Below are 112,444 nucleotides of genomic sequence, written 5' to 3' on the forward strand. Positions count from 1 at the left end.
CTGGATATAGATCCTAAAAGATATGATTTTCTTAATCAGCGCAACGACGAGCTTAGGAAAATAAAAAAGAAGTACGGCCCGGAGCTTGAGGATGTACTTAAAACGCTTGACGTTTCAAGAGAAGAGCTAGATTCTTTGTTAGGCGAAGAAAATAACCTGACTGTTTTATTCGCAAAACAGAAGGAATTGCTTGCCGAGGCAACAAAAAAGGCTAAAAAGCTTTCAGAGTACAGAAGAAAAGCTGCGGAAAGATTTGTAGCTGAGGTTACGGGAGAACTTGAATTTCTGAATATGCCTAAAGTAAAGCTTGTTGTGGATCAGAAAAACGGCAAGCTTACTGTAAACGGAATGGATACGATAGAATTTTTAATTTCGGCGAATGTGGGAGAAGAACCTAAGCCTATTGCAAAAATAGCTTCCGGCGGAGAGCTTTCCAGGATAATGCTGGCTTTAAAAAATGTAATAGCTGATAAGGACAGTATAGAAACTCTTATATTTGATGAAATAGATACCGGAGTAAGCGGACGTGCGGCTCAGAAAATTGGCTTGAAGCTCAATCAGATCTCAAAAATACGTCAGGTTTTGTGCGTTACTCATCTTTCACAAATAGCTGTAATGGCTGATAATCATCTTCTTATAGAAAAAGGAGTTTGCGGCGAAAGAACCGTAACAACCGTTAAAAGGCTTGATTTTGAACAGAGAAAGTATGAAATTGCAAGAATACTGGGAGGGGATAATATTACACCGCTAACTCTTGAAAATGCCGAGGAGTTATTGCGAAGTGTTAAATAGAACATAAACTGCTTGTATTTTATCATTATTTATGGTATAATAATTATATTATTTTTAATTACGGAATGGTGATATATGGAATTTGAAGCTGCAAAATCTAGGATAGAGGAGTTGGTTGAACTTCTTAACTACCATAGCAGACTTTATTATGTTGAAAACCGAAATGAAATATCGGATTATGAATATGATTCACTTCAGAACGAGCTTAAAAAGCTTGAAGCTGAATACCCGGCTTTGATAAGGAATGATTCACCTACTCAGCGTGTCGGCGGAGAAGCCTTGTCTGTTTTTGAAAAGGTTGAGCATATTGTTCAAATGGGGTCTATTCAGGATGTATTTTCTTTCCCTGAGGTTGAACAGTTTATAAATACCGTAAAGCAATCGGTAGAAAATCCGCGTTTTGTTGTTGAACCGAAAATAGACGGTCTTTCAGTTTCTCTTGAATATCATGACGGAGAATTTGCTGTAGGTTCAACAAGAGGCGACGGTTTTATCGGGGAAAATATTACTCAAAATCTTAAAACTGTTATGTCGGTGCCGATGAGCATTCCCGAAAAGCTTCCGCTTCTTGAGGTCAGAGGCGAGGTTTATATGCCGAGAAATGTTTTCCTTGAGCTTGTGAAACAGCAGGAAGATAACGATGAGCAGCCTTTTAAAAATCCACGCAATGCAGCGGCAGGTTCTTTAAGGCAAAAAGATCCGAAGGTTACTGCTAAAAGAAAGCTTGATATATTCTGCTTTAATATACAGCGTGCAGAGGGCATTGAACTGACCTCTCATAAGCAGTCGCTAGATTATATAAAGTCCCTCGGTTTTAAAACGGTTCCGAATTATCAATTGACCGAAACTTTTGAAGAAATTAGGAAATGTATTGAAGAAATAGGTGAAAAACGTTTCAGTCTGCCTTTTGATATCGATGGAGTAGTAATCAAGGTCGACAGCTTTGCACAGCGTGAAATACTTGGCTCGACTTCAAAAACTCCGAAATGGTCGGTGGCCTATAAGTTTCCACCGGAGGAGAAGCAGACAGAGCTGCTGGATATTGAGCTTAACGTAGGTAGAACAGGAGCAATTACTCCTGTTGCGGTATTCGAGCCTATATTTCTTGCGGGAACGAGCGTATCAAGAGCTTCGCTGCATAATCAGGATTTTATCAATGAAAAGAATGTATCTGTCGGCGATATAATTACAGTACGCAAGGCGGGAGATATTATTCCCGAGGTCGTATGCGTATATGAGAAGAAATCTGAGAGCAGCTTTAAATATCCTGAGGTTTGTCCCGTCTGCGGAACTCCGGTAGTCAGATCTGACGAAGAAGCGGCGGTAAGATGTCCGAACGTAGACTGTCCGGCACAGATTTTCAGAAGTATCGTTCATTTTGCTTCTAAAGGTGCAATGAATATTGACGGTCTGGGTCCTGCGATTGTTGACGCTCTACTGAGATCCGGTCTTATAAAGTCCGTAGCTGATTTATACAGGCTTACGGTTACTGAGCTGATGGATCTTGAAAACTTTAAGGAAAAATCGGCAAACAATCTTATAAATGCAATCGAAAAATCTAAAGGTAATTCACTTGACCGCCTTATATTCGGTCTAGGAATCAGAAATATAGGACAGGCAAGCGCCAAGCTGCTTTGCGCTAAGTTTGGAGATCTTGATAATATCATGTCAGCGTCTGCGGAGGAAATAGCCGAAATAGACGGCTTCGGCGAAGTAATGGCAGAAAGCGTTGTCAGAGAGCTGAATGAGCCTCACATGATAAGTCTTATAAAGCGCTTAAAGGAATACGGCGTCAATACTGCCTTTGAAAAGATACAAATCGACAACCGTTTCGAGGGCATGACTTTTGTTCTGACCGGAACGCTTCCTACCCTTAAAAGAAACGACGCTAAAGCTCTGATAGAAAAATACGGCGGAAAAGCAAGCGGTTCGGTTTCCAAAAAGACAAGCTATGTGCTTGCCGGAGAAGAGGCGGGCAGTAAGCTTACCAAGGCTCAGGAGCTGGGAGTGAAAATAATAACAGAGGAAGAGTTTTTTAAAATGATAGGGGAGTGACAAATTTGGAACCTGTATTTATTGTTGATACAACTATAAGCGAGGAAAATTACCGAAAGGGTTTAAAGGCTGCTATTTCGCCCGGTATTCCATGGTTTATTGTTCTTCTTTGTAACATTTATTTTTTAGTTGATTCAGTGTATGATATGTATTGGTTTATATATTGGTATTTCGTATATGATTATGTAGATAAAGAACAGACTGTTTTGAGTGCCGTGTTTATTTTATCATTTGCTTATTTGCTCTATGTGCTTTTAACTGCAAATAGAAAACGAATTGACAAGTCTATTCAAAATCTTATGATAAACACCGGAGTAACATATCTTCATCATGAAATAAGTTTTATGGAGCAGGAGATACTTTTTAAGAACTTAGTGAATAACGAAGAAATCCATATTCCTTATTCGTATATATACAGAACTAAAAAGACCGACGATATGCTTATATTGAAGATTAAGCCGGAATCGGCGGTATATATGATGCTGAGTGATATTTCTGATTATCAGGCGCTAAGGGCATTTTTACTTTATAAATGTCCGCGCGTCAAGGGAAATTTTTAAGCTAAAAAATATCGGTATGTATAATGTACCGAATTATATAATAAGATTACTTTTTGGAGGAAGCATAAATGAACATTGACATTAAGCATATCGCCAAGCTTGCCCGTCTAAAAATTGAGGACGATCAGCTTGAAAAGTTTGAAAGTGAAATGCAGAATATCGTCAATATGGTGGAAAATCTGCCGGACATTGACGATGAACTGGTGCTCGATGAAAAAAATCCTATGATTTTAAGAAAAGACAAGGCTGTTACAGACAAGTATACAAGACAGGAGCTTATGGCTAACGCTCCGCAGGTTAAAGCAGGCTGTCTGGTTGTACCTAAAACTGTTGAATAAGGAGTGTTATAATTGGAACTTTTTGAAAAAAGCGCATATGAGCTTTATCAGATGATGGAAAACAAGGAAGTCAGCTCTGTTGAAATCACAAGATCTGTATTTGAAAGGATCAAGGCTGTTGAATCAAAGGTTGACGCATATGTTACGCTTGATGAAGAAAACGCTTTGAGAACTGCGGAGAAAATTGATAATAAAAGAGCACAGGGCGAAAGGCTTTCACAGCTTGCAGGTATTCCTATAGGCATCAAGGATAATATTTCAACTAAAGGTCTGAAAACTACCTGTTCTTCAAAAATGCTGGAAAACTATGTTCCGCCGTTTAACGCTTCCGTTATGGATAAGGTTTACAGCGCCGGAATGGTAGTTACAGGGAAGCTCAATATGGACGAATTTGCAATGGGTTCTTCAACTGAGAATTCATACTTTAAGCCTACGCATAATCCTCATGATACGGAGAGGATACCCGGAGGTTCATCCGGAGGTTCTGCCGCAGCTGTTGCAGCCTGTGAAGCTGTCGTTTCTTTAGGCTCGGATACGGGAGGTTCTATACGTCAGCCAGCGTCTTACTGCGGAGTTGTAGGGTTAAAGCCTACTTACGGTTCGGTTTCTCGATTCGGTCTTATAGCGTTTGCTTCTTCTCTTGATCAGATCGGACCAATAGGTAAAACGGTAAGAGATGTAGCAATGCTTCAGTCTGTAATAAACGGACATGATAAAATGGACGCTACTTCTGTATACAGAGAGTATACGGATCTTGCCGCTTCACTTGAAGTCAATGTAAAGGGTCTTAAGATCGGTCTGCCAAAGGAGTATTTCGGAGAGGGAATTGACAGTGAGGTCAAGGAGAAGATCTTGTCTGCTGTTAAAACTCTTGAAGCTAACGGCGCAGTTATAAAAGAAATTTCACTGCCATCCACAGACTATGCGCTTTCTTCATATTACATTATTTCATCTGCCGAAGCTTCATCAAACCTTGCCAGATTTGACGGCGTAAGATACGGTTACCGTGCTGAAAATTATGACGGTCTGGTTGATATGTATGAAAAAACCCGTTCCGAAGGCTTTGGCGACGAGGTTAAGAGGAGAATTATGCTGGGTACATTCGTACTTAGCTCAGGCTTCTATGACGCTTATTATAAAAAAGCAAAGCTGCTTCAAAGAAGAATATCCGCAGAGTTTTCCGAAGCGTTTTCGGATATTGATGTAATTGCAGCGCCTACAGTTCCTACTACTGCGTTTAAAATCGGTGAAAATACTGACGATCCATTGAAAATGTATGCTACCGATATATGTACAGTTACTGCCAATATCTCAGGACTGCCTGCTATTTCCGTACCTTGCGGCATGGACGGTAGGAATCTGCCGATAGGACTCCAGCTAATAGGTGATAAGTTTACCGAGCAGAAGCTGCTGAATACGGCATTTGCATATGAACAGCTTACCGGCGGATTTGCAATGCCGAAGCTTTAAGGAAAGGAGTCTTGTAAAATGATAAAAGGCTATGAGGTTGTTATCGGTCTTGAAACTCATGCTGAGCTTAATACCGATTCTAAAATATACTGTGACTGCAAAAATCAGTTTGGTCTTGAAGTTAATTCGCAGGTGTGTCCGATTTGTATGGGTATGCCAGGAACATTGCCTACTCTTAATGAAAAAGTGGTAGATTATGCTATCAAAATGGGGCACGCTCTTAATTGTACAATTAACAGAGTATGCAAGCAGGACAGAAAGAATTATTTCTATCCTGACCTGCCTAAGGCTTATCAGATCTCTCAGGCAGAAGTTCCGCTGTGTGAAAACGGATATGTTGATATTCTGGTTGACGGAGAAGAACGAAGAATAGGAATAACTCGTATCCACATAGAGGAGGACGCAGGCAAACTGCTTCACTCAGAAAAATTCGACGGCTGTTCGCTGGTCGATCTTAACCGCTGCGGCGTTCCGCTTATTGAGATCGTTTCCGAGCCTGATATGAGAAGTTCTGCTGAGGCGAAAGCTTATCTTGAAACTCTGAAATCGATTCTTCAGTATCTTGATATATGTGACTGTAAAATGGAGCAGGGTTCTATCAGATGCGATGTCAATGTTTCTGTACACAAGCCAGGAGAACCGTTTGGAACACGTTCTGAGATGAAAAACGTCAACAGCTTTTCCGCCGCAGTTAGAGGAATTGATTATGAAGTAAACAGGCAGATCGAAATACTTGAAAACGGCGGAACGATAGAACAGGAAACACGCCGCTGGGACGATGCAAAGGGCATAAGCGTTTCAATGCGGTCAAAGGAGGATGCTCAGGATTACAGATATTTTCCCGAGCCAGATCTTCTTACTATCGTAGTTGAGCAGGAAAGGGTCAATAAGCTTAAAGAAGAGGTACCTGAGCTTCCTAATGCTAAGCTTCTGAGATATGTAAAGGATTTTGGGCTTTCTCAGAAGGACGCAGCATTTATTGCTGAATCTGTTGAGCTGGCTTCGCTTTTTGATTCCTGTATGGCAAAAGGCAAGTATCAGGCTAAAGCGTATACTACATGGCTTCTCGGCGACTTTATCAAATACCTGAACGACAGCGGAAAAACAGTCTCTGAAACAAAGCTAAATGCCGACAATCTTACAGAGCTGGCAGGGCTTATAGAAAACAAAACTATTTCAAATGCCGGCGGAAAGAAGATATTTTCCGTTATTCTGGAGCAGGATAAAAAGGTCAGTGAGCTTGTTGATGAGCTTGGTCTTGCGCAGGTTTCTGATACATCTGCGCTTGAGGCTATTGCTGATGAAGTTCTTGCAAATAACGAGAAATCTATTGCTGACTATAGGAACGGTAAAACTAATGCGCTTGGCTATCTTGTAGGACAGTGTATGAAAGCTTCTAAGGGAAAAGCCAACCCGGGTATGTTGAAGGAAATTATAATCGGAAAATTGAATAAAATATAATAAGAAAATCTCCGGTTATTAAAACTGCCGGAGATTTTCTCTTTTAAAGATCGTTATGAAACGCTTTTTTACTTTTGTACATTTCCTTATCTGCACGGACACATAGATCTCTGAGATCAGAATCGATTTGCGGATCATAGATTGCAAATCCAACTGAAAGTGACAGCTTGATGTCTGGATCAGGAATTATTGATTTTGAATTCTCTGTTATACTGTCCTGAAGCTTAAGGGTCAAAGTTTGAAGGATATCTTTATCTGTATTAGTTATTACTGCGGTAAATTCATCTCCCCCGACTCTGTAAACCTTGCCTTGCTTTCCGACTATTCTTTCAAATGTCTGAGCTGCCGCTTTTATATATGTATCTCCTGCGTTATGTCCCAACTTATCGTTAACTGTTTTTAGATTATTCAAGTCAGCTTCGATTATACCTATTCTTACTTTGCTTCTAATGCTTTCGAGATTGTTTAAATCCGTATGAAATGCATTGCTGTTTCTCAGATCGGTAAGAAAATCCGTATTCGCAGAATCCTTATAGGAGGGATTGGAAATTTTCCTGAATATTATTACAGCACATAAGGTAGAAGCAAGACAGGTAAAAATAATTACCGCAGGCAGCAGCTGCTTCAGTCTTAAATAAGTTGAATATTGGTGCGACGCTTCAAATTCAATTCCCAGAACCCCGGCTACTTCACCTTTGTCGTGTATCGGAAAGTATGCTATAAAAATCTCTCCCCAATCAGTGCTCTTTATCTCGTCCGGCAGAACAACGCTGTCTTTTAAAGCCCGCTCCATATCAGGGCATATTTCTTCCTCGATTTTATCTCCCGGGAAGCGAAAGTCTTCGGCGTCGTATTCCAGTCCGTCAATAATATATATAAGCTTTCCGGTATCGGTTTTCTTTGCTGTGTAAAGATACCTGACATTTGTGCTGTTTTTTATGTTTGTGAGTATTTCCTTGCCTTTAAGATAATTTTCGTTCTTCATATCAGATTTGGAGTTAATTGTCTGAAAAGTGGATTTATCAAGCATATCATCAAGATATGTATAGATCGCATTTACTCGATCCTGAAGACTTTTTATCATATCATGATAAGTAAGACGGTAAGCGATAAGATATATGCATACGCTGCAAAAAACCGTTGTCAAAATGATCAATATCGAAACTTGAACATCGACCCGCCTGATCTTTCTTTTAATTTTCATGATTTTATCCTCTTAGAATTAATTATTGTTTCTCATGATCAATTTATTTAATTATAACTTGCAGATATAAATAAATAAACTATAATTCTGCTTTAAATGTAAATGCAGATAAAACTTTTTGACATAAGAATAACATATTAAACTTTAAAGTAAATACAACAAATTACTGTCAACGGCTTATTTATTGTACCTTACAAGCTTTACTGCACATTCAATTCCCGTCGTGTGAGGAAACATATCTACAGGCTGGATCTTTTCAGACTTATATCCAAGACTTTTCAATATTTTCAGATCACGTTCCAAGGTTTCGATCTTGCATGATATGTAAACAATTCTTTCCGGCGCAAGCTCGGCAAGGCTTTTAAGAAATTTAATATTGCTTCCGGCTCGCGGGGGATCCATCATAACTACACTGACAGAGCGCTTATCTTGAGCCAGCTTCTGCATAAATTTTCCTGCATCGCAGCTGTAAAATTCGGCGTTGCTTATATTATTCAGCTTAGCGTTAGCTTCCGCGTCCAGACAAGAATACTTATTCAGTTCAGCACCTATGACCTGCATAGCTCTGGAAGCACAAAGCAGACCGATAGTACCTGTTCCGCAATATGCGTCAATAGCAATGTCATTTTTGGAAAGCTCTGCAAACTCAACAGCCGTGCTGTAAAGCTTCCGGGTCTGTTCATAATTTACCTGATAAAATGACGACGGTGAGATCCTGAATTTCAGCCCGTTTATAATATCCGTTATATAACCTTTTCCATATAAAATATTCTGCCTATCCCCCAAAGTAAGCGGCATTGGATCGGTGCAAATATTCTGTACGATGGTTGTTATTTCAGGATGTTTTTCAAGCAGTGCTTTTGTAAAGTTGTTTTTTGAAGGAAGAATAGGTCCATTTGTTACAATGCATACCATCAGCTCGTCTGTTCCTTTAGCGTATCTTGCGAGTACATGGCGGATATTCCCATTTCCCGAAGCATTATTATACGGTGAGATTTTAAACGGCTTCATCAGTGCTTTAATAGTTTGAATAACAGCTGTGCAATGTTTATCTTCCAACATACAATCGTCTACAGCTGTCATGCTTCCAGAACCTGACTGATAGACTCCTGAAATGATCTGTTTGTGCTGATTATAGCGGAATACAGTCTGGACCTTATTTCTGTAATTATACGGGTGCTCCATAGCTATTATAGGCTGTACTATACAGAACTTTGAAAGCATTCTTTCAGCCTTGTTTTGTTTCCATTCCAGCTGCTTTTCATACGGCATATCTAGCTGACATCCGCCGCAGCGCTTAAAGCATTTACAGCGGCGTTGTCCGGTATTCTTATCAATGACAATTTTCTTATTCATTTTAACAACTCCTGTTATAATAATAACATTATCAGAACAATTTGTCAATTTAAATATAATTAACTTACATCTGCAACCATTCTGATAGATACGGCGTTTTTATTATAAAAGAGTATTTTTTAAATTGAAATATTCATAATTGAATAATGATTAAATTGAAAACAGTTGACAAATAGTACAAAATGAACTATAATTATAAGAAGAATTTTTATTAAAATAGATAGAAGGAACAAAAATGGATCTTAAAAAACTATTTACGGGGGATACCGATAATACTTTTATACAGTTTTTTCGTTACTGCTTTGTTGGCGGCTTTGCTTTTGTAATTGACGCAGGAACGCTTGTGATTTTCAAAGAAGTGTTTAAGCTGAATACCAACATTGCCGCTGCAATAAGTTTCGTTCTGGGTCTTACGGTAAATTATGTTCTAAGCACCTGCTGGATATTTAAAAACTCCAAAATAAAGAACCGCTTTGCGGAATTTATAGCGTTTGCAGTTATAGGAGTTATAGGACTCTTAATGAATGTTGCAATAATATGGTTCTTTGAGGATCTTTTGGGACCTAAACAGCCTTTCGGAAGTTTGATCCCGCAGAATAAGTATTATATTATCGGAAAGCTTGTTTCTACGATAATAGTTTTTATATGGAACTTCTGTGCAAGAAAGTTCATAATATTTGATAAAAATAAAGGATAGAGTGAAAGGATATGATAAAATGAAGAACGTTGTTATTATCGGAGCAGGTCCTGCCGGACTAACTGCCGCAGTAGAGCTGCTTAAAGACAAAGATGAATATAACGTTACAATACTTGAAGGATCAGATGTGATCGGAGGTATTTCACAGACCGTCAGATATAACGGAAACAGAATGGATATAGGAGGTCACAGGTTTTTTTCTAAATCTGAAGAAGTGATGAACTGGTGGAGCAGTCTTATGCCAGTTCAGGGAGCAGATGCTTTTGACGATAAGGTACTTGGAAGAGAAAAGCCTCTTGAAAAGGGAGGACCTGATCCGGAAAAAGACGATGTTGTAATGCTGGTAAGGGATAGAGTTTCAAGAATATATTACAATAAGCACTTTTTTGATTATCCTATTTCTATGAAACCTGAAACTATTAAAAATATGGGTTTTGCAACCACTGTAAAGGCCGGTTTCAGTTATCTTAAATCATGCGTATTTAAAAAGCCTGAAACAAATCTTGAGAATTTTTATATAAATCGGTTCGGCAAAGTTCTTTACAGTATGTTTTTTGAGGGTTATACCGAAAAGCTGTGGGGACGACATCCGAGTGAGATCTCCGCTGATTGGGGTGCTCAGCGTGTAAAAGGACTCTCTGTCAGGGCAATTCTTAAGGATATGTTTACAAAGGTATTTGGTAAAAAGAAGGATCCAAAAGAAGTTGAAACCTCCTTAATAGAACAGTTCTGGTATCCCAAGTACGGTCCGGGACAGCTGTGGGAGCTTGCCGCTCAAAAGGTAGAAGAAAACGGCGGCAGGATTCTGATGAACCATTCTGTTGAAAGAATTGTATGTGAAGGCAAAAAAGTTAAGGCTGTTTCCTGCAGAACTCCTGACGGAGACCGCAGCTTTGAGGCTGATATTTTCATATCTACAATGCCTGTTAAGGATCTGGTAATGGATATGGAGGGCGATGAACCGTGTGAAAAGATAAGGAAAATTGCCGAGGGACTTCCTTACCGTGATTTTGTGACAGTAGGTCTGCTTGTAAATAAGCTTAATCTTAAAAATCAGACAGGAAGAAAAACATTGGGAGATATAGTTCCTGACTGCTGGATATATGTACAGGACAAGGGCGTAAAGCTTGGAAGAATACAGATATTCAACAACTGGTCTCCCTACCTTGTAAAGGACCCGGAAAATACCGTCTGGATCGGTCTGGAATATTTCTGTGCTGAGGGTGACGATTTCTGGAATATGTCTGATGAACAGTGTGTAGCCTTTGCGGAGGGCGAGCTGGTAAAGATGGGCGTTATAAGCTCAGGAGAGGTTCTGGATTCACACAGAGAGCGTATTAAAAAAGCGTACCCTGCATATTTTGATACCTATAAGCACTTTGATCGGATGATAAGTTTCCTAAATAAATATGAAAATCTTTTCTGTATCGGAAGAAACGGTCAGCACAGGTATAATAATATGGATCATTCTATGCTTACGGCTATTTACGCCGCGCGCAGCATTAAAAACGGAAATGCGGATAAAAGCGATATTTGGAACGTAAATACGGAAAAGGAATATCACGAACAGAAAAGTGAGTAGGCGGCTGTTTTATGACTATTAAGATCAATAAACTCAATAAGATCTATGAATGTATAGGAGCGCACCCGTTTTTATTTTCGTTTTTTATTTGTATGCTTCTTACGCCTTTCTGCTTCGGTGCTGAGTCTAATATTACCGGTGGTTCCGTATTTTTAGCGAGCGTATTGTTTGCGGCTTTTATACTGTTTGCGATCTACCGTCTTTATACATCAGGAAAGCTGAACAAGTCTGCGGCTTTGCTTTTTGCATCGGGCCTGATACTTTTGGATATAACTTTAACTGAATATTTCGGCAGGCAGGAATCGAAGGCGGTCTGGATTTTTATTTCAGGAGCAGTAATTCTTATTCTGTTTAAAATGTTTGTTCAGGTCGGTAAAAATGGAATTGAAAAGCTCAATTGCTTTTATATAATTTCAGGGAGCTTTATGCTCAAGTTTTTCTATGTTCTTGTAACGTCCTGCTATACGCGTCAGAACGATGTTCATAAGTTCGGAGGCAGTATCGGTCACGCTGCATATATCGAGTATTTTCTGGACAACCGTAAGCTTCCGGATTTTGATGTGCGTGACGTATGGCAGTTTTATCATCCGCCTCTGCACCATTCCATAAGTGCAGCATGGATAAACTTTTTGCAGAACTGCTGCGGAGTGGATTATAATTTTGCAAGAGAATCCCTCCAGATGCTGACGCTTTTCTATTCTACTGCCTGTGTGATCTTAGTTTATAAGATCCTACGTCACTTTAAATTTAAAGGAGCGGCGCTTTATATACCTTTAGCCGTTTTCGCATTTCATCCTTCTTATATCCTTATGTCGGGAAGTATCAATAATGATATGCTTTCAGTGCTTTTTATTCTGTCTGCTGTTCTTAATACTCTGAAATGGCGTGAAGCACCTGAAATTCGGAATATTCTGAAAATTGCCCTTTCGGTCGGATTGGGAATGATGACAAAGCTTTCCGCAGCACTGGTTGCTCCGGCAATAGCATTTGTTTTCCTTGCGGCGCTTTTTAGAAATAGAAACAGGTTAAAAAACCTTATAGCTCAATATGCTGTTTTCGGAGCTGTATGCTGTCCTCTGGGATTATGGTGGGGGATAAGGAACTATATCAGATTCAAAGTGCCGATTACCTATGTGCCGGAGCTTGGATCAAATTCATCTCAGTATATCGGAGCTATACCGTTTTTCAAACGCCTTACAGATTTTTCGCCTGTGCAGTTTAAAAACGTTTTTGAACAGTGGCAGTCACAGGGTTCTTATAACGAGTACAATCCGACTATAGCTTTCCTTAAAAACTCTCTGTTCGGTGAGGGTATCAGTGAATCAAGCTTCAACAGCGGGTTGTTATTTATCCCCAATATCTTCTTTTGGATAGGTACGATCCTGGCATCTGCGTCGTTTATACTGATGATAGTATACACATGCAGAAAAAGTGCAGTATTAAAATGGGATATTAAGGCTTTCTTTCTTATTTTTTATATTGTTATGATGTTTAATTTCTATAACTTCTGCTATCGGTATCCCCATACCTGTACTCAGAATTTCAGATATATAATACCTACAGTCATGATCGGCTGCGTATATATAGGAATACTGCTTAAAGAAAGCTGTGACCAGCCTGGTAATAAGATCCTTGGAGCGGCTTCAAAATGTGTATCTGCCGTTTCGATTGCATTTGTAACGCTGTCTTGTTTAACTTATTATTTCATATGCGCAGGTTAAGATAATAACTGACGATCCTTGCAGTCATTTCAGCTGCAAGGATTTTTTTGCATAGATGTATTTAAAGTAAAATTAATGTTCTTTATAATGTTGACAAAAGCAAAAAAAGAAGTTATAATTATATAGAATGTATAGCTGTGCCGTAATGCATACTATATATTGAATTACTGCTGAAATGAGGGCTTTGATGAACGCTTCGGAAAAATCCGTGTATAATGCTGCCGAAATAAAAAAATCACTTCTGGATATTTCAGAACAATATAAACTGCGCAGCGGCCATTATCCATTGGCTCTGATACATTCCTACGGCTGTCAGCAGAATGTAAGCGACGGTGAAAAGCTTAAAGGAAAGCTTTCTCAGATCGGCTATGAATTTACCGACTCGCCGAAGGAAGCTCAGCTTATTATTTACAATACCTGCGCCGTACGTGAAAATGCAGAGGACAGAGTTTTCGGAAACCTCGGCGATTTAAAGCATTTAAAGGAAGAAAATCCTGAGCTGATTATAGGTGTCTGCGGCTGTATGGCTCAGCAGCAGCATATAGCTGATAAGATCAGGAATACCTATAAACAGGTTGATCTGGTTTTTGGAACTTTCGCATACAACGATTTATATAAAATGCTTTATGAAGTAATCAGCTCTCACAGACGAATATTCAACCTTTCAGAAAACCATACTGATATAGATGAGGATTTTATTCAGCTGAGAGATGATAAAATCAGGGCTTTTGTTCCTATAATGTACGGCTGCAATAACTTTTGCACCTACTGCATAGTCCCATATGTCAGAGGACGGGAAAGAAGCAGAAAACCGGAAGCGGTTGTATCTGAAATTGAAAGTCTTGTGCAGGAAGGCTACAAAGAAATAACTCTCCTAGGTCAGAATGTTAATTCGTACAGCTATGGTTTTTCTCAGCTGCTCAGAAAAATAAATTCTGTCAAAGGTGATTTCAGGATACGTTTTATGAGTTCTCATCCTAAGGATGCAACAAACGAGCTTATAGACACTATCCTTGAATGTGATAAGGTCTGCAAGCATCTTCATCTTCCTCTTCAGGCGGGTTCTGACAGGATCCTTAAGCTTATGAACCGCAGATATACGGTTTCGGATTATATGAAGATAATCGGCTACGCAAGAAGTAAGTCTCCGGAGTTCTCGTTTACTACCGATATAATTGTAGGCTTTCCCGGAGAGAGCTACGATGAATTCTGCGAAACCAAGAATATAATAAGACAGGTGAAATATGATAATATCTATTCATTTGTATATTCAAGGCGCTCAGGGACCAAAGCCTCTGAAATGGAGGATAATATCTCCGATAAGCAAAAAGGACTTTGGCTGAGAGAGCTTCTTCTTGAACAAAGGGAAATAAGCTCCGAATGGCTGTCCAGATTTGTCGGCAGGACAGTAACCGTGCTTGCCGAGGGTGAGGGAAGAACAGGGGAAGGTTATCTTACCGGCAAAAGCGACGAGAATATTATAGTAGAATTTAAAGGCAGCAGTGAGCTTATAGGAAAATTCATTCAAGTAAGAATAACAAAGGCTATGAACTGGGCTTTGGAGGGCGAGCTTGTATTTGAATAAATAAATATTTTAAAAGGAGTTTTATTATGAACGTAATTGAAACGGCAAGAGCGCTGGGAGCTGCGCTTCAGGAGGACGAAAGATATAAGAAGTTTAACGAGGCTTCAAAGGCCAACGATAACGATACTGTTATCCAGAACAAGATAGGCGAATTTAATATGCTGAGAATGCAGCTCAATCAGGAGATGCAGAAGCCTGATAAGGACGCTGAAAAAATGACGTCCTTGGATAACGATATCAAAGCGCTGTATGATGAGATCATGGCAATGCCTGTTATGATCGCATACAACGACGCTAAGGACGAGCTTGACGCTTTGCTTTCATCGGTTAATTATATTATTTCCATGGCAGCAAACGGTGAGGATCCTATGACCTGTCCAGAAGAACCTCCTCATAGCTGCGGCGGAAGCTGTTCTACCTGCGGAGGATGTCATTAAGAGCAAAAACGTAAAGATAAGGAGTGAGCTTAGGTGCTTTTAAAAGACGTAGACGTTTCAAAGATTTCTCCTATGATGAGGCAGTATTTTGAAACTAAAATGAAATATAAGAAGCATATTTTGTTTTACCGTCTGGGAGATTTTTATGAAATGTTTTTCGACGACGCTATTATTGCGTCCAGAGAACTTGAGCTTACTTTGACCGGACGCGACTGCGGACTTGAAGAACGTGCACCTATGTGCGGCGTTCCGTATCATGCCTGCGATCTTTATTTAAAGAAGCTGGTTGAGAAAGGCTATATGGTCGCTATCTGTGAGCAGACAGCCGATCCTGCTACTTGCAAGGGTCTTGTTCCGAGAGAGGTAATAAGAGTAGTAACTCCCGGAACGCTTATTGAGAGCAGTATGCTTGACGAGACCTCAAACAATTATATATGCTCCTTCTATGTAAGATCCAAGGAGTGTTCTATGTGCCTTGCCGATATTTCCACCGGCGAGGTGCACTTGTTTGAGTTTTCAGGTAAGGACATGGCAAACGACGCTGTAAACGAGCTTTCACGCTTTTCTCCTGTTGAGATCCTGATAAACGACGCTTTTCTTACGTTTAAGGATATCGGCGATTTTATACGGACACGTCTCAGCGCAGCTGTTCAGCTTCTGGACGAAAATCAGTTTTCTCCTATGCTTCATACCGACGAAGTTCTCAAGCAGTTTTCAGCCGACAGTTTTGAAGTTCTCGGTATAGACGGGGATTCGGCTGCGGCTTTTGCTGTATGCGGTCTTTTCGGCTATATACATGAAACACAGAAGGCTCTTGTCGGACGGTTTTCTCAGATAATCCGTCATGATAAGGATCCTATTATGACGATAGGATTTACTGCAAGAAGGAATCTTGAACTTACCGAAACCCTGAGAAACAAGGAAAAGAAAGGCTCTCTTCTCTGGGTGTTGGATAATACAAAAACCTCTATGGGAAAGCGTATGCTGAAGTCATACCTTGAGCAGCCGCTTATTAATCCTGCAAAAATAATCGAAAGACTTAACGCTGTTGAAGAGCTTTATAATTCTCCGGTTGAGCTAAGTGAAATAACAGAGCTGCTTTCCGGAGTCTACGACCTTGAACGTCTTATGACCAGGGTAATGTATAAAACCGCAAGCCCTAGGGATCTTAAATCTCTTTCTGTAACCGCACTGAAGCTTCCGGGACTTAAATATCTTTTAGACGGTTTTTCTTCAAAGCTGCTGGTTTCACTGAACTCTCAGATATCTACGCTTGAAGCCGTTTCAAACCTCATTGAAAATGCCGTTGTGGACGAGCCTCCTGTCAACGTCAAAGACGGAGGGGTCATCAGAGACGGATTTAACGAGCGTCTTGACGAGCTTAGAGATATTATTTCCGGCGGTAAAGATATTATTGAAAATATAGCTGCCCGCGAACGTGAAAAAACCGGTATTAAGAATCTTAAGATAGGCTATAATCGGGTGTTCGGATATTATATTGAAGTCACAAAATCTTATTATGACCTTATTCCCGAAAGCTACATAAGAAAGCAAACTCTTGCCAACTGTGAAAGATTTATAACTGAAGAGCTGAAGAATGCCGAAAACACGATCCTCGGAGCAAACGATAAGGTAATAAGCCTTGAGCAGGAGATTTTTACAGAGCTTAGGGAGTTTATCGCTACTCAATTAAGACTTGTCCAGGAAACTGCGTCTGCAGTTGCTTCGGTTGATGTTCTCTGCTCCTATGCCGCTGCGGCTGCAAACAATAACTATACTAAGCCTGAAATAGCTATTGACGGAGTAATTGATATAAAGAACGGAAGACATCCTGTTGTAGAGCTTATGCAGAAGGATGAAGTGTTTGTTCCCAACGATACATATCTTGATCTTACCAGTAATCGTACGGCGGTTATTACGGGCCCGAATATGTCGGGAAAATCCACCTATATGAGACAGGTTGCTCTGATAACGCTTATGGCTCAGATAGGCAGTTTTGTTCCTGCTGAATATGCAAAGATCTCCGTTGTGGATCAGATATTCACAAGGATAGGCGCTTCCGACGATCTTACTGCCGGTCAGTCCACATTTATGGTTGAAATGAGCGAGGTTGCCGAAATCGTCAGACACGCAACTAAAAACAGCCTTGTAATTCTCGACGAGGTAGGACGCGGTACCTCTACGTTTGACGGGATAAGTATTGCCAAGTCGGTTCTTGAATATATTACCGCGTCCAAATCCCTTGGCTGCAAAACTCTTTTCGCTACTCATTATCATGAGCTTATAAGTCTTGAAAACGAGCTTGACGGTGTAAAGAATTTTTCTGTTGCGGTAAAACGAAAAGGTGACAGCATTAAATTTCTAAGGAAGATAGTTCAGGGAGGAGCAGACGAAAGCTATGGAATCGAAGTAGCAAAGCTCGCGGGTCTGCCTAATAAAATAATCGACCGCGCAAAAACACTGCTTGATGAGCTTGAAGCGGAGAACCGAAAGGCAAGGCTTGCAGTTGGTCAGGCAGTCTCAGATCAGATTTCGTTTGACAAAATAAGTGACAGTATTGTTACAGATAAGCTGAGAAAGACCAATATAGATGAATTAAATGACGGAGAGCTTAGGGAATTTCTCAGGGATTTGCTTAGGTACGTGTAATTTTTATATAGGAAGGATAGCAATGATCAATTCTATTTACAGCAGGAGAAGCATCCGCAGGTATAAACCTGATGAAGTGCCTGAAAAAATTATTATGGAAATTATCAAAGCAGGTACTTTGGCTCCGTCGGCAAAAAACAGACAGCCGTGGAAGTTTGTAGCTGTTACAGGCGATTCAAAAGCTGATATGCTGAAAGCTATGGAAAAGGGACTTGAAAGGGAAAAAGAAAAGCCTTTGCTGCCAGACAGTACAAATAATTTCAGCGACGCAGAAAACACTTTCAAGATCATGCAGCAAGCACCTTTGATCATTTTTATAATAAACCGTTTCGGAAGCTGTATAGATAAAACTTTGACTCCCGAAGAAAGAGTATATGAGATATGCAACGCCCAGTCTATCGGAGCGGCAATAGAAAATATGTCTTTAGTTGCTGATGATCTGGGTTTGGGAAGTCTTTGGATATGTAACACATATTTTGCATATTACGAGCTATGTGAGTGGCTTCAAACCGATAAAAGCCTATTTGCCGCTCTGGCAGCAGGATATGCAGATGAAAGTCCGCAGCCGCGTCCAAGGCTTAAGATTAACGATATTTTTGAGCGGCGTATATAACAATTATTTAAAACGCAGTCAATAGAAAAGGGATTGATATGTCTGAAATAAAAGTATTGAGCAAAGAGGTTTCCGAGCTTATTGCGGCGGGAGAAGTCATTGACCGGCCTGCTTCTATAATCAAAGAGCTTCTGGAAAACTCGATTGACGCAAATGCGAACGTCATAACTGTTGAAATCAAAAACGGAGGGCGTACCTATATAAGGGTAACCGACAACGGAGCCGGGATCTATGAAGCAGATATAGCAAAGGCTTTTTTAAGACACGCAACCAGCAAAATATCGACCAAAAGCGATCTTAACAGTATTATGACTCTTGGTTTCAGAGGCGAGGCGCTTGCTTCAATAAGCGCAGTATCAAAAGTTGACGTGCTTACAAAACCGATAAGCGAGGAATACGGCTGCCATTATGTAATAGAAGGCGGAGAAGAAAAGCTTAATGAAAAATCAGGCTGTCCTGACGGAACTACTTTTGTAGTAAGGGACATTTTCTATAATGTTCCTGCTAGGCTGAAATTTTTGAAGAAGGATACTTCGGAAGGCAATTATGCCGCAGATTACGTTACAAAACTAGCTTTATCTCATCCTGAAATTTCCTTTAAATTCATAAGAGATAACAAGACCGAACTTCTTACAGCAGGCGACGGAAGGCTGTATTCAAGCGTATATTCGGTTTTCGGCAGAGAATTTGCGTCTTCGCTTATTCCGGTCAATTACAGCTGGAACGGGATTCATGTATATGGATATACCGTAAAACCCTTATATTCAAAATCAAACAGAAGGTTTCAAAACTTTTTTGTAAACGGAAGATATGTAAAATCAAAAGCCTGCTGCCAGGCGCTTGAAGAGGCCTACAGAAACAGTATTATGACGGGTAAGTTTCCTGCCTGCGTTTTATGCATTGAACTGTCGCCCGGTATTATTGACGTAAACGTACATCCTGCAAAAATTGAAGTCCGTTTTTCTGATGAAAAGCTGATACATGAGGCAATTTTCTTTGCGGTAAAGGATTCACTGATGAAGCAGGATAAGCCTATGAAAATGGAGCTTGATAACAAGCGTCGTTATACCGACAGTGAATTGTATCAGCCGCCTGAGAAGCCGCAGGGGATTCAGCTTAAATTTTCCGCTCCAAAGAAAACTTCATCTCCGGTCAGCTCTGATAACAGTAAAAAAGAAACTATTGAGCCGGAAAACATAAATAAACCTGTTACGGTCGTTCCCCCGGCAGACAATTTACCTGTCAAGCCGGATAAAAATACAGACAATGATTTATTTTTATCGTCGCTTGAATCTGACAGGAAATTTTCAGATACGGTATCCGCCTGTGCTGAAATCGGATCTGATATGAACAATAACGATTACGGAGTAGCCGAATATGCTTCTGATAATAGTTTTGCGGAAGAAACTGCTGAATTTAAATACATAACCAAAGATGACCTTGAAAAAAAGAGCAGCGTCAATCCGGAGATATGCGAAGACAGCACAGAAGAGGAAGTAAAGCCTGTTGTTATCGGCGAGCTTTTCAAAACGTACATTGTAGCTCAGGCAGGAAATGAAATGCTGCTGGTAGACAAGCATGCCGCACATGAACGATATATTTTTGAAAAAATAAAAAATGACGCTAATGAGCTTGATATTCAGATGTATCTGGAACCTATAATGGTACTGCTTTCTTATGATGAGTATGACGCATTATCTGCAAATATAGAAAAAACTGCAAAGCTTGGCTTTGACATTGAGCCGGACCTTGCCCCGACTGTAGCAGTAAAAGGAGTTCCGATCATTCTTGGTGATGAAAATCCAACTGAACTGATTTGCGAGCTTGCTAAGAACTTTCTTGCTTATAAGCTTGATCCGCAGCTTCAAATTTTTGATGAGCTTTATCATTCGATTGCCTGCAAAGCCGCTATTAAAGCAAATGACGAATCCAGCGCTGTTGAACTGCAGGCTTTGGTAAATTCCATATACGGACGTGATGATATTAAATACTGTCCTCATGGCAGACCGGTAATGATAAAGCTTTCAAAAAAGGATATTGAAAAGCAGTTTAAAAGAATCGTATAGAAACAGAGGTGATCGGTACGAAAGATAAAATACCTTTGATCGTTATAGCAGGTCCTACTGCTTCAGGAAAAACAAAGCTGGCTGTTGAGGTTTCTAAAATATACGGCGGCGAAGTTATTTCAGCTGATTCTATGCAGGTTTACAAGGGAATGAGCATTGCTACAGCTAAACCCGACATTGAAGAAATGCAGGGGATACCTCATCATCTGCTGGATTTTCTAGAACCTGAAACTCCTTTCAGTGTTGCCGATTATGTCAAGCTTGCCCAGAAAGCTGTCAACGATATTTATTCAAGGGGAAATATACCGGTTTTATGCGGCGGAACAGGCTTATATATAAGCTCGCTTATAAACAATGTAAAATTTGACGATACTTCCGGAAACAGAGAAATAAGAGAACGTCTTGAAAAGGAAGCGGAGCAGAAAGGCAGCCGGGCTTTATGGGAAAGGCTGAGAGAAATTGATGAGGAAACCGCTCTAAAGGTTCATGAAAATAATATACCACGAGTTATCAGGGCTCTCGAGGTATATGAAATTACAGGTATTAAACTCTCTGTTCACAAAGCCAACAGCAGAAGGGAAGAGACGCCGTACAAAAGCTGTATAATAGGAATTGATTTTTCAGACCGGCAGATATTATACGATCGCATTAATCAAAGAGTAGATATAATGATCGAAAAAGGATTGGTGGAAGAAGCACGCGGATTTTATGAAAGCTGTATACCGGCTACCGCCTGTCAGGCTATAGGCTACAAGGAGCTTATACCGTATTTTGAAAATAAATCTGAGCTTTCGGTATGTATCGACAAAATCAAGCAGGAAACCCGTCGTTACGCCAAACGTCAGCTTACCTGGTTTAGACGAGTTGACGGAATTCAATGGGTTATAGCCGATAAAATTGGAGAATATAAAAATTTTCTTGAAAATGTGCAAAATATTATAGCCAAATCAGAAATTATGTGTTATAATAAAAGTTGATATAATGTTTTATCATCATTTGCTGTGTAAAAATACTAAGGAGTGTAATTATTATGAACAAAAATTTAAATCTTCAGGATGTTTTTCTCAATCAGGCAAGAAAAGAAAGACTGGCGGTAACTATTTTTCTTATGAACGGTTATCAGTTCAAGGGAATGGTAAAGGGTTTTGACAGCTATATTGTTATCCTTGACTGCGAGGGCAAGCAGTATGTTGTTTATAAGCATGCTATTTCTACTATTGTTCCGGCTCGTCCTATAAATGTTCTTGACGCGGCAAATCAGCAGGAAGATATTTAAAAGGTGATTTTTAATGAAATCAGTCACTACAAAAATTCTTGTAGGTCTTTTATCGGTTCTGACGCTTACTATGGTCGGAACTCAGATATATTCCAGGCTGAACGATAAGCACGATACAGAAGAAGCAGTCTTGTGCGACATCAACGAAAATATACCATTTCAGGGCATTATCGTAAGGAATGAAAAGGTTATTTCTTATGATAAGACAGGTGTTCTCGATTATCTTTATGCAGACGGAAGCAAGGTGTCGGTAAACAGTCCGATTGCAGAGATTTATTCGTCGGAGGAGGCTGTCGCAGCTAAACATAAGGCAGAAAAGCTTAATAAACAAATTTCCGATCTTGAAAGAGCGCAGAACCCGGGAACTACAAATTATGTTCAGCCGGAAGCTCTGAGATCAAAGATCGACAGCGAGTATAAACAGCTTTTAACGTATACGCAGAATCATGATTTGGCGTCTGCTGTTGAAATTAAAGACGAAATGACTGTTGTAATGAATATTTATAACATTATAACTGATATATCCACGGACTATAATTCCAGAATAAAACAGCTTCAAAGCGCAGCGGCTCAGCTTGAAAGCCAGTCTGGTGTTTCTGATACGGTCAGTGCTCCGGAAACAGGGTATTTTGTTTCCTACTGCGACGGTTTTGAGGACAGGCTTACCGAAGAATCTGTAAGCTCGCTTACTCAGCAGGAAATTGAAAATATTATAAACAACAGCGGTTCAGATAAAGTAAATGCTTCGGATAATGCGATCGGGAAAATGTTTGAAGATTACTCATGCCGTATAACCGGTATCGTTGACAGTGATAAGCGGATAGTCGAGGGCGGTACTCTTCAGATTATGTTCAGTACATCGAATAATGTTTATGACGTTACGGTCGAATCGGTCAGAGCTGCCGAAGAAGAAGGAAAATCCATAATCGTTTTATCCTGTGACAGACTTGATGAAAACCTGGTTCGTTCAAGAGTTCAGTCTGTTGAGCTTATTTTTGAGGAATATCAGGGAATTAAAGTTCCGAGGAAAGCTATACGTTTTAAGGAAGATCAAAAGGGTGTTTATGTAATTCTGGGCAGTGAGATTACTTTTAAAAAAATAGATGTGATCTATGAAGGAAGCGATTTTGTCGTTTCCAAAAATACATCCGATGAAGAATATCTTCTGCTTTACGATCAGATCCTTCTGGAGGTGGTTTCCAATAAAGATGTGTCAGACAGCAGTAAATCCTCCTGAGTTTCAATATATACTTGAAAACTATAAGGAGATATGCTATAACGTAGAAAACGCCAAGGCAAAGTACGGCGGCAGAGATGTCAGGGTAATGGCGGTTACTAAAACAGTTCCTCCTGAAAAGGTCAATTATGCCGTTTCACTTGGAATTGATCTTCTGGGTGAAAACCGCGTTCAGGAATACCTGTCAAAAAAGGACAGCTACTTTAGTTCTGCTCAAGTGCATATGATAGGTCACTTACAGACAAATAAGGTAAAATACATTATTAATGATGTTGATATGATACAGTCTGTAGACAGTTTAAAGCTGGCGTCGGAAATAAACAGACTTGCAGAAAAAAACAATAAAACTATGGATGTACTGATCGAAGTAAATATAGGCGGTGAAGAATCAAAAAGCGGAGTTCACGCAGACGGGCTATACACGCTTATTGAGGAAGTTTCGGCGTTTAAAAACATTTCGGTCAGGGGGCTTATGGCTATACCGCCTATCGGCTCGAACGAGGAGATTTTTGACAGAATGAACGCTCTTTTCTTAGGTGTAAAGGAGAAGGGTTTCGACGGTGTTTCAATGGATATTTTATCTATGGGAATGTCCGGCGATTATGAAACAGCCATCAAGCATGGCTCTAACTTGGTGAGAATCGGAACAAAGCTCTTCGGAGCAAGAAAATATTTGGAGGTTTAGGGTAATGAGCGTTTTACAGGGTTTTAAAAGCATTTTCTTAGGTGAGGACGAGATCGAGCAGGAGGAAGAATATCAGTCGATCTACGAGAATAAAAAGGATTACGGCGAGACTGAGAAAGCTCCTAACCGTGAAGTAAAGATAGCTGCAACAACTACACTGCAGATCGTTTTGGCAAGACCTAACGATTTTTCAGAGGTAAAGTCTATCGGCGATGACATTAATGACCAGAAAACTGTTTTACTTAATTTAGAAACAGTTAAAAGCGAAGACGCAAAACGTATTCTCGATTTTCTTTCGGGAGTTGCTTATGCAAATCAAGCGGATATAAAAATGATGGCGCAGAAAACTTTTGCAATTATGCCTAAAAACGTTGGATTTTCAGGCGTTGATCTGATGAGCGAGCTGGAGAACAACGGTTACAGCTTCTGATATGAAGCCTCTTGACCTATCTTTTCTCGGCAATATAAGCGATGAAGATAAGATTTTGCTGAACAGAACTGCTCAGTGGGCATTTTGCGCTGAAAATAAATATCAGCTGAAATACTCATTTTTTCTTGACGAGCGTCAGGCTAAGCTTTGTGAAACGGTTTTAAAGTCAATTAAATTTGACAGCTGCTGTTTTTACGGAGGCTATGAGGACGCAAAGCGGAAAATCATAGGGTTCTTCCCGCCTTTCAGCGATCCAGATAAAAATGCTTTTCCTATTGTTCCGGTTACCTTTACATACAGGAAAAGCGATAATCTGTCACACAGGGATTTTCTCGGATCATTGATGAGTTTGCGTATATCCAGAGAAACGGTGGGAGATATTATTGTTTCTGAGGGCGAATCAGTTATATTTCTTTATAAAACGATTGCTGAATATGTTCTGCAAAATATGAATAAAATAGGAAGAACCGGCGTTAAATGCAATATCGGATATAACACGGATATAATACCGGTTCAGAAATTTGAAGAGATAAAAGGTACTGCAGCAGCTTTAAGACTTGACTGTATTGTCAGTCTTGCTCTGAGAATTTCGCGTGAAAAAGCTGCTGGGCTTATCAGCACTTCAGGAGCAGAGGTAAATCATTTACATATTACTTCTCCGAGCTTTCAGCTTTCAGAAGGTGATGAGTTTTCCGTAAAAGGCTATGGCAAGTTTATTTTGCTACAAGCCGGAGGGATTACCAAGAAGCAGAGGATTCATATAACACTGACAAAATATGTTTAGGAGGCATTATTATGTTAAAACCGAATAATATAAAAGCTAAGACATTTGAAACGGTCAGAAACGGATACGACCCTGACGATGTTCATGCTTTTCTGGCAGAGGTAGCAAAGGACTATGCGTCAGCTTTGTCATCAAGCGAGGATAATGAAGCGAAAATAATAAAGCTGGTAGAAAAGATAAATGAGTACAGAGCGGATGAGGACGCAATTAAAGACGCAATGATAAACGCTCAGAAGGAAGCCAGCAAAACTATCAGCGACGCAAAGGCTAAAGCCAGAGATATGATCGAATCTGCAAAGACCGAGCAGGTTCGTCTGGCGGAGCAGAGCGCTTCGGAATGTGAGCGCATAATAAGAGAGCATAAGGAAAAATGCGCACAGCTCATTAAAGAAAATACTGAAATAACCGAAAAGAAAATAACTGAGATCAGAGATCAGCTTGAAAAAGAAAAGTCTGAATATGAATCTCTAAAATCTGAAATTACATATTTCAAAGCAAATCTTATTGAGCTTTACAACAAACAGCTTCATTTGATAATGGAGATACCAGAAACAAAGACTGAAGAAGTTATTGAAGAGCCGGTTACTGAGGATCTGCCGGAAGATGCAGCCGATCAAGCTGCAGATGAATCGGAAGAAAAGAATGAAGAAGCTTCAAAAGACGAGAAAATAGAAAAAATACTTAATACAGGTTCTTTTGAGCCGGTTATACCAAAAGAAAATTTCGCCGATCTTAAATTCGGCAAAAATAAGTGATTGTTAGGAGAAGTCAAATGCCACAGGATTATAATAAAACGCTTAATCTTCCGGAAACTGATTTTCCTATGAGGGGAAATCTTCCTAAGAGAGAGCCTGACGCTTTGAAAAAATGGGACGATGACAGACTTTATTATAAGATGATCGAGAAGAACGAGGGAAAGCCCTCCTATATTCTTCACGATGGTCCTCCGTATGCAAACGGCGATATTCATTTGGGTACCGCTTTAAATAAAGTTCTTAAAGATATAATCGTAAAATACAAAAATATGAGCGGATACTGCTCTCCTTATATACCTGGATGGGATACTCACGGACTTCCTATAGAGCTTAAAGCAATGAAAGCTATCGGTGTGGAAAACGGTGCAATCCCTCCTATTGAGCTCAGAAAGCATTGTAAGGATTTTGCTTTATCATTTGTTGAAAATCAGAAGAATCAGTTTAAGCGCCTGGGAGTATTGGGCGATTTTGATGACCCTTATCTTACTCTAAAACCCGAATTTGAGGCGCGCCAGGTAAAAATATTCGGAGAAATGGCTAAAAAGGGATATATATATAAAGGCTTAAAGCCTGTTTACTGGTGTCCTGAATGTCAGACTGCATTGGCTGAGGCTGAAATCGAATATTCTGATGATCCGTGTTTTTCAATTTATGTTAAATTTAAGGTTACCGACGATAAGGGGTTATTTTCAGCTCTTGGAATTGATTTGGAAAAAACATATTTTGTGATCTGGACTACAACTACCTGGACTCTTCCTGGAAATATGGCTATCTGTCTTGGACCTGAATATGATTACTGTATAGTTAAAGCCAACGGCGAAAATTACGTTATGGCTGAAGGATTAGTATCCGAAACAATGAGCAAGGCGGGAATTACCGATTACGAAACTGTCGGAAGCTTTACTGGCGCACAACTTGAAGGCTGTATAACTGAACATCCGTTTATGGGAAGAACTTCACCTATTATAATTGGTTCTCATGTAACTCTTGAAAGCGGTACAGGCTGTGTTCATACTGCTCCCGGCTACGGAGTCGATGACTTCGAGGTTTGCAAAAATTATGACAATATAGGTATTGTAGTTGGTGTTGACGGTAAGGGAGTGCTTACAAAAGATTCCGGTATGTTTGAAGGTCTTACTACTGATGAAGCAAATAAGGCGATCGGAAAACACCTAAGCGAAACAGGAGCTTTGTTCGCTACCGAAAGGATCGTTCACCAGTATCCTCATTGCTGGAGATGCAAATCGCCTATACTTTTCAGAGCTACAGAGCAGTGGTTCTGTTCAATCAATGATTTTAAGGACGAAGCTATTAAAGCAATAGAAGAAGTAAACTGGATTCCCGGCTGGGGCGAAGAAAGGATCAAGGGAATGGTACGTGACCGTTCTGATTGGTGTATTTCCCGTCAGAGAACCTGGGGAGTTCCTATTCCTATCATTTACTGTAAAGACTGCGGAAAACCAATTGTAACTGAAGAAACAATTAACGCTGTATCTGAGCTTTTCAGAAAAGAAGGTTCAGACTCATGGTATACTCATGAACTGTCTGAAATCATTCCTGAGAGCGTTAAGTGCGAGTGCGGCTGCAATAGCTTTACTAAAGAAATGGATATAATGGACGTTTGGTTCGACAGCGGAGTTACTCATGCGGCAGTTCTTGACGAGCGTGATAATCTTAGTTCGCCTGCAGATCTGTATCTGGAGGGAGCAGATCAGTACAGAGGCTGGTTCCAGTCATCTCTGCTGACTTCTGTTGTTTGCAGCGGTCATGCTCCTTATAAAAATGTCTGCACCCACGGCTGGGTCGTTGACGGTCAGGGAAAAACTATGCATAAGTCCCTTGGCAACGGAATCGAGCCTAAGGAGATCACTGATAAATATGGCGCTGATATTCTCAGACTCTGGGTAGCGTCATCGGATTATCATTCCGATATAAGAATCTCCAAGGATATTTTAGGACAGCTTTCCGACGCATACAAGAAGATACGAAATACTGCAAGATTTATTCTTGGAAACCTGACAAATCAAGACGGTTTTGATATTGACCGTGACGGCGTTTCAGACGATAAATTGTTTGAGATAGACAAATGGGCACTTTTAAAGCTTGACGAGCTTATTGATAAAGTAAATGCGGCATATGAAGCGTTTGATTATCATATCGTATTCCATGCTATCCACAATTTCTGTGTTATAGATATGTCCAATTTCTACCTTGATATTCTTAAAGACAGGCTCTACTGCGAAAGACCGGATTCGGAGGCAAGACGTGCGGCTCAGACTGCTATATACAGAATATTGTCTGCTATAGCAAGACTTGTTGCACCTATACTTTCGTTTACAGCTGATGAGATCTGGTCGTATATGCCGCATTCGTCTAAGGATAACTCAGAAAGCATATTCCTTAACGATATGCCTGAAAAGAGCGGGTTAACTGCTTCTGATGAATTTAATAAAAAATGGGTTCTTATTGCGGCAGTAAGGGAGGACGCTAAGAAAGCTCTTGAAATCAAGCGCGCGGATAAGATCATAGGAGCTTCGCTTGAAGCCGATGTTCAGATTTTTGCTGACGGAAAGCTTTATGACGATATAAAAGCAGTTAAGGAAGAATTGCCGTCACTTTTGATCGTATCAAGAGTAGATGTGCTTGAAGGCGCTGATAACGGAGAATTTAAGGGCGATATGGAAGGCATCTCCTTTACAGTTTCCAAAGCTGGCGGAGAAAAGTGCGAAAGATGCTGGGTTTACTCCGATTATGTAGGTAAGGATTCCAAGCATCTTACGCTTTGTGAGAGATGCTGCGGCGTTGTAGAATAATTTTTGCTTATAAGGCTCTGTAAACGCAGAGCCTTTTGGGCATTTTACAAAATTACTCACCGCTTTTGACGCGGGGAAACGGGGAAAAATGTTTATTCTTTCACTTGTTATCATTTCGGTATTGACCGTAATAGATCAATTGATTAAATTTGCTGTGGTAAAAAACATTGAGGTAGGCGAAATTATAAAAGTCATTAAAGTCGGATCTCATGATATTTTCAGTTTAACTCATATCACCAACGACGGAGCTGCATGGAGTATGATGTCAGGTAAGACGTGGTTTCTTATTGGGCTTCCGGCAGTCGTTGTAGCTGCTGCACTTGTCTATATGTATAAAAAACGCAGAGAAAGCAAATTACAGCTTATTTCATTATCACTTATTATTGCGGGGGGAGTAGGGAATTTAATTGACAGAGTCAGAATAAAAGAGGTTGTGGATTATATCTTGTTTGAACCTGTTGATTTCCCGATTTTTAATTTTGCCGATATATGTGTTGTTATCGGAGCAATTTTATTCTGCGTCTATATAATTTTTATAGAAGGTAAAATAAAAAAATCAAGATCCGCTGAAGCTGCGGAGGATAAGGCTGATAATAATGAACAGGCTTGAACTTCAGATCTGTCCGGATAACGAGGGTATCAGAATTGACAAATGGCTTTGCAGTCAGAATATTGACCTAACAAGATCAGCTTTTCAAAAGCTTATAGAAAACGGAAATGTTTCTGTCAACAACAGTCCTGTAAATAAAAATTACAAGCTGAAAAATTCGGATTTAGTAATAATCAACATTCCCGAACCTGAAATATTAGAGACAAAACCGCAGAATATCCCGCTTGATATTGTTTATGAGGACAGCGATTTGCTGGTTGTAAATAAGCCCAAAGGAATGGTAGTTCATCCAGCTGCCGGAAATCCTGACGGGACATTAGTGAATGCGCTGCTTTACCACTGCGGAGATAGTTTATCTGGTATCAACGGAGTTATCAGACCTGGAATAGTCCATCGGATAGATAAGCTTACAAGCGGACTGCTTATCGTTGCGAAGAATGATTTTTCGCATAACTTTCTTGCCGAACAGATAAAGGCTCACAGCTTTACAAGAGAGTATCAGGCGGTAAACTGCGGAAGATTCAAAGAAAAAATTGGAACGATAGATGCTCCTATCGGAAGAAGTAAATATGACCGAAAGAAAATGTGCGTTACTGACCACAATTCCAAATGCGCAGTAACTCATTATGAAGTAATCGAAGAGTTCAGCCAGTATTCTATGCTCAAATTTCGGCTTGAAACCGGTAGAACTCATCAGATAAGGGTTCATTCCGCCTATTTAGGTCATCCGGTTCTCGGCGATTCAGTATACGGAAAGCCGTTTAAAGGTCTGGACGGACAGTGTTTACACGCAAAAAAGATCGGCTTTATTCATCCGTCAACAAAAAAGTATATGGAATTTGACAGTGTACTTCCTGATTACTTTGTAAATACAATAAGAAAATTAAAAGCATAAGAGAGGGTTTATCTTTATGTTTGAGGATATAAAAAAGGTACTTCTGATAACTGATATGGACGGAACATTTCTTCCTGCCAGCAAAAGACCAAGTATTAAGAATTTACAGGCAGTGGAGCATTTTCAGAAAGCCGGAGGAAAATTTTCAATTGCTACAGGCAGATCGCTTCAGGCTTCAAAGCAGTATTTCAATGACTTTACTGTAAATTGTCCCATAATTATGTGCAACGGCGGTATGGTTTATGATACTCAGAGGAAAAAACAGATATATGATGTTTATCTTCCTAGAAAGGCTCGTGACTTTACACGCAAAATATTGCAAGATAATCCCGATATAGGCTGTGAAGTTTTGCTGCTTGACGGGGTGTATGTTCCGCAGAACTCTGATATGGAACGCAAGCATTGCGAAATTTGCAAGGTGGATCCTATCCTATGTGAAATAGATAAAATTCCCGACAACTGGTATAAGGTATTGTTTACAAATGTTCCCGATAAATTGGGGAATCTTGTTGACTATACTGAAAAGAACGATTTTGATGATGTGGATTTTGTAATTTCCGCACCTCAGTATTATGAAATGCTTCCTCAAAATATTTCAAAAGGCTCCGCTCTTGAGCATATGAGAAAAATATGCGGAATGGAGGACTATACCTTTGTAGCTGTGGGAGATTTCAATAATGATATTGAAATGATAAAGTATGCAGATGTAGGAATATGTCCGTCAAATTCTTCAAAGGACGTAAAAGCCGCCGCTGATATAGTTCTTGACGTTTCCTGCGAAGAGGACGCTGTTGCAGAAGTCATTGATTACATATCTACTCAGTTAAAATAATATAATTTGGAGGTTTATTTTATGGACGCTACTATTAAAAAACAGCTTGAAATTAATGCCTGTAAAGTTCGTCTTGGAATTTTAGAAGGCGTATTCAATGCTAAATCGGGTCACCCAGGCGGGTCATTGTCAATTGCAGATGTACTTACTTATCTGTATTTTGCAAAAATGAATATTTATCCCGATATGCCTGACGAGCCTGAACGCGATAGACTTGTGCTTTCAAAAGGACACACTGCTCCAGCACTTTATTCAGTTCTTGCGCTAAAAGGCTTTTTTGACAGGTCGGAACTGAAAAATCTACGCCATATCGGAGCGCTGCTTCAGGGTCACCCATGTATACATATTCCCGGTGTAGATATGTCGTCAGGTTCCCTGGGACAGGGAATTTCTGCTGCGTGCGGAATGGCGCTTTCAGGAAAAATATCAGGAAACACATATAAAGTCTATACTATTCTTGGAGACGGAGAGATAGAAGAAGGTCAGGTCTGGGAAGCAGCAATGTTTGCCGCTCACTATAATCTTGATAATCTTGTCGCTGTAATAGACAACAATGGACTTCAGATAGACGGAAAAATACAGGACGTTATGTCACCTTATCCAATCGCTGAAAAGTTTGAAGCTTTCGGCTGGCATACAATAAAAATGAACGCTCATGATTTTGATAATATTGAAAGGGCTTTCAACGAAGCAGAAAAGATTGCCGGACAGCCGGTCGCTATTATTCAGACCAGCGTTAAGGGCAAGGGAGTTTCATTTATGGAAAACAACGTATCCTGGCACGGCGCAGCTCCTAATGCTGAACAATATGAGCAGGCTGTAAACGAGCTTACGGCAGTACTGAAAGAATTGGAGGGCTGATAATTATGGCAGATATTATAAAGAAGGCTACAAGAGAAAGCTATGGCGAGGCTCTTGCAGAGCTTGGGGATAAATACGAAAACCTCTTTGTTCTCGACGCAGATCTGGCAGCTGCAACAAAAACCGGAATTTTCAAAAAGAAGTTTCCTGACAGATTTTTTGACTGCGGTATTGCAGAGGCAAATATGATGGGAGTTGCCGCAGGACTTGCCGTTACAGGCAAAATTCCGTTTGCCTCGACCTTTGCTATGTTTGCCGCTGGAAGAGCTTTTGAAATCGTAAGGAACTCAATCGGATATCCTCACCTTAACGTAAAGATCGGAGCTACACATGCCGGCATATCTGTCGGAGAGGACGGAGCTACTCATCAGTGTAATGAGGATATTGCGCTTATGAGAACAATACCTGGTATGACGATAATAAATCCCGCAGACGATGTTGAAGCTAAAGCGGCCGTTGAAGCGGCAATCCTTCATAACGGACCTGTATATATGAGATTCGGACGTCTTGCCGCTCCTGTATTTAATGATAAAAACTCTTATAAATTTGAGCTTGGAAAGGGCATTAGGCTTCGTGACGGAAAAGATGTTTCAATAATTGCAACAGGGCTTATGGTTTCTCATGCTCTTGAAGCCGCCGATATTCTTGAAGCCCAGGGGATAAGCGCTGAAATAATCAATATTCATACCATCAAGCCGATAGATTCAGAAATTATTGTTGAGTCTGCAAAGAAAACAGGTCTTGTTGTAACTGCCGAAGAACACAGTGTTATCGGCGGACTTGGGTCTGCCGTATGCGATGTACTAAGTTCAGAGCTTCCGACTAAAGTTGTAAAAATCGGTGTTAATGACGAATTCGGATATTCCGGCCCTGCAGCCGAGCTTTTAAAGGCTTTCGGACTTTGTGCTGACAACATCGCCAAAACTGCAAAATTAGCTGTAGAAGCCAAATAAAAACAGTATTTGATTTTTTAGTAACAACAAAAATGAGCTATGAAATTCTTTTAAAATACTGACTTTTTATGGCAAAATAGCGCTATACACACAGGTACAATAAAAATCAGGTTTCCTCGGCGCTTTTATAGCTTTTTTATCTATACGTTAACAAAATCGCTTCCTTTTGTATATTATAAGCAAGAGGAGGCGATTTTTTTGAGCAGGTACAGCACTTCACGAACGTTTAAATTATCCTATTTTATTCTGGCCGTTATAATTTTGTTGGCAGCAGCTGCGTTTGCTTTTCACAGACAGGTAAGCCGTCATATGGCAGAGATATGCGAATACAAAGGAAGAAATACAGCCACCGATATAGTTACATCTGCTGTTGAAGATCAGCTTGAAAAGGAAACCGCTGATAACAGGAGTTACATTGATATAAAACGGGATGCTGACGGAAATATCGTTTCAATTGAAACTGATACCACAGCAGTAAACGAGCTGCAGAAAAATGTCAGACAGTCTGTCAACGAAGCGCTTTCGGAAATTGAAAACAAAAAGCTGTCGCTACCGCTTGGCACCTTGTCCGGAATTACCTTTTTCAGCGGCAGAGGACCTGAAATAAGTCTTAAGCTTCATCAGGTAGGTGCAGTTGATACAGAAATACACAGTGAATTCATATCCGAAGGAATAAATCAGACCAAACACAGAATATCGGTACTTGTTACTGTAGAAATTTCGGCTATATTGCCGCTTCATTCCACCGACATAAAAATATCTGATGAATTTCTTGTTTCCGAAACAGTTATTGTAGGAGAAATTCCGAATGTATATTTGGATAATCAGAAAAAGTCTGAGTGAATAATTAAATTTAAACCTAGAAAAGAACCGCTGTTTTTATTGACTAATCAGAAGAAAAATGATATAATATAATAAATATACTGCTTAGACATTATTATAAAACGGAGGCTTGTGAAAAATGAAGGTTACTTTAATAACTCATACTCCTGAACCGGAAAAAATTATCGCAACTGCAGCAAAGCTTTGCTATGCCAACAGCGATATAGATACATTGATGGACGGACTTACAGAAGAGAAGATACATAGCTTTATAGATATGCTTTCGTCGGTCGGCCACGAAAGTCCAATAGAGCATATAACGTTTACCTTTGGAATTGAAGGTGTATCACGTTCCTTTCTTGCTGAAATTACCAGACACAGGATCGCTTCATTTTCTGTACAAAGCCAAAGGTATGTTGAGGTAACTGATTTTCAGTTTGTAACTCCTCCTGAAATCAGTTCAGATGAAACAGCTCTTGAAATCTTCAATGAGCAGATGAATTGTGCGATAGACAGCTATAACAAGCTTGCTGAAATACTTAAGAAAAAGCATTATGAAGTATTTATCAATGAAGGGTACGATGAGAAAACCGCAAAGCATAAAGCCCAGAAAAAAGCTATCGAGGACGCAAGATTTGTTCTACCGAATGCGGCAAATACCAAAATGATTGTTACCATGAATGCGAGAAGTCTTTACAACTTCTTTAAGCAAAGGTGCTGCAACAGAGCTCAATGGGAAATAAGAAACGTTGCTGCTGAAATGCTCAGATCATGCTGTCAGGTCGCACCGACACTATTCAAAAATGCCGGTCCTGCCTGCGTGAGAGACGGAAAATGCTGTGAGGGTAAGATGACCTGTGGAAAAATAACCGAGGTTCAGAAGTATTATAAGGAGCTTAAAAATGCAGAATAACAAGCGTCTTATAGTATTGGAGGGTCTTGACGGAAGCGGTAAAACCACACAGTTTAATTTGATAAAAGAATATTTACAGGCTGAAGGTGTTAAAATAAAACCAATCAGCTTTCCTGATTATGAACAGCCGTCGTCAGCTTTGGTAAAAATGTATCTGAACGGCGAATTCGGCAGCGACGCACAAAGCGTCAACGCTTATGCCGCCTCAAGCTTTTACGCTGTTGACAGATATGCAAGCTATAAAAAGTTCTGGGAGGAGGAATATCTGAACGGATCCTGCATTTTAGCAGCCAGATATACAACTTCCAACTGTATTTATCAGATGGTGAAGCTTGCTCCTGATCAATGGGACGGATATATTGAATGGCTGTGTGAATATGAATACAATAAGCTGCAGCTTCCTAAACCGGATCTGGTCATCTTTCTTGATATGCCAATAGAGGTTTCACAGAAACTGATGACCGAAAGATACAGCGGTGATGAAAGCAAAAAGGATATTCACGAATCAAATATCTTATTTTTAAAAAAATGCAGGGAAGCGGCGCTTTATTCTGCGGACAGGCTTGGGTGGAAAATTATTAAATGCAGCGAAGAAAATAAACCTATAGCTGTCAACAAGATAACGGAAAAAATACTGGAACTTATAAAATCAATATAAAGAAAAGTGAAATTTTATGTTTAACTTCAGAGAAATACAATTATCTGACCGTGATTGGATCAACAGCTGCCTTGAAATATCTGATTTCAGAGGATGCGAGTATTCATTTGCAAATAATCTTGCATGGAGGCGGCTAAACAATACACTTATAGACTCTTACGGAGATTTCTATATAAGCTGTTCTTTTGACAGAGAGAATCCTGTCATCACGTTTCCCTCAGGTGTAAAATGCGACAGTACAGGTATTGAAAAATATATAAATCTATTCGGCGAATTAGAAAAGTTCACTCTATCTCAGGGACATTCTTTGAAAATAAGCTCTGTCAATAGTGAAAATTTAAAATGGATGACTGAATATTATAAGGGCAGAATAAATGTTGATGCAAACCGTGACAGCTTTGATTATATATACAATTCTCAGGATCTGATCGAACTCAGGGGCAAGAAATATCACGGAAAAAGAAACCATATAAAACGTTTCAAGGACAATGAATGGAGTTTTGAGCCGCTCACTGAGGATAATTTTGATGAATGCACTGCCTTTGCCGCCGAGTTTTATAACAGCAGTGACAGCTATGACGATTATTCCGCTGTTGTTGAACAGTATGCTATCCATACGTTTTTCAGCAATTTTGAGTATCTGGGGCTTAACGGAGGCATTCTCAGATCTCAAGGCAGAATTGTAGGATTTACTATAGGCGAACGATTAAATTCAGATACATTTGTAGTCCATATAGAAAAGGCATTGAGTGAAGTTCAGGGAGCTTACCCCACTATCTGTACGGAATTTGCAGCAGAATATGCAAAAGATCTAACGTATATAAACAGGGAAGAGGATCTGGGAATAGAAGGTCTGAGGAGATCAAAGCTTTCGTATCATCCTGTATTCCTGCATGAAAAGTATACGGTTACTTTTAAATAAATTTCTTTGAAGGGAAGTGTTAAATTATGATATATGTTTTTTTAGCAGACGGCTTTGAAGAAATAGAAGCCATTACACCGATAGATGTTTTAAGGCGGGCAGGCGCCGAGGTTAAAACTGTAGGGGTAGGTTCAAGAGAAATTACAGGCTCCCACGGTATTAAAATAACAGCCGATATTACGGTAAAAGAAATTACACTCAGCAAAGAGCTTCAGATGATAGTTCTTCCCGGAGGTATGCCGGGTGCAGATAACCTTGAAAATTGTCCTGAGGTTCAGGCGGCGCTAGATTATTGCTCAGATTCCGGGAAATTTATAGCTGCGATATGTGCGGCGCCTAAGATACTCGGACACAAAGGACTGCTGAATGACAGATATGCAACATGTTTTCCCGGCTTTGAAAATCAGCTTGGTGAAGCTAGACTCACTTCTCAGCTTGTTGCAGCTGACGGCTTGTATATTACAGCTAAGGGTGCAGGAGCGGCTTTGCCTTTTGCTTTAAGGCTTGTTGAAGTACTGTATTCTAAATCCAAGGCTGAACAGCTGGAGGCGTCGCTGCAATGCAGATGACAGAATTTAATGATAAAAATTCGCTTAGAAATTTTTTTAAGAAAGTCCGAAGCGAAATGACGGAAGAGGATAAGGAACAGATCCACAGCATGATCCTGAAAAATATTATCGGATCTCCTGAATTTATGGAAGCAAAAGAAGTCCTGACTTATATTGCTTCCGATATTGAAGTCGATACGTCAGGAGCTGTGCAGACCTCATTTGACAGCGGGAAACGCGTATTTGCTCCAAGATGTATACGCGGAACCAACTCAATGGATTTTTTTGAGATAAAGAGTTTTGATGATCTTGAAAAAGGATATTTCGGCATATCAGAACCTAAAGCATACTGTCAATCTGTTAAAAGCTATGAGTTTCCGATATGCCTTGTACCTGCTCTTTCATACGACAGTTATGGTTACAGACTTGGCTTCGGTAAGGGATTTTACGATAAATTCTTAGTCGGTTTTAAAGGAACGTCTGTAGGACTTTGCTACGACTGCTGTCTTTCCGAGTTGTTGCCGCATTCTAATTACGATATTCCGGTAAACATTTTAATTACAGAAAGTAGAATAATAAGATTTGCAAATAATGAGAGGACTGATAAATAAAATGGATGAAAAAGATTTTAATATTGACGATATTATAAACGATGTCAATTCTAAAAAGCATGCAAATGGATCCAAGCCAGAGATGGAAAACGATATTTCCTTTAACGATAATACTGAAACTGAAAATAAGGTATCAGATCAGGAAACAGAACAAACTGACGAAAATATATCGGACACTGAGGAAACCGAAAAATCCACTGAAGATATTCATCTGAATGATGAAGATAATCAAGATGTTTCTTCTGGTGCTGAACCGATCATTGAACCGGAAAACAATAAAAAAGAGAATATATACTTGAAAACCTCTGACGCTGTTCAAAAGAAAAATATACATAAGAAGAAAAAAAGAAAAAAGAATAAGCAGGTCAATACATCTATTTTCAGCGGTCTGATCATTGTGATTTTAATACTGACCGTATCGCTGGTAGTGGCAATCGGAGGTATTTCGCTGGGTATGGAGTATACCGGTATGGGGAAAAGCGAGAATGAGATTACCTTTAATATTCCAAAAAATTCATCGACAGACGATATTGCACAAATCTTGGCTGACAACCAGATCATAAATAATAAGCTTTTGTTTAAGCTTGCAATGAAGCTTAAAAGTCCGGCTGCTATTTATCCGGGAGATATTACGCTTCACCCGTCTATGGGATATGCCGCTGTAATAGACGAGCTTGCAACAATGCGTGAATCCTATGAAACAGTTACTATAACTTTTAAAGAGGGCATTACGCTGCTGGACGCCGCTAATCTGCTTCAGGAAAACGGTGTTTGTTCAGCTGACGAATTTCTGTTTGAATTCAATAAAAATCAGGGTTTTGGATTTGAAAGCAAAGTAACTGATAATGAAGACGCATTCTATAGAATGGAAGGATTCTTCTTCCCCGATACCTATGAATTCTATGTTGGAGATTCGGTTTACAACGTAACTAAGATAATTCGCGAGCATTTTGAGGATAAAATAACCGATAAAATGTATGAACAGATGAAAAAGAAGAACCTTACGTTAAGCGAGGTAATGACCCTTGCTTCAATTGTTCAGTGGGAGGCTAACTCTGCCGGAGATATGCCTAAGGTAGCTTCGGTATTTCTTAACAGACTTGACGATTCGGATACTTTTCCATCGCTTCAGTCTGACGCAACTAAAAATTATATTGAAAAGGTTATAGATATAAAGGCTGATAATGATGCTTCTATAGAGCATTTTTCAGACAGCTACGATACATACGAGTGTCAGGGACTTCCTGCCGGACCTGTATGCAATCCGGGCCTTGATGCTATAAATGCAGTGCTTAATCCCGAAAAGACTAATTATTATTATTTCTGCAATAATCTTAAAACTGGCGAAAGCTTCTTTGCAGAAACGTTGGAAGAGCATGAGGAAAATCTGAAAAAGGCCGGATTGGCTTAAACTTAAACGAAAGGAAACTTACTGATGTCTGAATCCGGGTTACTGGAAATTCTTTCGCCTGTCGGAGATATGGAACGCTTATATGCCGCTTTGGATTTCGGAGCCGACGCTGTTTACCTCGGCGGAAAAATGTTCGGAATGAGAGCGGCTTCCGCAAATTTTGATTTTGATACGTTACAAAAAGCAGCCGAGGAAACCCATAAGCGCGGCAAACGCTTATATTTGACCTGCAATACGCTTCCTCATAATAATGAGATCAAGAATTTTGAACGGTTTGCAAAAGAAGCTGCTGAATCAGGCGTTGATGCCTTGATTGCAAACGATATAGGAGTTTTTTCTCTTATAAAGAGATTTATTCCTGATATGGAAATTCATATTTCTACACAGGCCGGCATTGTTAATTATGTTACCGCAAATGAATTTTATAATATGGGTGCTAAAAGGGTAGTGCTTGCCAGAGAGCTATCTCTCGAAGAAATTGCAGAGATTAGAGCAAAAACACCTAAAGATCTGGAAATAGAGGTTTTTGTACACGGAGCTATGTGCGTAAGCTTTTCGGGAAGATGTTTGCTTTCCCAGTATTTGATAAATCGTGACGCGAATCGCGGTGAATGTGCTCAGCCATGCAGATGGGGATATCATCTTATGGAGGAAAAGCGTCCTAACGAATTCTATCCTGTTTTTGAAGATGAAAAAGGCACATATATACTTAATGCAAAAGACCTTTGCATGATTGATCACATTGATAAGCTTGCCGAGGCCGGCGTGGACAGCTTTAAAATTGAAGGGCGTGCAAAATCGTCATACTATGTGTCGGTTATAACCAATGCCTATCGTATGGCTATGGATATTTACAAACAAGCTTCTGACAAATTTGAACTGCCTGAATGGATTCATGATGAGGTATTTAAAGTTAGCCACAGAGCTTACTGCACAGGATTTTTCTTCGGTCATCCTAAAGACTGCCAGTATTACGAAAACAGCGGCTATATACGGAATTATGATGTTGTTGCAGTAATCGACGAATGCAGGAACGGCAGGATATATGCTCAGCAAAGAAATAAATTCAACAGAGGAGATATACTGGAAGTATTGGCACCAGGAAGTAAGCCGGTTAAGATCACTGCCGAAACTATCTTTAATGAGAAAGATGAAGAGGTGGAATCGGCTAATCATGCTATGATGAAATTTTCCGTTCCATGCAGCAAAGTTTTTCCTAAAAACTCAATCTTAAGAATCAAAAAATAAATAAACGACCGGCAGACGAAAGTAACTTAGATTCGTTTGCCGGTCGTTTTTACTTTTTAATTTTAGATAATCTGTCTGCTATAGGGTTGTTTTCAGCTGCTTTTCGTAAATTATCATCAGCTAAATGCGTATATATTTCTGTTGTTGCTATGCTTTTATGACCTAAAATATCCCTTAAAACCAAAGTATCTACGTTACCGTGCTGATACATTATTGTTGCAGCTGTATGACGCAGCTTATGAGTAGTTATTCCAAGATTACCAAGCCCGGAACGTTTTAGACTTTCTTCAACTATCTGCTGAACACGGCGTTTAGATATCCTTGTTTTATTTGCCGATAGAAACATAGCGCTGCTGTCAACAGGGGGACGGACTCTCAAATAATCATCTATGGCGTCAATGCATAAATCATTCAGAAAAACAATTCGTTCTTTGCTTCCTTTTCCAAATAATCTAAGAGAACGATTATCCTTACTGAAATCGTTTAGATTAAGTCCGACAAGCTCACTCAACCGCATACCGCAGTTTAAAAAAAGCAGAATTATACAATAATCTCGCTCTTTAAATTTTGAATCAATATTTTGAAGCAAAGATAGGCTTTCTTCAAGCGAAAGATATTTAGGAAGCTTATTTTTTACTCTTGGAAGTTCTAGATCAATCAGGGGATTTTCGTCAATAAGCTTAGCTTTCTTGTGAAGATAAGTATAGAACTGCTTTAATGCTGATGTTTTTCTTGCGCGCGAAGCTGTTGAATTTCCGCGCTCATCTTTAAGAAACCTTAAATACTGATAGGCGTCATTCAGTGTAAAAGATTTGATAATAGTGAGCGGAATATCTTTGATTTTAATTTCGTGCCAGTCAGAATTTACATCAGCTAAATTATTTTTCAGCTTCAAGTATCGCAGAAAGGTACGCAGATCGATATAATAAGCTTCTTCAGTTCTATCTGCACGGTCTTTTACAACTTTTAGGTTGACTAAAAAGCTTTCAAGGTAATCCGGGCAATCTTCTAAGTATTCTTTTTTCATATTGCTTACACTCCTGTAGTTATCGCTTCTCTATTGCACTAAATTTTTATTTAGTGCAACTTACTGTATGATTTTAGTATATCATTTTTTTATAAAGATGTCAACAGAAATTTGCAGAATCTATAAAATCCTTAGCTTCTTCAAGTGTTTCAAAAAAATCTTCATAATAATCACAATCTTCAAAGCGTTCAAAAAAATAATAATTTGGTTTTTCTTCAGCAGAAATTTTTGAAATATTGAAATCTGTAGAACCATTATCATAAAATTTTTGAATAACTTTAAAATATATTTTCATAATATATCAATCCTTCCGCCCGTTTAGCCGTTAGCCCAGCTTATGTATTTCATTTAATAAGAGTGTTAAAAAGTTTCAATTTCTACGAATCCATGCACGTGCTTCGAGTATACATTCAGCTTTGGTATCGCAAAGTGTAACTATAGTTTGACCACAATAGTCAGCACGCCAAAAAGTACGCATACCATAACTATTTGCTTTAGGATGATAAGGATTATATTCTTCACATTTCAGAAACTCAACATCCTTAAATTTAACTTTCATAATATTTTCTCCTTTAACTTTTCATTGACAAATTACTCAAATTATGATACAATGTAAGCACAAGAACAGTGAGAGTTGCTCACAGTGCTTAATTGTATCGCTTATGTAGTCGGTTATCTTTAGAGGGTTAGCCGACTACATTTTATTGCTCGTTTTTAAGCCTTGCAATTTCAGCTTGTAGCCGCTCGTTTTCACGGATTAGAATTTCTATCCTATCAATAAGACTGGCTATCAGTTCAAAAGTTAAGTTTACTACAACGCTTGAAACAGAAATACTTGAAGCGGTTAAAATTCAAGCTATAAAAGAAAAGACAAGTGTTGCAAAAATTATTGAAAAACTACTAAAAGAATATCTAAAGAAGCAGGACAATTAATGTCCTGTTTTTTATTGTGCATATTATACAAAAAAGTGAACTGAAGCAAGAATGACGTTTTGTGCAATATGCCAAAAACTATAAATCTCGGTTAAAGTCACAAAAATTAATTTGCTTGATTATACCACCATATTTTTGTTGATATCCAGTTGCTTCAGCAAGTGTAAAAAAGCCTGCATATCTATCATACTTAGCAATATAAACATAATAACATTTATTTTCAAGAGATACAATTTTAGTACGTTTAAATTTAAATATATGATTAATTTGACAGTGTTCAAAAAAATCACAAGCTAAAACAGGCTTTAAATTAGATTTTTTGTCAAACTTTTTACAACGTTTTTCACAAACAGTAATAAGACTTTTATTAAAAGCGTAAGGACAATGACGTATAGCACAAGCACGGCAAAGGCAATTGTAGCACTTCCCTACTCGTATATCGTTTATAGTGTTTTTATTCATAATTTCCCCTTTTCCTTCATTGCAAGATAAGCTTTATATATTTTCATTTTATGAGATTCTTCATAAGTTTGGAAAATATTATAAGTAATAAAAAAACGAGTTTCCAAAAAATCGATAAACTCAAGACTAACCATAAAAACAACCCCCAATCTAAAATGGAATGCCTAACCCATTTTCAAAGCAATCATCATAATATTTATCCAAAGCAACATCGTATTTAGAATTATGCTTAACATTCCGTTGTTTTATCATTTCCAAAAATTTGTCAATACCAAAAGCATTAAGTACACAATCAATAGCATTGCCAGCTTGATTTACAACATATCCTGCAACATTAGTAATGTTAATATCAACTTTTTTCTTATCATAGAGCCGTATTTTTTCACAGTTATTTACAAATTTAAGCCACCAATGACATATCTCGTCATTATAAATCCTGCCATCCGTACGAATAACAAAACGAAGATAATTATTCAAAACGCCAGAAAAAACAGAACCGATATTATAATCTTCCATGTAATACATAAAAGCAAAGTTATAAGCACGCTCATCACGCAATTGCATTTCAAAGCGTATCCAATGACTACATTCTTCTTCAACTTTTTGCTCCGCCGCCTTATTATATATCCTAAACATAATTGCAGATTTAGGAGAACCAAAATAAATAGTCTTAGAATTAGAATGAAACTCTTTATTTAATCTCGCTGAACGAAAGCAAGAAACATAATTATGCAAAGACGTTTCTTTTTCGATTAAATCAATATCTAAAAGTCCTTCAAAGTCATCATAAGCAACATCAAGACGAGCAATATTAAAAAGGTCACCGCCCTCTATAATGTCACAAAACAAATCATTAAAATTACTTTTGCAAAAATTTTCAAAAGTTCTGCAACCCTGTCCAGTCATTTCGACCCAAACGTCACTACGACCTGAGCCAACAGATATAGATATGCCCTCATAATAATAGCGTATTTTATAACCATGATAACCATTAAGACGTACAAAATCCAAACCACTAGCACCAAGCAAACGTAAAATATAATTTATATCATTTTTTTTATATGTAAATGAAAGCCAGTCAAAAGATATAGTATTTTTATCATACATAATAACAACCTACTTTTTAGTTTTAGAAGATAAAATATAAGAATTATTTACAATATTACCATTTTCCAATCTTTCGGAAACAGGTTTAAAACCATTTTTTGAAAGAGTAAGAACCTTTTCATAAGTATCGTAAGCATTTCGCAATTCCTCAGTGTGAACAAAAAAATATGTTTTAATCTTACGAAGCTTTTCGATAGTGCCATCCTGACGAACAAGCGGTTTATAAGCCCTTACAATTGTAAGACAGCCTAAAACGGTTATTGGTTTATAAAGTACTCTAACCTGTTCTCTTATAGGCTTAGCAACCCTAGCAAATACCTGAGAAGTAGCAATTATACATTTTGTCTGCTTGCGAAGCTGACAAATCTCCTGAAGCATTTCTGGAGGAAAATTTCGAGAATCAGAGGAATTAAACCAGTTTTGAATTTCATCAATAAAAAACATAACACCCAAACGGTCATTGCACTCGGAAACAATAGTGCGCCAATCCTCAATTTTTCCATTTTGAAAATTTATATCAATATTAGAAAATATCTTACAGCTAGGATATTTTAACTGCATACGCATAGCCATTTCAACGGCGGCAATACTCTTGCCACTTCCCTGCTCTCCCGCAAACAAATGCAATCCATCAAGTGGGAAATCATCAGGGTTACGGCTATACATATCTTTAACAAAGCGCACAGGAAAATCAACAAATATTTTTTTAAGAATAAAAGTGTCTTTGTATGTGCTTGGAGTTTCACGCTTTTTCATGCGAAAGCCTTTAAAATGATAAACTATAAAAGTAATACCAATTATAAGGAGAATAGGTACAATAACAATACCAATTATTTTAATACACCAAAAACAAGCATTAATTATCATTTTTACAATGACGCTAAACAAATTAAACATTTTTTGCACTCCTTTTGTAATAGTACCCCCCTGTTAGACAGAGGGGGTTTATAACTTACAAGCAACCGAACGCACCATTGTGCGTTCGGATTGCTTGTAAGTTTTTAATTGCCCATTGACGGAATAAAAGATTTAATACGGATGACAAGCGAAAAACCAAAACGAAAAACCAAAAACAAAAGATATAAATTAAAAATCTTTATCAACCCAGGAATCGGAAGAACATATCCAACATTTTGAGATAAAACAGTAATACCATGCATAACGCTTTCAGGAAAATTAACAACAAAATCAGGCAAAAGACCAATTATAAGTTTTGCAATAAAAATAAAAGGCGTTAAAATTAATTCAGTAATCATATATATCCCCCTTTCTAAAGCGGTCGAATTTCCCTAGATTCGGACAAAGCCAAAGACGTAGAATTTTCAGAAACCTCTATATTCGAACCGCCGATAATAGACGGAATCGAAACAATGATTTTCTTTGCAAACTTAAACCACGCAATAGCCAAAATAACGGAATGAACAATATCCCTATAATTGTCAAAAGCAGAAAAATCAATAAAATTACATTTTTTACCGAATAACGTAAATTCCCAAACAGGTGCTTCGGCATTTCCAGATAAATTGTCTATAAGAGTTTCAAAAAAAAGCTTTATTTCTCCGACAACGCCAAACTTATTGTACAAACTCTTCTTAAAATCAGATAAATATGTATTGAAAAAGCTAGAACCAGGGACAAAAAGCCATGAAAGCAAGCGGCGAATATCAACAACCAAATTATAAAGAGCAACGCCTATATTCTGTATTATAACCCACAAGCAAGCACCAAGCCATTCAAACATGCCCAAAATGCCAAAAAATATAAACTTAAGAACTGCCCAAAACCAGATAAAAACGTCAAGTAAATTGCCTACTAAAAATAAAAAAATAGTTTTAATTACTACCCAAACATTTTTTAAAACATCGAGAACGGCATCTAAACCGCCGACTTCCACAAAATCCATATTCCGAAACATATCAAAATTAACATAATCAGCTATGTCAGGAAACTCATCTTTTATATAGTCAAATATCGTAGGGAAACTTATATAATCTTTACGAGTGCTAAAAAGACCACTATCTTTATCTTTGATAGTATCGGCTAAGGTGTTAGGTTCAAGAGAACAGCTGAAATAATCCACCTTATCCGAATTTACGTCTTTAACCTTTATAGTATAATAAATCATTTCAGCTTTCTTAAAATTTTCCTTATCCTGAACCTTGTCATAAAAATCTTGTAAATCTAACTCATAATAAACACTTTTTGTAGACACAGTTTCACCATTCATACCTGCGATAATACTATCTATAGCGTCACCCCCAGCAATCCCCAAATCATCATTATCCCCACCCCCAACATCTTCAGATTCACCGTCATAATAATACGTTCTATGTTCTTTTTTTAAAGCAGGATAGTCAATAGGATTATCTCCGTTTTCACCAGCACAAGCCATTAATTCGACTTCATAGCTTCCCTCCTGCAAAAATTCAACATTATACTTAATAAGCGAACCGTCAGCGGTTACGGAAGCATTATATTTAGAAATAGAAGATTCGCCAGAATCAATTAATGTACCATTATTATAAATATCTATATTGCCAGTTTGATATATGACCAAATTAGATAAGCTAGTATTATTAACACCATCGTATAAATAAAATCCATAATCAATTTCTGAAATACCAGTATCATAATATCCGCTACCACCATTAATCATAGCGGAATCATTAGATATAGTATAAGTATAATTAGTAATAAAAAAAAGATTAGATAAACCATCAGATTTAAAAATTAATGCATTATCAGTAAAGTCAAGTCTAGTAACATTATTTGTAAACAAATAATAAGTAATAGAATACCAATTTTCGGCATTTGTATTAAAATGACCGGCTACAATATAATGTTTATCAGAACCATTCCAACCTGGAAATCTGTCATTCATAACTTCAACAAATTCATCATTAAGTTTATTATAGTATCCGTCTTGTAACGTTGTATCAACAGCACTAACGCTAAAACTTGCAAAAACTCCAGTACAAACAAATATAAGCATTGTTAAAAAACAAATTATTTTTTTCAAAAAATCACCCACCCAAAATATTTTTGTCCACCCTAAAAAAACAGAGGGGGAAATTAAATCCCCCTCAAGAAAATTAAGCACCTCTGAGCGTCGAGTATATAAAGCTTATACCCTTACGGAATGCAATACAAGCAACAGTTACGGGGAGAATTGACGGAGCAACCGCAACAATCTCATTAAGTACAGCCGTAAAGTCAACGCCTGTTATTGCACCCTGCAAATAAGTGCCACCCTCAGCGAGAGCATGAACAACACCTGTCATATTTTTTTGTTATCTCCTTTCAAAAATTTTTATATATTTTAAACGGCTTATTATATCTATACACCGTCAAAATAAAACTTGTTTAAAACATACCACAATGCCAAAACAGCAATTATAAAAAGTCCTACACCAACTATATATTTTATTCCGCTATCAATGGACGTAAGAGTTGCATTTATTTCATCTAGTTTACTGCAAACTTCAGTAAAATCAGCTGAAGAAGAACTGTCAACTATGCTTGATACAGTATCAGCTACACTTGAAGCGTCCATTTAAAACATCACCGCCGATTTTCTTTAAGTCATGATTTTCTGCACGAAGCTTTTCAATTTCTTTACGATAGCGTTTGCTTTCAATCTTATCAAAAATGATAATCAATATAAGGAATGCAACTGTTATCCACAAACCGTATGCCTGACCGAGGGAAACAACAGTATCATACATTTAAGCACCCCCTAAAATACGACCATATCAAGTTTTTTCTTGTCATCGAAATAACAGTTTACCTCAGAGCCGAGATAATCGCCAAAATCCTCAATGCTTTTGATTGTATCGCCGAAAACATTTGAAAGATTTTCAAAGGCACATTTTGCAATTGTCGTTACCTGTCCTACTCCGACAACAGTTCTGTCCGCCTGACTAACGTATTCGACATCTCTTAAAAGAGTTAATTCGAGATTATCATATTCGAGAGTTTGACCTTTACTGTCCTCAAATACTCCGCTCTTGTGTACTGCTCCGATTAATATACCTTTCATGATATTACTCCTTTTCTGCGGTTTAGGTTTTCCGCTTACCTTATATTAGTCAATATTGTTCCGTTTTGGAACAATTTAAGTATAACACACAATTTTTAAAAAGTCTATAGACAATTGTTCCAAAATAGAACAGACAAATTTGTACAAATGTGCTAAAATAGAAAATAAGAAGGACGGTGAATAAATGTTTTGTGATAATTTAAAAAAAGCTAGAAAAAATTGTAATATGTCACAAGAAGAAGTTGCAGAATTATTAAATACGTCTAGAAGTAATATTTCTAAATATGAAATCGGAACATTAGAGCCAAGCATAAATACATTAAAAAAAATGTGTGAAATTTACAAAATAAGCGCTGACGAATTATTAGAAAACAATATAGAAGAAATACATATAGCAGCAAGAAGTTACAATCAAGATGTACCAGAGAAAACAATTAAAGCTGATATAAGCAGTCTAAAAAAAGCCAAGGATTCAACAGACGAATATTAAAAATAAAACCTCAAACAATATGTTTGAGGTGAAAATAATTGAATTATGGCATATATAAAGAAGCAAGAAACGCAAGTTGGCATTGTCTAATTGAATGTAAAATAGATTCACTGCCCGTTCAGCTGAATATAATCTGCAAGCACTTCAATGTTAAAATCCTGAAAAACTCTGACGTCGAAGAAGCTTTTAAACTTAACGATGAACGAGGAAAGGTAATAATATCAAACAATGAAGCTTACATTATAGTTGATGATAGCAAGCCAATATCAGTACAGCGATACACGATAGCACACGAGTTAGGACACATATTAATCGGACAAGGTGCAAGCGAATATCAAGCAGAACGCTTTGCAATAGGAGTATTAGCACCTGCATGTGTGCTATGGGCGTTAGAAGCTTATGAACCGATAGAGATAGCAAAGATATGCAACATTTCAATGCAATCAGCGAGTATAAGAGCGGAACGCATGAAAGTGCTATTGAAAAGAAACAAGTTTTTAACCAGCAATTTGGAAAGACAAGTATTTGAACAATTCAAAGATTTTATCGATAGGAGTAAATGACATAATGGAAGCGTTAGGAATCACGACAATAATATTAATCACATTAGCAATATTACCGTACATTGCAATAATAGGTACATGGAATCAAGTAGGTAAGCTTAATAAAACAGTAAATAATATTGACAAAAACATTACTACTGCAATAAATAAAATAATAACACAAAATGATGAAATGATAAGACTTATGAAAGGAAACAACAATATATTATTAAACAATAAGTCAGCCAACAAAACAGACACAGAACAGCCGACAATGGAAGAAATACATTTATAAGTCCCGAAGATTTACTTTCGGGACTATTTTTTATGTAATTCTATTTTATACACTCGACAAAAAATATTAATATATATGATTAGACTGTATGCTTTATTTCCTCTCGGTTTCTACCTTGTGTAAGCCTTATTTTACCGCTTGCGCGGTTAATTTTCAGACACAGTAAAACGCATTGAAAATATTGAAATTGTTGAAAAGCTTGGAACTATTCCAACACTTCCAACACCGAATTAGACAGGGGCGCAAGCTTGTGTTCCTAGTGCAATGCGCCCCTGCCTAATTCAGAATTGAAAGTATTGAAAACGTTCTGGCTTTCCAACATTCCAACATTTCCAACACATTTTACTGAGCCAGAAAATTATGATGAAGCGTTATGTTATCTTGCAAAAATACGATTTTTGTTTTTTGTTTTTTTAATACACGTACGATGCGGAAATAAAGCATACAGTCTAATCAGATATTTAAATTTAGGAAAAAGAGATATAAAAGACATAAAAAAAGACCGAGAAATTTAATTCCCAGTCTTTTAAAACAACTATTATTGTAGTAAAATATTGTAAAAGCTTTTAAGTCAACTCTTATTTAATGCAACTATACGTCAAAATTACCCTGTTAATTTATTGCTTTTAAATATGTACAATTTTTATTTAGTGCAACTTACTGTATTATAATTATATCACTTTCCGATTGGTTTGTCAATAAAAAAACGACAGTTTTATTCTGCCGTTTTATTTTTATTTACTTTAATTCAACTACTGTTACTCCGTCTTCGCCTTCACCATATACACCTTTTCTTGATGACTTTACATGAGGATGTCTTTTCAGATGATTACGAACTGCATTTTTTAAAACCCCTGTTCCTTTGCCGTGAATAATAGTTACAATACTTATGCCAGACATAACCGCGTTGTCAAGAAAATCATCCACTTCGTATAAACCGTCGTCAACTGCGTATCCTCTTATATCTAACTCAGACTGAACCTTTCTGGTCATTCTGCTCTCTACGCCAGTTGATGAAACATAAGAGTTAGATTTATTTTTTTTCTTGTTACCTTCCTTAGACGTATTGCTTTTTTCAATAAGCCTAAGCTTTGATATATCTATTTTAGTTTTCATAACTCCTACCTGAACAAAGCATATTCCTTTATTGTCCGGCGGAGAGACAAGTATTCCCTTGCGGTTTGTATCAGTAATTAATACGCTGTCTCCTTTTTTCAGCGGTCTTGGCAGTACATAATGCTCATTTTTGTTTTCTGATACAGGGTTTGCTTCCAAATAAAGCTTATTTATAGCGGTTTTATGAAGCTGTCTTGCACTTCTTACCATATCGGAAAAATCAGATTTATCCTTATCCTTTTTGATTTTTTCCAGCTCATCAAGCAATCTCTGAGATTGACGCTGAACGCTGCTTACAATTTCCGCAGAAACTTTCCTGGCTTTTTCAAGCTCTTCCTCTTTTTCGTTGTATAAGCGTTCACGTTCCTCTTGAAGCTGACCCTTTAATTTCTCACATTCCTTTTTGTATTGTTCAACTGCCCTGTTATTTTCCTCAAGACGACTTCGTGTTCTTTCGAGATTATCAATTATAGTTTCAAATTTCCTGTTTTCCGAGGTTATGAGTGACTGAGCATAATCGATTATTTCTTTAGGCATTCCCAGACGTTCAGATATAGCAAACGCATTTGATTTGCCAGGAGTGCCTATTATCAGCCTGTAAGTAGGCTTTAATGTTTCCACATTGAATTCACATGACGCATTTTCCACTTCAGGAGTATTCAATGCATACATTTTAAGCTCCTGATAATGAGTCGTCGTAATAGTCGTAGAGCGATTACTTTTTAAATCTTCTATAATAGCAACAGCTAAAGCAGCGCCTTCTACCGGATCGGTGCCTGACCCCAGTTCATCTAGAAGCACAAGGCTTTTTTCATCTGCTTTTTCAAGTATTTCTACAACTCGGTTCATATGCGAAGAAAAAGTAGAAAGGCTCTGCTCTATGGACTGCTGATCGCCTATATCTACAAGTATATTTTTATAAATTGATATTTTGCTTCCGTCAGATACCGGTATCAGTAAACCGCACATTGTCATCAAGGTCAGAAGCCCTACAGTCTTTAAAACTACAGTTTTTCCTCCCGTATTAGGCCCTGTTATGATAAGCGTTCCGTATTCTTCCCCTATTGAAAAATTGATTGGAACTACATCATCGGCATTGATAAGAGGGTGTCTGGCTTTATTTAAAACTATTATATTTTTATCATTTAATTCAGGCGCACAGGCTTTCATTGCGGCAGCCAGATTAGCTTTTGCAAAGTACAGATTAAGCTCGGCAGCAGCATTATATCCTGAAATAAGCTGATCCTTTATCTGAGCACACTCAGCGGAAAATTCTGAAAGGATCCTATGGATCTCGTCCTGTTCTTTTCCTTTAAGTATTCTTATATCATTATTTGCTTCAACAACAGACATAGGCTCAATAAACAGCGTTGAACCTGTTGCGGACGTATCATGTACAAGACCGTTTACCTGTCCCTTATGCTCGCTTTTTACAGGAAGTACAAATCTTCCGTCCCGTATAGTTACAATTGAATCCTGAAGATATTTATTTACACTCGAAGATTTTATCATTTTATCGAGAGTTTCTCTTATCCTTATTCCGGAATTGGCGATCTTTCTTCTTATAGACAACAGCTCTGTACTTGCGTCGTCAGCCAGTTCATTTTCATCTATAATCGCCTTATCAAGTCTTTCTTCTAAATATTTATTTGGAAAAAGACATTCAAACAGATGATCCAGTTCATTTTCATTGTCTTCGATATTTTTATACCAGCCAGAAAGAATATTTACCTGCGCTAAAACTCGTTTGATATCAAGCAGTTCTTTTAACGACAAAACTGCACCGGCGTCTGCACGTTTTAAAGCGGCGGAAATATCTTTCATTCCGTAAAATACAGGAGTGCCGTATTTTACAGACAAATCAAAGGCACATACAGTTTTATTTATTTCACGCTGAACAGTATACAGATCATCAGACGGAACAATGCTAAGAGCCATTTCTCTGGTTTTTTCATTTGAGCAATAATCCGCCAGCATTTCCAGTATTTTATGTAGCTCCAGCGTTTCGTAATTTTTATTCAAGGTTTTCACCGCCTATAAAAGTTTATAAAATCTTAAAGTTTCAAAATCATTTGTAAAATAATAGCCTGTAAACTTTTCTGTAAAATCAGAAAGCTTTTTAAGATAAGTTTCACTGATTTTAAAATTAAATAGTTTACTGTAATCTGTAAGGGCTATATATCTGACTATATAAAGCAGGGTTTTGTCAAGTTTATAATCGTAAATACTGTCCGGATTACGGCAGCATTTTTCACATTCAAGCAAACCTGACCTGAAATTAAAATGCATTGCTTCAGTTTCATATATAAAACAATGATTGCATCCGATAAGATACGGTCTGAAACCAAGCTCACATAAAAGCCTGAATTCAAAGATAGATTTTAGCAGATCTGGTTCTCTTGTTCCCTTATCAAGAAAATAAAATGTGTTAAGTGTCAGTTTTAATATTTCGCTGCAATCGTTATTCTCGATCCTTGAATAGCACAGCAGATCGGTGAAATAACAGGCAAGAGATGTTTTTTTTACGTCAAGCCTAAGCTCATAGAAAATATTTATTGATTCTGCACTGTTTAAAAAATAATTGACATGACCACGCGCATCCTTTTTTTCCTCTGTACAAAACAGGGAATATGAAAATACCTGCGTCGCAGATGATGATTTCTGACTCTTCATTCCGCCCCTTACAAAAATATCTATAATACCGTTATCAGCACACAGAACCGTTATAGATTTGCTTGATTCTCCCCTGCCCTTTTCCCGTATGACAAGCCCTTTAAAGGTTTTCATTGAATTGTCCCTCTTCGGATTTCTTATATTTCAGGTAATCTTCTATTTTGCCGCTTTTGCAGAATTCTTCCCACAGGCTCATATATAACAGCTCCTTTATATTTGAAACTATATATATTGTTTGCACATATCTTAAAAGATATAATCGGTAATTTTTTCAGGAATTATGATAATCCGAAATTCTTTATCATTCCTTCACGGTTTCTCCAACCTTCCTTTACCTTTATCCAACACTGAAGATTGACCTTTATCTGAAAAAACTGCTCAAGCTCCGCTCTTGCATCTCCGCCTATTTTTTTCAGCATTGATCCGTTTTTACCGATAACGATTCTTTTATGAGATTCACGTTCACAGTAAATAACAGCGGATATATCTAAAATAGGTTCTCCGCTTTTACTGTCGCGTTCGCCTAAGCTTTCGATCGAAACAGCTATACCGTGTGGTATCTCGTCATTAAGATTATTTAAAGCCTTTTCTCGTATAATTTCAGCCATAATAACCTTTTCCGGCTGATCCGTCAGGGTATCGTCCGGAAAATAATGAGGTCCTTCCACAGTAAACTTATCAATAGCTGACATAATTATGTCTATACCGTCGTTTTCAGCAACGCTTACCGGAATAACTTCTTCAAAGTCGTACAGATCCGAATATTCAGAAATTTTCTGCATTAAGGACTGCTTGTCCTCTATCAGATCAATTTTATTAAGAACAAGTATTACCTTGCTTTTATGGCTTATTCCAGACAATAGATCCCTTTCAGTCTGTGATACTGTCTTTGTACAGTCTGAAACCAGCAAAATTATGTCTACATCTGAAACAGAATCATTGATTGTTTTTATCATATGTTCGGACAGCTTGTTTTTTGCCTTATGAATGCCTGGAGTATCCATAAAAACATATTGTGTTGCTCCTTTTGTAACAACTCCGGTTATTTTGGTTCTGGTAGTCTGAGGCTTTGAGCTTACCGCGGCAATTTTTTCTCCGACCAATGCGTTTAAAAGTGAGGATTTTCCAGCATTGGGTCTACCTGCAATTGTAACGAATGCGTTTTTTGTATTATTCATTTTTTATATCCTTATCATTATTGTCAATAAACTTTTTTTCTGCTTGAACTGAAAAAATAAAAATGAACCAAAGCACAGCAGAGATTATTATTCCGGTCAGCGCAGCAGAATTTCCTGCAAAATACTTAAAAATCTCTGAAAACACCTTAGGATCCCAGAAAAGAACTACTCCTATAATTACCGAAAAAACAGCCGAACATAAAACTGCTCCGGCCGCCGCGTCTTTGGCTTTCTTAGCAAGAGGATCGTATTTAAGTGAGATCAGATCAATACACCTTTCAATAGCGCTGTTTACAAGCTCTAAGCTTATTACTGCGCTTATTGTAAGAAAAATCACCATCTTTTCACATCGTGTAAACTCGTAAAATCCCATAAAAAGTATTACATAAAAAGCAGCGCAGAGGTGAAAACGCATATTTCTCTCTGTTTTAATGCAGTAAATTATTCCTGAAAAGGCATATGTAAAGCCTTTCAGAAAACGCTTTAAATTACCTTTTATATTCATGCTCATCAATTACAAAGCTCTGATCGCGCGATATCCCGAGAACAGATAAAATGCTTTCTTCCCTTTCGCGCATCATACGTTCCTGAAGTTTGCTTTCTTCATGATCATAACCAATAAGGTGAAGCATAGAATGAACAGTTAAAAATCCTATTTCACGCTCAATTGAATGTCCGTAAATTTCAGACTGCTTATACGCCGTTTCAGCTGAAATAACAATATCACCGAGGAGATATGCATTTGTTTCATTGTTTATGTCGTATTCACCGTTTTCCCCGAGAGGAAATGAAAGCACATCGGTTGCCCGGTCAATATTCCTGAATTCCTTATTCAGCCTGTGTATCTCATTATCGTCAACAAAAGAAACGCTTACTTCATAATCGTCATTCATGCCTTCGCTGACAAGTACTGCATGACAGCATTTCCTTATTAAAAGACGGATACCAACAGGAATTTTGCAAATATTCTGATTATCTGTAATTAGCACTTTAACCTTTCCCATGACTGCCTAAATTTCCTTTCTCGTAATATTTTTCATAAGCCTTTATTATATCCTGAACAAGCTTATGTCTTACAACGTCCTTTTCTGTAAACCTGTTTATGGAAATATCATCTATGCCCTTTAACACTCTTGACGCTTCAATAAGACCTGATTTTCTTGAATCCGGCAGGTCGATCTGAGTCACATCTCCGGTAATGACAATTTTAGAGTTAAATCCAAGCCGCGTCAGGAACATCTTCATTTGCTCCGGAGTGGTATTTTGTGCTTCATCAAGAATGATGAATGAATCGTCCAAGGTACGTCCTCTCATATAAGCAAGCGGAGCTACCTCTATGCAGCCTCTTTCCTGCTGCTTTGCAAATGTTTCAGGTCCCAGCATTTCAAACAGCGCATCATAAAGCGGTCTAAGATACGGGTCTACTTTATTCTGAAGATCTCCCGGAAGGAATCCGAGCTTTTCCCCCGCTTCAACCGCAGGTCTTGTAAGAATTATTTTATTTACTTCATGCGCTCTGAAAGCCTTTACCGCCATAGCTACAGCCAGATAAGTCTTTCCGGTTCCGGCAGGGCCTACTCCCAGAACGATGGTTTTGCTTCTTATTGCGTCTACATATTTTTTCTGCCCCAGAGTTTTTGGCTTTACTATTCTGCCTTTCATTGTAACACAGATACCGTCATCGGTAAGATTCTGTATTTCATTCTGAGCGCCTTCTTTGACCAATGAAAAAATATATCTTATATTCTGCTCGTTTATATTTTCGCCCTTATTTGCAAGAGTAATAAGAGCTTCAACAGCTTTGGAAGCTGAATATACGTTTTCTTCCTCGCCCGTAATTTTAATATCGCTTCCTCGGCTTAATATAACGACATTATACTGTCTTTGAATGAGATTGATATTTTCATCATAATTACCGAACAGATTTAAAACAACGTCCATTCTGTCAACATTTATAGTTTTTTCTATCATTAAAAATAATCAATCCTTTCGGCAGCTTGATCCCAAGCCTTGCCTTTATTTTATACCTTTATAAGTATATCATATTTTTTTTCAGAATGCAATGTATACGGCGGTGTTTTTCGGGCAATATCTCTACTTATTTATAAAAAACTCTACCTCCCGGCTTATATCTCCGTACAAAGTATACTGAACCGTTACTTCCGCGCCTTCATCGGTAATTTTTTCGGAACGTTCAGCTTTCTTTATCTCATAGTCTTCTAAAAAATTATTTTCATATTTATCAGCCTGTTCATTTGCCAGACTTAAAGCCTCATCTTCCGAATAAGTATAATTTTCCCGTGTTATTTTATGTAATTCGGTATGAGTTATTCCGATAGGAAGTTCAAAACCGAATATAGAAAATCTGTTGGTACTTGAGCTTTCGCTGAATCTTCCCTCCTCCTTTGAAAAAAACAATGGGATATCAGCGTCAAAAAGTTTAAAATAATTCTTTTTTACAGTTTTTTCTGATGTAACATCCTTTACATCGTTAAAAGGCTGATAAAAGGTTTGGGACTGAATAAAGGTGCCGTATATCTTGCCTAAAGATCTTGCGTATCTTTGAGTTACGTCTTTAATTTCCTTGCCGTCTTTATAGGATATCTTTTCAGTAATAACTGTTCCGCTTACAAGTATATCGCCCTTCTTTACACCGCTCCCTACAGTTGTTACCAGCTGTCCGTCGTACACCTCGATTTTATCAATAACTGCGTCATATTTTGCTACAAGATCGCAAGGCATTCTTATTTTTCGGGATTCAGGCTTGTCAACATTTTCGACAACGTCTATTATAAGAGAAGAACCGTCACAGGTAATTCCCGCCCATGAAATACCGTCTACCTTCTGTTTCAGCTCCCTTTCCAGTACTGTACAGTTGATAGATGGAATAAAACAGCCCGTGTCAACTCCGTTTTCATGAAGAACAGCGGTTATATCCCTTCTGATCTCTTCGCTGTCACATAATATTTCTAACTTGAGCATTAAATTTGACATTATAAATGATATAATTAAGACCAGAACGCCTCCTGCAACAAGACCTTTGCGTCCTATGAATCTTTTTATTAGAAAGAAAAGTCCCTTTTTCTTTGTTATTTTATATTCAAGGGAAAGCAAATCGAATTCTTCTTCAATTATACCTTTGCACCATATAGATGTTTCAAGATAAAGTATTCCCTTGATCTCTGTTATGCTTTTGCAGGGAATATTATTTTCCATAATAAATTTATACAGCTTTTCATAACTGTCACCGATTATTTCATAGCTTATATTTCCAAAGCTCATTATTCTCTCTCCTTCAGCCTTCTGGATGTAAGTGAAACGGATTCTACAGTACCGGTAACCTCTACTGAATCCGTACAGTAATTGCTTAAAGAAAGATCGTGACCCCAAATTTCGATCTGAAAGCTGCCTGTAGTTACCCGTGCAAGTACTTCGTTGCATTCAAGTATCTGCTTGCAGTTTTCAATAATAACCTTCTTGTTGTCAAGAATATTTATGTATGAGTTAAGACACATAAATTCCTTTGCTTTTCCTGTAAATTTTATATTTGGCGCTTTTCTTTTCATGCAGATCACTCCGTTTTCTTTTTTATACAATTATATTGTCCGACCTTCGGACATATACTTAAATGATAAAGAAAACGGATGACATATACAGGAGGAAATATGATATTAACCAAACAAAAGACTGCTCCCTGTTTACTTAGCGCAGCAGCAATTCTTTACTGTGTTCTTTTAATAATTAATGCAGAAGCGGTGACCGATGGAATAACCGAGTCAATATTCAGATGTATTAATATTATTGTACCATCTTTATTTGCATTTATGGCAGTTTCAGGCGTTATAATAAAGAGCCGTATATATTCATATATATCGAAGCCTTTTCATTTTTTCAGTAAATACATACTTAATGTACCGGATAATTTGTTTTTTATTTTTATTCTGGGAAATATATCAGGCTACCCTATCGGCATAAAACTTCTTTCAGATATGGTCAAGGAAGAAAAAATACCGCCCAGAACAGCTGAAATAATGAGCTGCTACTGCTATGCAGGAGGTCCTGCATTTCTTACCGGAGCAGTCGGACTTGCAGTATTCGGAAGCAAAAAAGTTGGTCTTTTAATGTTTCTATCAATACTTACAGCTAATTTCCTGGTGGGAATGGTAATGAACAGAATTTTTAAGCTAAAGTGCCTTGACAGCGGCAATTCCTTTGTTTTTAAACCTGAAACAGTAATTAATTCTATAACCGAAGCCGGAAGATCGCTTTTCGTGATGTGCGCTCTAATTGTTTTTTTCTCTACAATAATGTCCGTATTGGATAGCTGCAACGTATTCGGTCTGTTAGCTGATAATTTCAATATAACTGACAACGGTTCAGTTTTAATAAAATCCTTTCTTGAAATATCCTCAGTAACCCGTATTACAGGAGCTCCGTACCGACTGATCCCGCTTATAACATCAATCTGCGGGTTCGGCGGAATATGCGTTATACTTCAGATAATAGCGGTAAATCAAAACAGCTTTTCCCTAAGAATGTTTTTTTTAACAAGAGGAATTTGCTTTATAATTCAATATTTTGTAAGTTTATTTATATTTATGCTTTTTAATAACAAATATGTTGCCGCTTCCGCAGCTCAGACTGAAATAATCGTCGATTTTAACAATTTTGTTCCGTCAATTTGCTTAATAATGATGATTTTTTTATTAGTTTTGAGAAAAGACTAGTAATTTGTAAAGAACTATGTTATAATAAAAAAGTAAAATAATCAATTACTTTAAAGGAGTTGTATATATTATGGCTAAGAAAAAGAATTACTTCGGAAATGAAATTCAGCCTTCATGCTCATATTGCCTCTACGGTAACCGCTCAAAGGAAGGCAATAAGGTTTTATGTGAAAAGCAGGGACTGGTTGATGCTGACTACAGCTGTAAAAAATGGGTATACGATCCGATCAAGCGTATTCCGAAAAAACAGCTGAGTATTCCTAATCAGGAAGACGATATTATATAATTACATATTCCCGAATTTATCGACAGCCTTTAACGGCTGTCTTTTATTTTATATGAAAATACCCGATAGGACTTATGAATCCCTCCGGGTATTGATATATAATCTTTGAAACAAAAGCTTTTCAATACTGAAACTGTCTTTTCACATGGCGTATATCCTTGCCAAGAAAAGGAATAGGTTCAAAGCAGCCTGTAATTCTCGAAACAATTCTCTCATTATATCTTCCGTTCAGTTCAGATACAGAAAGATTTGTTGAAATTATCGTAGGCTTATCAAGATTTATTCTGCTGTTTATAATGTCATATAAAGCCGATTCGTTAAACGCCGTCTGAAATTCTGAGCCAAGATCGTCTAGGATAAGCAGATCAGCGCCGATAAGTATACTTAGAGTATCTCCTTCAGATCTTCCGAACCGTTCATTCTCAACTGCCCTGAGAAAATCCAGTATTGAACCGAAAGCAACATTAAAGCCGTTTTCCGTCAGCTGCTTTGCAATACATGAGGAAAGAAAAGTTTTTCCTAAACCGGTTTTCCCGAAAAAAAACAGCGAAGGGGAACCGTTTCCGAAGTTCAATGCATAATCCCTGCAATACTGATAATTCTGAGCCATCTTTTCTCTGGGCGAAACTCCGCCGGAGCTTCCGTTATCATAGTACTCAAGACGGAATTCACAAAAATCGTGAAGCTTGATATGACAATTCTGATTTATATCCTCAATAGTATATTTTTTCAGAAGCTTTTTAAAGCAATCACATCTTGTACCGCCGATATACCCGGTATCCCCGCACTTTTTACAGGTATAGGGAATATCAAGATAATCTTTGTCACCCTTAACGGCTTCAAGCAGCTCCCTGACCGCTTCCTGTGTTCTGAGGTTTTTTTCTTTTACGATATCAATGATCTCAGCGGTATCATCTCTTTTTTCCATGACAAGTCTGATAAGCTGAGTTCCGGTATTTGCCAACGACTTCTGCAATACATCTATTTCAGGTGCAAGCTGACTTATCTCAGCTGTTCGCTCCGTGTGTATCCTCTCGGCATTCCTGCGTCGTCTGCTCAGTTCCGCCTCTGCCCGTTCAAAAGCCTGTTCACTGTACTTCATTATTTACCACCCTTGCTGTTAGGATTATAGTTCATGGCAAACTGCTCCCATTCATCAAGGTCATAGGAGGTTTCCTTATTTTTTTCGCTGTACTTCTTTTTTGTTGTTCCTGAAAACTTCACATCATCGTCAGCTGCCTGTTCTGGAGATTTTATACTCTTTCCCGCCCAGTTTTTCAGTATCCCGTCAATATAGCTGAAACTCAGCTTGTTTTTGCTGTCCATGCATTTTTCATAAGCGATTTCCAGCATATCCGTACCGAAGCCCATTTGATTCCATTTATCGAAGTATTCAAGCTGCCTTTTTGACGGCTTGCTATCAAGTCCTAATACCTTCGCCGCCTTATTCTGATAAGATCTAGCCTTTGACTGCCTTATAATTTCCGCCTCAATATCCGAATAGCTTACAATACCTCGTTCAAACCAGTTTCTTGCTACTGTTTCTATGTATGCAAATCTGTCCTTTCCGAGCTGTCGGCAGTACTCGGCTATCATAAGTATTGAAGCCGCTGAAAAGCCGTAGTATTCGTATAAATTCACTAGACCTGCCGTTTCGGTAGCGTTTATAGTCCGGCAAAGAGTTTTCTGTATATCGTTTATAAGCATTTTTATTTCTTCATTTTTATCTGCGATCTCTGCCAGTTCTTTCGGAGAATATTTTACCAATGATCTTACTGCCGAAGAATTGCGTCCCGGATTAACAGATTCTGCGGTGCTTACTGGTGCCGTCCTAACAATCGGCTCAGCAGCTTTTTTCCCTTCATCAGCTGAAGCTTTAATACAGCCGCCCTCAATTTCGTCGGCTGCTATAACTCCTCTTCCTATCCAATATATAACAGCGTCGTGAGCAGTTTGTTCACTTACTCCCGCTTGCTCCGCCAGAAGCTCGGTATCGGCAATATTGGAATTGCTGCACAGAATACACAGCAGAACTTTTACAAATTCTCCGTCGCTTAGTTTTATATAATCGTCAACAACACTGCACGGTACGGAAAAAAACCTTCCCCAGCGGTCACAGCTTATCCGATATATCATTTTTTCAGCCCTTTACTTTTTTCTTGCTTTTAATTATATCATGAACCATTGTTAATTGCAAGTAAAAACGCACAAAAAAGAGCGGCAGAGAGCCGCTCTCGATAATACTTCTATAGCATTTTTTTCAGGTAATGACCTGTATATGATTTTTCGCAAGCGGCAATTTCCTCAGGAGTTCCCGTTACAACGATTTCTCCGCCCCGGTTGCCGCCCTCAGGTCCCAGATCTATAATATAGTCGGCAGTTTTTATAACGTCCAGGTTATGCTCAATTACCAAAACGGTATTTCCTGCGTCGCAAAGCTTCTGCAATACTTCTATCAGCTTATGAACGTCAGCAGTATGAAGACCCGTTGTAGGCTCGTCAAGAATATATATCGTCTTGCCCGTTGACCGCTTTGAAAGTTCGGTCGCAAGCTTTACTCTCTGAGCCTCTCCTCCGGAAAGCGTTGTAGCCGGCTGACCGATCTTTATATATCCAAGGCCTACCTCGTACAGGGTTTCAAGCTTTCTTTTTATTTTAGGGATATTCTCAAAAAAGCTTACTCCCTCTTCGACTGTCATTTCCAGCACATCATATATAGATTTGCCCTTATACTTTATTTCCAGCGTTTCACGGTTATATCTTTTCCCCTTGCAGACCTCGCAGGGAACGTAAACATCAGGAAGAAAATGCATTTCAATTTTAAGTATTCCGTCACCCTCGCAAGCCTCGCAGCGTCCTCCCTTTACATTAAATGAAAATCTACCGGAATTATAGCCCTTCATTTTAGCTTCGCTCGTCTGTGCAAACAGCTCTCTTATATCGTTGAATACTCCCGTATACGTCGCAGGGTTTGATCTCGGAGTTCTTCCGATAGGCGATTGGTCTATATCTATAACCTTATCAAGGTTTTCAAGTCCCAGCATTTCCTTGAAATCTCCGGGACGCAGCTTTGCTCTGTTAAGCCTTCCTGCAAGCTCCTTATAGATTATTTCGTTTACAAGTGACGACTTTCCGCTTCCCGAAACTCCGGTTACACAGGTAAAAGTACCCAGGGGTATTTTTACTGAAATATTTTTAAGATTGTTCTGCTTGGCGCCTTTAATTTCAAGATACTTTCCGTTTCCCTTGCGTCTTGCTTCGGGTACGGGAATTTTTCTGCGTCCGCTAAGATACTGACCGGTTATCGAATCCCCGCAAGCCATTATGTCTTCAACTGTTCCTGCGCATACGATCTCTCCTCCGTGAATTCCTGCTCCAGGACCGACGTCTACTATATAATCAGCATTGTACATAGTATCCTCGTCATGCTCTACTACGATAAGAGTATTTCCGAGATCTCTCAGACGTTTAAGCGTAGCAATAAGCTTATCATTATCCCGCTGATGAAGTCCGATCGACGGCTCATCCAGTATATACAGAACTCCCATGAGCGATGAGCCTATCTGCGTAGCAAGGCGAATACGCTGACTTTCTCCGCCCGAAAGAGATCCGCTTGAACGTGAAAGCGTCAGGTATTCAAGACCTACACTTTTAAGAAATCCCAGACGTTCCCTTATTTCTTTTATTATTCTCTCACCTATAAGTCTTTCCCTTTCAGTAAGCTCCAGCCCGTCAAAAAACTCCAGTGCCTCGTTTACCGAAAGACGGGTAAGCTGACTTATATTCAGTCCTCCTACTGTAACGGACAGGCTTTCCTTTTTTAGTCTTTCTCCTTTGCAGACAGGACATTTTTCATCGCTCATTACCGTTTCTATATCAGCCTTTGAATACTCGCTTGCCGATTCCCTGTAGCGCCTTTCAAGATTCGGAATTATGCCCTCGAATTCGGCGCTGTAATCCGATTTATAATACTCAGTCTGTCTGGAAAGCTTCAGTTTCTGCCCCTGAGTTCCGTAAAGGAATATATCAATTGCGTCGGGATCAAGATTTTTTACAGGCTCGTCAAGTGAAATATTGTAGGTTTCTGAAATTGCCTTATAATACATCATAGCGATAGAGCTGTCGTCAAGACTGTTCCAGCCGCTTGCTTTTATAGCTCCCTGTCTGATGGACAGATCGGCATTTGGAATGATCAGCTTAGGGTCTATCTTCTTGAACACTCCAAGTCCCGTACATTTTTCGCAGGCTCCGAAAGGATTGTTGAAGGAAAACATTCTGGGAGTAAGCTCTTCTATAGAAATATTATGCTCCGGACAGGAATAGTTCTGTGAAAAATGCATTTCCTCTCCGCCTACGACATCAACTGTTAAAAGTCCTCCCGTAAGCGACGATACTATTTCAATACTGTCGGTAAGCCTTGATTTTATTCCGGGCTTCATTACAAGCCTGTCTACTACTATCTCTATCGTATGCTTTTTATTTTTTTCAAGCTTTATTTCCTCTGAAAGATCGTATACTATTCCGTCGATACGCACCCTTACATAACCGGATTTTCTAGCCTGATCAAGCTCCTTGCGGTATTCGCCCTTACGCCCTCTTACTATCGGAGCCATAAGCTGAATTTTAGTTCCTTCTTCAAGCTCCATAAGCTTATCTACGATCTGATCAACAGTTTGCTGACGTATTTCCCTTCCGCAGACTGGACAGTGCGGAACGCCTATTCTCGCATAAAGCAGACGAAGATAATCATAAATCTCCGTTACCGTTCCTACTGTAGACCTCGGATTTTTTGACGTGGTTTTCTGGTCTATTGAAATTGCCGGAGAAAGACCTGTTATCGAATCAACGTCAGGCTTTTCCATCTGCCCTAAAAACTGCCTTGCGTATGACGAAAGCGACTCCATATATCTTCTCTGTCCGTCGGCAAAAATTGTGTCGAACGCCAATGATGATTTTCCCGAACCTGACAGTCCCGTAAGTACGATAAGCTTATCCCTCGGTATTGTCAGATCGACATTTTTGAGATTGTGCTCTCTCGCTCCCTTTATAATAATTTCATTGCTCTGCATTTTTTCACTTTCCTATCTATTAAAATAATCTTTTCCTGTACATAATCTCACGGCTTCGGGAATATCCTAACTTTTCATAAAACGCCTGTGCGCTTATATTTTTGTCAGAGGTAAATAATTGGTATCCCGCAATATTCTTACCCTTAAAGTATTCTTCAATATAACTGAATACAGCAGTCGCCACGCCAAGTCGTCTGAAATTTTCATCAACAAACAATTCCGTTATCTCCGCGTAAAAGTTTTTATAGCACATTGATTTAAAAATCTGAACACAGCAAAATCCAATAAGCTTTCCTCCGCTTTCGGCGACAAACACCTCTTCCTGATCATTTTGGATAAGGGAATTTTTCAACAGTTCAAAATCCGTCACACCCTCGCCATTAAAGATCTCATTCAATTGAAAAAGCTGTCCGACATCGGATAACTGGGCTTTTCTGACTTTAAAATTCATTACTTCTCCCTTCTCAGCTGTCTTGTCACGCAAAAATGCGGCATATTTAAATTCAAATTTTTCCGCTTACTTAATTTGCTTTGTAAGCTTGGTGATAAGCGCTTAGGAATATTCATTACAGGTCATATTTTATCATTTCTTTTTGAATTATTCAATAACTTCAATTTTATTATCGGTTAACAGTATCGCCTTATCGTCCGTCAAACATAAAAGGAGAGACCTTCAAAAAACTACAAAAACTACTTCTTCTCCCCTCTAAGTTCGGCAATCTTATCACGCAGGAATGCGGCGTGTTCAAATTCCAGCATTTTCGCCGCTTCTTTCATCTGCTTTGTAAGCTTGTCTATCAGGACTGCCGCTTCACGCTTGGAAAGCCTTGTCTTCTGCCTTGCCTCATACTCGACCTCTTCCTTTGTAGAGATCTCGATAACGTCACGAATGTCTTTTTTAATTGTCTTAGGAATGATTCCATGCTCCTCATTGAACTTCATCTGCAATGCACGGCGACGTTCGGTTTCAGTAATTGCAAGTTCCATTGAACGGGTAACCGTGTCGGCATACATTATGACCTTGCCCTCGGAATTTCTTGCCGCACGTCCTACCGTCTGAATAAGCGAGCTTTCAGACCTAAGGAAGCCCTCCTTATCAGCGTCGAGGATCGCTACTAACGATACCTCAGGCAAATCAAGGCCCTCTCTCAGCAGGTTGATTCCGACCAGCACGTCAAACTCTCCAAGACGAAGATCGCGTATAATCTCCATACGCTCAATAGTATCAATATCGTGGTGCATATATCTCACAGCAATGCCGAAGTTTTTCATATAAGTCGTAAGATCCTCAGCCATTTTCTTTGTAAGTGTCGTTACCAGCACACGCTCCTTGCGCTCTATTCTTATATTTATCTCTGAGATCAGATCTTCGATCTGACCCTCTGTCGGACGAACCTGAATTTCAGGATCGAGAAGCCCTGTAGGACGAATTACCTGCTCTACTATTTGCTTTGACTTTTCACGTTCTATAGGGCCTGGGGTTGCCGAAACAAATACAGCCTGATTTATATGCTTATAGAATTCATCAAAAGTCAGAGGACGGTTGTCCAGAGCTGAAGGAAGCCTGAAGCCATAATCTATCAAAGTCTGCTTTCTTGCTCTGTCTCCTGCGTACATTCCCCTCACCTGCGGAAGTGAAACATGACTTTCGTCAACCATAAGCAGAAAATCATCGGGCAGATGGTCTAAGAGCGTATACGGAACTGCTCCCTTAGGGCGTCTTGCAAGAACCCTCGAATAGTTTTCAATTCCTGAACAGAAGCCTACCTCCTCCAGCATTTCAATATCATAATTTGTGCGCTGAGCAATACGCTGCGCTTCTATCAGCATATCGTTGTCCTTGAAATACTTGATACGCTCGTCAAGCTCCTCCTTCAGCTCTTCGATTGCATCGTGGAGCTTCTCACGCCCGACAATATAATGAGTTGCAGGGAAAATAGCTGCATGATTAAGAAAACCGATTATTTCGCCGGTTATAACGTTTATCTCAGTAATACGCTCGATCTCATCCCCGAAAAACTCAACTCTTATTGCGGTATCTGTATTGGCAGCAGGGAAAATTTCGACTACGTCACCTCTTACCCTAAATTTATTTCTTACGAAATTAATATCATTACGCTCATACTGAATACCGACAAGCTCAGCAATCAACTTTTCACGGGATTTCTCCATACCCTTTCTGACCGAAACTACCATAGATTTATACTCTTCAGGATCGCCAAGAGAATAGATACAGGAAACGGAAGCGACTATTATAACGTCCCGTCTTTCGGCAAGCGCAGTAGTTGCCGAGTGACGAAGCTTATCTATCTCGTCGTTAACCGAAGAATCCTTTTCAATATATACGTCCTTGCTTGGCACATACGCTTCCGGCTGATAGTAGTCATAATAAGACACAAAATACTCAACAGCATTTTCGGGGAAGAATTCCTTGAACTCGGAGCAGAGCTGAGCCGCAAGAATCTTATTATGTGCAAGTACAAGAGTAGGACGGTTTACTTTTTCAATTACGTTTGCCATTGTAAAGGTTTTTCCCGAACCTGTTACGCCAAGCAGAGTCTGTTCCTTCATTCCGCTGTTTATTCCGCTTACAAGCTTTTCGACAGCTTCCGGCTGATCCCCGGCAAGCTTATAATCAGATACAAGTTTAAATTTATCCATAGTGATCCTTTCAATCATTTTTTACGAACGTTTGTTTATAATTATAATACACTATTTTTTCTTAAATGTCAATACCTTTAGAACAAATTTTCTGAATAAAATTATTCCTCTTGAAAAAAATCATAAATAAGAGTATAATTAATGTAATAAAATTAAAGCGGTGAATATATGAAAGAATTTACAATAAATGAAAATGACTCTGAACAGCGAATGGATAAATTTATATCAAAGGCTGTTCCTCTGCTGCCTAAAAATCTGATGTATAAATATCTGCGTCTGAAAAGAATCAAACTCAACGGGAAAAAATGTGAAATATCGACCCGTCTTAATATCGGCGATACCGTACAGATGTACATTAACGACGAATTTTTTACAGGCAAAACCAAATCCGGATATTCTTTTATGTCCGCTCCTGCCGTTTTGAATATTGTTTACGAGGACAGTAATATTATGCTGCTGGATAAAAAGTGCGGACTTGTAGTTCACGAGGACGAAAGCGGCTCAAACGATACTCTTATCAACCGAGTCCTGCACTATCTGTACGAAAAGGGTGAATACCGTCCGGAATACGAGCATTCCTTTTCTCCTGCGCTGTGCAACAGGATCGACAGAAATACCGGAGGAATAGTTATCTGCGCTAAAAATGCCGAAAGCCTAAGAATCCTTAATCAAAAAATAAAGGACAGAGAGCTAAATAAAAAATACCTGTGCGTTACCGTAGGTATCCCGAAAGAAAAAAACGCAGTTCTTCAGGCGTACCACGAAAGAAACGAACGGTCAAAGACAGTTAGGATCTCAGATAAAAAAATGCCCGGCAGCAAGACAATAATTACGAAATACAAGGTTATTGCTGAAAACAAAGAACAGGATCTTGCACTTTTGGAGGTCGAGCTTATTACGGGCAGAACACATCAGATAAGGGCACACCTTTCCTATATAGGTTATCCGTTACTCGGCGACGGGAAATACGGTATAAATAAAATCAACCGTGAATATAATGTAAAGACTCAGGCGCTGTATTCGTACAAGCTGAAATTCGATTTTAAGTCAGATGCCGGCTGTCTGGAATATCTTAACGGAAGATGCTTTGAAGTTAAAAACGTCTGGTTTACCGAAATGTTCCGAGATTGACTGATCAAGCTGCTGATATAATCCCTGAAAAAAGATTATTGGAAAACTATTCTTTTTTTCATGTGCAAATCATAAAAAATATATTCTGAAAATTTGTGCAATCATACAAGCTTTGTCAAAATCTCGACAAATTTTAGTCAAATTACTCAAAAAACTTGATTATTTTCGATAAATATGATATAATTATTATATTATTTTTCAAGTTATATAAGCAGAAGATTGGAGGATTCGCTATGGTAGGCGATTTACATTGTCACACAACACTTTCCGACGGATCTCTGGGTATTGAAGAAGTTATAGTTCAGGCAAAAAGAATGGGACTTGATTTTCTTGCAATAACCGATCATGATACTCTGTCGTCCTCAAACCGCGCACAGATCTTGGGAGATCGTTACGGTGTAAAAATAATTCCTGCCGTAGAGCTTTCCGCTTGGGATAAAAAAAGAAATTCAAAGGTTCATATATTATGCTATGCTCCGCAGAAGCCAGATCGTCTTGAAGGTCTTTGTCTTAAATCCTGTTCTATCAGAACTGAATGTGCAAAGGATATGATTGAAAAGGTAATGGAACGCTACCCTATTCCGTCAGACGCGGTAAGAATGTATACAAAAGGCTCAAAGAGTATTTTCAAGCAGCACATTATGAGGGCGCTTGTAAATTACGGATATGCTACCGAGCTTTACGGAGATGTAAATGATGAGTTATTTAAATTTCCGAACGGCGAATGTCTTGTTACCCGCGAATATCCTGATGTTAATTTCGTACTTGATCTTATTCATTCCTCTAAGGGCGTTGCGGTAATGGCTCACCCGTATATGTTTAACAATATTGATCTCTTACATGAGCTTGCAGAAGCGGGAAAATTAGACGGCGTTGAGGTTTATCATCATTCAGCCGACGAAAAAAAGCAAAAGGATCTTGTTGATTTCGCGTCAGAGTATGACCTTATATGCACAGGAGGCTCAGATTTTCACGGGCTTTATAACGAAGTCGCTACTCATATCGGCAGCATGACTACAGACAAGGAAAATCTTGACCGGCTTTTCAGACTGATACATACTAACGCTCAGAAAGCAAAGCATACGGCGGCGAAAACAGAATAATACATATCAGGAACGCTTTTTGTGTTCCTGATATTTTAAGCGGAACTTAAAGATATAGTCATATTTAAGGTATACAATATAAATACTTTTAAGGAGGATAAATACTATGAATAAGATCAGCTATAAAACTCACGGTGTCTGTTCAAGGCAGATCAACGTTGAAGTAGAGGACGGAATAGTAAAAAATGTAGAATTTATAGGCGGCTGCAGCGGAAATACTCAGGGAGTTGCTCAGCTTGTAAGAGGAATGAAGGCTGAAGATGTTATTGAAAAGCTGAAAAATATAGACTGCAACGGAAAAGGAACGTCATGTCCTGCTCAGCTTGCTGAAGCACTGAAGCTGGCAAGGCACAAATAAAACAGCATAGCTCAGCAATAAGAAAATCTCAGCGGCCGTGACATTAATGCCACAGCAGCTGAGATTTTTTATTTATATTTATATCGGTCATACCTCGCGCTTTACAAACCCGTCCCATGCGGTAAGTATAAATACCGCCATATGAGCCGCTAATACTATAATCGCAAAGGTAAGCGACTGCTGAGCAAACATAGGAGTTCCCTCGGCAATAGATGCAAGATCGGTATTTGAGAATACAAGGTATCTTGCCCAGTCCTGGTTGAACACTTTAAGGACGCTGACAATAGTATTTCCTGCAAGCATAAGGAATACGCTTATACCGATAGAAAAAGCTGCGCTTCTGAACAGCGACGAAACCGCAAACGCCAATGTAGCCATTATTACTATCGAGATACTGTTAAGAAGATACATCTGTGCAGCGTGTAAAAAGCTTGACATACTGTGAACCGTTCCGTTGTCAACGTACAGATAAGGAGCGCTTATACCCTCAAATCCAATGAACAAGCCCGATGCAGGGATCATAACCAGGTAAAGCAGCAACAGCATTATATATCCCAGCGAAATTACCGTAAAGTATTTTGACATCAGTATCTTCCAGCGCTTTACAGGATTAATAAGCAGAAATTTTATAGTTCCCTGAGAAAATTCACTGGCAACAGAACTTCCGGCAACAACTATTATCAGAAGACCTATTATTGAGATCATTGAAGCAGACGTATAAAAAACCGTCCAGAAGTTAATCTGCTCAGCTTTGTATGTTTCAAAAAGCGACATATTTTCCGCAGTATTTGACTCTATATTATTCTCAAGTCTGTATATGGCGATTTTCTCCTGCTCCTCCAAAGCCTTGTATCTATCCGCTTCATCAGAACTTACCCCCTCGGAATCGGAAGCTGATAAGGCTGTTTTTGCCTGTGCTGCCTGAGTTATAACATCGTCCTTCCAGCTGTCGCCGAAGGGAATATCGTTATCAAGCCTGTATTGATATGCCCACTTATCTCCCTCTGAAACAGCTGAATTTTTCAGTACTGTACAAATGGTTTTCCAGTCATTTTCCACAAGCAGAGTATTGAGATAGCCTTCAAGTTCGGCCCCGCTGAATGTATTTGCAAGAGCCTCCGCAGCCTCATAACGCTTATCATCATAACTAAGACCTGCCTTGTTCAGATAATTAAAAAGTATTAACTGTTCCTCATATCCGTCGGGTTTTGTTTTTTCAAGCCAATCTATTTGCTCATCGTAATTATTAGTATCATCAGTATAATAATTAGTGCTCATCTGGTGCTTACCGAAAGCGCCTATCCCCGCTAAAGCAATTCCCGCCAGAACCACTAGCAGAAGCATTATTTTAGTTGAAAGCTTTTTAAGAGTTTTAATATATTCGTTTTTTACAAGTCTGAAAAACTTAGCCAATCTGACCACCTCCCTGAGCGTCTTCAGTAAGCTGAATAAATACGTCCTCAAGCTTTTTATTTTCAGCTTCCGAAACGGTATAAAGCTTTATTCCAGCTTCAATAAGAGCCTTATTTATCATGCATATCTGCTCCTTCGCAGTTTCAGCCGGCAGATCTATAATTAACTTACCGTCCAAAATACGCTTTCTGCTTTCATCTATGTTTATTACAGCCAAAGCCTTTGCTATATCGTCTGCGCAGATAGTAAATTCCTTCTTATCTCCCGATGAAGCTGAGATAAGCTCCTCCATAGTATGAACTCCCAACATTTTACCGTTGGCGATAATACCTACTCTATCGCACATTAGCTCCATTTCAGACATTAGATGAGATGATACGAGAACGCAGATCCGCTCTTTATGGGCAAGCTCTTTCAGTATATCTCTCAGTTCCTTTATTCCCGCAGGATCAAGTCCGTTGGTCGGCTCGTCCAGAATAAGCACCTTAGGGTGATGAAGTATTGCCTGAGCTACTCCAAGACGCTGACGCATACCAAGCGAATACTTAGAAACCTTATCGTTTATTCGGTTTGAAAGCTTTACAAGACTGACTACTTCGTCTATACGTTCATTTGTTACGCCCTTTCTCATACGAGCATACTGACGGAGATTTTCCATACCGGTCATATACTTGTACATTTCGGGGTTTTCAACTATACCGCCTACGTTAGCCATTGCGTCTTCAAAATGCCTTCGAATATCAGCTCCGTCTACATATATTTCTCCGTCATCAAGCGAGAGCAGACCTACGATTATTTTTATAGTAGTGGTTTTTCCCGCTCCGTTAGGGCCGAGAAAGCCGAAAACCTCTCCTGCGTAGGCTTCAAAAGATATATCGTGCAGTATCTGCCGTTTTCCTATTGATTTGTTTACATGGGAAATTTTAAGCAAGGCGTTGTTATTACTCATTTTCTTCGCCTCCTTCGGAACTGCTGTTTCCCTCTTCTAAAATAGATGTATTGCTGTTAAAGTAACTGCTTTCTATAGCGGTTATCTTCCAGTCGCCGTCTGATTTTTTCAAATATACGCTGATGTTTTCGTAGTTTGCAGTTGACTTATACTTGATACTGTCATCAGGGTTGCACATATAATAATCATTGGTATTTTCATAATTATTATTGTCTATCTGATTAAATCCGTCCGGAGTGATCAGATAGGGAGCTCCGCAAAATTCGCTGTAGGTATCCAAGGAAAGCGTAACGACCGCTCCGTTAGGTCCGTTTTTCTTGACATTAAAGTTTTTCGGTGAGCAGTCGTATTCCGAAATATAACCTGTAGCGATATTTTCCTCCGTATAATTGTCAAGCGAATTAATTATTTCTTTTTTAGTTCTGTAATAACTATCCTCAGCGGATTTATCATAGGCCCATTTATCATTTATGAGGTTTCTGCAGTTTTCCGCTATAGAATCCTTGCTGCTTACGTTTACTTCTTCCATGCTTTCAAAATAGCTTTCGACTGCTTTTTGAATATCCTCTTTGTTTTTACCGAACTGATTATTGTCGTATACAACATAGGACACTGTTCCGGCAATAAGCACAGCTCCGAGTAAAAGACCGCGGTTAAGCTTTCTTATTTTCATATTCTCTTTTTTCCTTTCTTTAAGTTTTTGTTTTTCAACAATTGTAAGTATAGCATATTAAATTTATCTATTCAAGCGTTTAGGACGAATTTAAGATTAGCTTAAGAAACGCTAAAGAAATTTATCAGCTGCTTAAAAATACAAAGAAACGGCAGATCATAGATTCTGCCGTTTCAAAAGTACAATCAAAATTCAGACTTTCATCTTAAGGTTAATAGCCATATTATAAAAGCCTTCCGTCAGTTGAAACCGTTACTACCTGCCACGGAATAAATTTGCCGCTGTTTTGAAGTGCTTTTTTCACTGCGTTTTCTATTCCGCCGCAGCACGGAACCTCCATTCTTACTACAGTAACGCTTTTTATATTATTGTATTTTATAATTTCGGTAAGCTTTTCAGAATAATCTCCGTTATCAAGCTTTGGACAGCCTATAAGCGTAATTTTTCCGCGTATAAACGAATTATGAAAATCGCCGTATGCATATGCAGTACAATCTGCCGCAATAAGCAGATCTGCATTATTAAAATAAGGAGCGTTGATTGGAGCAAGCTTGATCTGGACTGGCCACTGTCCGAGCTGAGAATGTAATTTTATCGGCGCTGCTTCGGATTCGTCGTTTCTTCTTTTTATAGTCTTAGAATTAGTTCCCGGGCATCCGCATGGCAGCGGTTTTTGGTCTTGCAGTTTTTTCTTGTTTTCCATAACAGCTTTTTCGTCATAGGGAGCCGCTTCCCTTTCCACAAAAGCAATTGCGTTGACCGGACAGGCAGGCAGACAATCTCCCAGTCCGTCGCAGTAATCGTCCCTCAGAAGCTTTGCCTTTCCGTTTTCCATTCCTATTGCTCCCTCGTGGCAAGCCTCAGCGCAAAGTCCGCAGCCATTGCACTTATCAGCGTCTATTTGTATGATCTTTCTTATCATTTTATTTACCTCCTGATTTGAAGTATATTTTGTTTGACTTCATGAGCATATTATAATATAATATTTATATAATGTCTGTTGTTTTTACAACATTTAAAAAAGATTTTATTGGTATTTTAAGGAAAATAAAACTATGAATATAGACTTTATATCTAAAACTGCGCTGTTTGACGGTATTCCGATAGAAGCAGTAAGAAAAATAATCGAAGAATCGGAAGCTTTTACCAAAATATATGAAAAGGGCGAATTTATTTTTTATACAGGAAATGTCCTAAAAAATATGGGCCTTGTTTTATCAGGAAAAGTCATTATTGAAAAAAGCGATATATTCGGAACAAGAAGCATAATTTCAGAGGCTTCGGCCGGGCATATCTTTGCTGAGGTTTACGCTTGTTCCGATTCCGAACCGCTTATGGTTGACGCAGTTGCATATGATAGATCCGAGATAATGTTTTTAAACCCCGAAAGCCTTATAAATTCATCGGTTTCTCATGAATACAGCCGTAGCATTATAAAAAACCTTCTGAATATAATTGCGTCAAAGAATCTTAGTTTGACCAGAAAGATAAACGATATTTCACCAAAGACAATAAGAGAACGGCTTATTTCATACCTCTCCTTCCAGTCGCAGCTAAACGGCAGCCGGGAATTTTTTATCCCATTTAACCGTCAGCAGCTTGCCGATTATCTTTGTGTTGACCGAAGCGCACTATCAAATGAGATAAGCAAAATGCAGCGTGACGGCTTAATAATATCAGAAAAAAACAAATTTCTAATCAAGCTTCAGCCTATTTAAATACCGCAGAGCCTGTTCGGCCGAAATCAGTATATTAATACCGACTGAAAACAAACAGGCTCTGTTTAGCTAATCGTCCTTTATTTTTATTCCCAGAAGCGCAGAAAGCTCAAGCGCCTGTGACGGCGATACAACAGCCCCTTTGAGCTCGGGAAAGCCCTCGGATATTTTTATTCCTGCAAGCTGGCAATCGGAAAAATCCGTACCTTTAAGCATTGTTTTGAAAAATGACGCTCCGATAAATCTGCTGTCAGATGGAGCAAAGCCTTTCAGTGTACAGCATGATAGCTCTGCACTGCTGAAATCACACCCCTCAGTACAGACATTTCTTACAGATGATCCGTCAAAGACCGCATAGGTACATATACAGCTTCTGAAAAGAACTTCCTTAAAAACGGAGTTTGAAAAATTTGCACCGATAAGTTTTGATGACAGTATCTCACATCGGCATAGGTAGCAATCCGTTCCGCCGCAGTTAGAGAAATCGCAGCCCTTGAATATACAGTCTGTAAAGGAGGTTTTCTCAAACGAACTTTCACTGAAACGGCAGTTTTCAAATTTGCAGCCGCTAAACGACAGATAAGACATATCCTCATATTCAAGCAGAGCGTCTTTTATAAGTGATCCGCTTATTTCAGCGTCGTTTTCCAAGGCGTTTTTTATAAGCTTCATTATATCGTTTTCAGCTTTCAGAAAAGAAGCTATCTGAGGTTTGACCAAATTCATATTATTCACCGTTTTTAAAGTCGAAATCATCAGGAAAGTTTTCCGCTATTACAGTTTTAGAAAATTTAAGAGCCTCATGTGCAAGCTCCGGGGACGCTGCAGTCCAGGTATAAAGATCTGCGTTTATTTTAAATGCGCTGAAAGCCGTTTCAAGAGTAACAGACCGCAGGTCGCAGGCTATAAAATCTGGCTTTGAAATTAATTTCCACACTATTGAACGGGAGCATATCAGCCTTGCTAAATAACGGCTTCCCTTACCCGATCTATAAGCTGAAATAAGCTGCCCCCTGAACACCTTCGGAGCAAACAGCCTGAACCATAATACAGAAAACGGATCAAAGCTTTCGACTGCATATTCACCCTTGTAGCCTTTAAGCAGATGATACAGTCTTTTTTCAAGTGTCCAGAATGGAGCGCCGTCCTTCACTTCTATAAGCAGAGGTATTCTTCCTTGCACAAGAGATAATACTTCAGATAAAAGCGGAATTTTCTCATTGCTTCCTTCAAGCTTAAATGAAGAAAGCTGGTCGTATGTAAAATCTGAAATTTCTGCGTCGACCGAGCACATTCTGAGCAGAGAACTGTCATGAAAAACTACTATCCTGCCGTCCTTTGTCAGCCTGACATCAAGCTCCGCAGGCACTCCGCTGCGTACAGCGTTTTCAAACGCCCTGAGCGAGTTTTCAGGTACGTCTTTTCCGTACAATCCCCTGTGAGCTATATATTTTCCGAATTCCATATATTCATAACCTTTCAAAGCTGATTTTTATTAGCTGAATAAATTATACTACCCTCCTTTTCTTTTGTCAATATAAATGAAAATTGTGCCATAAAAGCTTGTTCATAGAAATGTTAAATATATTGTCACATAATAAACACATTGAAGCATTATAATATATCTTATATTTAAATTGTTTTTATCTATAGGCAATGAAAGGATTTATTATTTATGCTGAAAAAATGCTCTGCAATGATACTGGCTCTTACTCTGGCTGTTTCTGTTTTTGCTTCCTGTGCTGAAAAGAATGAAAGTTCATCTAAAACAGAAAATTCATCTTCGCTCTCAGAAATTGATTCTTCCGTAGACAGCACTGCCGAAGTTCCCGTTGCTTCACTTACTGTTGACGGTGAAAAGGTAGATACCGAAAACCTTATTGTATGTACTATCGACGGTATTGACGTTGATTTCGATACCTTCAGATATTATTATTTCTATACTATCAACCTTTATACAAAGAACTACGGTGCAACACTTGACGTTATTTCTCAGACCGAAGGCGGATTTGAACTGCTGATGAACGATGTAATAACACAGCTCAAGCAGGAATATGTAACTCTCCATCTGTGCAAGGAGAACGATATTGAGCTTGATGAAGAGGACAATAAGTTTGTTGAGGAAACGATAGCCTCCGCAAAGAAAAACTACAAAACAGAGGAGGAGTATCAGGAAGCTCTGAAAAGCTCATATCTAACGGACGACCTGTATAAGCGTATGGTAGAGCTTTCCCGTCTTTATGAAAAGGTTGAAAGTACTCTTTTCACAAACGGAGGCAAATACGCTACAACTAAGGAAGAATTCAGGAAAATAGTTAAGGATACTGACAAATATGCCCGTGTTCGGCAGATACTTATTCCTTATCAGTGCAAGGCTGAAATCACTGATGAAGATACAAAGAAAAACTACGACGACATGACTCTCTCGGAAAAAATGACTGCGAAAAAAAGCGCTTTCAGCGATCTGTCCGAGGAAGAGCAGAAGGCTTCTAAGGAAGAAGCAAAAAAGCTTGCTGAAGAAGTGCTTGATAAAGCAAAAAGCGGCGAGGATTTTGATAAGCTTATTAAAGAGTACGGCTGGGATCCCGGAATGGAAACATATGAACAGGGCTACTATATGAACCGCAATTCCAATTTTGTAGACGAGTTCAAAAATGCCGGCTTTAAACTTAAAGAAAATGAAGTAAGCGATCTGGTGGAATCAACTGAATACGGCTGGTTTATTATAAAGCGTCTTCCGGTTGATATGGATTATGTCGAGAAGAATATTGACTCTCTGATCGTTGAATACGATTCTCCTGCTGTATCCAAGCTTTATTCGGAGATAATGGAGAAAATGGAGGTAAGCTACAACGATATTTATGAAAAGCTTACTCCCCAAAGCATTACCTAATCTGATAATTAAACGGACTGCATTTAAATTGCAGTCCGTTTTTATTGTATTTCAGTTTAAACAATTATTTTTTATTTACTTCTTCATTAAGCCTGTCGATCAAACTCTGAAGCCTGTCCAGCTCAATATCTGGATCTGCACTGAAGCTTATCATTCCCCTTACCGGAAGATCCTTCATCATAGAATCAGCCATCTGAGCCGAACCGTCTCCCATAATTGCAGTATCCTTTTCGTCAACACCCATATTGACAGACGAAATAAGCTCACTGAAGATCCTGCGCCCCTCGGGTACTGCCATAATATCTCCGCAGGTACTGTTCAAGGTAAAGTGAAGCGGAAGCCTTCTTCCTGTATTTACATATACTGAATCTTTCAGACGTATATCTGCAGACGATGCGCCGACCATAATTTCATATTCGCCTGATTCAGCATACCAATCTCCGATCTCCTCGCAGTAATAAGAAAACGCTCTGCTGTCCAGCCTGAACATGACTTTTTTTGCTTCGTCGGGTTTCAGCTCTACCTTTTCAAAGCCTTTAAGCTCTTTAAGCGGTCTGATAACTGACGATTTTCTGCCGGAAACATAAAGCTGAACTATCTCCTTGCCTGCTCTGCTGCCGATATTTCTGACAGTTACCTCAGCTGTAAGAAGCTTGCCGTCGTTGATCTCTGAATGTGATAACTTGAAATCGCTGTATTCAAAGGCTGTATAGCTTAAACCATGTCCGAACGGGAACAGCGGTTCTGTATTTTTATAATCATAATACCTATAGCCTACGAAAATACCTTCATTATATTGAACCTTGTCACCCTCTCCGGGAAAATTCAGATAAGACGGATTACCTGAAAGCTTTATCGGAAATGTTTCCGGCAGCTTTCCGCATGGATTAGACTTTCCGAACAGAACATCGCAAACAGCGCCGCCTACTGCCTGACCGCCTAAATACGTTTCAAGTATCCCCTTTACCTTTCCGGCAAAAGGCATTTCAACAGGCGAACCGTTGTGAAGTACCACAATAGTATTTTTATTTACCCTGCATATTTCATCTATAAGCTTCAGCTGATTTTCCGGCAGGCTCATATGACTTCTGTCATATCCTTCTGATTCATACTCGTCCGGAAGTCCGGCGAAAATAACTGCCGTATCTGCATTTTCAGCACAGCTTACAGCTTTGCTTAGCAGAATTTCATTGCTGTTTCCGGTAAGATCATATCCCTCAGCATAGGTTACCTCTGCATATTCGCTGACGGCGTCAAGTGCGGAAGTTACCTTAAAGGAATTGATATGAGAGCTTCCTCCGCCCTGATACCGCGGAGTTTCGGCAAATTTTCCTATAAAGGCGATTTTCTTATTTTTGTTCAGCGGAAGAACTTCGTTTTCGTTTTTCAAAAGAACGATGCATTCTGATTCGATCCTTCTTGCAAGCTCATGGTGTCTGTTCATATCCCATAAGGTTTCAGGCTCGGCGTTTTCAAGATACCTATCTATCATTTCAAGAATACGTCTTACGCATTTATCGAGCTCCGATTCATTAAGTCTGCCCGATTTGACCGCCTCAACTATTAGTCTGTCATTTTTTTCATAGCTGGTGGGCATTTCAAGGTCAAGACCTGCTTTTATTCCCTCTACTCTGTCGTTTACAGCGCCCCAATCGCTCATTACAAGTCCGTCAAATCCCCATTCGTCCCTGAGAATATCTGTAAGAAGTCTTTTGTTTTCAGAAGAAAAAACACCGTTTATCCTGTTGTAAGAACACATTACCGTCCAAGGTCTGCTCTCCTTTACTGCCGTTTCAAAAGGAGCTAAATAAATTTCTCTTAAGGCTCTTTCACTTACCTCGGCAGATACAGACATTCTTCTGTACTCCTGATTATTGCAGGCAAAATGCTTTAAGGAGGTTCCGACTCCCCTGCTCTGTACGCCCTTTATATGTGCGGCAGCAAGCTGACCGGAAAGATACGGGTCTTCGGAAAAATACTCAAAATTACGTCCGCACAAAGGCGAGCGTTTTATGTTACAGCCGGGTCCGAGTGCGACCGCAAGCCTTTCATGCTGACATTCCTCACCTATCGCCTTACCAAGCGTTTCAAGCAAGGTTCTGTCAAAGGAACAGGCAAGCGCCGACGCAGTAGGAAAGCACACCGCCTTAATAGACTCGTTGGGATTTTCAGAATTCTCCACGTTTTTTCTCAGTCCGTGAGGTCCGTCCGAAACCATGACCGATGGTATATCAAGCCTTTCAACAGGTTTGGTATGCCAGAAATCAAGTCCGGAACAAAGCGAAGCCTTTTCTTCCAGCGTCAATTCTTTCATAATTATGTCAATGTTCATATCTGCGACCCCTTCCATGTAAAGATAAATATGAATCAATGTAATTCATTACTGGAATTATAGCACATATGCTAAAAAAAATCCAGTGTTTTATTTATTTTTCATTATAATTTCACAAAGAGCTTTAACAAATGCTTTATCTTCTTCCGAAGTTCTTTTATGATTTCCCCTAAGTCTGCCGCCGGCTCTGCGAATTTTTGCGGCACTGTACCGTTCCATTAATAGAGAATCGATATTATACTCATTATATATCAGACCGTCCTGTCTTATCGGTATACCCTTTTTCGCCAAAACCATAGCCGCAAGCCCATAATCCTGAGTAACGGCAATATCTCCCTGATCTATAAGATTAGCAAGCCTGAGGTCAACGCTGTCCGCACCCTTGTCGACTGTAATTATCTTTGCATTTTCATAATGGTATTCATGAGATGTATCAGCGATTATTGTAACTTCAATGCCGTACTTTTCCGCTGTTTTTACAGTAATTCCCACAACCGGACAGCCATCTGCGTCAATTAGTATTTTCATATTTATTTCCTCATTTTGTTGAATTAATCTTGTATATTCAAAAGTCATATGCTATAATTAAATAAAAACCGTCAAATATATTATAACACACATATTTTGAAAGGACAACATATGAAAATTGATCTAAAAAAATTAACGGCTCTGTTAATGTCAGTATTATCTGCATTATACTGCGTTTCATGTGCAGGAACTCCTATTCAGGATACAGACCGTTTCGGAGAGGATAATCCAGTTAATTCAATTGAAAAGCATGAGAATTCTTCCGCAGATCAGTCAGATACCGCTTCTTCCTCAGAAGGTCCCTCCGAGAACGATTTTTCGTCAGTATCGGAAAAACCGTCAGGAAAAACCTCAGCTCATTTTGTCTGCGCAGGTGATAACCTTATACATGACAATATCTATGTTGAAGCACTGAAAAAAGGCGGAGGAACAGAATATGATTTCTCCGGCTGCTATGAGCATATAAAAAAATATATTCAAAGCGCCGATGTTGCAGTGCTTAATCAGGAAACTCTTGTAACAGACAGCTATGAGCCTACAAGCTATCCTTCCTTCTGCTCTCCTTCAGCCGTCGGTGACGAAGTTGTTGACGATGTGGGGTTCAATGTAATTTCAATGTGCAATAATCATGTTTTGGATAAGGGCGAAGACGGTCTTATCTCTTCTCTCGATTACTGGGATACCAAGAATGTTGTACATTACGGAGCATACCGTTCTCACGAGGATTCGGAAAATATAAAAACTATGACGGTAAACGGTATTACCTTTGCTTTTCTGGGATATATGGAGCATACCAACGGAATATCTTTAAACGGAGGAGAAGCCGAGGTTATTTATCTTTCTGACGAAGCAACAATCAAGCGTCAGATAGAAGAAGCGGATAAAAAAGCCGATGTAGTAGTTGTTTCCTGTCATTACGGAACTGAGATTATGAACGAAATAAATACCCAGCAGCAAACGCTTACTCCTAAGCTGGTAGAATGGGGCGCCGATCTTATAATAGGAACACAGGCTCACACTATTTCGACCTGCGGCTATCTTGATAAGCCGGACGGCGGACAAGCCTTCGTTTATTACGGACTCGGCAATTTTATCTCAACAATGTACGATACAAAATCTCTGGTTGGAATAATAGGCGATCTTGATGTTGTAAAGAACTATGATACAAATGAAATAACTTTTGAAAATGTAAAAGCTATTCCCGTTATTTCTCATTTTGAAGCCGATTATTATGATTCTTACTGGTATAACTGCACGGTTTATCCGTATGCTGAATATACCGACGACCTGCTTTCCAGAAATTTTGTTGAGGGATTTTCACGGCAAACCATAAAAGACTGCCTTTCATATATACCTGAGGAATTTTTAAGTATCGAATAAAAATACAAACTATGTATACAATGGGGCAATGCCAAATCGTTCGAGCGGTGCTTTCCAACAATTCCGAGGCATTGATAAACCTAAAAAAAACTACATAACCCAAGCCACTCGCAGCATGATTTGATTGTAGATAGGAGTCATTAATGGAGAAATTAACAAAACAAGCTGAACAGATTATGGTTGAGCGTTTTGGTAAGGATACCGTCATTGCGCTAGCCACTGAGGAAAACGGTATGCCCTATGTGCGGTTTGTCAATGCTTTTTATGAGGATAGGTGCTTTTATATAATCTCTCATGGTCAGTCCAATAAGATGAAGCAGATTGCAAACAATCCGATTGTCGCCATTTCGGGAGAATGGTTTACCGCGCACGGAACGGCAAAGAACCTGGGATATTGGGGCGAGGAGGAAAATGCGGTTCTGGCAGAAAAATTGAGAAAGGCGTTCTCTGAGTGGATCGATAATGGGCATAACGATTTTAACGATGTGAATACCTGTATTCTTTGTGTAGAACTGTCGGATGGAGTTCTGTTATCACATGGTACACGTTATGATATAGATTTTATGAATTAGAATTCCTTATTTTCTTGGGAACAGGAGGCATTATAAAAAGTGTAGCGAATACCCCTGCGACAGATACGAGCACATAGATGAGTTCGACTCCTTCATTACTCATCGCAACCGTAAGAATAATATTTAAATGTAAACGCTGCCGCAGATTTTCATATATTTATATTTGAACCAAGCCAATTAACAAATATTTTACTTGCATCGTTTTGAAAATCTTAAAATAATCAAATAAAATAGTATTTTACTATTGCAATTTATGCGAATATGCTATAAAATATAGTTAACGGAAAAAGCTGTCCGTAATATTCAAAAAACTTGCGGAATTAATATTTTTATATTCTGCTCAAAATTTTATTATATTGGAGGTCATATCTATGAAATTTGCAGACGGATTCTGGCTTAATCAAAGAGGCTACGAAGTCAATTATGCAAATCAGGCGTTTGAAATTACCGAAACTGAAAACGGTTTGGTAGTTAATGCTACTCCCTTTGTAGTTTATAACCGAGCTATGATGCTGGGAAGCGCTAATCTTGAAATTTCCTATACATCTACACAGGAAAACTGCATTAAGGTAAGTATTACTCATCACAAGGGCTATACCGACAACGGTCCTCATTTCCAGCTTAACGAGGGCAGCTACAAGCCTCAGGTCACAATTACCGATAAGGAAGCTGTTCTTGTAACCGGCGACACAAAGCTTGTTATATCCAAAGAAACATGGAGCGTTCAGTATTATTATAAGGATAAGAGATTGACGGGCGGCGCCTGGAGATCTGCCGGAGTTATTTTTGAGAGCGCTTATAAAGCTCAGGCTAGACTTCAGACTCAGCTTGACGATACATTCTGGAGCTACCCCGCCGATCCTACAAGAACATATATCCGTGAACAGTTTGATACATCGGTTGGCGAATATTTTTACGGCTTCGGCGAAAAGTTCACTACCTTTACAAAGAACGGACAGAATGTTGAAATATGGAACGCTGATGGCGGAACCTGCTCCGATCAGTCGTATAAGTCGGTTCCGTTCTATGTTTCCTCCAGAGGCTACGGCGTATTTGTAAACAGCACCGATAAGGTTTCCTATGAAGTAGCTTCCGATACTGTTTCAAAAGTTTCGATCACTGTTCCAGGAGAGAATCTCGAATATTATATCTTCGGAGGAGAAAATCTTACCGAGGTACTTAAAGGCTATACTGATCTTACCGGAAAGCCTGCGCTTCCTCCCGCATTTTCTTTCGGCTTGTGGCTTACAACTTCCTTTACCACTAACTATGATGAAGAAACTATCACTTCGTTTATCGACGGTATGGCTGAAAGAGATATTCCTCTACAGGTATTCCACTTTGACTGCTTCTGGATGAAAGGCTTTGAGTGGTGCAACTTTGAATGGGATAAGTCACAGTTCCCGGATCCTCCGGCAATGCTTGAAAGACTTCACAAGAACAAGGGTCTTAAAACCTGCGTCTGGATCAACCCTTATGTTGGTCAGCGTTCAAAGCTGTTTGACGAGGGTATGGAAAACGGCTACTTCATCAAGAAAAAGGACGGCTCTGTTTTCCAGTGCGACGAGTGGCAGCCTGGTATGGCTATTGTTGACTTTACAAATCCTGCCGCCTGCGACTGGTATGCAGGATACCTCAGAAAGCTCTGCGAAATGGGAGTCGATACATTTAAGACAGATTTCGGCGAGAGAATTCCTACAAAAGATGTTGTTTATTTTGACGGCTCAGATCCGATCAAGATGCACAACTACTATACTCATCTTTACAATGAATGTGTATTCAACGTATTAAAGGAATACTACGGTGAAAATAAGGCTTGTCTGTTTGCACGTTCCGCAACTGCCGGCGGTCAGCAGTTCCCTGTTCACTGGGGCGGTGACTGTTCTGCTAATTACAACTCTATGGCTGAGGTAGTAAGAGGCTGTCTGTCGCTTTGTATTTCAGGCTTCGGCTTTACATCCCACGATATGGCAGGCTTCGAGGCTACCGCTACTCCCGACATCTACAAGAGATGGGCTGCTTTCGGTATGTTCTCATCACACAGCCGTTTGCACGGAAATCAGTCTTACAGGGTGCCATGGCTGTTCGACGAGGAATCCTGTGATGTTCTGCGCTTCTTCACAAAGCTCAAGGGACAGCTTATGCCTTACATCTGGGCTCAGGCTATCAAGACTCACGAGGTTGGTATGCCTGTTATGAGAGCAATGGTCATTGATTACGCAAACGATCCTGCCTGCCTTACGCTTGACAGACAGTATATGTTCGGCGACAATATTCTGGTTGCTCCTATTCTTAATGACGAGAGCATGGCACAGTACTATGTTCCTGAGGGCAGATGGACAGACATTATCACAGGCAAGGTAATCGAAGGCGGCAAGTGGTACAGCCATAAATGCTCTTACTTTGAGATTCCTGCTCTTGCTAAGCCGAACAGCATTATTCCTTACGGAAAGTTCGTAAGAGATGTTGAATATGATTATCTCAACGGCACAACTTTCAAGATTTTCGAGCTTGAGGACGGTAAATCGGCAACCTGCCCGATCTACGATACCGAAGCTAACAAGGTGTTTGAGCTTACAGCAGTAAGAAACGGCAACACGATAGAGTGTTCTTACACAGCTACAGCCGCTTCATTCAGAATTGAAATTGCTTCAACCGATAAGGCTGTTGACGTTACTCCGACTGCAAGCGGTAAGGTTATTATCGAGCTTTAATTGAATGCTCCTCTTTCGCCATAAATAATTTTAGACGCTTTTGACTTTTGTCAAGGGCGTCTTTTTGTTGACTTATGTTACGTTGAGTGCTATAATAATGAAAACACACTACAGAGAGATCACAATAATAAAAGTAATCAATTAAGAGGAGTAAAACATGACTAAAAGAAAAAAGAAAAAAAGTAAATTCAATCCTATTATCCTTTTGTTTTATCTAATAGGAGGAGTATGCGGCTTTTCTATTGCCGTTTTAATAGACTACCTTACAAAAAGCGGTGTATCTACTCCGTATGCGCTGGTTTTTATATTGATAATAGCATTGACTTCTATTTTTGCTATCATCCTTATTCACGAATCCGGACATCTTGTAATGGGGCTTCTAACAGGATATGATTTCATTTCTTTCAGAATAGGAAGTTTTACATTTGTGAAGGAAAAAAATAAGCTTGTAACGCGCAAATTCAATATTGCAGGCACCGGCGGACAATGCATTCTCACCCATACAGAAGTCGAAAAACCTGAGGAGCTGCCTTATTTTTGGTATAATTTCGGAGGTGTGTTTTTTAACTTTTTGACGGCACTTATTTGCTTATTCGTTATCCTGCTTTCAAAAAATCCTTTTGTTTTAACAGGCTTTTTAATATTTGCAATCTTGTCATTGGCAATTGGAATAATTAACATTATTCCCACAGCAGCAATGGGAATAGGAACTGACGGCTATAATATTATTTTGATGAAAAAATCTCCTGCCGTCAGAATAACAATTTATAAAACAATGCTCATTAATGCACTTCAGTTTCAAGGTACACGGCTTGAGGATATGCCAGAAAACCTTTTGACTTTTACAGATGAAGAAAAACAATGCGAATTCGGAACAGCTTTAACCTGCATTGAAGCTAATCTGTTGATGAACAGACATGATTTCAAAGCTGCCGAAGAAGAGTATCGTTCTGTTGCAGAAAATAATGACACATATACTTTATATCAGAACGAATGCCGATGTGAAATGATATTCTGTATGATAATGAACGGCTGTACTGCAGAGGAAATAAACGAGGTTTATGATAATGAACTGAAAAAGTATATAATAACTACCGGTAAAACATATATAATGAGAAAGCGTCTTATGTATGCTTACTATTTGATCATAGAAAAGGACTTTACAAAAGCAGAAGAAGAATACTTGATTGCAGAAAAAATGGAAAAAACATATCCGGCAAAGGGCGAGTATCTATCAGAAATGGCTCTTATCAAATATGTAAAGGACAATTTTATCAGGTAAATAATAACTGATATTATGAAGTATTTGAGCCGTATGATTTATTTGACAGCAGATGAAAAAAAATATAACCGAGCCGCAGAGATTTATATTTATATCTGCGGCTTAATTATTGCAGTTATTCTATAAGTCAACAATTATATCCGCCGTAGAAATTCGCACTATCTTTTGCAAATCTGACAGTGAAAGCTCCACCTGATAACCGATCTTACCTCCGCTGAAAAGTATAGTTTCAAAATCTTCGGCAGTTATGTGTATTGTCGTTACAAACTGCTTTTTCATTCCTATGGGAGAACAGCCGCCGTGAACATAGCCTGTAATCGGAAGAAGATCTTTTGATTTTATCATCTCAATTGACTTCTCTCCTACAGCCTTTGCGGCTTTCTTCATATCAAGTTCCTCGGCGACAGGGATCATAAAGACATAATACTTTTTAGATTTCGGGCTGGTCGTAACAAGAGTTTTAAATACCTGCTCAGGGTTCTGGCCAAGCGCCTGTGCTACCTCGATTCCGCTGACCGCATCTGTATCAAAATAGCTGTGTTCCTTATATTTGATTTTATTCTTGTCAAGAATACGCATTACATTGGTTTTCTGTTCCAAAATAATCACTTTCCTTTCTGTTTTATTATATATAAAAATTACGGTCTTTTCAAGCTTTTATCCTAAAAAGCAGCAATATATTTGACTATAATCAATCCTTTTGTGAAAATTAGGTGAAAAAGGTTGACTTGTAAACTATACTGTGATATAATAGTTGTATATTCAACTAACCGATACGGAGGCGCCTTTATGGATCCGCAGTACAGATTCAGCAAATACTCGTCGATTATTACAAGGCAATGCAAGGCATACTATGACCGAGAGCTTAAGCAGTTCGGAATCGGCAGCGGTCAGCAGTTTTTTCTGATAATAATTTCCGAAAATCCCGGTATTAATCTTGCAGACCTTGCAAACAGGGGCGGTTTTGATAAAAGCACAATAACGCGCTCGGTAAAAAAACTTCAAAAGCTGGAGTATATCAGAATTGAAGACGATAAGACCGACGGAAGACGCAGACACGCTTTTGTAACAGAGAAAGGTCTGCCGGTCGTAAATTATATTTATAAGCTTAAGGAACAAATAAATCAAAAGCTTATAAAAGGGCTTACCGACAGTGAGATCGAAACCGTAAGCAGGCTTATGACAAAAGTAGCCGACAATGCCGCAAGGTATCTTAACGAATGAGAAACAGGAGGTAAAACACATGGAAAACAATTATTCCGACATCACGCCCGAGATCAGGGAGCTAACAAAAAAATGTGTCATGCATAATCAGATAAACCCTGAGCTTTACGGAAAATACGACGTTAAAAGAGGATTAAGAGATATAAACGGAAAGGGCGTTTTAGCCGGACTTACCGAGATTTCCGAGGTGCGCTCAAGCGTTTTAAAGGACGGAGTTTCGGTTCCCTGTGACGGAGAACTGTTTTACCGCGGGATTAATGTCAAGGATATAATAGACGGTTTTGTAAAGGACAAGCGCTTCGGATTTGAAGAAATAGTTTATCTTCTGCTGTACGGTGAACTGCCTTCAAAGCAGCAGCTTGACGATTTTTCAAAGCTTCTGGGTGAATACAGAACGCTTCCGACTAACTTTGTACGCGACGTTATAATGAAGGCTCCAAGTGATGATATGATGAATACTCTGGCAAAAAGTATTCTTACGCTTCACTCTTACGACTCCAATGCCAACGATATTTCACTGGACAACGTTATGCGCCAGTGTCTTCAGCTAATAGCGGTATTTCCTATACTTTCTGTATATGGTTTTCAGGCATATAATTTTTATATAGGAAAGCAGAGCTTTTTCATTCATCTCCCCGACCCTGAAAAATCCACTGCTGAAAATATTCTTTATCTGCTCAGACCAGACTGCAAATATACCGAGCTTGAAGCTAAGGTACTAGACATAGCTCTGGTTCTCCATGCCGAACACGGCGGAGGAAACAATTCCACGTTTACTACTCATGTTGTAACCTCCTCGGGAACTGATACCTATTCAGCTATAGCAGCGGCTTTATGCTCCCTCAAGGGCCCTAAACACGGCGGAGCAAATATAAAGGTAATGAAGATGTTTGAGGATCTTAAAGCAAATGTCAGCGACTGGAGCGACGATTCGGCTATTGAAGAATATCTTACAAAACTGCTTCACAAGGAGGCATTTGACAAGGCGGGACTTATTTACGGAATGGGGCATGCGGTTTACTCAATTTCTGATCCCAGAGCAAGGGTTTTCAGAAAGTTTGTTGAAAGCCTTTCTCAGGAAAAAGGCCGTACCGAGGAATTTGCACTGTATTCCAAGGTCGAAGAGCTTGCGCCTAAGGTTATTGCAAAGGAGAAAAAAATATACAAGGGAGTCAGCGCTAACGTGGACTTTTACAGCGGTTTTGCATATAGTATGCTGGGACTTCCTATGGAGCTTTACACTCCTATCTTTGCAGTTGCAAGAATTGCAGGTTGGTCAGCTCACCGAATGGAGGAGCTTATAAACGCAGGAAAAATAATCAGACCTGCATACAGAAGCATTTCTGCGGAAAGAGAATATACGCCTCTTTCCGATAGATAATATATCCTTTCTCAAAAAATCTGTCCAAGACTTATGTCCCGGACAGATTTTTTATTCTATATTTGCCGGCATTCCATTAACTGATATTTCAGGGTCGTCAAGGTCGATGATCAGGCACTTCCTACCCTCTATAACCTGAGTTCGTACCTTATCGACAGCGTCCTTGGCTATATTTACAGTAATACTGGGAACAGAAAGTACTGTTTTACGCTCAACAAGGTTAATTGCCGTAAGTGGCTTATCTCCTAATGCGGATTCATAAACCTTAGGAAGATGTTCAAGCTTTTCCTGACTTACGCCGGCTTCCCACAAAATAGATGATAGCTTTTTATCGTCAACAGTAGGTATCTCGGTTTCGTGACTGGACTGATCAACAATTTCGGCTATCTTATCATTGACTGTTGTAATAAGGTCATAATCAAGCTCGTCGCCTACTACATTATTGAGAATAGAACGGAATGTTTCTTTTTCAGACTGACACGACATAACGAACTCACAGCCCAGCAGGTCGTCAACAATAGACGTGTTGGGCTTTTTCGGATTTTTAGTATAGTACAAAACTCCGTTAACGTCAGGAGAACGGTCGGAAAACACAGGAAACAAAAATCCGTCGCTCGGCAGCTCTACTATACGGTCGCAGGAAGCCTTTTTCAATATCTCATTAGATTCATCACTGTAAATAAGTCCGTCAATCCGTAGATTTACCGGACAAATTGCGGTAATAATAAAATTATAGTCTATCTCCGATTCAGCATCCTCCGAGATCTCGCCCGACTTGTTTTTATTTAGAACGGAATAAGTACAGTGAGCGGAAAAAATTGCATATGTAGATACATATTCCATTTTCTCTGTAATAGTATTCAGAAATTTATCCGTTATCTCATCATCAAGAAATTTACTTTTCATTATTTCATAGAAAAACGGCTGTGCACCGCCCTCCAGATACGCATCCTTAGGAAACTGATATTCAAGAAGGTTTTTTCCCACAGAGCCGCTAAGAACCTTTTTCAATATTATCATTATAAGCTCAGATTCGTCCGCAGGCATTGTATTATAAAGCTGGTTAGATTTAAATTTAATATTCTTCTCTGAGTCAACAAAAGCCTGAACAACGTGATTGACCGTAAAAAAGCCGCAGTCGTCGCTGAAATTTTTCTTTATCTCGTTTATTTCTTTTTTATTCATTAATGTAAATCCTCCGTCCTTTACTATATCTATTATAACATGAAAAACAATTTTTCGCAAGGTTATTTTATACAAAAACAAAAGCTGTCCTTTTTATTGGACAGCTTATCACAACTTGTTAAACAGGATGAACTTTATTTACAGCGTCGGAATGTTTTCCGTCAACTCCGTATTTCTTATTTCTTCTCTGTTCAAAGAATTTGGGTGCAACCTTCGGAAACATAGCATAGGTAAGAACGTCTTCCTCCTGCTCCGTCCAATCCGCACATTCCTTACGCATTTCCTCAAGTTCAGGCTTGAGCAGATCTGCAGGACGGCAGGTTATAGGCTCTTCAGCTCCAAGAATTTTCTTCTGAAATTCAGGATCGATCTGAACAGGTGTTTTACCGTATTCACCTTTTACAAGTCCCTTGAACTCTTTTGTTACAGTTTTATACCTCTCGCCCATAATTACATTAAATACCGCCTGAGTACCGACGATCTGAGAAGTCGGAGTAACGAGCGGAGGGAATCCGGAATCCTTACGAACTCTGGGAACTTCCTTTAAAACATCCTCAAGCTGATCTGCCTTACCGGCCTGTTTCAGCTGAGAAAGAAGGTTTGAGAGCATTCCGCCAGGAACCTGATACAGAAGCGCATTAGTATTTGTCGCAAGCATTGAAGGGTCAAGCAGTCCGCTGTCAATGTACTTTTTACGAAGAGTCATAAAGTAATCTCTGATCTCATTCAGCTTTACAAGGTCAAGACCTGTATCATATTCAGTTCCCTGGAAAGTAGCGACAATAGACTCTGTAGGAGCATGAGACGTTCCGAGAGCAAGCGGTGACATAGCAGTATCTACAGCGTCAACGCCCGCTTCAACAGCCTTCATTATACACATAGAAGCAAGTCCGGAGGTATAATGAGTATGAAGCTGAACAGGGATCTTTACCGCAGACTTAATATCCTTAACAAGCGAGGAAGCCTCATACGGAGTAAGAAGCGCCGCCATATCCTTGATACATATAGAATCTGCACCTGCAGCTTCTATTCTTCTTGCGTAATCCATATAATACTCATGAGTGAAAACTTCGCCGAGAGTGTATGAAATCGCAACCTGAGCATGGCCTTTTTCCTTGTTTGCTGCCTTGATAGCGGTTTCAAGGTTTCTGATATCATTTAAAGCGTCAAAGATTCTTATTATATCAATACCATTTGCAATAGACTTCTGTACAAAATATTCAACCAAGTCATCAGCATAATGACGATAGCCCAGCATATTCTGTCCTCTGAACAGCATCTGGAGCTTTGTATTCGGCATTGCCTTTCTTATTGTGCGAAGCCTTTCCCATGGATCTTCATTTAAAAATCTGATACATGAATCAAATGTAGCGCCGCCCCAGACCTCAGCGGAATAAAATCCTATTTCATCCATTTTAGACAAAATGGGCTTCATTTCATCAATCGACATTCTTGTAGCGATAAGTGACTGATGAGCGTCGCGGAGAACGGTTTCAGTAATTTTTAGCTTACCCATTTATTTCAATCCTTTCAAAAGCAAAATTGATTTATCAGCCTATTACAGCAAGTACGGCGCCTGTTTCAACAGCCGAACCCTTAGTTGTATTAATGCTGAGTACCTTTCCGGCACATGGGGAATTAACGTCGTTCTCCATTTTCATAGCCTCAAGAACAACGATAGCCTGACCGGCTTCAACGGTATCTCCGACAGCTACCTTGATATCAAGGATAGTACCGGGCATAGGAGCTGAAACCTTTGTACCCTCGGCTACAGGAGCGGCAGGAGCTGCTGTCGGAGCGGGAGCTGCCTGTACGGGCGCTGAAACAACAGAAGCAGGTGAATCTGCTCCTACTTCCTCAACCGCAACATCATAAGCTTTTCCGTTTACTGTAATATTATATCTTTTCATATTAAAAACCACCTATCTAAAAATATTAATTATAAAAGCAGCCTATTAAAGCTGAATATTGCTGTGCTTCTTAGGAAGTCTGGAAATACGCTTTCCTGCCAGTATCTCAACGGCATTGATAAGAACTCCGCGGATCTCATTTCCGCTGACGATATTGTCAAGACAGTTTTTCTGTGCGGCAGCAGCTGCGCTTGCTTCTTCCCTTGCATATTTATCAGCAAGCTCTTTTCTTTTTGCAGCAAGATCAGCAGCGCCCTTCAGTTCGTCGTGGGCCAAAAATTCAACTGCAGTAATAGGGTTAAGCGGAGAAATTACCGCATCAGGAACGGCAAAGGTCATATCTGCATTTGCGCCCTTTCCGGCGAGTGCGATATATGCCGGACCGTAAGCCTTTCCGGTGACTGCCGCAAGCTTTATAGTCGTAGCTTCAGCATAAGCATGAGCAAGCTTAGTCATATTCTTAACAGCTCCGGCGGCTTCTGTATCATCATCAGCGGCAAAGCCTTCAGTATCGACCAGAGTAATTATCGGAACTGCATATGCGTCGCAGGTCCTTACAAAACGCGCAAGCTTTGAACAGTCATCGGCAGTAAGCTTATCAGCGGTTTTGTTTGTAGCAATTATTCCGACTGAAGCTCCTCCCAATGTTCCGAGAGCAGTATATGATGCTTTTCCGTATTCAGCTGAAAGCTCGATAAGACTTCCCTCATCACATACTGCTTTAGCCTGAGATTCAGCGTCTTTTCCGAAAACTGCTGTTGGTTCTTCAAACTCGTACATAGGGACAGGTGAAAGATTATTCTGCGGAAGCTTATTAAGTATTTCCTTAGCTGCTTCTACAGCAGCCTTATCGTCTTTTGCTACTATACACGCAGTACCGTTTTTCGCTGCATTTTCGGCAGAATTTTTTATATCCGAATTAGGAGCAACATAAAGCTCTGAATCGCTTGTAATAACAGTAAAATCAGCGGATTGTGCAAGCATAGCGGCAGTTCCGGCACATACTCCTGCAACTACTGAGATCTGAGGAACTACGCCTGAAAGATTTGAAACCCACATAAGAAGTTCTCCGTAGGCAGCCATAGCCTCACAGCCGTCGTTCAGATCTGCTCCGAAAGAATCATAAATTCCGATAACCGGAACACCTGTCTTTGCGGCAAGATCGTAAAGTTTTACTATTTTATCAGCCTGAACCTTAGTAAGCGCACCGTTTTTCACCGTTATATCCTGTGAAAAAGCGTAAACCGGATTACCGTCTACATATCCATAGGCGGTTATAACTCCCGAAAGACCTGAACCTGACTTAGCATAAGGATCAAGCTCTGTAAATTTTCCTTCATCAAACAAATATGTCAGCCTGTTTCTTGCAGGAGCAGGAACTGCGGCAAGCGCCTGAAGCTCGGCAAGAGTTGAGATTGAATCAGACATATAGTTTCCTCCATTCAATTAATTTATAAGATAAACCAATACATAAGCATAATAGTCTATCATAACTATACAAATATCATTATACTATTTTTCAAACGATTTAGCAAGAATAAAAGCAGATTTTTCTTCACTTTTTACGTCTTGAACATTTTTTGTTCATTTTCTATACATAACGCAAAAAGAGCGGCAAAGCCGCCCTTATGTTTTATATGCTATTCCTTTATTCTGTCATCATAAAAATATTTCTCTATTTCTTCACTGGCAGCCGAAATCTCGTCGCCTTCTTCCCAAATTAAAATTCTATTTTCATCATTCGGCAAACCGAAGCGCCTTTATAAAGGTTTCCTGAGTAATATCCTCTGCTATTTCAGGTATGCGGCTTAATTTAAAAATAAATGCATAAACCTCTCTGAAGTATTCCTTATAAATGCTTTCAAAATCCATTGCTTAACCTGCCCTTCTATTATATATGACTTTGCGCAGCTGCAAAACGTTACAGAAAAAATAAAAAAAACAGACGATATCAGTTTTTTGCAAAGCTGAAACGGTATCGTCTGTAATTTATTTAATTCTATTTACTTTTAGTCAATGCATTTCTTATCGCCCGCAGCTCGTCCGGCTTCAACTCCCTGTACTCACCCGGTTTTAGCATACCCAGTCTGAGCGGTCCTATTGAAGTGCGTTTAAGACGGGCAACTTCAAGACCGACAGTCTCGCACATTTTTCTTATCTGACGGTTTCTTCCCTCGTGAATCGTCATCTGAAGCACTACTCTGCCGGGCTGTTTATCAAGCACCAAAACCGTACAGGGCTGAGTCTTTACACCGTCTATTTCGATCCCTTCAGACAGCCGTACAAGCTGATCGTCATTTATATCGGGACGAACTGTTACTCGGTAGGTCTTTGAAACATGGCGGGAGGGGTGCATAATATCGTTTGCGAATTTTCCGTCGTTAGTAAACAGAAGAAGCCCCTCGGAATTCTTGTCAAGCCTTCCGATAGGATAAACTCTTGCCGGTATGCCATCAAGCAGATCGGTTACGCATTTTCTGTCAAGCTCATCGCTCATAGTAGTTACATAGCCTCTCGGTTTATGAAGCATTATATAATACATCTGCTTTTTCTTAGCTACAGAGATATTATCGCCGTCTATGCTTATTACATCCTTGCCTGGAAGCGCCTTATCGCCCAGACCGCAGGGACGTCCGTTTACTTTTACTCTTCCCTGAGCAATAAGCTCCTCAGCTTTTCGTCTTGAACAATATCCGCTTTCTGCAATGATCTTCTGAAGTCTGATCTTTTCCATATATTCTCCTTAATATGTACGGTCTATAAAGACCGTTATTCAAACAGCGCTTTTGCCTTTTCAATACAGCTTTCAAAAAAGCCTGTGCTTTCAGGCTCAGCTGCTGCAGCGCTTATGCTCTGAGCTGTATAAACCGACTCCTCAGCTATTTTTTCCCCATTATAATAATATTCAGCCCTTCCGACCTGTACGTTTTCAGCAGCCGGACAATAAACAAACGGGAGGACAAAAATCTCACAGGTTACATTTTCCGCTTTACCTTCCGGCAGTGTCAATTTGACCTTGTCTGTTTTGCAGAGAATTGTATCAGATACTCCGCCTGCCGCTCCTATCTCAAACGTATCGTTTTCAATGGGAAGCTCCTGTCTTGACATCAGGGAAAAACCGTAATCATACATTCTTGTATGGTCAAGCCAGTCATCAGGATCGTTTAATGTAACGCAGATAAGCGTTGCTCCGTCCCTTTCGCAGGCGGAAACAAGACATCTTTTAGCCTTGTCGGTAAAGCCCGTTTTAACTCCTATTACTCCGTCGCACATTGTAAGAAGCTTATTGGAATTTATAAGCCATCTTTCATACGGAGGATTTCCGAATTCAAGCTTAGCATTCTTTTTACCGCAGATCTCTCTGAAATCATCATTTTTCAAAGCTTCTCTGGTCAGTACCGCCATATCGTACGCAGTTGAATAATGATCATCGGTATAATCGTCAAGACCTGAAGGCGTAACAAAATGAGTAGATCTAAGACCCATTTCCGCTGCTCGGTCATTCATTAGCTGAACGAAAGCTTCAACGCTTCCGGATATTCTTACCGCAGCGCAGTTAGCTGCGTCATTTCCGCTGGGAAGAAGCATTCCGTGTACAAGAGCCCTCATTGTGACAGTATCGCCCTCCTGCAGACCCATAGAAGAACCTTCAACCTTAAGCGCTTCTTTATCAACCACAAACTTTTCGTCAAGATCATTCTGCTCCAGTGCAATAAGAGCAGACATTATTTTAGTTGTACTCGCCATAGGAAGCTTAGAATATCCGTTTTTCTCATAAAGCACTTCACCTGTTGCAGCATCAATTAGGATAGCTCCTTTAGCGGAGACATCGGACAGCTCATAAGCGTCAGCCTTGAAAGCAAAAGATGCAAGCGCAATAATAAGCGCGGAAATAAACGATATTAATTTCAATTCAGACACACCTTTACTATAAAAATCATCCATAATATAATGTGCCGAACGAAAAGTTTAATTCATAAATAATACAGGGAAATTACCCCTCCGACTTCTTACCGGTTTTTTTGTCAACAAAGTCAATAATTTTATCAACAACATCAGGAACGAGATTTACTACTGCATTTTCATATGAGGTGTTTGTTGTCATCTGCAAAAGCTTTGTTTCACCGTTATGAATAACTATAAAAGCCATAGGCTGTATCGTTATTCCTGCTCCGGATCCGCCGCCGAACTGATCCTTTGCTGTTTTTGTCGGCAGATCTGAACCTCCTGAAGCAAATCCGAAGGAAACTTTTGAAACCGGTATAATCGTCGTTCCGTCAGAGGTTACGATAGGCTTTCCCACAACAGTTTCGCAATCGGTCATCTCTCTTATTTTTTCCATTGCCGTTTTAACCAAAGATTCAAGCTTAGTATTATCGTTCATTTTCAATACGTCCTTTCGTTTATATAAATTATCCTTATACGTTTGCAGCCGTCTGTGTGCCGTGTCTTTCAGAGGCGGTATTCTCATTTTTGCTGTCAATTTTCAGTTTTCTTTTCTGCTTCAAATATATTATCAAGAAATTTACGCCTATACAAACTGCCAGCGCAATTAATGCGCTCGGCCGAATTTTAACAGTGGTTTCAGCTTCCCCGCTGATAGTATTTTTTGTAAATACACAGTTTACATTTGCCCTTTTTATTTTTACGGTAAATATACCCGCAAGCAATCCCAGAAAGTTGAACAGCGCTCCCTGCAAAGCTCCATAGAAAATAGCAGCTTCGTGAGCGTCCTCCCTGCCAACGCTTATATTAATACCGGTATCAGTAAATCGTATTGTCTTACAAAGCTTTTTAAAGTATTTCCACCCCATAGGTATATACGGCTTTATAAGTTCATATTTTTCCTTTAGCCCTGCAAAAAATCCGTCCTTGGTTCTTGATTTTTTATTTTTGTCACTGTCAGGATCTCTTTCGGGCACAGATTTTTTTTTCGGCATAACAGGCTCTTCCGAATTTTTGTCTTCATCTTCAGCTTCTTTAAGACTTTCCGCCAGTCCGTCAAGACCGAACCTATCTTCTCTATCAATCTTTTCCTCATAGATATGAGTATCAGTATTTTCTTCGCAGGCATCGTCTTTTTTTAAAATACTTTCAAGCGCTTCCGACTCAGAAAGAGAAGCTTCAGTAATATCATTATCTGCAAAATCGCCGTCGATATTATCCTCAAACAGATCCTGCTGTAATTTTTCTTTTTTTATTTTTTTTGCTTTTCGCCTGCGTTTTTTCTTTTTTGCGTTTACAGGATAAATAGTAAAAAACATATATTTGATTTTTACTTCAAACCCTCTGCTGTCCGCCTTTACATAAGCGCTGACGGAAAAATGAAGAAGAATTACAATAACTGCGATTATTGAAAGCAGAATCCAAAGAACAATTATTGCGATCATCTCCAATCCTTTAATTTAAGATCTATTTATTTTAACTGTCTTGAGTGTTTTCTAATATCTCGTCAATAGTTACCTGAGCTTTTTGCTCAGGAAGCTCAGGTAGCTCTTCTAAAGACGAAATCTGAAAGGCTCTGAGAAATGCGTCGGTGGTTTTATAAGCTATAGGCCGCCCCGGAAGGTCAAGCCTGCCCGCTTCTGTAAGAAGCTTTTTGTCGACAAGAGAATTTACCGTTCCGGAAGAATCAACTCCCCTGACTTGCTCAACAAAGGATTTTGTAACAGGCTGATTATAGGCAACTATAGTCAGTACCTCAAGCGCCGCAGGTGAAAGAGCAGTATTTTTCTTTATCTCCAAAGCGTTTTTTATATACTGTGAATACTTTTTTTTCGCAGCCAACTGGTATGAACCGTTAAGCTTGAGCAGTTCTATTCCGCTAGAACTTTCGGAATACCTATCCGTAAGATTACTTAGCAGTTCCTCCGTTTCTGTTTCCTCTAATCCAGCCGCTTCCGCAAGCTTTGAAAGTTCTATCGGATCTCCCCCTGCAAAGAGTATTGACTCTATTACAGCGATTTTTTCATTTACATCCATAAAAATTTTCCTTTATATTATAAAAATCTGTATCTCCATAGATTTTTTTCAGTATGCGCCGCATAAAAAGATCGGTACATATATTTTATCCTCCAGAAATCAAGCTTTTTATTATTTTTCACTATTTTCGGTATAACCGCAGGAGATATTACATCAGAATCCTCAGCTTCAGAAAAACTTCTTTCTTCATCGCTTATACCTAATATTTTGTTATTATCAATTTTTGCCTCGGCTGAGTCTGTTGAAATAAAAGCAGACGCCGCCAATACTCGTATCTGAGTAACCTCAGGTTTTACGCTGATAGTATGTGTATTGATCCTGCGCTCAGATGAAAATTTTACGCTTGTACCTGATTTATGTATATTATTATCTGAAACATCGGAGTAATTATCAAGCTCAGATCTCTCCAGATCGGTTTCAGTGTCGTTGTCACATACCTGACTTTCCGTTATATTTTTTTCATGGGTATCAGAAACATGATTTTTATTGGTTCTGTTAAACCTTATCAAGGTATTGTCGTCATTTATATAAATACGACCTGACTTTGTAAGCTCAAGAACTGCCAGAAACGTTGCAACTTTTTCAGACTTGTCCGTAATCCCGCTGTAAAGACGGGTCATTTCACATTCGCCTGTTTTATAAAGCTTCTTTAGAACAAAAATTATTTTGGAGGTAACGGAAACTATTCTATGAGAAACAATAGGCGAAAAAACATTAGCTCTCAACGGCTTGTATTTTTTGATCTTTGACGAAATGCCCATATACGCTTCGTAAAGGACCGAAACCTGGTGAGTTCTGGTGTACGCCTTATTTACCGGAAATTTAACAGGCTGTCTAACAAAAATATCTCCTCCGGCATAAATCTTTTTTAGCTCTGACGCAGCCTTTTTACAAAGAGAGTATTCAATTATCCTGCCCTCCAGCTCCTTTTTAAGCTCAGCAGCTTCTTCCGGCTGAGGGAGTAAAGAACAGGTTTTTATATAGATAAGTCTTGCCGCCATTTCAAGGAAATCCGCCGCAGACTCATAATCGTCGCTTTCAAGACAGTTCATATATTCCATATACTGCTCAAGCAGCAGACTTATTTCTATATCGTAAATATTCAGCTTATGCTTTGATATAAGATGAAGCAGAAGATCAAGCGGACCTTCAAATGAATCGAGCTTAAAAGAAATCAAACTCATCGTTACCTCACACTATAGCTCCGACTATATAATCCATCCAGAAGGTAAGCTTATCCATTATCCAGAACATTCCGTTCTGAAGCCAGCTGAGCGGACCGTTAAATACGCCTGTAACTAAAAGCACGAAAAACATTATCGAAATATACGTCTGATTCTCTGCTATGAATCTATCTACCTTTGGAGAAGTAAAATACGACAGTATTTTCGAGCCGTCAAGAGGGGGGACAGGAATAAGGTTAAATACCGCTAACCCTAAATTTATAAAAGTAAAATATTGAAAGATAATAGTTATCCACATCATAGCTTCACTGGGATTGGCAAGATACAGACCGTTAGACAGCTTATATATAAGTATACCGGCAAAACCTACAATAATATTTGAAATAGGACCTGCCGCCGCACACAGTGCCATGCCTTTACGGTAATGCCTGAAATTCAAAGCGTTTACCTGAACCGGTTTTCCCCAGCCGAAGCCGGTAAAAAAAAGACAAACAGATCCGAGAATATCTACATGAGCAAGAGGGTTGAGAGTAAGTCTTCCCTGATACCTTGCAGTATTATCTCCCATTTTATCAGCCGACCAAGCATGAGCAAATTCATGTATCGGTATTACTAAAAAAATTATTATCAGCTTAACGCCAAATCTTAAAATGGTTTCCTGATCCATTTTGTTACCTCCGTATTCAATCTATATAATCAATGTTGACTTTTCTCAGGCAGCTATACAAATTTAATTATACACCATACAAAAATAAATTTCAAGTGCAGCTGCGGGTTTTGCAGTATATTTCACAATATTTTCATTCAGAAATTTTTTTTGAAAAAACTTTCTGAAAACACTTGCTTTTTGAAAACAGCTGTGATATAATAATAAATATTGTGGATTTAAGTTTTAGTTATTATGGAAAAGGAGGTGCAACCTAATGGCAAAGTGTCAGTTTTGCGGAAAGGGTGTAACTTTCGGAATTAAGGTTTCTCACTCGCACAGAAGAACAAACAGGACTTGGAAGCCAAACGTAAAGAGAGTAAAGGCTGTTGTTAACGGTTCTCCTTGTCACGTTTACGCTTGCTCAAGATGTCTGCGTTCAGGCAAGGTAGAGCGCGCATAATTATAGGTTATGCTTAAAAATTTGATATTCCAAAAATAGGGCTGACAGAAATGTTGGTCTTTATTTTTTTGTATGAAAAAAAGCACAGACTTAAAAGATCTCTGTCAGTGCTTCCTTTAGTTTTGAATCTATCATGAAAAAATAAAAATCCGGCTTCTAACCGGATTTTTTTAATTATCAGCCGCTGCAGTCCTCTTTCTTGATCTTAAAAATCATTCTGAGAAAACCGGAGAGTATTTTCGGACTTTTTACTACTACTACTTTCATAAGTAAGACCTCCAAAATATTTAGTAATACATATTATGCACTGACTTGTATTTTGGTTCACAGACGTGATGAAATCATGAGCAGAAGTCCGTTTTCAAAAGAAATTAATGCATAATCGTCAATTATAACATTCGACAGCCCTATAGGAAAAAAGCTTGTTATCTCCGCATTTTTAAGAGGATATTTTACGCCGCTGATATTAAGTCCCTTTACATTTTCCGTATATGCAAAGAGCGACAGCGAACGAGTATTGTCTTTCTTGATCTTATAGTTTCCCGGCAAAATCAAGACGATCTCTTCATCGGGACTGATTATTCTTCCGGACGCACCGTTTTTTAATATAAAACCCAAAGACTGTATATTTGAATAGGTATGGTCAAATCTTCCCCCGAGAGCGCCTGTTATCGTTATATCATCATAGCCTCTCTTTAGCGCTTCACGTATTGCGAGCATAAGATCTGAGTCGTCCTTTTCCTTTGGAAATCTTAATACTTCCCTGCAATTTTCTGGGATATAACCAAGCGAATCGTAATCCCCTATCGCAAGATCGGGAATGATCCCAAGCTTTTCAGCATACCTATAGCCGCTGTCGGCAGCAATTACAAAGGCATTCTGCCAGACTGCTTTATTAAGCTTCTCCGGATCATTAAGTTCTCCGCCGGTAAAGATCACGCATTTATTCATTTTTATGCTCCCATTCCTTTAGCTGCTTTGCCTGCTCGTACATTTCTTTATAACTTTCATGACGCGACGGCGCTATTTTACCTTCGCTTACCGCAGCTATAACCGCACAGCCTTTTTCTTTAGTATGACTGCAATTGACAAACCTGCAATTTCCGATATACTCCCTGAACTCGCAGAAACAATCGGCAAGATCGTCTTTAAAAATTATATCATACCTGTTTGTATCAAAGCTTGAAAACCCCGGAGTGTCTGCAACGTATCCGCCGCCTTCTATTTTATAAAGTTCAACATGGCGGGTCGTATGTTTTCCTCTTCCCAACTTACGGCTGATCTCGTTTGTTTCAATTGAATAGCCCGGGAAAATATTATTGAGCAGCGACGATTTTCCTACGCCGGTATTTCCGGTAAAAGCGGAAAGCTTTCCTTTAAGGAAATTCTTTACCTCGCCTGCTCCTGCGCCAGTAGTATTATCCACAGAAAAAACCTTTATTCCGGCTTTGCTGTAGATATCAGAATAATCGGAAAAATCACTTTTGTCGATTTTGGTAAAAACAACAGCAGGCGTTATTTTCTTGTACTCGGCAATTGCGATAAACTTATCCAATAAAAGAAGATTCGGCTGAGGCTCGCAGGTAGAAGCGACAAATACCAGCAGATCAAGATTTGCCAGCGGAGGTCTTATCAGAAGAGATCTTCTATCATGTATTTCGTCAATTACTCCGATACCGTCATTTTCGACACTAAAATCGACCGTATCCCCACACACGGGAGATATTCCTCTTTTGCGGAATACACCCCTTGCCTTGCATTCATAAACACCGTCGGAGGCTTCTACAGTGTAGACGCCCCCGAGTGCTTTAATTATAAGTCCTGTCATATTTAATATTGATTTTCCTCTGCGCCTTCTGAAGACTCATCGACAGGCGGAGCGATAGATTCGCTCGTTGTAGTCGTGGTGGTAGTAGTTGTAGTAGTCGTAGTTGTAGTTTCCGGTGTGATAGCAAGCAGTCCGCTATCATTCAGACTTCCTTCAAGAGTAATTTCCTGCTTATCATAATCTACAGTGTATCTTGCATACTGTACTGTCTGATTTGTCTGGTCGTTTCTGATATTTATTGTAAGCGTTTCTGTTTTCTTTCCTGATATATCAATACTTACAGAGCTTCCGGCTACTGTTTCGGCTCTTGCAACAGACTGAGTATATGCTACGTTACCGTCACGGTATACCTCGATAGTGTAAGAACCCCAGACTCCCGAAGGAAGCGGAAGGTTAAGACGCATATCAACAGGCTCAGCTTCACCTGTCGAAACGTAAATTATTACCTCGGTCTTTTTGTCTACATATTCTCCTTCGTTAATGCTTTGAGCTACTACCTTGCCCTTATCGCCCTCATGGCTTACCTCTTCGACTTTTCCAACCAGCTTGTTTTCAGCAAGCTTAGCCATTGCCTTTTCTTCTGTAAGTCCGATGACCTTCGGGACCTTCACCTGCTTTTCAAGCTCTCCGCTGCTGACAAATACCAGAATATCCGCCCCTTCAGGATACTGTTTTCCGGCAGCAGGTTCAGTCTTGATAACAAGTCCTTTTGCAACATTATCATCATAGGTTTCTTTAAGCACTACATTAAAGCCGGCGCTTACAAGCTCACTTCTCGCAACGTCAGCAGTCTTGTTTGTCATGTCAGGTACGGCAATAAGCTTCTGACCCTTACTTACGGTAAGAGAAAGCTTATATCCCTCCTTAACAGTCTTGTTCACAACGTCCTGCGCCATTATAATGCCTTCTTCATATTCGTTGCTGTATTCCTCGCTTATTTCAAAGCTGAGCTTATCCTTGTAATCCTGCTGGACCTTAACTATATTCTGTCCTACAAAATTAGGGATCGTTACTGTAGAAGTATGAGTACTTGGAGCATTGAAATTCTTAATAACTACCGTAGCAATAACAATAGCGGCAATTATAACAACAGCAACAGTTACTGCCATAAGTATAGGAACAACATATGAACGTTTTTCCGGCTCCTCATCTTCCTCTTCGTCATAATCTTCTTCGTCATAATCCTCTTCCTCGTCCTCGTTTGCAACAGGCCTGAAAAAGATAGTAGAATCCTCGGCTTCATCCTCCGTCAGATTATTTTTATAACCAAAAACAACTGATTGATTAAGCTTAAAGGTATCTATATCCTTGATCATTTCGGCAGCCGACTGATACCTTCTTGCCGGATTCCTTTCCATTGCATGAACAACTATCTCCTCAAGAGCCTCGGGGATGGAAGGCATTATATCGCGGGGAGGAACAGCGTTTTCCTGCATATGCTTCAATGCGATAGCTACAGGATTTTCACCGTCAAACGGCTTTCTTCCGGTAAGCATTTCATACAGCATAACGCCTACAGAATAAATATCGCTTCTCTCGTCGGTCATATCTCCCCTTGCCTGCTCTGGAGAAATATAATGAACTGAGCCTATCGTCTTATCTGAAAGAGTTTTTCCGTCAACTCTCGAAAACCTTGCGATTCCGAAATCCATCACCTTGATAGTTCCGTCGGCAAACAGCATGATATTCTGAGGCTTTATATCCCTGTGAACGATACCTTTATCATGAGCATGCTGAAGCGCACGAAGAATCTGAGTAACGAAATGAAGCGCGTCCTTCCAGCGAAGAACCCCCTGCTGCTCTATAAATTCCTTTAAAGTAATACCGTCAATGTATTCCATTACGATAAATTGTATCTCGTCCGTAAATCCAACGTCGTAAATTTTAACAATATTGGGATGTGACAGAACAGCTATCGCCTTGCTTTCATTTCTGAAACGCCTAAGAAATTCCTCATTCTGTGAAAATTCATCTTTAAGGATCTTAACCGCTACAACACGGTTCTCCATAACGTCCATAGCTTTATAAACGTCGGCCATTCCGCCTACTCCTATAAGCTCAGTAATCTCATAACGGCCGTCAAGCTTTTTGCCGATATTAGAATCCATCAAATTCAACTCCTAGTTAATATTTTTGTTTTCCCGGCAGAAGTTCAGCCTTACCGCTTAAATCCGCCTTATTTTAATCGTCCGTCTAATTTGCTATCAGCGCTACGGTAATATTATCCTTACCGCCCATTTCATTACTATAATCTATCAAATCAGTTACTGCGTTATCAAGGTTTTTGCCGTAAACAAAGCTGTATATGACCTCATCGCTGCAATAATTCGACATTCCGTCAGAACAAAGAAGAATTGTAAAATTACCGTCAGGCTCAAGCTCAAAATAATCAACTTCAACATCCGCCTCTACGCCTACTGCTTTAGTAATTACGTTTTTCATATGATGGGTCTTTATCTCTTCCTTATTTATCATGCCCTGTTCATAAAGCATTTGAACATAAGTATGATCAGTAGTGACCTGCTCTATTTTATCTTTGGTCATAAGATATGCCCTGCTGTCACCGACGCTGACCACATAGCATTTTCTGCCCGTTACCAACACTGCAACGCAGGTCGTTCCCATACCGTTCTTATCAATATCCTCTTTGCTTTTTTCATAAACAAGAGTATTTGCTCCGTGTACCGCGGTAAGCATAAGATTCCTGATACTGTTCGCTCCGGCTCCGGCTCTGTAGTTTTCTGCGATCTTGTTATAAACAGACGTAACCGCTACCTCGCTGGCAACGCCGCCGGAAAGCGCTCCGCCCATACCGTCGCACACAACAGCCAGCGCCGTATCCTCGCCGATCATTCCTGTTTTTACACGATCCTGATTCTCCTTGCGTACTTTGCCTATATCTGTTTTCGATGCTAAATACAAGCAGTTCACCACCTTTCTTAAATTTCATACTCCCGTCTGAGCTGTCCGCAGGCAGCGTCAATATCCGAACCAAGCGTCCGCCTTACGGTCGCGTTAACGCCAAGCTCTTCAAGATAGCTTCTGAATCGCTGTGCTGCTTTTCTGTCAGAACGGTATTCTCTTTCTTTTATTTTGTTCACAGGTATTATATTTACATGACAAATAAAATTTTCAAGCAGTTTGGCAAGCTTCTTCGCATCTTCTTTTGAATCGTTATGTCCGTCAATAAGAGCGTATTCAAAAGAAATGCGCCGCCCTGTAGCTTTGAAATAATCTCTGCAAGCCTTCATGAGCATATTTATATCATATTTATCGTTCACTGGCATAATTTCGCTTCTTCCTTTATTATCAGATGCGTGAAGCGAAATCGAAAGCGTTAATCCGAGATCAAGCTTAGCCAGATCATATATTCTGGGTACGATACCGCAGGTCGACAGCGAAACGTGCCTTAATGACATATTTGTTCCCTCAGGACACGAAAGCAGTCTGAGAAAATCGACAACATTTTCATAATTATCAAGAGGCTCGCCTATTCCCATAAGAACAATACCTGAAATCCTCCTGCCGCTGTCCCGCTCCGCTTCATAAAGCTGAAGCAGAATTTCACTTGACGAAAGATCTCTTTTGAAACCTGCGATCGTCGAAGCGCAGAATCTGCACCCCATTTTACAGCCTACCTGAGTTGAAACGCAAAGCGTATTTCCGTAGCTGTATTCCATCAAAACAGCTTCGATATGATTTCCGTCTTCAAGTTCATATAGATATTTTACAGTATTATCACTGTTAGATTCAAGTCTTTTACATATAAATAGTGATTTTAAACAAAATTTTCGCTTTAATATATCACGGAATTGTACAGATAGATTAGTCATTTGGTCAAAATCGGTAACTTTTTTAACATGCAGCCACTCAAATATTTGCCTTGCCCTGAACTTTTTTTCGCCAAGAGATGAAATACACTCTTCAAGCTCATGCGGCAAAAGCGAAAGAATATCGATTTTTCCGTTTTCACAAGTCAGTACCGTAATCTCACCTCAACTTTTTTAGCTTTGCGATGAAAAATCCGTCAGAATCGAATTTTTCAGGAGTTATAGTCACCTTATATTCATTTTCAAAGCCCTTTGCACACTTTCCCAGCGCGCAAGGCTCAAAATCACTGTGCTCATACAGAAAACGCCGTACAACCTCGTCATTTTCCGCACGGGAACAAGTACAGGTAGAATAAACAAGTATTCCTCCGGGTTTAAGATATTTTGAAGATATGTCCAAAATATCGTACTGTATTTCAGGCAGCCTTTCAAAATCCTCAGGGTTCTTATATTTTATCTCGGGCTTTCTTCGCATTACTCCAAGGCCCGAACATGGTACGTCGCACAAAATTCTGTCTGCCGCAGGAATATTTTCGTTATATGTCTTCGCATCGTTGGCAACGGCTTGTATAATACCCAGACCCAGCCTCTGCGCACCGCTTCTTATAAGCTTAACGCGGTTCTCATGCAGATCATAAGCTCTTAAAACGCCCTGATTTTTCATCAGCTGTGCAATAGTAAAAGCCTTTCCTCCGGGAGCAGAACACATATCGAGAACAGTGTTGCCGCTTTCCGGCTCCAAAACCGAACAGCAAATCTGACTGGAAATATCCTGAACGTGAACAAGGCCGTTTCTGTATGCACGGCTGCCTTCAATTGAACCGCCGCCGCAGATCTTCAAACAATTCGGAACACAACCTTTAATTTCACAGCCGAAGCCGTCGCTCTGAAGAACAGATATAATTTCGTCAACAGACATCTTCAGCGTATTTGCTTTAACTGTAACTGGTGCCTGTCCGACAGAAGTTTCAAGTAATGACAAGGTCATTTGCTTTCCGTATTCGGACAGCCATTTATCTACGAGCCACTCCGGACAGGAATACTGAACAGACAATTTTTCCTGCTCAGAGCTGACTTGCGGGAGCTTTTTATCATTTCTTATAAATTCCCTGAGCATACCATTAACAAAGCCGCTGACAGATGGATTTCTGTTTTTCTTAGCCAGCTTTACGCATTCGTCAACTGCCGCCGAGTCCGGAACAGAATCCATATAAAGCAGCTGGTAAAAGCCCATTCTCAGAATATTTCTTACTTCAACACTCAGCTTATAGCCAGGCTTTTTCAAATACTGCACTATCAATCTGTCAAGAGTAATACGCCGTTCAAGTACGCCGTAGAATAAAGCAGATGCAAATTTTTTCTCCTGTATATCAAGATCAGACCTTTTAAGAGCTTCGTCCAACAGTATATTTGAATACGAAGAATTGCTGTCAAGTTTTGTCAGCAGTTTTAGAACTGTTTTTCTGGAATTTCCCATTTAAATCTCCAATTATCATATTAAATATGTGTAATGAAATTTCGCTTTACACACGATTAGGTGTAAAGTATTTTAACTTTAATAGTATCTGTCCAAGAAACCGCCATTCCAGCCTATGTCAGTGAACAGTTAAAGGTGAAATCCTTGTCGGATTGTAGACTATAAAGTCGATTTACTTTACATATTTTATTTTAAAATTTCGTTACCGCTCAATGGTTTTCCGCGGAGAAAATCTTCCGATTTCATTCTTTTTGATCCCTCAGCCTGAACCTCAGTAAACCTTATTACACCGTCTGCACAGGCAACTTCAAATAATTTAGGATCCACAATGCTTCCGGGCTGCTTTCCGCTTGATTTATATGAAGCTATCTCAGACCTATATATCTTGAGCCTTTTGCCGTTAAGCTCAGCTGTAGCGCATGGCCAGTCGGATAAGCCGCGGATCTTATTATGCACATTTTCAACTGGTTGTTCAAAATCGATCGGACACATTTTCTTTGACAGCATAGGAGCATAGGAAGCCGCACTGTCATCCTGCTTACGGGGTTTGACTTTCCCGACTTCAAGCTGCTCAAGCGTTTTCAGCATGATATCAGCGCCAATTACCGATAATCTGTCAAAAAGCTCAGCCGCAGTTTCATTAGCTCCGATCGGTGTAGATTCCTGAAGCAGAATGTCACCTGTGTCCATACCCTCTCCCATAAGCATCGTAGTAATACCGGTCTCCTTTTCGCCGTTCAGAACAGCCCACTGGATCGGTCCGGCACCTCTGTACTTTGGAAGCAGCGAACCATGTATATTAACGCAGCCATACTTAGGAATATCCAGCACCTGCTTAGGGAGCATTTTTCCGTAAGCTGCAACAACTATACAGTCAGGCTGAAGCTCAGAAATTATTTTTATATATTCATCACCGTTATTTTTAAGACTCTTCGGCTGATAAACAGGAGTATTATACTCTTGTGCTGTTGCCTTGACAGGAGGCGGCATAAGTTTATAACCTCTTCCCTTCGGCTTGTCCGGCTGACAGAATACCGCTGTAACATTGTGCGCTGAACTGTAAAGAGCTTTCAGCGCCGGAACTGCAAAATCAGGAGTTCCCATAAAAATTATATTCACTTTTATACCTCGCTTATGCAGATTTTTTTATTATTCATCTGCTTCGACAAATTCAACTACCTTTTCCAAAAATAAATGCCCGTCCAAATGCTCGGTTTCATGGCAGACAGCCTGCGCAAACAGATCTGTTACCTCTTTTTCATACCAGTTTCCGTTTCTGTCCTGAGCCTTAAACTTTACACTTACGGGCCTGACAGTATAGCCCCATTCTCCCGGACAAGAAAGGCATCCCTCTATGACTTTATGAGTTTCCTCGGATCTTTCAAGTATCTCGGGATTTATCAGTTCACATAAACCATCACCCGCATCAATGACTACAGCTCTCCGCAAAATTCCGACCTGAGGTGCTGCAAGACCAACCCCCTCTGCTTTTTTCAGAGTATCAATCATATCATCCAGTAGAGTCCAAAGCTTTTCATCAAATTTTTCTACAGGCTTGCATACCTTATGAAGAGTTTCATCCCTTTTATTTAGTATATTTCTGATCGCCATAATATTTTCCTTTCCTTATAATCCGATGTCGCCGTTTATATCGGCGTAAATACTAACCTTTACAAAGCTTTTATTTTTATAAAATTCAGAAAGCATATAGCTTATAACACCTCTGAAAGTCTTGGAATTCTTACATTTAAGTATTAACCTATACCTATATTTATTGTTTATCCTCTCAAGTGTACATGGAGCAGGTCCTAATGCGCGCAGAGGTATTTTTATACCCTTATCTTTTATAAATTTACTCATATTATCCACAAACCATTCCGAAGCCTCAATAGCCATACTTTCAATCGTAGATGAAAATCCAATAACACATATATCGCAGAACGGAGGATACGTCAGTGACTGCCTGAGAGCAATTTCCTGTTCATAGAACTCGTCATAATCCTGCTGTGCCGCCAGATTAAGCACATAATGATCCGGTACAAAAGTCTGGAGATACGCAAATCCCGCTTTATCGCCACGTCCGCTTCTGCCGGCAACCTGAGTAATAAGTGAAAATGTACGCTCATAGCTTCTGAAATCTCCGGTAAAAAGAGCCTTGTCAAGCGACACTACACCAACTAGAGTGACGTTGGGGAAATTAAGACCCTTTGCTATCATCTGAGTTCCTAGCATTATATCATACTCGCCGTTTTCAAATGCTTTAAAGTTTTCCTCATATGAATATCTTGAATAAGTAGTGTCAGCGTCCATTCTGAGTATCCTTGATTTCGGGAAAACTTTTATAAGCTCGTCTTCTACTCTTTGTGTTCCTACGCCTCCCGTATGAAGATGATCAGAACCGCATTCAGGACATACACTTACATTGTCCATCGCAAAGCCGCAGTAATGACACATAAGCTTGTCGTTTTTCTTATGATAAGTCAGCGGAATACCGCATTTTGGACAGGCTATCGGTTTTTTGCAGTCAAGACAGGTAACATAGGTGTTGAAACCGCGCCTGTTAAGCAAAAGGATCGTCTGCTCATTTCTATTCAGGTTTTCGCCTATCTTATCCATAAGCCTTCGACTGAAAAGCGAATCATTACCGGATTCGGCTTCCTGCTGCATATCAATAATTTCAACCTCAGGTAGAACAGCGTCGTTATATCTATTGCGTATCTCAAACAAATGAAACCTTCCGCTTTTGGCATAATAAAAACTTTCAAGCGACGGAGTAGCAGAAGCCATAACAAGCACTGAATTATGAAATCCGCACCGCTGTATCGCCACATCTCTGGCATGATAGCGCGGCGAAGTATCAGATTTATAGGTATGTTCGCCTTCTTCATCCATTATAATTATTCCTATATCGGATAGCGGCGCAAAAACGGCGCTTCTAGTTCCGATAACTATTTTTGCCTCAGAATTTTTAATTCGCTTAAACTCGTCTGTTCTTTGACCCAAAGACAGCGATGAATGCAGAACTGCTATATTCTCCCCGAAATATTCCTTGAAGCGATTTACCATCTGAGGAGTAAGAGAAATTTCAGGAACCAGCATCAATGCTGTCTTGCCTTTTTTTAAAACTGAAGCTATAAGCCTGAAAAAAACCGCAGTTTTACCGCTGCCTGTAACACCGTACAGCAATGCGCCCGCAGGCTTTTCTTCATTTATAAGCGACATGATCCCGTCATAGCCCGCCTTTTGTTCCTCATTAAGCTTTATACTTTCAGGATCAGATATTTCACCGACGCTGCCGATCGCATTTCTCATTACTTCATATTTATATTCGGCAAGTATATTTTTATCAGTCATACGCTTAATAAGCGACGGCGTACAATTAGTCATATAGCAGACTTCTTTTACCGAAGCGCTTGAACAATCCTCAAGAAGATTTACAACAAGCTTCTGCTTTTGTGTCAAAGTAACCGCCGTTCCTGATTCGATCATATTCAGATACCAGTCAGACAGCCTGACCATTTTAACGGTTTCGTCACCTACACGCCTTTTCAGCTTATCCTCTTCCTGAATATAGCCTTTGTCGATCAAACCGGTAACTATTTTTTTCAGCTTAGGATCGGCTGTAAAGTCAAGAAAATTATCTACCTCACGCTGATTTTCGGCAGACCTCATAAAATTGACTATATTCAGTTCCTTTTCATCAAGCTCAGAATCGGGAATATGTGTGTTTACCAGTGAAAAATGCTGAGAAAAATTATAGCTGAAACCGGTAGGCACTACAGTTTTATATGCGTCAAAGAATGTACAGAAAGTATTCTCTTTTAACCAGAATATAATTCGGAGCATTTCATCTGTAACTAACGATTCATTGTCGATAAGCTTTGAAACAGGCTTGAGCTTTTCATTATACTCAGGAGTTTCATACATTCTGGTTACAAAGCCGATAGTACGCCTGTTTCCTTTTCCGAACGGAACGATTACCCTCGAACCGTTTTGTATCTCGCTTTTCATTTCATCGGGAACAATGTAGCTGTACTCGCAGTCAAAGCTGTAAGCAGCGCAGCTTACAGCGATCTTTGCTACCAAAAACAAACCACGCATCTACACTTCCCCCTAATTCAAAGTCAGCTTTTAAGACTGGAATCCTCAATAAGCTTATATTCACCCGAAGCAAACTGATCGACCGCCGTTTTTACAGGCTTCTGATCGAGTATTATCTTATTTTCAAAAGCGTCGTCCGTGATCTCCCTTGCTCGTTTTGCAACCGCAATAACAAGCGAATAATAGCTTTCGTTATTCTTTAAAATTTCAACAACTGCCGGTCTAAGCATTTTTAAGCACCTCGTTAATCATATTTTTTATATTTTCATTATTAGTTTTGAACATATCTGCCTCTGATGACTCGTCTTTAGACGCTTTCATAACAAGCTGAAAATCTCTTACGGCGTCCTCAAGCCTGTCATTCATTATTGCATAATCGTAATCATACGACTTGGAAATTTCAGCAGCGGCAGCCTTTACACGCTGGTCGATAACACAGTCACACTCGGTTCCTCTTTTATTGAGCCTACGTCGTAATTCCTCTACAGACGGCGGAAGAATAAATATAAGAACCGCTTCGGGCATTGCCTTTTTCACCTGGAACGCGCCGTTTGTTTCAATTTCAAGCACTACGTCCCTGCCCTCCGAAAGATTTTTAAGAACAGGTTCAGAAGGAGTTCCGTAATAATGCTTAACAAATCCGGCGTATTCAAGAAAACCGTTTTGACTCACCATTTTTTCAAACTCTGCGTCATCAATAAAACGATAGTGAGTACCATCTATTTCACCATCTCTGGGCGCTCTGGTAGTACAGGAAACGGAATAAAAAACGTCTGAATTTTTAAAAACCTCGTTTAGTATAGTCCCTTTACCGCACCCGGAAGGAGCAGATACCACAAATAGCTTTGCCTTATTCACCGCTATCCTCCTCCCCGTCATCAAATCTCGCCCCGACAGTTTCAGGGGCTATAGCCGAAAGCACCACATGATCGCTGTCCATTACGATAACAGCTCTGGTCCTCCTGCCGTAAGTAGCATCTATAAGAGTTCCCTTATCCCTTGCGTCCTGTATGATACGCTTTATAGGCGCTGATTCGGGAGCAACTATCGCAACTACTCTTGAAGACGAAACCATATTGCCGAAGCCGATATTAATAAGCTGCATATTATATTCCTCCGGTTATTCGATATTCTGAATCTGTTCCCGTATTTTTTCAATTTCGGATTTAAGCTCAACTACTATCTTAGTGATCGAAAGATCCTGAGCCTTTGAACCGATAGTATTTACCTCCCTATTCAGCTCCTGAACAAGAAAATCAAGCTTACGTCCTACAGGCTCTTCACTTTTGATAAGATTTCTGAACTGTGAAATATGACTGTGAAGCCTGACTGTTTCCTCATCTACCGCTGTTTTCTCAGAGAATATAGCAGCTTCAGTAAGGATTCGCTGTTCGTCTATTTTTCTGTCCGCTAAAATTTCACAAAGCTTTGAATACAGTCTTTCTCTGTATGCTTCTGTGACCTTGGGCGACTGAACCTCTACCTGACATACCAGTTTTTCTATTGTATCGAGCCTCGAATTAATATCGTCAAACATTTTCGCGCCTTCTGTAATACGCATTTCTATAAATCTGTCTACTGCACACTGAGCAGTTTCCTTAACGCTGTTCCATATCTCCTCTTCATCATCCGTAACCTTAACGACCGTAAAAATATCCGGCAGGCGCATAATATTAGAAAGCGATAGATCATCGTTAAGAGAAAGCTCCTGAGCACAGCCTCTTAAAGCGCC

General features: G+C 39.3%; 114 protein-coding genes. 52 read left to right on the top strand and 62 right to left on the bottom strand.

All coding sequences use genetic code 11. The annotated features are described in order from the left end of the window. From ACYQ0H_RS09180 to gatB, 6 genes are all read left to right on the top strand, one after another. A partial coding sequence (locus ACYQ0H_RS09180; protein ID WP_459812554.1) for a DNA repair protein RecN occupies nt 1-792 on the top strand: 792 nt, incomplete at its 5' end. Between the two features lie 75 nt (nt 793-867). Beyond that, a complete protein-coding gene (ligA, locus tag ACYQ0H_RS09185) occupies nt 868-2,847 on the top strand; it encodes an NAD-dependent DNA ligase LigA (protein WP_459812555.1) in 1,980 nt (659 codons plus the stop codon). Nucleotides 2,848-2,852: 5 nt separating this feature from the next. Beyond that, nucleotides 2,853-3,407: a hypothetical protein gene (locus ACYQ0H_RS09190; protein WP_459812556.1), complete on the top strand. Its 555-nt coding sequence runs from the start codon at nt 2,853-2,855 to the stop codon at nt 3,405-3,407. 68 nt (nt 3,408-3,475) lie between these two features. Further along, a complete protein-coding gene (gatC, locus tag ACYQ0H_RS09195) occupies nt 3,476-3,745 on the top strand; it encodes an Asp-tRNA(Asn)/Glu-tRNA(Gln) amidotransferase subunit GatC (protein ID WP_459812557.1) in 270 nt (89 codons plus the stop codon). Between the two features lie 12 nt (nt 3,746-3,757). After that, nucleotides 3,758-5,215, top strand: a complete 1,458-nt coding sequence (gatA, locus tag ACYQ0H_RS09200) for an Asp-tRNA(Asn)/Glu-tRNA(Gln) amidotransferase subunit GatA (RefSeq protein WP_459812558.1) — start codon at nt 3,758-3,760, stop codon at nt 5,213-5,215. 18 nt (nt 5,216-5,233) lie between these two features. After that, nucleotides 5,234-6,676 carry an Asp-tRNA(Asn)/Glu-tRNA(Gln) amidotransferase subunit GatB gene (gatB, locus tag ACYQ0H_RS09205; RefSeq protein WP_459812559.1) on the top strand — a complete coding sequence of 481 codons (1,443 nt, stop codon included), beginning with the start codon at nt 5,234-5,236 and terminating at the stop codon, nt 6,674-6,676. Nucleotides 6,677-6,719: 43 nt separating this feature from the next. Here gatB and ACYQ0H_RS09210 read toward each other — a convergent pair whose 3' ends face one another. Both ACYQ0H_RS09210 and rlmD read right to left on the bottom strand, forming a co-directional pair. After that, nucleotides 6,720-7,880 carry a GGDEF domain-containing protein gene (locus ACYQ0H_RS09210; protein WP_459812560.1) on the bottom strand — a complete coding sequence of 387 codons (1,161 nt, stop codon included), beginning with the start codon at nt 7,878-7,880 and terminating at the stop codon, nt 6,720-6,722. A gap of 177 nt (nt 7,881-8,057) precedes the next feature. After that, a complete protein-coding gene (gene rlmD / locus ACYQ0H_RS09215) occupies nt 8,058-9,236 on the bottom strand; it encodes a 23S rRNA (uracil(1939)-C(5))-methyltransferase RlmD (RefSeq protein ID WP_459812561.1) in 1,179 nt (392 codons plus the stop codon). Nucleotides 9,237-9,471: 235 nt separating this feature from the next. Here rlmD and ACYQ0H_RS09220 point away from each other — a divergent pair, with 235 nt between their 5' ends. From ACYQ0H_RS09220 to ACYQ0H_RS09360, 29 genes are all read left to right on the top strand, one after another. Then, nucleotides 9,472-9,933: a GtrA family protein gene (locus ACYQ0H_RS09220; protein ID WP_459812562.1), complete on the top strand. Its 462-nt coding sequence runs from the start codon at nt 9,472-9,474 to the stop codon at nt 9,931-9,933. A 19-nt stretch (nt 9,934-9,952) separates the two neighbouring features. Continuing rightward, nucleotides 9,953-11,515 (top strand): NAD(P)/FAD-dependent oxidoreductase, encoded by a 1,563-nt coding sequence (locus ACYQ0H_RS09225; protein ID WP_459812563.1) that lies wholly within the window; start codon nt 9,953-9,955, stop codon nt 11,513-11,515. 11 nt (nt 11,516-11,526) lie between these two features. Beyond that, nucleotides 11,527-13,236, top strand: a complete 1,710-nt coding sequence (locus tag ACYQ0H_RS09230; RefSeq protein ID WP_459812564.1) for an ArnT family glycosyltransferase — start codon at nt 11,527-11,529, stop codon at nt 13,234-13,236. 187 nt (nt 13,237-13,423) lie between these two features. Continuing rightward, nucleotides 13,424-14,821, top strand: coding sequence for a tRNA (N6-isopentenyl adenosine(37)-C2)-methylthiotransferase MiaB (gene miaB, locus ACYQ0H_RS09235; protein WP_459812565.1), 1,398 nt, complete (start codon nt 13,424-13,426; stop codon nt 14,819-14,821). 26 nt (nt 14,822-14,847) lie between these two features. Beyond that, nucleotides 14,848-15,258, top strand: a complete 411-nt coding sequence (locus tag ACYQ0H_RS09240) for a YlbF/YmcA family competence regulator (RefSeq protein WP_459812566.1) — start codon at nt 14,848-14,850, stop codon at nt 15,256-15,258. Nucleotides 15,259-15,291: 33 nt separating this feature from the next. Beyond that, on the top strand, nt 15,292-17,907 hold the full coding sequence (gene mutS / locus ACYQ0H_RS09245) for a DNA mismatch repair protein MutS (protein WP_459812567.1): 2,616 nt from the start codon (nt 15,292-15,294) through the stop codon (nt 17,905-17,907). A 22-nt stretch (nt 17,908-17,929) separates the two neighbouring features. Next, a complete protein-coding gene (locus ACYQ0H_RS09250) occupies nt 17,930-18,520 on the top strand; it encodes a nitroreductase family protein (protein WP_459812568.1) in 591 nt (196 codons plus the stop codon). 38 nt (nt 18,521-18,558) lie between these two features. Then, the gene (mutL, locus tag ACYQ0H_RS09255) at nt 18,559-20,586 is read left to right on the top strand and encodes a DNA mismatch repair endonuclease MutL (RefSeq protein ID WP_459812569.1); all 2,028 of its coding nucleotides are present in this window, start codon (nt 18,559-18,561) and stop codon (nt 20,584-20,586) included. A gap of 35 nt (nt 20,587-20,621) precedes the next feature. Then, on the top strand, nt 20,622-21,563 hold the full coding sequence (gene miaA, locus ACYQ0H_RS09260; RefSeq protein WP_459812570.1) for a tRNA (adenosine(37)-N6)-dimethylallyltransferase MiaA: 942 nt from the start codon (nt 20,622-20,624) through the stop codon (nt 21,561-21,563). Nucleotides 21,564-21,616: 53 nt separating this feature from the next. Then, nucleotides 21,617-21,862 (top strand): RNA chaperone Hfq, encoded by a 246-nt coding sequence (gene hfq, locus ACYQ0H_RS09265; protein WP_459812571.1) that lies wholly within the window; start codon nt 21,617-21,619, stop codon nt 21,860-21,862. 13 nt (nt 21,863-21,875) lie between these two features. Then, on the top strand, nt 21,876-23,099 hold the full coding sequence (locus tag ACYQ0H_RS09270; RefSeq protein WP_459812572.1) for a biotin/lipoyl attachment domain-containing protein: 1,224 nt from the start codon (nt 21,876-21,878) through the stop codon (nt 23,097-23,099). After that, nucleotides 23,071-23,784, top strand: coding sequence for a YggS family pyridoxal phosphate-dependent enzyme (locus ACYQ0H_RS09275; protein ID WP_459812573.1), 714 nt, complete (start codon nt 23,071-23,073; stop codon nt 23,782-23,784). The genes ACYQ0H_RS09270 and ACYQ0H_RS09275 overlap by 29 nt, the downstream gene beginning before the upstream one ends. Nucleotides 23,785-23,788: 4 nt before the next feature. Beyond that, nucleotides 23,789-24,214 carry a cell division protein SepF gene (locus ACYQ0H_RS09280; RefSeq protein WP_459812574.1) on the top strand — a complete coding sequence of 142 codons (426 nt, stop codon included), beginning with the start codon at nt 23,789-23,791 and terminating at the stop codon, nt 24,212-24,214. Nucleotide 24,215: 1 nt separating this feature from the next. Beyond that, on the top strand, nt 24,216-24,998 hold the full coding sequence (locus tag ACYQ0H_RS09285; RefSeq protein WP_459812575.1) for a YlmH family RNA-binding protein: 783 nt from the start codon (nt 24,216-24,218) through the stop codon (nt 24,996-24,998). 11 nt (nt 24,999-25,009) lie between these two features. Then, nucleotides 25,010-25,753 (top strand): DivIVA domain-containing protein, encoded by a 744-nt coding sequence (locus tag ACYQ0H_RS09290; RefSeq protein WP_459812576.1) that lies wholly within the window; start codon nt 25,010-25,012, stop codon nt 25,751-25,753. A gap of 17 nt (nt 25,754-25,770) precedes the next feature. Next, nucleotides 25,771-28,566 (top strand): isoleucine--tRNA ligase, encoded by a 2,796-nt coding sequence (gene ileS, locus ACYQ0H_RS09295; RefSeq protein ID WP_459812577.1) that lies wholly within the window; start codon nt 25,771-25,773, stop codon nt 28,564-28,566. Nucleotides 28,567-28,654: 88 nt separating this feature from the next. Beyond that, a complete protein-coding gene (gene lspA / locus ACYQ0H_RS09300) occupies nt 28,655-29,176 on the top strand; it encodes a signal peptidase II (protein WP_459812578.1) in 522 nt (173 codons plus the stop codon). Further along, nucleotides 29,163-30,071 carry an RluA family pseudouridine synthase gene (locus tag ACYQ0H_RS09305; RefSeq protein WP_459812579.1) on the top strand — a complete coding sequence of 303 codons (909 nt, stop codon included), beginning with the start codon at nt 29,163-29,165 and terminating at the stop codon, nt 30,069-30,071. Before lspA ends, ACYQ0H_RS09305 begins: the two co-directional genes overlap by 14 nt. A 16-nt stretch (nt 30,072-30,087) precedes the next feature. Then, nucleotides 30,088-30,903, top strand: a complete 816-nt coding sequence (locus tag ACYQ0H_RS09310; RefSeq protein ID WP_459812580.1) for a Cof-type HAD-IIB family hydrolase — start codon at nt 30,088-30,090, stop codon at nt 30,901-30,903. Between the two features lie 21 nt (nt 30,904-30,924). Further along, nucleotides 30,925-31,764, top strand: a complete 840-nt coding sequence (locus tag ACYQ0H_RS09315) for a transketolase (RefSeq protein WP_459812581.1) — start codon at nt 30,925-30,927, stop codon at nt 31,762-31,764. 5 nt (nt 31,765-31,769) lie between these two features. Continuing rightward, nucleotides 31,770-32,717 carry a transketolase family protein gene (locus tag ACYQ0H_RS09320; protein WP_459812582.1) on the top strand — a complete coding sequence of 316 codons (948 nt, stop codon included), beginning with the start codon at nt 31,770-31,772 and terminating at the stop codon, nt 32,715-32,717. Nucleotides 32,718-32,915: 198 nt separating this feature from the next. Continuing rightward, complete coding sequence (yunB, locus tag ACYQ0H_RS09325) at nt 32,916-33,560, top strand: sporulation protein YunB (protein WP_459812583.1); 645 nt, start codon at nt 32,916-32,918, stop codon at nt 33,558-33,560. 118 nt (nt 33,561-33,678) lie between these two features. Then, complete coding sequence (gene thyX, locus ACYQ0H_RS09330; protein ID WP_459812584.1) at nt 33,679-34,452, top strand: FAD-dependent thymidylate synthase; 774 nt, start codon at nt 33,679-33,681, stop codon at nt 34,450-34,452. Then, on the top strand, nt 34,442-35,110 hold the full coding sequence (locus ACYQ0H_RS09335) for a dTMP kinase (protein ID WP_459812585.1): 669 nt from the start codon (nt 34,442-34,444) through the stop codon (nt 35,108-35,110). The genes thyX and ACYQ0H_RS09335 overlap by 11 nt, the downstream gene beginning before the upstream one ends. A gap of 16 nt (nt 35,111-35,126) precedes the next feature. After that, nucleotides 35,127-36,032 carry a DUF2156 domain-containing protein gene (locus ACYQ0H_RS09340; protein ID WP_459812586.1) on the top strand — a complete coding sequence of 302 codons (906 nt, stop codon included), beginning with the start codon at nt 35,127-35,129 and terminating at the stop codon, nt 36,030-36,032. Nucleotides 36,033-36,058: 26 nt separating this feature from the next. Continuing rightward, on the top strand, nt 36,059-36,601 hold the full coding sequence (locus tag ACYQ0H_RS09345) for a DJ-1 family glyoxalase III (protein ID WP_459812587.1): 543 nt from the start codon (nt 36,059-36,061) through the stop codon (nt 36,599-36,601). Further along, entirely contained in the window at nt 36,592-37,191 is a 600-nt protein-coding gene (locus ACYQ0H_RS09350; protein ID WP_459812588.1) for a 5-formyltetrahydrofolate cyclo-ligase, read from the top strand. Before ACYQ0H_RS09345 ends, ACYQ0H_RS09350 begins: the two co-directional genes overlap by 10 nt. 1 nt (nt 37,192) lies before the next feature. Further along, nucleotides 37,193-38,602, top strand: coding sequence for an endolytic transglycosylase MltG (gene mltG, locus ACYQ0H_RS09355; protein ID WP_459812589.1), 1,410 nt, complete (start codon nt 37,193-37,195; stop codon nt 38,600-38,602). Between the two features lie 24 nt (nt 38,603-38,626). Beyond that, entirely contained in the window at nt 38,627-39,850 is a 1,224-nt protein-coding gene (locus ACYQ0H_RS09360; protein ID WP_459812590.1) for a peptidase U32 family protein, read from the top strand. 49 nt (nt 39,851-39,899) lie between these two features. Here ACYQ0H_RS09360 and ACYQ0H_RS09365 read toward each other — a convergent pair whose 3' ends face one another. The 12 genes from ACYQ0H_RS09365 to ACYQ0H_RS09420 form a co-directional block, all read right to left on the bottom strand. Then, entirely contained in the window at nt 39,900-40,877 is a 978-nt protein-coding gene (locus tag ACYQ0H_RS09365) for a tyrosine-type recombinase/integrase (protein ID WP_459812591.1), read from the bottom strand. Between the two features lie 100 nt (nt 40,878-40,977). Then, complete coding sequence (locus tag ACYQ0H_RS09370; protein WP_459812592.1) at nt 40,978-41,172, bottom strand: hypothetical protein; 195 nt, start codon at nt 41,170-41,172, stop codon at nt 40,978-40,980. 75 nt (nt 41,173-41,247) lie between these two features. Continuing rightward, nucleotides 41,248-41,436 (bottom strand): hypothetical protein, encoded by a 189-nt coding sequence (locus tag ACYQ0H_RS09375; protein ID WP_459812593.1) that lies wholly within the window; start codon nt 41,434-41,436, stop codon nt 41,248-41,250. A gap of 452 nt (nt 41,437-41,888) precedes the next feature. Continuing rightward, nucleotides 41,889-42,272 (bottom strand): hypothetical protein, encoded by a 384-nt coding sequence (locus tag ACYQ0H_RS09380; protein ID WP_459812594.1) that lies wholly within the window; start codon nt 42,270-42,272, stop codon nt 41,889-41,891. Nucleotides 42,273-42,422: 150 nt separating this feature from the next. Further along, nucleotides 42,423-43,379: a replication initiation factor domain-containing protein gene (locus tag ACYQ0H_RS09385; protein WP_459812595.1), complete on the bottom strand. Its 957-nt coding sequence runs from the start codon at nt 43,377-43,379 to the stop codon at nt 42,423-42,425. A gap of 9 nt (nt 43,380-43,388) precedes the next feature. Further along, a complete protein-coding gene (locus ACYQ0H_RS09390; RefSeq protein ID WP_459812596.1) occupies nt 43,389-44,276 on the bottom strand; it encodes a zonular occludens toxin domain-containing protein in 888 nt (295 codons plus the stop codon). Between the two features lie 104 nt (nt 44,277-44,380). Next, complete coding sequence (locus ACYQ0H_RS09395) at nt 44,381-44,635, bottom strand: hypothetical protein (RefSeq protein ID WP_459812597.1); 255 nt, start codon at nt 44,633-44,635, stop codon at nt 44,381-44,383. Between the two features lie 14 nt (nt 44,636-44,649). Further along, the gene (locus ACYQ0H_RS09400; protein WP_459812598.1) at nt 44,650-46,398 is read right to left on the bottom strand and encodes a hypothetical protein; all 1,749 of its coding nucleotides are present in this window, start codon (nt 46,396-46,398) and stop codon (nt 44,650-44,652) included. 73 nt (nt 46,399-46,471) lie between these two features. After that, nucleotides 46,472-46,660: a hypothetical protein gene (locus tag ACYQ0H_RS09405; RefSeq protein ID WP_459812599.1), complete on the bottom strand. Its 189-nt coding sequence runs from the start codon at nt 46,658-46,660 to the stop codon at nt 46,472-46,474. A gap of 56 nt (nt 46,661-46,716) precedes the next feature. Next, nucleotides 46,717-46,932: a hypothetical protein gene (locus ACYQ0H_RS09410; RefSeq protein WP_459812600.1), complete on the bottom strand. Its 216-nt coding sequence runs from the start codon at nt 46,930-46,932 to the stop codon at nt 46,717-46,719. After that, the gene (locus ACYQ0H_RS09415; protein ID WP_459812601.1) at nt 46,910-47,104 is read right to left on the bottom strand and encodes a hypothetical protein; all 195 of its coding nucleotides are present in this window, start codon (nt 47,102-47,104) and stop codon (nt 46,910-46,912) included. The genes ACYQ0H_RS09410 and ACYQ0H_RS09415 overlap by 23 nt, the downstream gene beginning before the upstream one ends. Before the next feature lie 11 nt (nt 47,105-47,115). Next, nucleotides 47,116-47,418: a hypothetical protein gene (locus tag ACYQ0H_RS09420; RefSeq protein ID WP_459812602.1), complete on the bottom strand. Its 303-nt coding sequence runs from the start codon at nt 47,416-47,418 to the stop codon at nt 47,116-47,118. A 184-nt stretch (nt 47,419-47,602) separates the two neighbouring features. Here ACYQ0H_RS09420 and ACYQ0H_RS09425 point away from each other — a divergent pair, with 184 nt between their 5' ends. Genes ACYQ0H_RS09425 through ACYQ0H_RS09435 form a run of 3 tightly spaced genes read left to right on the top strand, consistent with a single transcriptional unit; the run spans nt 47,603 to nt 48,745 of the window. Then, nucleotides 47,603-47,908: a helix-turn-helix domain-containing protein gene (locus ACYQ0H_RS09425; RefSeq protein WP_459812603.1), complete on the top strand. Its 306-nt coding sequence runs from the start codon at nt 47,603-47,605 to the stop codon at nt 47,906-47,908. 38 nt (nt 47,909-47,946) lie between these two features. Then, nucleotides 47,947-48,471 carry an ImmA/IrrE family metallo-endopeptidase gene (locus ACYQ0H_RS09430; protein ID WP_459812604.1) on the top strand — a complete coding sequence of 175 codons (525 nt, stop codon included), beginning with the start codon at nt 47,947-47,949 and terminating at the stop codon, nt 48,469-48,471. Nucleotides 48,472-48,475: 4 nt separating this feature from the next. Beyond that, nucleotides 48,476-48,745, top strand: a complete 270-nt coding sequence (locus ACYQ0H_RS09435) for a hypothetical protein (protein ID WP_459812605.1) — start codon at nt 48,476-48,478, stop codon at nt 48,743-48,745. A gap of 738 nt (nt 48,746-49,483) precedes the next feature. Here ACYQ0H_RS09435 and ACYQ0H_RS09440 read toward each other — a convergent pair. The 8 genes from ACYQ0H_RS09440 to ACYQ0H_RS09475 form a co-directional block, all read right to left on the bottom strand. Continuing rightward, nucleotides 49,484-51,883: an endonuclease MutS2 gene (locus ACYQ0H_RS09440; RefSeq protein ID WP_459812606.1), complete on the bottom strand. Its 2,400-nt coding sequence runs from the start codon at nt 51,881-51,883 to the stop codon at nt 49,484-49,486. Nucleotides 51,884-51,895: 12 nt separating this feature from the next. Further along, nucleotides 51,896-52,648, bottom strand: coding sequence for a DNA repair protein RecO (recO, locus tag ACYQ0H_RS09445; RefSeq protein WP_459812607.1), 753 nt, complete (start codon nt 52,646-52,648; stop codon nt 51,896-51,898). Between the two features lie 164 nt (nt 52,649-52,812). After that, on the bottom strand, nt 52,813-53,712 hold the full coding sequence (gene era / locus ACYQ0H_RS09450) for a GTPase Era (RefSeq protein ID WP_459812608.1): 900 nt from the start codon (nt 53,710-53,712) through the stop codon (nt 52,813-52,815). Next, complete coding sequence (locus tag ACYQ0H_RS09455) at nt 53,705-54,223, bottom strand: diacylglycerol kinase family protein (RefSeq protein WP_459812609.1); 519 nt, start codon at nt 54,221-54,223, stop codon at nt 53,705-53,707. The genes era and ACYQ0H_RS09455 overlap by 8 nt, the downstream gene beginning before the upstream one ends. Next, a complete protein-coding gene (ybeY, locus tag ACYQ0H_RS09460) occupies nt 54,201-54,716 on the bottom strand; it encodes an rRNA maturation RNase YbeY (RefSeq protein WP_459812610.1) in 516 nt (171 codons plus the stop codon). Before ybeY ends, ACYQ0H_RS09455 begins: the two co-directional genes overlap by 23 nt. Beyond that, complete coding sequence (locus ACYQ0H_RS09465) at nt 54,703-55,683, bottom strand: PhoH family protein (RefSeq protein ID WP_459812611.1); 981 nt, start codon at nt 55,681-55,683, stop codon at nt 54,703-54,705. Before ACYQ0H_RS09465 ends, ybeY begins: the two co-directional genes overlap by 14 nt. A gap of 123 nt (nt 55,684-55,806) precedes the next feature. After that, nucleotides 55,807-56,994 carry a sporulation protein YqfD gene (locus ACYQ0H_RS09470; protein WP_459812612.1) on the bottom strand — a complete coding sequence of 396 codons (1,188 nt, stop codon included), beginning with the start codon at nt 56,992-56,994 and terminating at the stop codon, nt 55,807-55,809. Beyond that, complete coding sequence (locus ACYQ0H_RS09475) at nt 56,994-57,278, bottom strand: YabP/YqfC family sporulation protein (RefSeq protein WP_459812613.1); 285 nt, start codon at nt 57,276-57,278, stop codon at nt 56,994-56,996. Before ACYQ0H_RS09475 ends, ACYQ0H_RS09470 begins: the two co-directional genes overlap by 1 nt. A gap of 99 nt (nt 57,279-57,377) precedes the next feature. On the opposite strand from ACYQ0H_RS09475, the gene ACYQ0H_RS09480 reads away from it, so the two are divergent. Both ACYQ0H_RS09480 and ACYQ0H_RS09485 read left to right on the top strand, forming a co-directional pair. Beyond that, nucleotides 57,378-58,439: a nucleoside recognition protein gene (locus ACYQ0H_RS09480; protein ID WP_459812614.1), complete on the top strand. Its 1,062-nt coding sequence runs from the start codon at nt 57,378-57,380 to the stop codon at nt 58,437-58,439. 70 nt (nt 58,440-58,509) lie between these two features. Then, nucleotides 58,510-58,725 carry a hypothetical protein gene (locus ACYQ0H_RS09485; RefSeq protein WP_459812615.1) on the top strand — a complete coding sequence of 72 codons (216 nt, stop codon included), beginning with the start codon at nt 58,510-58,512 and terminating at the stop codon, nt 58,723-58,725. Between the two features lie 121 nt (nt 58,726-58,846). Here ACYQ0H_RS09485 and ACYQ0H_RS09490 read toward each other — a convergent pair whose 3' ends face one another. From ACYQ0H_RS09490 to uvrB, 5 genes are all read right to left on the bottom strand, one after another. Continuing rightward, nucleotides 58,847-59,827 carry an ATP-binding protein gene (locus tag ACYQ0H_RS09490; protein ID WP_459812616.1) on the bottom strand — a complete coding sequence of 327 codons (981 nt, stop codon included), beginning with the start codon at nt 59,825-59,827 and terminating at the stop codon, nt 58,847-58,849. After that, nucleotides 59,827-60,861: a DnaD domain protein gene (locus ACYQ0H_RS09495; protein ID WP_459812617.1), complete on the bottom strand. Its 1,035-nt coding sequence runs from the start codon at nt 60,859-60,861 to the stop codon at nt 59,827-59,829. The genes ACYQ0H_RS09490 and ACYQ0H_RS09495 overlap by 1 nt, the downstream gene beginning before the upstream one ends. Before the next feature lie 110 nt (nt 60,862-60,971). Next, entirely contained in the window at nt 60,972-63,794 is a 2,823-nt protein-coding gene (uvrA, locus tag ACYQ0H_RS09500; protein WP_459812618.1) for an excinuclease ABC subunit UvrA, read from the bottom strand. Between the two features lie 19 nt (nt 63,795-63,813). After that, the gene (locus ACYQ0H_RS09505) at nt 63,814-64,245 is read right to left on the bottom strand and encodes a GNAT family N-acetyltransferase (RefSeq protein WP_459812619.1); all 432 of its coding nucleotides are present in this window, start codon (nt 64,243-64,245) and stop codon (nt 63,814-63,816) included. Nucleotides 64,246-64,484: 239 nt separating this feature from the next. Beyond that, nucleotides 64,485-66,455, bottom strand: coding sequence for an excinuclease ABC subunit UvrB (gene uvrB, locus ACYQ0H_RS09510; RefSeq protein WP_459812620.1), 1,971 nt, complete (start codon nt 66,453-66,455; stop codon nt 64,485-64,487). A gap of 168 nt (nt 66,456-66,623) precedes the next feature. Between uvrB and ACYQ0H_RS09515 the strand changes: the two genes are divergently transcribed. The 3 genes from ACYQ0H_RS09515 (at nt 66,624) to ACYQ0H_RS09525 (ending at nt 69,047) form a co-directional block, all read left to right on the top strand. Next, nucleotides 66,624-67,586 carry an RluA family pseudouridine synthase gene (locus ACYQ0H_RS09515; RefSeq protein WP_459812621.1) on the top strand — a complete coding sequence of 321 codons (963 nt, stop codon included), beginning with the start codon at nt 66,624-66,626 and terminating at the stop codon, nt 67,584-67,586. Nucleotides 67,587-67,819: 233 nt separating this feature from the next. Further along, the gene (locus tag ACYQ0H_RS09520; RefSeq protein WP_459812622.1) at nt 67,820-68,689 is read left to right on the top strand and encodes a PHP domain-containing protein; all 870 of its coding nucleotides are present in this window, start codon (nt 67,820-67,822) and stop codon (nt 68,687-68,689) included. 106 nt (nt 68,690-68,795) lie between these two features. Continuing rightward, entirely contained in the window at nt 68,796-69,047 is a 252-nt protein-coding gene (locus tag ACYQ0H_RS09525) for a TIGR03905 family TSCPD domain-containing protein (protein WP_459812623.1), read from the top strand. 87 nt (nt 69,048-69,134) lie between these two features. Here the strand turns inward: ACYQ0H_RS09525 and ACYQ0H_RS09530 are convergent, their stop codons facing one another. The 4 genes from ACYQ0H_RS09530 to ACYQ0H_RS09545 all read right to left on the bottom strand — a co-directional run bounded on the left by ACYQ0H_RS09530 (nt 69,135) and on the right by ACYQ0H_RS09545 (nt 73,004). After that, on the bottom strand, nt 69,135-70,460 hold the full coding sequence (locus tag ACYQ0H_RS09530; RefSeq protein ID WP_459812624.1) for an ABC transporter permease subunit: 1,326 nt from the start codon (nt 70,458-70,460) through the stop codon (nt 69,135-69,137). Then, nucleotides 70,453-71,409, bottom strand: a complete 957-nt coding sequence (locus ACYQ0H_RS09535) for an ABC transporter ATP-binding protein (protein ID WP_459812625.1) — start codon at nt 71,407-71,409, stop codon at nt 70,453-70,455. The genes ACYQ0H_RS09530 and ACYQ0H_RS09535 overlap by 8 nt, the downstream gene beginning before the upstream one ends. Then, complete coding sequence (locus ACYQ0H_RS09540) at nt 71,402-72,082, bottom strand: hypothetical protein (RefSeq protein WP_459812626.1); 681 nt, start codon at nt 72,080-72,082, stop codon at nt 71,402-71,404. The genes ACYQ0H_RS09535 and ACYQ0H_RS09540 overlap by 8 nt, the downstream gene beginning before the upstream one ends. Before the next feature lie 223 nt (nt 72,083-72,305). Further along, complete coding sequence (locus ACYQ0H_RS09545) at nt 72,306-73,004, bottom strand: ATP-binding protein (RefSeq protein WP_459812627.1); 699 nt, start codon at nt 73,002-73,004, stop codon at nt 72,306-72,308. Between the two features lie 133 nt (nt 73,005-73,137). Here ACYQ0H_RS09545 and ACYQ0H_RS09550 point away from each other — a divergent pair, with 133 nt between their 5' ends. After that, nucleotides 73,138-73,800, top strand: a complete 663-nt coding sequence (locus tag ACYQ0H_RS09550; protein ID WP_459812628.1) for a Crp/Fnr family transcriptional regulator — start codon at nt 73,138-73,140, stop codon at nt 73,798-73,800. A 69-nt stretch (nt 73,801-73,869) separates the two neighbouring features. On the opposite strand, the gene ACYQ0H_RS09555 is transcribed toward ACYQ0H_RS09550, so the two are convergent. Continuing rightward, the gene (locus ACYQ0H_RS09555) at nt 73,870-74,526 is read right to left on the bottom strand and encodes a pentapeptide repeat-containing protein (RefSeq protein ID WP_459812629.1); all 657 of its coding nucleotides are present in this window, start codon (nt 74,524-74,526) and stop codon (nt 73,870-73,872) included. A gap of 1 nt (nt 74,527) precedes the next feature. Continuing rightward, the gene (locus ACYQ0H_RS09560; protein WP_459812630.1) at nt 74,528-75,265 is read right to left on the bottom strand and encodes a glycerophosphodiester phosphodiesterase family protein; all 738 of its coding nucleotides are present in this window, start codon (nt 75,263-75,265) and stop codon (nt 74,528-74,530) included. A 210-nt stretch (nt 75,266-75,475) separates the two neighbouring features. Between ACYQ0H_RS09560 and ACYQ0H_RS09565 the strand changes: the two genes are divergently transcribed. Beyond that, nucleotides 75,476-76,693: a peptidylprolyl isomerase gene (locus ACYQ0H_RS09565; RefSeq protein WP_459812631.1), complete on the top strand. Its 1,218-nt coding sequence runs from the start codon at nt 75,476-75,478 to the stop codon at nt 76,691-76,693. A 64-nt stretch (nt 76,694-76,757) separates the two neighbouring features. On the opposite strand, the gene ACYQ0H_RS09570 is transcribed toward ACYQ0H_RS09565, so the two are convergent. Both ACYQ0H_RS09570 and ACYQ0H_RS09575 read right to left on the bottom strand, forming a co-directional pair. Beyond that, nucleotides 76,758-79,025 carry a glycoside hydrolase family 3 C-terminal domain-containing protein gene (locus ACYQ0H_RS09570; RefSeq protein ID WP_459812632.1) on the bottom strand — a complete coding sequence of 756 codons (2,268 nt, stop codon included), beginning with the start codon at nt 79,023-79,025 and terminating at the stop codon, nt 76,758-76,760. Nucleotides 79,026-79,115: 90 nt separating this feature from the next. After that, on the bottom strand, nt 79,116-79,553 hold the full coding sequence (locus ACYQ0H_RS09575) for a YaiI/YqxD family protein (protein ID WP_459812633.1): 438 nt from the start codon (nt 79,551-79,553) through the stop codon (nt 79,116-79,118). Between the two features lie 111 nt (nt 79,554-79,664). Between ACYQ0H_RS09575 and ACYQ0H_RS09580 the strand changes: the two genes are divergently transcribed. The 4 genes from ACYQ0H_RS09580 to ACYQ0H_RS09595 all read left to right on the top strand — a co-directional run bounded on the left by ACYQ0H_RS09580 (nt 79,665) and on the right by ACYQ0H_RS09595 (nt 85,501). Further along, on the top strand, nt 79,665-80,933 hold the full coding sequence (locus tag ACYQ0H_RS09580) for a CapA family protein (protein ID WP_459812634.1): 1,269 nt from the start codon (nt 79,665-79,667) through the stop codon (nt 80,931-80,933). Between the two features lie 143 nt (nt 80,934-81,076). After that, nucleotides 81,077-81,505: a pyridoxamine 5'-phosphate oxidase family protein gene (locus ACYQ0H_RS09585; RefSeq protein ID WP_459812635.1), complete on the top strand. Its 429-nt coding sequence runs from the start codon at nt 81,077-81,079 to the stop codon at nt 81,503-81,505. A gap of 371 nt (nt 81,506-81,876) precedes the next feature. Then, nucleotides 81,877-84,219: an alpha-xylosidase gene (gene yicI, locus ACYQ0H_RS09590; protein WP_459812636.1), complete on the top strand. Its 2,343-nt coding sequence runs from the start codon at nt 81,877-81,879 to the stop codon at nt 84,217-84,219. Nucleotides 84,220-84,376: 157 nt separating this feature from the next. Next, nucleotides 84,377-85,501 carry a site-2 protease family protein gene (locus ACYQ0H_RS09595; protein WP_459812637.1) on the top strand — a complete coding sequence of 375 codons (1,125 nt, stop codon included), beginning with the start codon at nt 84,377-84,379 and terminating at the stop codon, nt 85,499-85,501. Nucleotides 85,502-85,621: 120 nt separating this feature from the next. Here the strand turns inward: ACYQ0H_RS09595 and ybaK are convergent, their stop codons facing one another. Further along, complete coding sequence (gene ybaK / locus ACYQ0H_RS09600; protein ID WP_459812638.1) at nt 85,622-86,101, bottom strand: Cys-tRNA(Pro) deacylase; 480 nt, start codon at nt 86,099-86,101, stop codon at nt 85,622-85,624. A gap of 189 nt (nt 86,102-86,290) precedes the next feature. Here ybaK and ACYQ0H_RS09605 point away from each other — a divergent pair, with 189 nt between their 5' ends. Together ACYQ0H_RS09605 and ACYQ0H_RS09610 are read left to right on the top strand one after the other, a co-directional pair. After that, nucleotides 86,291-86,725, top strand: a complete 435-nt coding sequence (locus tag ACYQ0H_RS09605) for a MarR family winged helix-turn-helix transcriptional regulator (protein WP_459812639.1) — start codon at nt 86,291-86,293, stop codon at nt 86,723-86,725. A 19-nt stretch (nt 86,726-86,744) separates the two neighbouring features. Beyond that, nucleotides 86,745-88,106: a citrate/2-methylcitrate synthase gene (locus ACYQ0H_RS09610; RefSeq protein ID WP_459812640.1), complete on the top strand. Its 1,362-nt coding sequence runs from the start codon at nt 86,745-86,747 to the stop codon at nt 88,104-88,106. A gap of 51 nt (nt 88,107-88,157) precedes the next feature. Here ACYQ0H_RS09610 and ACYQ0H_RS09615 read toward each other — a convergent pair whose 3' ends face one another. From ACYQ0H_RS09615 to ACYQ0H_RS09670, 12 genes are all read right to left on the bottom strand, one after another. Next, nucleotides 88,158-89,291, bottom strand: a complete 1,134-nt coding sequence (locus tag ACYQ0H_RS09615) for a DUF4317 domain-containing protein (RefSeq protein ID WP_459812641.1) — start codon at nt 89,289-89,291, stop codon at nt 88,158-88,160. Between the two features lie 118 nt (nt 89,292-89,409). After that, nucleotides 89,410-90,807: an oxaloacetate decarboxylase subunit alpha gene (locus tag ACYQ0H_RS09620; protein ID WP_459812642.1), complete on the bottom strand. Its 1,398-nt coding sequence runs from the start codon at nt 90,805-90,807 to the stop codon at nt 89,410-89,412. A 34-nt stretch (nt 90,808-90,841) separates the two neighbouring features. Then, nucleotides 90,842-91,201 carry a biotin/lipoyl-containing protein gene (locus ACYQ0H_RS09625; RefSeq protein ID WP_459812643.1) on the bottom strand — a complete coding sequence of 120 codons (360 nt, stop codon included), beginning with the start codon at nt 91,199-91,201 and terminating at the stop codon, nt 90,842-90,844. Nucleotides 91,202-91,246: 45 nt separating this feature from the next. Then, a complete protein-coding gene (locus ACYQ0H_RS09630) occupies nt 91,247-92,629 on the bottom strand; it encodes a carboxyl transferase domain-containing protein (RefSeq protein WP_459812644.1) in 1,383 nt (460 codons plus the stop codon). A gap of 309 nt (nt 92,630-92,938) precedes the next feature. Next, nucleotides 92,939-93,073: an RNA polymerase sigma factor gene (locus ACYQ0H_RS09635; protein ID WP_459812645.1), complete on the bottom strand. Its 135-nt coding sequence runs from the start codon at nt 93,071-93,073 to the stop codon at nt 92,939-92,941. A 127-nt stretch (nt 93,074-93,200) separates the two neighbouring features. Then, the gene (locus tag ACYQ0H_RS09640; protein WP_459812646.1) at nt 93,201-93,935 is read right to left on the bottom strand and encodes a pseudouridine synthase; all 735 of its coding nucleotides are present in this window, start codon (nt 93,933-93,935) and stop codon (nt 93,201-93,203) included. 35 nt (nt 93,936-93,970) lie between these two features. Then, entirely contained in the window at nt 93,971-95,113 is a 1,143-nt protein-coding gene (locus ACYQ0H_RS09645; RefSeq protein ID WP_459812647.1) for a D-alanyl-D-alanine carboxypeptidase family protein, read from the bottom strand. A gap of 82 nt (nt 95,114-95,195) precedes the next feature. Next, entirely contained in the window at nt 95,196-95,585 is a 390-nt protein-coding gene (gene ytfJ, locus ACYQ0H_RS09650) for a GerW family sporulation protein (protein ID WP_459812648.1), read from the bottom strand. 34 nt (nt 95,586-95,619) lie between these two features. Beyond that, on the bottom strand, nt 95,620-96,591 hold the full coding sequence (locus ACYQ0H_RS09655) for a hypothetical protein (protein WP_459812649.1): 972 nt from the start codon (nt 96,589-96,591) through the stop codon (nt 95,620-95,622). Nucleotides 96,592-96,622: 31 nt separating this feature from the next. Continuing rightward, nucleotides 96,623-97,183, bottom strand: a complete 561-nt coding sequence (gene scpB / locus ACYQ0H_RS09660) for an SMC-Scp complex subunit ScpB (RefSeq protein ID WP_459812650.1) — start codon at nt 97,181-97,183, stop codon at nt 96,623-96,625. A gap of 17 nt (nt 97,184-97,200) precedes the next feature. Beyond that, on the bottom strand, nt 97,201-98,367 hold the full coding sequence (locus ACYQ0H_RS09665) for a segregation and condensation protein A (protein WP_459812651.1): 1,167 nt from the start codon (nt 98,365-98,367) through the stop codon (nt 97,201-97,203). A gap of 7 nt (nt 98,368-98,374) precedes the next feature. Then, complete coding sequence (locus ACYQ0H_RS09670; RefSeq protein ID WP_459812652.1) at nt 98,375-99,034, bottom strand: site-2 protease family protein; 660 nt, start codon at nt 99,032-99,034, stop codon at nt 98,375-98,377. A 256-nt stretch (nt 99,035-99,290) separates the two neighbouring features. Between ACYQ0H_RS09670 and rpmB the strand changes: the two genes are divergently transcribed. Beyond that, nucleotides 99,291-99,476 (top strand): 50S ribosomal protein L28, encoded by a 186-nt coding sequence (rpmB, locus tag ACYQ0H_RS09675; RefSeq protein WP_124098466.1) that lies wholly within the window; start codon nt 99,291-99,293, stop codon nt 99,474-99,476. Nucleotides 99,477-99,653: 177 nt separating this feature from the next. On the opposite strand, the gene spoVM is transcribed toward rpmB, so the two are convergent. The 14 genes from spoVM to ACYQ0H_RS09745 all read right to left on the bottom strand — a co-directional run. Next, on the bottom strand, nt 99,654-99,743 hold the full coding sequence (spoVM, locus tag ACYQ0H_RS09680; protein WP_459812653.1) for a stage V sporulation protein SpoVM: 90 nt from the start codon (nt 99,741-99,743) through the stop codon (nt 99,654-99,656). A gap of 57 nt (nt 99,744-99,800) precedes the next feature. Further along, a complete protein-coding gene (locus ACYQ0H_RS09685) occupies nt 99,801-100,427 on the bottom strand; it encodes a thiamine diphosphokinase (RefSeq protein ID WP_459812654.1) in 627 nt (208 codons plus the stop codon). Next, nucleotides 100,420-101,304 carry a ribosome small subunit-dependent GTPase A gene (gene rsgA, locus ACYQ0H_RS09690; protein ID WP_459812655.1) on the bottom strand — a complete coding sequence of 295 codons (885 nt, stop codon included), beginning with the start codon at nt 101,302-101,304 and terminating at the stop codon, nt 100,420-100,422. Before rsgA ends, ACYQ0H_RS09685 begins: the two co-directional genes overlap by 8 nt. A gap of 2 nt (nt 101,305-101,306) precedes the next feature. Continuing rightward, the gene (gene pknB, locus ACYQ0H_RS09695; RefSeq protein WP_459812656.1) at nt 101,307-103,412 is read right to left on the bottom strand and encodes a Stk1 family PASTA domain-containing Ser/Thr kinase; all 2,106 of its coding nucleotides are present in this window, start codon (nt 103,410-103,412) and stop codon (nt 101,307-101,309) included. Nucleotides 103,413-103,497: 85 nt separating this feature from the next. Continuing rightward, a complete protein-coding gene (locus tag ACYQ0H_RS09700) occupies nt 103,498-104,226 on the bottom strand; it encodes a Stp1/IreP family PP2C-type Ser/Thr phosphatase (protein ID WP_459812657.1) in 729 nt (242 codons plus the stop codon). A 17-nt stretch (nt 104,227-104,243) separates the two neighbouring features. Further along, nucleotides 104,244-105,284, bottom strand: a complete 1,041-nt coding sequence (gene rlmN, locus ACYQ0H_RS09705; RefSeq protein ID WP_459812666.1) for a dual-specificity RNA methyltransferase RlmN — start codon at nt 105,282-105,284, stop codon at nt 104,244-104,246. Between the two features lie 10 nt (nt 105,285-105,294). Further along, entirely contained in the window at nt 105,295-106,611 is a 1,317-nt protein-coding gene (gene rsmB / locus ACYQ0H_RS09710; RefSeq protein ID WP_459812658.1) for a 16S rRNA (cytosine(967)-C(5))-methyltransferase RsmB, read from the bottom strand. Between the two features lie 186 nt (nt 106,612-106,797). Continuing rightward, nucleotides 106,798-107,730, bottom strand: coding sequence for a methionyl-tRNA formyltransferase (gene fmt, locus ACYQ0H_RS09715; RefSeq protein ID WP_459812659.1), 933 nt, complete (start codon nt 107,728-107,730; stop codon nt 106,798-106,800). A 30-nt stretch (nt 107,731-107,760) separates the two neighbouring features. Then, nucleotides 107,761-108,222: a peptide deformylase gene (gene def, locus ACYQ0H_RS09720; RefSeq protein ID WP_459812660.1), complete on the bottom strand. Its 462-nt coding sequence runs from the start codon at nt 108,220-108,222 to the stop codon at nt 107,761-107,763. A 15-nt stretch (nt 108,223-108,237) separates the two neighbouring features. Beyond that, entirely contained in the window at nt 108,238-110,712 is a 2,475-nt protein-coding gene (gene priA, locus ACYQ0H_RS09725; protein ID WP_459812661.1) for a replication restart helicase PriA, read from the bottom strand. A 23-nt stretch (nt 110,713-110,735) separates the two neighbouring features. After that, nucleotides 110,736-110,942 carry a DNA-directed RNA polymerase subunit omega gene (gene rpoZ / locus ACYQ0H_RS09730; protein ID WP_459812662.1) on the bottom strand — a complete coding sequence of 69 codons (207 nt, stop codon included), beginning with the start codon at nt 110,940-110,942 and terminating at the stop codon, nt 110,736-110,738. Continuing rightward, nucleotides 110,935-111,570 carry a guanylate kinase gene (gene gmk / locus ACYQ0H_RS09735; protein WP_459812663.1) on the bottom strand — a complete coding sequence of 212 codons (636 nt, stop codon included), beginning with the start codon at nt 111,568-111,570 and terminating at the stop codon, nt 110,935-110,937. The genes rpoZ and gmk overlap by 8 nt, the downstream gene beginning before the upstream one ends. Next, the gene (gene remA, locus ACYQ0H_RS09740; RefSeq protein WP_459812664.1) at nt 111,563-111,817 is read right to left on the bottom strand and encodes an extracellular matrix/biofilm regulator RemA; all 255 of its coding nucleotides are present in this window, start codon (nt 111,815-111,817) and stop codon (nt 111,563-111,565) included. The genes gmk and remA overlap by 8 nt, the downstream gene beginning before the upstream one ends. 15 nt (nt 111,818-111,832) lie before the next feature. Beyond that, nucleotides 111,833-112,444 (bottom strand): YicC/YloC family endoribonuclease (locus tag ACYQ0H_RS09745; RefSeq protein WP_459812665.1); only part of this gene is annotated, 612 nt, incomplete at its 5' end.

Source organism: Hominimerdicola intestinalis (genome assembly GCF_054655215.1).

Excerpts from the sequence above, each read along its gene's own strand:
- ligA (WP_459812555.1), top strand. The coding sequence starts at position 868 with ATGGAATTTGAAGCTGCAAAATCTAGGATAGAGGAGTTGGTTGAACTT.
- gatC (WP_459812557.1), top strand. The coding sequence starts at position 3,476 with ATGAACATTGACATTAAGCATATCGCCAAGCTTGCCCGTCTAAAAATT.
- gatB (WP_459812559.1), top strand. The coding sequence starts at position 5,234 with ATGATAAAAGGCTATGAGGTTGTTATCGGTCTTGAAACTCATGCTGAG.
- ACYQ0H_RS09210 (WP_459812560.1), bottom strand. The coding sequence starts at position 7,880 with ATGAAAATTAAAAGAAAGATCAGGCGGGTCGATGTTCAAGTTTCGATA.
- rlmD (WP_459812561.1), bottom strand. The coding sequence starts at position 9,236 with ATGAATAAGAAAATTGTCATTGATAAGAATACCGGACAACGCCGCTGT.
- ACYQ0H_RS09220 (WP_459812562.1), top strand. The coding sequence starts at position 9,472 with ATGGATCTTAAAAAACTATTTACGGGGGATACCGATAATACTTTTATA.
- ACYQ0H_RS09225 (WP_459812563.1), top strand. The coding sequence starts at position 9,953 with ATGAAGAACGTTGTTATTATCGGAGCAGGTCCTGCCGGACTAACTGCC.
- ACYQ0H_RS09230 (WP_459812564.1), top strand. The coding sequence starts at position 11,527 with ATGACTATTAAGATCAATAAACTCAATAAGATCTATGAATGTATAGGA.
- miaB (WP_459812565.1), top strand. The coding sequence starts at position 13,424 with ATGAACGCTTCGGAAAAATCCGTGTATAATGCTGCCGAAATAAAAAAA.
- ACYQ0H_RS09240 (WP_459812566.1), top strand. The coding sequence starts at position 14,848 with ATGAACGTAATTGAAACGGCAAGAGCGCTGGGAGCTGCGCTTCAGGAG.
- ACYQ0H_RS09250 (WP_459812568.1), top strand. The coding sequence starts at position 17,930 with ATGATCAATTCTATTTACAGCAGGAGAAGCATCCGCAGGTATAAACCT.
- mutL (WP_459812569.1), top strand. The coding sequence starts at position 18,559 with ATGTCTGAAATAAAAGTATTGAGCAAAGAGGTTTCCGAGCTTATTGCG.
- hfq (WP_459812571.1), top strand. The coding sequence starts at position 21,617 with ATGAACAAAAATTTAAATCTTCAGGATGTTTTTCTCAATCAGGCAAGA.
- ACYQ0H_RS09270 (WP_459812572.1), top strand. The coding sequence starts at position 21,876 with ATGAAATCAGTCACTACAAAAATTCTTGTAGGTCTTTTATCGGTTCTG.
- ACYQ0H_RS09275 (WP_459812573.1), top strand. The coding sequence starts at position 23,071 with ATGTGTCAGACAGCAGTAAATCCTCCTGAGTTTCAATATATACTTGAA.
- ACYQ0H_RS09280 (WP_459812574.1), top strand. The coding sequence starts at position 23,789 with ATGAGCGTTTTACAGGGTTTTAAAAGCATTTTCTTAGGTGAGGACGAG.
- ACYQ0H_RS09285 (WP_459812575.1), top strand. The coding sequence starts at position 24,216 with ATGAAGCCTCTTGACCTATCTTTTCTCGGCAATATAAGCGATGAAGAT.
- ACYQ0H_RS09290 (WP_459812576.1), top strand. The coding sequence starts at position 25,010 with ATGTTAAAACCGAATAATATAAAAGCTAAGACATTTGAAACGGTCAGA.
- ileS (WP_459812577.1), top strand. The coding sequence starts at position 25,771 with ATGCCACAGGATTATAATAAAACGCTTAATCTTCCGGAAACTGATTTT.
- lspA (WP_459812578.1), top strand. The coding sequence starts at position 28,655 with ATGTTTATTCTTTCACTTGTTATCATTTCGGTATTGACCGTAATAGAT.
- ACYQ0H_RS09305 (WP_459812579.1), top strand. The coding sequence starts at position 29,163 with ATGAACAGGCTTGAACTTCAGATCTGTCCGGATAACGAGGGTATCAGA.
- ACYQ0H_RS09310 (WP_459812580.1), top strand. The coding sequence starts at position 30,088 with ATGTTTGAGGATATAAAAAAGGTACTTCTGATAACTGATATGGACGGA.
- ACYQ0H_RS09315 (WP_459812581.1), top strand. The coding sequence starts at position 30,925 with ATGGACGCTACTATTAAAAAACAGCTTGAAATTAATGCCTGTAAAGTT.
- ACYQ0H_RS09320 (WP_459812582.1), top strand. The coding sequence starts at position 31,770 with ATGGCAGATATTATAAAGAAGGCTACAAGAGAAAGCTATGGCGAGGCT.
- thyX (WP_459812584.1), top strand. The coding sequence starts at position 33,679 with ATGAAGGTTACTTTAATAACTCATACTCCTGAACCGGAAAAAATTATC.
- ACYQ0H_RS09335 (WP_459812585.1), top strand. The coding sequence starts at position 34,442 with ATGCAGAATAACAAGCGTCTTATAGTATTGGAGGGTCTTGACGGAAGC.
- ACYQ0H_RS09340 (WP_459812586.1), top strand. The coding sequence starts at position 35,127 with ATGTTTAACTTCAGAGAAATACAATTATCTGACCGTGATTGGATCAAC.
- ACYQ0H_RS09345 (WP_459812587.1), top strand. The coding sequence starts at position 36,059 with ATGATATATGTTTTTTTAGCAGACGGCTTTGAAGAAATAGAAGCCATT.
- ACYQ0H_RS09350 (WP_459812588.1), top strand. The coding sequence starts at position 36,592 with ATGCAGATGACAGAATTTAATGATAAAAATTCGCTTAGAAATTTTTTT.
- mltG (WP_459812589.1), top strand. The coding sequence starts at position 37,193 with ATGGATGAAAAAGATTTTAATATTGACGATATTATAAACGATGTCAAT.
- ACYQ0H_RS09360 (WP_459812590.1), top strand. The coding sequence starts at position 38,627 with ATGTCTGAATCCGGGTTACTGGAAATTCTTTCGCCTGTCGGAGATATG.
- ACYQ0H_RS09365 (WP_459812591.1), bottom strand. The coding sequence starts at position 40,877 with ATGAAAAAAGAATACTTAGAAGATTGCCCGGATTACCTTGAAAGCTTT.
- ACYQ0H_RS09370 (WP_459812592.1), bottom strand. The coding sequence starts at position 41,172 with ATGAAAATATATTTTAAAGTTATTCAAAAATTTTATGATAATGGTTCT.
- ACYQ0H_RS09375 (WP_459812593.1), bottom strand. The coding sequence starts at position 41,436 with ATGAAAGTTAAATTTAAGGATGTTGAGTTTCTGAAATGTGAAGAATAT.
- ACYQ0H_RS09380 (WP_459812594.1), bottom strand. The coding sequence starts at position 42,272 with ATGAATAAAAACACTATAAACGATATACGAGTAGGGAAGTGCTACAAT.
- ACYQ0H_RS09385 (WP_459812595.1), bottom strand. The coding sequence starts at position 43,379 with ATGTATGATAAAAATACTATATCTTTTGACTGGCTTTCATTTACATAT.
- ACYQ0H_RS09390 (WP_459812596.1), bottom strand. The coding sequence starts at position 44,276 with ATGTTTAATTTGTTTAGCGTCATTGTAAAAATGATAATTAATGCTTGT.
- ACYQ0H_RS09395 (WP_459812597.1), bottom strand. The coding sequence starts at position 44,635 with ATGATTACTGAATTAATTTTAACGCCTTTTATTTTTATTGCAAAACTT.
- ACYQ0H_RS09405 (WP_459812599.1), bottom strand. The coding sequence starts at position 46,660 with ATGACAGGTGTTGTTCATGCTCTCGCTGAGGGTGGCACTTATTTGCAG.
- ACYQ0H_RS09410 (WP_459812600.1), bottom strand. The coding sequence starts at position 46,932 with ATGGACGCTTCAAGTGTAGCTGATACTGTATCAAGCATAGTTGACAGT.
- ACYQ0H_RS09415 (WP_459812601.1), bottom strand. The coding sequence starts at position 47,104 with ATGTATGATACTGTTGTTTCCCTCGGTCAGGCATACGGTTTGTGGATA.
- ACYQ0H_RS09420 (WP_459812602.1), bottom strand. The coding sequence starts at position 47,418 with ATGAAAGGTATATTAATCGGAGCAGTACACAAGAGCGGAGTATTTGAG.
- ACYQ0H_RS09425 (WP_459812603.1), top strand. The coding sequence starts at position 47,603 with ATGTTTTGTGATAATTTAAAAAAAGCTAGAAAAAATTGTAATATGTCA.
- ACYQ0H_RS09435 (WP_459812605.1), top strand. The coding sequence starts at position 48,476 with ATGGAAGCGTTAGGAATCACGACAATAATATTAATCACATTAGCAATA.
- recO (WP_459812607.1), bottom strand. The coding sequence starts at position 52,648 with ATGAAAACCTTTAAAGGGCTTGTCATACGGGAAAAGGGCAGGGGAGAA.
- era (WP_459812608.1), bottom strand. The coding sequence starts at position 53,712 with ATGAATAATACAAAAAACGCATTCGTTACAATTGCAGGTAGACCCAAT.
- ACYQ0H_RS09455 (WP_459812609.1), bottom strand. The coding sequence starts at position 54,223 with ATGAGCATGAATATAAAAGGTAATTTAAAGCGTTTTCTGAAAGGCTTT.
- ybeY (WP_459812610.1), bottom strand. The coding sequence starts at position 54,716 with ATGGGAAAGGTTAAAGTGCTAATTACAGATAATCAGAATATTTGCAAA.
- ACYQ0H_RS09465 (WP_459812611.1), bottom strand. The coding sequence starts at position 55,683 with ATGATAGAAAAAACTATAAATGTTGACAGAATGGACGTTGTTTTAAAT.
- ACYQ0H_RS09470 (WP_459812612.1), bottom strand. The coding sequence starts at position 56,994 with ATGAGCTTTGGAAATATAAGCTATGAAATAATCGGTGACAGTTATGAA.
- ACYQ0H_RS09475 (WP_459812613.1), bottom strand. The coding sequence starts at position 57,278 with ATGAAAAGAAAAGCGCCAAATATAAAATTTACAGGAAAAGCAAAGGAA.
- ACYQ0H_RS09480 (WP_459812614.1), top strand. The coding sequence starts at position 57,378 with ATGATATTAACCAAACAAAAGACTGCTCCCTGTTTACTTAGCGCAGCA.
- ACYQ0H_RS09485 (WP_459812615.1), top strand. The coding sequence starts at position 58,510 with ATGGCTAAGAAAAAGAATTACTTCGGAAATGAAATTCAGCCTTCATGC.
- ACYQ0H_RS09490 (WP_459812616.1), bottom strand. The coding sequence starts at position 59,827 with ATGAAGTACAGTGAACAGGCTTTTGAACGGGCAGAGGCGGAACTGAGC.
- ACYQ0H_RS09495 (WP_459812617.1), bottom strand. The coding sequence starts at position 60,861 with ATGATATATCGGATAAGCTGTGACCGCTGGGGAAGGTTTTTTTCCGTA.
- uvrA (WP_459812618.1), bottom strand. The coding sequence starts at position 63,794 with ATGCAGAGCAATGAAATTATTATAAAGGGAGCGAGAGAGCACAATCTC.
- ACYQ0H_RS09505 (WP_459812619.1), bottom strand. The coding sequence starts at position 64,245 with ATGAATTTTAAAGTCAGAAAAGCCCAGTTATCCGATGTCGGACAGCTT.
- uvrB (WP_459812620.1), bottom strand. The coding sequence starts at position 66,455 with ATGGATAAATTTAAACTTGTATCTGATTATAAGCTTGCCGGGGATCAG.
- ACYQ0H_RS09515 (WP_459812621.1), top strand. The coding sequence starts at position 66,624 with ATGAAAGAATTTACAATAAATGAAAATGACTCTGAACAGCGAATGGAT.
- ACYQ0H_RS09520 (WP_459812622.1), top strand. The coding sequence starts at position 67,820 with ATGGTAGGCGATTTACATTGTCACACAACACTTTCCGACGGATCTCTG.
- ACYQ0H_RS09525 (WP_459812623.1), top strand. The coding sequence starts at position 68,796 with ATGAATAAGATCAGCTATAAAACTCACGGTGTCTGTTCAAGGCAGATC.
- ACYQ0H_RS09535 (WP_459812625.1), bottom strand. The coding sequence starts at position 71,409 with ATGAGTAATAACAACGCCTTGCTTAAAATTTCCCATGTAAACAAATCA.
- ACYQ0H_RS09540 (WP_459812626.1), bottom strand. The coding sequence starts at position 72,082 with ATGAAAATAAGAAAGCTTAACCGCGGTCTTTTACTCGGAGCTGTGCTT.
- ACYQ0H_RS09545 (WP_459812627.1), bottom strand. The coding sequence starts at position 73,004 with ATGATAAGAAAGATCATACAAATAGACGCTGATAAGTGCAATGGCTGC.
- ACYQ0H_RS09550 (WP_459812628.1), top strand. The coding sequence starts at position 73,138 with ATGAATATAGACTTTATATCTAAAACTGCGCTGTTTGACGGTATTCCG.
- ACYQ0H_RS09555 (WP_459812629.1), bottom strand. The coding sequence starts at position 74,526 with ATGAATTTGGTCAAACCTCAGATAGCTTCTTTTCTGAAAGCTGAAAAC.
- ACYQ0H_RS09560 (WP_459812630.1), bottom strand. The coding sequence starts at position 75,265 with ATGGAATTCGGAAAATATATAGCTCACAGGGGATTGTACGGAAAAGAC.
- ACYQ0H_RS09565 (WP_459812631.1), top strand. The coding sequence starts at position 75,476 with ATGCTGAAAAAATGCTCTGCAATGATACTGGCTCTTACTCTGGCTGTT.
- ACYQ0H_RS09570 (WP_459812632.1), bottom strand. The coding sequence starts at position 79,025 with ATGAACATTGACATAATTATGAAAGAATTGACGCTGGAAGAAAAGGCT.
- ACYQ0H_RS09575 (WP_459812633.1), bottom strand. The coding sequence starts at position 79,553 with ATGAAAATACTAATTGACGCAGATGGCTGTCCGGTTGTGGGAATTACT.
- ACYQ0H_RS09580 (WP_459812634.1), top strand. The coding sequence starts at position 79,665 with ATGAAAATTGATCTAAAAAAATTAACGGCTCTGTTAATGTCAGTATTA.
- ACYQ0H_RS09585 (WP_459812635.1), top strand. The coding sequence starts at position 81,077 with ATGGAGAAATTAACAAAACAAGCTGAACAGATTATGGTTGAGCGTTTT.
- yicI (WP_459812636.1), top strand. The coding sequence starts at position 81,877 with ATGAAATTTGCAGACGGATTCTGGCTTAATCAAAGAGGCTACGAAGTC.
- ACYQ0H_RS09595 (WP_459812637.1), top strand. The coding sequence starts at position 84,377 with ATGACTAAAAGAAAAAAGAAAAAAAGTAAATTCAATCCTATTATCCTT.
- ACYQ0H_RS09605 (WP_459812639.1), top strand. The coding sequence starts at position 86,291 with ATGGATCCGCAGTACAGATTCAGCAAATACTCGTCGATTATTACAAGG.
- ACYQ0H_RS09610 (WP_459812640.1), top strand. The coding sequence starts at position 86,745 with ATGGAAAACAATTATTCCGACATCACGCCCGAGATCAGGGAGCTAACA.
- ACYQ0H_RS09615 (WP_459812641.1), bottom strand. The coding sequence starts at position 89,291 with ATGAATAAAAAAGAAATAAACGAGATAAAGAAAAATTTCAGCGACGAC.
- ACYQ0H_RS09620 (WP_459812642.1), bottom strand. The coding sequence starts at position 90,807 with ATGGGTAAGCTAAAAATTACTGAAACCGTTCTCCGCGACGCTCATCAG.
- ACYQ0H_RS09625 (WP_459812643.1), bottom strand. The coding sequence starts at position 91,201 with ATGAAAAGATATAATATTACAGTAAACGGAAAAGCTTATGATGTTGCG.
- ACYQ0H_RS09630 (WP_459812644.1), bottom strand. The coding sequence starts at position 92,629 with ATGTCTGATTCAATCTCAACTCTTGCCGAGCTTCAGGCGCTTGCCGCA.
- ACYQ0H_RS09635 (WP_459812645.1), bottom strand. The coding sequence starts at position 93,073 with ATGGATTTTGAAAGCATTTATAAGGAATACTTCAGAGAGGTTTATGCA.
- ACYQ0H_RS09640 (WP_459812646.1), bottom strand. The coding sequence starts at position 93,935 with ATGGAAAAGATCAGACTTCAGAAGATCATTGCAGAAAGCGGATATTGT.
- ytfJ (WP_459812648.1), bottom strand. The coding sequence starts at position 95,585 with ATGAACGATAATACTAAGCTTGAATCTTTGGTTAAAACGGCAATGGAA.
- ACYQ0H_RS09655 (WP_459812649.1), bottom strand. The coding sequence starts at position 96,591 with ATGATCGCAATAATTGTTCTTTGGATTCTGCTTTCAATAATCGCAGTT.
- scpB (WP_459812650.1), bottom strand. The coding sequence starts at position 97,183 with ATGGATGTAAATGAAAAAATCGCTGTAATAGAGTCAATACTCTTTGCA.
- ACYQ0H_RS09665 (WP_459812651.1), bottom strand. The coding sequence starts at position 98,367 with ATGAGTTTGATTTCTTTTAAGCTCGATTCATTTGAAGGTCCGCTTGAT.
- ACYQ0H_RS09670 (WP_459812652.1), bottom strand. The coding sequence starts at position 99,034 with ATGGATCAGGAAACCATTTTAAGATTTGGCGTTAAGCTGATAATAATT.
- rpmB (WP_124098466.1), top strand. The coding sequence starts at position 99,291 with ATGGCAAAGTGTCAGTTTTGCGGAAAGGGTGTAACTTTCGGAATTAAG.
- spoVM (WP_459812653.1), bottom strand. The coding sequence starts at position 99,743 with ATGAAAGTAGTAGTAGTAAAAAGTCCGAAAATACTCTCCGGTTTTCTC.
- ACYQ0H_RS09685 (WP_459812654.1), bottom strand. The coding sequence starts at position 100,427 with ATGAATAAATGCGTGATCTTTACCGGCGGAGAACTTAATGATCCGGAG.
- rsgA (WP_459812655.1), bottom strand. The coding sequence starts at position 101,304 with ATGACAGGACTTATAATTAAAGCACTCGGGGGCGTCTACACTGTAGAA.
- pknB (WP_459812656.1), bottom strand. The coding sequence starts at position 103,412 with ATGGATTCTAATATCGGCAAAAAGCTTGACGGCCGTTATGAGATTACT.
- rsmB (WP_459812658.1), bottom strand. The coding sequence starts at position 106,611 with ATGGGAAATTCCAGAAAAACAGTTCTAAAACTGCTGACAAAACTTGAC.
- def (WP_459812660.1), bottom strand. The coding sequence starts at position 108,222 with ATGGCGATCAGAAATATACTAAATAAAAGGGATGAAACTCTTCATAAG.
- priA (WP_459812661.1), bottom strand. The coding sequence starts at position 110,712 with ATGCGTGGTTTGTTTTTGGTAGCAAAGATCGCTGTAAGCTGCGCTGCT.
- rpoZ (WP_459812662.1), bottom strand. The coding sequence starts at position 110,942 with ATGCTTAGACCGGCAGTTGTTGAAATTTTAAAGAATAACGAAAGCTAT.
- remA (WP_459812664.1), bottom strand. The coding sequence starts at position 111,817 with ATGCAGCTTATTAATATCGGCTTCGGCAATATGGTTTCGTCTTCAAGA.